59 protein-coding genes and 1 pseudogene (2 of these 60 running past the window's edge) are annotated in these 115,343 nt (G+C 74.5%); 24 read left to right on the top strand and 36 right to left on the bottom strand.

Annotated elements, in window-relative coordinates:
• A protein-coding gene (locus tag ACZ52R_RS06595; protein WP_465752927.1) for a class I SAM-dependent methyltransferase crosses the window boundary here: on the top strand, positions 1 to 55 show its end. It extends 608 nt beyond the left edge of the window; only the last 55 of its 663 coding nucleotides appear in the window; its start codon lies off the left edge, out of view; it ends in the stop codon at positions 53 to 55.
• A gap of 42 nt (positions 56 to 97) precedes the next feature.
• Here the strand turns inward: ACZ52R_RS06595 and ACZ52R_RS06590 are convergent, their stop codons facing one another.
• The 12 genes from ACZ52R_RS06590 to ACZ52R_RS06535 all read right to left on the bottom strand — a co-directional run bounded on the left by ACZ52R_RS06590 (position 98) and on the right by ACZ52R_RS06535 (position 63,741).
• Positions 98 to 1,198 (bottom strand): HAD-IIIC family phosphatase, encoded by a 1,101-nt coding sequence (locus ACZ52R_RS06590; protein WP_360509313.1) that lies wholly within the window; start codon positions 1,196 to 1,198, stop codon positions 98 to 100.
• 35 nt (positions 1,199 to 1,233) lie between these two features.
• Positions 1,234 to 2,349 (bottom strand): acyl-CoA dehydrogenase family protein, encoded by a 1,116-nt coding sequence (locus ACZ52R_RS06585; RefSeq protein ID WP_360509311.1) that lies wholly within the window; start codon positions 2,347 to 2,349, stop codon positions 1,234 to 1,236.
• Positions 2,342 to 2,623 (bottom strand): acyl carrier protein, encoded by a 282-nt coding sequence (locus tag ACZ52R_RS06580; RefSeq protein WP_360509310.1) that lies wholly within the window; start codon positions 2,621 to 2,623, stop codon positions 2,342 to 2,344. Before ACZ52R_RS06580 ends, ACZ52R_RS06585 begins: the two co-directional genes overlap by 8 nt.
• Positions 2,624 to 2,645: 22 nt before the next feature.
• On the bottom strand, positions 2,646 to 3,515 hold the full coding sequence (locus ACZ52R_RS06575; protein WP_465622932.1) for a 3-hydroxyacyl-CoA dehydrogenase family protein: 870 nt from the start codon (positions 3,513 to 3,515) through the stop codon (positions 2,646 to 2,648).
• 17 nt (positions 3,516 to 3,532) lie between these two features.
• Positions 3,533 to 9,832, bottom strand: a complete 6,300-nt coding sequence (locus tag ACZ52R_RS06570) for a type I polyketide synthase (RefSeq protein WP_465752926.1) — start codon at positions 9,830 to 9,832, stop codon at positions 3,533 to 3,535.
• A 31-nt stretch (positions 9,833 to 9,863) separates the two neighbouring features.
• A complete protein-coding gene (locus ACZ52R_RS06565; RefSeq protein WP_465752925.1) occupies positions 9,864 to 20,033 on the bottom strand; it encodes a type I polyketide synthase in 10,170 nt (3,389 codons plus the stop codon).
• 64 nt (positions 20,034 to 20,097) lie between these two features.
• A complete protein-coding gene (locus ACZ52R_RS06560; protein ID WP_465753025.1) occupies positions 20,098 to 31,890 on the bottom strand; it encodes an SDR family NAD(P)-dependent oxidoreductase in 11,793 nt (3,930 codons plus the stop codon).
• A gap of 40 nt (positions 31,891 to 31,930) precedes the next feature.
• Positions 31,931 to 46,939, bottom strand: coding sequence for a type I polyketide synthase (locus ACZ52R_RS06555; RefSeq protein WP_465752923.1), 15,009 nt, complete (start codon positions 46,937 to 46,939; stop codon positions 31,931 to 31,933).
• A 16-nt stretch (positions 46,940 to 46,955) separates the two neighbouring features.
• The gene (locus ACZ52R_RS06550; protein ID WP_465752921.1) at positions 46,956 to 61,325 is read right to left on the bottom strand and encodes a type I polyketide synthase; all 14,370 of its coding nucleotides are present in this window, start codon (positions 61,323 to 61,325) and stop codon (positions 46,956 to 46,958) included.
• A gap of 393 nt (positions 61,326 to 61,718) precedes the next feature.
• Positions 61,719 to 61,985, bottom strand: a complete 267-nt coding sequence (locus ACZ52R_RS06545; RefSeq protein ID WP_465619252.1) for a hypothetical protein — start codon at positions 61,983 to 61,985, stop codon at positions 61,719 to 61,721.
• A gap of 113 nt (positions 61,986 to 62,098) precedes the next feature.
• Positions 62,099 to 62,815, bottom strand: coding sequence for a flavodoxin family protein (locus ACZ52R_RS06540; RefSeq protein ID WP_465619254.1), 717 nt, complete (start codon positions 62,813 to 62,815; stop codon positions 62,099 to 62,101).
• A 140-nt stretch (positions 62,816 to 62,955) separates the two neighbouring features.
• Complete coding sequence (locus ACZ52R_RS06535; protein ID WP_465619256.1) at positions 62,956 to 63,741, bottom strand: class I SAM-dependent methyltransferase; 786 nt, start codon at positions 63,739 to 63,741, stop codon at positions 62,956 to 62,958.
• 203 nt (positions 63,742 to 63,944) lie between these two features.
• On the opposite strand from ACZ52R_RS06535, the gene ACZ52R_RS06530 reads away from it, so the two are divergent.
• Together ACZ52R_RS06530 and ACZ52R_RS06525 are read left to right on the top strand one after the other, a co-directional pair.
• On the top strand, positions 63,945 to 65,681 hold the full coding sequence (locus ACZ52R_RS06530; protein WP_465619258.1) for an RNA ligase family protein: 1,737 nt from the start codon (positions 63,945 to 63,947) through the stop codon (positions 65,679 to 65,681).
• Entirely contained in the window at positions 65,681 to 68,629 is a 2,949-nt protein-coding gene (locus ACZ52R_RS06525; protein WP_465619260.1) for an RNA repair domain-containing protein, read from the top strand. The genes ACZ52R_RS06530 and ACZ52R_RS06525 overlap by 1 nt, the downstream gene beginning before the upstream one ends.
• 407 nt (positions 68,630 to 69,036) lie before the next feature.
• On the opposite strand, the gene ACZ52R_RS06520 is transcribed toward ACZ52R_RS06525, so the two are convergent.
• The 3 genes from ACZ52R_RS06520 to ACZ52R_RS06510 form a co-directional block, all read right to left on the bottom strand.
• Positions 69,037 to 69,921, bottom strand: a complete 885-nt coding sequence (locus ACZ52R_RS06520) for a S1 family peptidase (protein WP_465619262.1) — start codon at positions 69,919 to 69,921, stop codon at positions 69,037 to 69,039.
• A 306-nt stretch (positions 69,922 to 70,227) separates the two neighbouring features.
• Positions 70,228 to 72,390, bottom strand: coding sequence for a bifunctional polysaccharide deacetylase/glycosyltransferase family 2 protein (locus tag ACZ52R_RS06515; protein ID WP_465619264.1), 2,163 nt, complete (start codon positions 72,388 to 72,390; stop codon positions 70,228 to 70,230).
• Between the two features lie 46 nt (positions 72,391 to 72,436).
• The gene (locus tag ACZ52R_RS06510; protein WP_465619266.1) at positions 72,437 to 73,177 is read right to left on the bottom strand and encodes a hypothetical protein; all 741 of its coding nucleotides are present in this window, start codon (positions 73,175 to 73,177) and stop codon (positions 72,437 to 72,439) included.
• A gap of 206 nt (positions 73,178 to 73,383) precedes the next feature.
• Here ACZ52R_RS06510 and ACZ52R_RS06505 point away from each other — a divergent pair, with 206 nt between their 5' ends.
• Both ACZ52R_RS06505 and ACZ52R_RS06500 read left to right on the top strand, forming a co-directional pair.
• Positions 73,384 to 73,977: an ArsR/SmtB family transcription factor gene (locus ACZ52R_RS06505; RefSeq protein ID WP_465619268.1), complete on the top strand. Its 594-nt coding sequence runs from the start codon at positions 73,384 to 73,386 to the stop codon at positions 73,975 to 73,977.
• A 50-nt stretch (positions 73,978 to 74,027) separates the two neighbouring features.
• Positions 74,028 to 75,299 (top strand): MFS transporter, encoded by a 1,272-nt coding sequence (locus ACZ52R_RS06500; protein WP_465619270.1) that lies wholly within the window; start codon positions 74,028 to 74,030, stop codon positions 75,297 to 75,299.
• Positions 75,300 to 75,454: 155 nt separating this feature from the next.
• Here ACZ52R_RS06500 and ACZ52R_RS06495 read toward each other — a convergent pair whose 3' ends face one another.
• Positions 75,455 to 76,498: a HEAT repeat domain-containing protein gene (locus ACZ52R_RS06495; protein WP_465619272.1), complete on the bottom strand. Its 1,044-nt coding sequence runs from the start codon at positions 76,496 to 76,498 to the stop codon at positions 75,455 to 75,457.
• 140 nt (positions 76,499 to 76,638) lie between these two features.
• Between ACZ52R_RS06495 and ACZ52R_RS06490 the strand changes: the two genes are divergently transcribed.
• Positions 76,639 to 78,060: a pyridoxal phosphate-dependent decarboxylase family protein gene (locus tag ACZ52R_RS06490; protein WP_465619274.1), complete on the top strand. Its 1,422-nt coding sequence runs from the start codon at positions 76,639 to 76,641 to the stop codon at positions 78,058 to 78,060.
• A gap of 319 nt (positions 78,061 to 78,379) precedes the next feature.
• Positions 78,380 to 78,808, top strand: a complete 429-nt coding sequence (locus ACZ52R_RS06485; RefSeq protein ID WP_360505111.1) for a PPOX class F420-dependent oxidoreductase — start codon at positions 78,380 to 78,382, stop codon at positions 78,806 to 78,808.
• Positions 78,809 to 78,906: 98 nt separating this feature from the next.
• On the opposite strand, the gene ACZ52R_RS06480 is transcribed toward ACZ52R_RS06485, so the two are convergent.
• The 4 genes from ACZ52R_RS06480 to ACZ52R_RS06465 all read right to left on the bottom strand — a co-directional run bounded on the left by ACZ52R_RS06480 (position 78,907) and on the right by ACZ52R_RS06465 (position 82,867).
• A complete protein-coding gene (locus ACZ52R_RS06480; protein WP_465619277.1) occupies positions 78,907 to 79,710 on the bottom strand; it encodes a putative protein N(5)-glutamine methyltransferase in 804 nt (267 codons plus the stop codon).
• A gap of 360 nt (positions 79,711 to 80,070) precedes the next feature.
• Positions 80,071 to 80,871: a TetR family transcriptional regulator gene (locus tag ACZ52R_RS06475; RefSeq protein ID WP_465619279.1), complete on the bottom strand. Its 801-nt coding sequence runs from the start codon at positions 80,869 to 80,871 to the stop codon at positions 80,071 to 80,073.
• Positions 80,872 to 80,958: 87 nt separating this feature from the next.
• Entirely contained in the window at positions 80,959 to 81,858 is a 900-nt protein-coding gene (locus tag ACZ52R_RS06470) for an AfsR/SARP family transcriptional regulator (RefSeq protein WP_465619281.1), read from the bottom strand.
• A 298-nt stretch (positions 81,859 to 82,156) separates the two neighbouring features.
• Positions 82,157 to 82,867 carry a ScbR family autoregulator-binding transcription factor gene (locus ACZ52R_RS06465; protein WP_465619283.1) on the bottom strand — a complete coding sequence of 237 codons (711 nt, stop codon included), beginning with the start codon at positions 82,865 to 82,867 and terminating at the stop codon, positions 82,157 to 82,159.
• A 389-nt stretch (positions 82,868 to 83,256) separates the two neighbouring features.
• Here ACZ52R_RS06465 and ACZ52R_RS06460 point away from each other — a divergent pair, with 389 nt between their 5' ends.
• Positions 83,257 to 83,931: a hypothetical protein gene (locus tag ACZ52R_RS06460; RefSeq protein ID WP_465619285.1), complete on the top strand. Its 675-nt coding sequence runs from the start codon at positions 83,257 to 83,259 to the stop codon at positions 83,929 to 83,931.
• 239 nt (positions 83,932 to 84,170) lie between these two features.
• On the opposite strand, the gene ACZ52R_RS06455 is transcribed toward ACZ52R_RS06460, so the two are convergent.
• A complete protein-coding gene (locus tag ACZ52R_RS06455; RefSeq protein WP_465619287.1) occupies positions 84,171 to 85,025 on the bottom strand; it encodes a hypothetical protein in 855 nt (284 codons plus the stop codon).
• A gap of 373 nt (positions 85,026 to 85,398) precedes the next feature.
• Here ACZ52R_RS06455 and ACZ52R_RS06450 point away from each other — a divergent pair, with 373 nt between their 5' ends.
• From ACZ52R_RS06450 to ACZ52R_RS06435, 4 genes are all read left to right on the top strand, one after another.
• Complete coding sequence (locus ACZ52R_RS06450; protein WP_465619289.1) at positions 85,399 to 86,325, top strand: trypsin-like serine peptidase; 927 nt, start codon at positions 85,399 to 85,401, stop codon at positions 86,323 to 86,325.
• A gap of 123 nt (positions 86,326 to 86,448) precedes the next feature.
• Entirely contained in the window at positions 86,449 to 87,498 is a 1,050-nt protein-coding gene (locus ACZ52R_RS06445) for a trypsin-like serine peptidase (protein WP_465619292.1), read from the top strand.
• 228 nt (positions 87,499 to 87,726) lie between these two features.
• Positions 87,727 to 88,146 (top strand): ArsR/SmtB family transcription factor, encoded by a 420-nt coding sequence (locus tag ACZ52R_RS06440; RefSeq protein WP_465619294.1) that lies wholly within the window; start codon positions 87,727 to 87,729, stop codon positions 88,144 to 88,146.
• The gene (locus ACZ52R_RS06435; RefSeq protein WP_465619296.1) at positions 88,143 to 88,631 is read left to right on the top strand and encodes an SRPBCC family protein; all 489 of its coding nucleotides are present in this window, start codon (positions 88,143 to 88,145) and stop codon (positions 88,629 to 88,631) included. Before ACZ52R_RS06440 ends, ACZ52R_RS06435 begins: the two co-directional genes overlap by 4 nt.
• 51 nt (positions 88,632 to 88,682) lie before the next feature.
• On the opposite strand, the gene ACZ52R_RS06430 is transcribed toward ACZ52R_RS06435, so the two are convergent.
• Positions 88,683 to 89,087 (bottom strand): RidA family protein, encoded by a 405-nt coding sequence (locus ACZ52R_RS06430; RefSeq protein ID WP_465619298.1) that lies wholly within the window; start codon positions 89,085 to 89,087, stop codon positions 88,683 to 88,685.
• Between the two features lie 212 nt (positions 89,088 to 89,299).
• Between ACZ52R_RS06430 and ACZ52R_RS06425 the strand changes: the two genes are divergently transcribed.
• A complete protein-coding gene (locus ACZ52R_RS06425; RefSeq protein WP_465752918.1) occupies positions 89,300 to 89,923 on the top strand; it encodes a C40 family peptidase in 624 nt (207 codons plus the stop codon).
• A gap of 15 nt (positions 89,924 to 89,938) precedes the next feature.
• Here ACZ52R_RS06425 and ACZ52R_RS06420 read toward each other — a convergent pair whose 3' ends face one another.
• Positions 89,939 to 90,478 (bottom strand): MarR family winged helix-turn-helix transcriptional regulator, encoded by a 540-nt coding sequence (locus ACZ52R_RS06420; protein WP_465752916.1) that lies wholly within the window; start codon positions 90,476 to 90,478, stop codon positions 89,939 to 89,941.
• 82 nt (positions 90,479 to 90,560) lie between these two features.
• Here ACZ52R_RS06420 and ACZ52R_RS06415 point away from each other — a divergent pair, with 82 nt between their 5' ends.
• Positions 90,561 to 90,971: a VOC family protein gene (locus ACZ52R_RS06415; RefSeq protein ID WP_465752914.1), complete on the top strand. Its 411-nt coding sequence runs from the start codon at positions 90,561 to 90,563 to the stop codon at positions 90,969 to 90,971.
• Positions 90,972 to 91,028: 57 nt separating this feature from the next.
• Here the strand turns inward: ACZ52R_RS06415 and uppS are convergent, their stop codons facing one another.
• The 3 genes from uppS to ACZ52R_RS06400 all read right to left on the bottom strand — a co-directional run bounded on the left by uppS (position 91,029) and on the right by ACZ52R_RS06400 (position 93,102).
• Positions 91,029 to 91,805, bottom strand: coding sequence for a polyprenyl diphosphate synthase (gene uppS / locus ACZ52R_RS06410; RefSeq protein ID WP_465619306.1), 777 nt, complete (start codon positions 91,803 to 91,805; stop codon positions 91,029 to 91,031).
• Positions 91,806 to 92,017: 212 nt separating this feature from the next.
• Positions 92,018 to 92,806 (bottom strand): hypothetical protein, encoded by a 789-nt coding sequence (locus ACZ52R_RS06405; RefSeq protein ID WP_465752912.1) that lies wholly within the window; start codon positions 92,804 to 92,806, stop codon positions 92,018 to 92,020.
• Entirely contained in the window at positions 92,803 to 93,102 is a 300-nt protein-coding gene (locus ACZ52R_RS06400; protein WP_031071696.1) for a PadR family transcriptional regulator, read from the bottom strand. Before ACZ52R_RS06400 ends, ACZ52R_RS06405 begins: the two co-directional genes overlap by 4 nt.
• A gap of 113 nt (positions 93,103 to 93,215) precedes the next feature.
• Here ACZ52R_RS06400 and ACZ52R_RS06395 point away from each other — a divergent pair, with 113 nt between their 5' ends.
• Complete coding sequence (locus tag ACZ52R_RS06395; protein WP_465752910.1) at positions 93,216 to 94,235, top strand: hypothetical protein; 1,020 nt, start codon at positions 93,216 to 93,218, stop codon at positions 94,233 to 94,235.
• 150 nt (positions 94,236 to 94,385) lie between these two features.
• On the opposite strand, the gene ACZ52R_RS06390 is transcribed toward ACZ52R_RS06395, so the two are convergent.
• The 4 genes from ACZ52R_RS06390 to ACZ52R_RS06375 form a co-directional block, all read right to left on the bottom strand.
• On the bottom strand, positions 94,386 to 94,877 hold the full coding sequence (locus ACZ52R_RS06390) for a hypothetical protein (RefSeq protein WP_465619313.1): 492 nt from the start codon (positions 94,875 to 94,877) through the stop codon (positions 94,386 to 94,388).
• A gap of 184 nt (positions 94,878 to 95,061) precedes the next feature.
• Entirely contained in the window at positions 95,062 to 96,351 is a 1,290-nt protein-coding gene (gene thrS / locus ACZ52R_RS06385) for a threonine--tRNA ligase (protein ID WP_465619315.1), read from the bottom strand.
• A 230-nt stretch (positions 96,352 to 96,581) separates the two neighbouring features.
• The gene (locus ACZ52R_RS06380) at positions 96,582 to 97,322 is read right to left on the bottom strand and encodes a leucine-rich repeat domain-containing protein (protein WP_465619317.1); all 741 of its coding nucleotides are present in this window, start codon (positions 97,320 to 97,322) and stop codon (positions 96,582 to 96,584) included.
• Positions 97,323 to 97,424: 102 nt separating this feature from the next.
• Complete coding sequence (locus tag ACZ52R_RS06375) at positions 97,425 to 97,913, bottom strand: carboxymuconolactone decarboxylase family protein (protein ID WP_465619319.1); 489 nt, start codon at positions 97,911 to 97,913, stop codon at positions 97,425 to 97,427.
• Positions 97,914 to 97,999: 86 nt separating this feature from the next.
• On the opposite strand from ACZ52R_RS06375, the gene ACZ52R_RS06370 reads away from it, so the two are divergent.
• A complete protein-coding gene (locus ACZ52R_RS06370) occupies positions 98,000 to 98,977 on the top strand; it encodes a pirin family protein (RefSeq protein ID WP_465752908.1) in 978 nt (325 codons plus the stop codon).
• Between the two features lie 219 nt (positions 98,978 to 99,196).
• On the opposite strand, the gene ACZ52R_RS06365 is transcribed toward ACZ52R_RS06370, so the two are convergent.
• Positions 99,197 to 100,372: an NAD(P)/FAD-dependent oxidoreductase gene (locus tag ACZ52R_RS06365; RefSeq protein WP_465752906.1), complete on the bottom strand. Its 1,176-nt coding sequence runs from the start codon at positions 100,370 to 100,372 to the stop codon at positions 99,197 to 99,199.
• Here ACZ52R_RS06365 and ACZ52R_RS06360 point away from each other — a divergent pair.
• The 4 genes from ACZ52R_RS06360 (at position 100,371) to dacB (ending at position 105,270) form a co-directional block, all read left to right on the top strand.
• Positions 100,371 to 100,871, top strand: coding sequence for a VOC family protein (locus ACZ52R_RS06360; RefSeq protein ID WP_360509626.1), 501 nt, complete (start codon positions 100,371 to 100,373; stop codon positions 100,869 to 100,871). The two genes, ACZ52R_RS06365 and ACZ52R_RS06360, sit on opposite strands and share 2 nt — an antisense overlap.
• Before the next feature lie 150 nt (positions 100,872 to 101,021).
• The gene (locus ACZ52R_RS06355) at positions 101,022 to 102,611 is read left to right on the top strand and encodes an eCIS core domain-containing protein (protein ID WP_465752904.1); all 1,590 of its coding nucleotides are present in this window, start codon (positions 101,022 to 101,024) and stop codon (positions 102,609 to 102,611) included.
• A gap of 7 nt (positions 102,612 to 102,618) precedes the next feature.
• On the top strand, positions 102,619 to 103,473 hold the full coding sequence (locus ACZ52R_RS06350; RefSeq protein WP_465619327.1) for a TIR domain-containing protein: 855 nt from the start codon (positions 102,619 to 102,621) through the stop codon (positions 103,471 to 103,473).
• A 183-nt stretch (positions 103,474 to 103,656) separates the two neighbouring features.
• Positions 103,657 to 105,270 carry a D-alanyl-D-alanine carboxypeptidase/D-alanyl-D-alanine endopeptidase gene (dacB, locus tag ACZ52R_RS06345; protein ID WP_465619329.1) on the top strand — a complete coding sequence of 538 codons (1,614 nt, stop codon included), beginning with the start codon at positions 103,657 to 103,659 and terminating at the stop codon, positions 105,268 to 105,270.
• Positions 105,271 to 105,387: 117 nt separating this feature from the next.
• Here the strand turns inward: dacB and ACZ52R_RS06340 are convergent, their stop codons facing one another.
• Both ACZ52R_RS06340 and ACZ52R_RS06335 read right to left on the bottom strand, forming a co-directional pair.
• Positions 105,388 to 106,740 (bottom strand): DUF2254 domain-containing protein, encoded by a 1,353-nt coding sequence (locus ACZ52R_RS06340; RefSeq protein ID WP_465619331.1) that lies wholly within the window; start codon positions 106,738 to 106,740, stop codon positions 105,388 to 105,390.
• Positions 106,741 to 106,996: 256 nt separating this feature from the next.
• Positions 106,997 to 107,929 carry an oxygenase MpaB family protein gene (locus ACZ52R_RS06335; protein WP_465619333.1) on the bottom strand — a complete coding sequence of 311 codons (933 nt, stop codon included), beginning with the start codon at positions 107,927 to 107,929 and terminating at the stop codon, positions 106,997 to 106,999.
• 271 nt (positions 107,930 to 108,200) lie between these two features.
• Here ACZ52R_RS06335 and ACZ52R_RS06330 point away from each other — a divergent pair, with 271 nt between their 5' ends.
• The gene (locus ACZ52R_RS06330; RefSeq protein ID WP_465619335.1) at positions 108,201 to 110,015 is read left to right on the top strand and encodes an alkaline phosphatase family protein; all 1,815 of its coding nucleotides are present in this window, start codon (positions 108,201 to 108,203) and stop codon (positions 110,013 to 110,015) included.
• Between the two features lie 120 nt (positions 110,016 to 110,135).
• Here ACZ52R_RS06330 and ACZ52R_RS06325 read toward each other — a convergent pair whose 3' ends face one another.
• Together ACZ52R_RS06325 and ACZ52R_RS06320 are read right to left on the bottom strand one after the other, a co-directional pair.
• The gene (locus ACZ52R_RS06325; RefSeq protein ID WP_465752902.1) at positions 110,136 to 111,443 is read right to left on the bottom strand and encodes an aldehyde dehydrogenase family protein; all 1,308 of its coding nucleotides are present in this window, start codon (positions 111,441 to 111,443) and stop codon (positions 110,136 to 110,138) included.
• Positions 111,444 to 111,633: 190 nt separating this feature from the next.
• Positions 111,634 to 112,005, bottom strand: a pseudogene (locus ACZ52R_RS06320) (polysaccharide deacetylase family protein); the annotation flags it as partial.
• Positions 112,006 to 112,298: 293 nt separating this feature from the next.
• On the opposite strand from ACZ52R_RS06320, the gene ACZ52R_RS06315 reads away from it, so the two are divergent.
• Genes ACZ52R_RS06315 through ACZ52R_RS06305 form a run of 3 tightly spaced genes read left to right on the top strand, consistent with a single transcriptional unit; the run spans position 112,299 to position 114,954 of the window.
• Entirely contained in the window at positions 112,299 to 112,979 is a 681-nt protein-coding gene (locus tag ACZ52R_RS06315; protein ID WP_465752900.1) for a response regulator, read from the top strand.
• Positions 112,976 to 114,457, top strand: a complete 1,482-nt coding sequence (locus ACZ52R_RS06310) for an ATP-binding protein (RefSeq protein WP_465752898.1) — start codon at positions 112,976 to 112,978, stop codon at positions 114,455 to 114,457. The genes ACZ52R_RS06315 and ACZ52R_RS06310 overlap by 4 nt, the downstream gene beginning before the upstream one ends.
• A complete protein-coding gene (locus ACZ52R_RS06305; RefSeq protein ID WP_465660851.1) occupies positions 114,454 to 114,954 on the top strand; it encodes a GerMN domain-containing protein in 501 nt (166 codons plus the stop codon). The genes ACZ52R_RS06310 and ACZ52R_RS06305 overlap by 4 nt, the downstream gene beginning before the upstream one ends.
• A 117-nt stretch (positions 114,955 to 115,071) precedes the next feature.
• Here ACZ52R_RS06305 and ACZ52R_RS06300 read toward each other — a convergent pair whose 3' ends face one another.
• Positions 115,072 to 115,343, bottom strand: partial view of an ABC transporter ATP-binding protein gene (locus tag ACZ52R_RS06300; RefSeq protein ID WP_465660853.1) — the 3' end only. The gene runs 538 nt beyond the window's last position; the window shows 272 of its 810 coding nt (coding positions 539–810); the start codon falls outside the window, past its right edge; its stop codon occupies positions 115,072 to 115,074.

Below are 115,343 nucleotides of genomic sequence, written 5' to 3'. Positions count from 1 at the left end.
GGAGCTGTCGCTGCTGGTGATGGCCGACGGGATCACACTCGTCCGCAAGCGCTGAGGGCGGCGGGCCGGAGCCCGGGAGCGCCGGCCGCCGCCGCGGTCACGACGTTCCCGGGCCCCCTTCCGGCACGTTCAGGTCGGGTGCGTCCACGCTGATGACCGTGGACACCACGCGCGGGCCGGGGACCAGGTGGAGGCGCTGGAGTCCGGTGTCCTCCGGAACCGGCGCGAGGACGGCGGCACACGGGCACGGGGCTTCGTCCAGGCCCTCGAAGCCCGCGAACCGGTAGGCGATCTCCATCATCCGGTTGCGTTCGGTCGCCCGGAAGTCCGCGACCAGGTGGACTCCGGACCGGGCGGCGGCGTCGGCCAGCCAGTTCAGCAGGGTCGCGCCGGCGCCGTAGGCGACGACCCGGCAGGAGGTGGCGAGCAGCTTGAGGTGCCACAGGCCCGGGTGCCGTTCGAGCAGCAGGACGCCGACCGCGCCGTGCGGGCCGAACCGGTCGGTGAGGGTGACCACCAGGACCTCGTGCCGGGGGTCGGTGATCAGGCCGCGCAGCACCGCGTCCGGGTAGTGGACCCCGGTCGCGTTCATCTGGCTGGTGCGCAGGGTGAGTTCCTCGACCCGGGACAGCTCCTCGCCGGTGGCCCGGCCGATGCGCATCCGCAGGTCCAGGGAGCGCAGGAACTCCTCGTCGGGGCCGGGGGCGGCCGCCCGCTCGGCCTCGCGGCGGAAGCCCGCCTGGTACATCTGGCGGCGGCGCCGGGAGTCGACGGTGCTGGCCGCGGGGGTGAACTCTGCGAGTTCGGGGAGTGCGAGGACCTGCTCGGCCGGGTAGCACCGTACGTCGGGCAGGTGGAAGGCCACTTCGGCGCGTTCGGCGGGCCGGTCGTCGACGAAGGCGATGGTCGTGAGCGCGAAGTTCAGCCGGTCGGCGATCCGGCGCACCGACTCGGACTTGGTGCCCCACCCGATCTCCGGCAGGACGAAGTACTCGGCCACGCCGAACGCCTCCAGCCGGGCCCAGGCGTGCTCGTGGTCGTTACGGCTGGCGACGGACTGGAGGATGCCGCGGGAGTCGAGCTCGATCACCACCTTGCGCACCTCGTCCGGCAGGTGCACCTCGCCGTCCTCCAGCAGGGTGCCCTGCCAGAGGGTGTCGTCCAGGTCCCAGACCAGGCACTTGACAATCTCGGCCATGCCGTCCTTCCTCGTCTCGTCGGCCGTGGGCCCGCTCACCGTGCCCCCGGAGCGGAGAGGGCGTGCTGTGCCAGCATCAGCCGGCACAGCTCGTTGCTGCCCTCGATGATCTCCATCAACTTGGCGTCCCGGTACGCCCGGGCCGCCGCGTGCCCGTCCCGGGACCCGGCCGAGGCCAGTACCTGGACGGCCGTCGCCGCGCCCCGGGCGGCCTGCGTCGCGCTGACGTGCTTGGCCAGTACGGTCGCCACCACCTGGTCCGGCGACCCTTCGTCCCAGCAGCGGCTGGCGTGCTCGCAGACCCGCGCGGCCACCTGCTCGGCCGTGTAGAGGTCGGCGAGGTGCCCGGCGACGAGCTGGTGCTCTGCGAGCGGCCTGCCGAACTGCTCCCGCCCTGAGGCGTGCGCGGTGGCCGCCGCCAGACAGGCCCGCAGGATGCCCACGCACCCCCAGGCGACGGACATCCGCCCGTAGGCCAGCGCGGTCGTCACCAGCAGGGCGGGCGGCAGTCCGTGACCGCCCAGGACGCTGTCGGCCGGCAGCCGCACCCCGTCGAGGTGTACGTCCGCGTGTCCAGCCGCGCGGCAGCCGAGCGGGTCGGCGATCCGCTCGATCCGGACGCCGGGCGTGTCGGCGGGCACCACGACGGCCACCGCGCCGTCCTCGTAGCGGCCGACGACGACCAGCAGGTCGGCATAGTGGGCGGCGGTCACCCACTTCTTGTGTCCGTCGACGACGACCGCGTCGCCGTCGCGGCGGACGGTCGTCGTCATCGCCGCGAGGTCACTGCCGGCGCCGGGCTCGCTGAAGCCGACCGCCGCCAGTCCGCCGCCGGTCAGCCGGGGGAGGTGGGCGGCCGACTGCTCGGCGGTGCCGAGGCGCTGGATGGTCCATGCCGCCATGCCCTGGGAGGTCATCACGCTGCGCAGCGAGCTGCAGAGGCCGCCCACGTGGGCGGTGTACGCGCCGCTGCGCATGCTGCTGAGCCCCCAGCCGCCGTACTGCTCCGGGACTTCGGCGCACAGTCGGCCCTCGGCGCCCAGTTCGCGGAGCAGGTCCAGCGGGATGAGGCCGGTCCGGTCCCACTCCCCCGCCTGGTCGCCGACCCGCAGGGTGACGGAGGTCATGGCGCTGTTCAGGTCCTCACCCATGCCGGCCCCCGGCGGCGGGCACCCGGAGCCGGTCCACCAGCTCCGCCATCCGCCGTACGGTGCGGAAGTTGTCCAGCCGCAGGTCCGCGCCGCGGACGGCGATGGCGTAGGTCTTCTCCAGGTGCACCACCACCTGCATGGCGAACAGGGACGACAGGCCGCCGGCGTCGAACAGGTCGGTGTCTGCGTCCCAGGCGGTTCCGGTGTGTCCCTCCAGGAATCCCAGCAGTTCCTTCTCCAGGTCGTGGGTGTCGGGCGTGTTCGCTGTGGTCATGGCCGTCTCCTTGTCGGGGTGATCAGGTGTAGTCGTAGAAGCCGCGCCCGGACTTGCGGCCCAGCCGGCCCTCGCGGACCAGCCGGAGCAGCAGTTCGGCGGGGCGGCAGCCGTCGTCGCCGGTGCGTTCGTGGAGCACGGTGAGGGAGTCGACGAGGTTGTCGATGCCGATCAGGTCCGCGGTGCGCAGCGGGCCGGTGGGGTGTCCCAGGCAGCCCTGCATCAGGGCGTCGACGTCCTCCGCGGTCGCCGTGCCCTCCTCCACGACGCGGGCCGCGTCGTTGATCATCGGGTGCAGGATGCGGCTGGTCACGAAGCCGGGTGCGTCCCGGACGACCACCGCCCGCCGCCGCAGCGCCGTGAGCAGGGCCGCCACGGCGGCCATCGCCGGGTCCCCGGTCTTGGCGCCGCGGACCACTTCGGCGGTGCCGATCAGGTAGGGCGGGTTCATGAAGTGGGTGCCGACCAGATCCTCCGGCCGCTCCACGGCCCCGGCCAGTTCGTCGACGGGGATCGAGGAGGTGTTGGTGATCAGCAGGGTTCCGGGCCGGACCAGTCCGGAGACCTCGGACAGGACGGCGGCCTTGATCGCGGCGTTCTCGGTGACCGCCTCGACGACGGCGGTGGCTCCGGCGGCGGCCTTGAGCGAGGTGCCGGTGGCCAGGGCGCCGAGGGGCGTCCCGGCGGGCAGGGCGCCCATCAGCTCGGCCAGCCGGAGGTCGCCGTCGATCAGGTCCGTGGCCCGGTCGAGCCGTTCCCGGTCGATGTCGACCAGGTGGACCGGCAGGCCGTGTCCGAGGGCGAGGACGGTGATGCCGACGCCCATCACCCCGGCTCCCAGCACGGTGAGGGCGTGTCGCGGGGGGGAATCGTCGTACGGGGCTGTGGTCAACGGGCTCTCCTTCGGTTTCACAGGTCTTCGGGGGTGCGGAGGGTGGTGCCGAGCCAGTCGGCGACGGCGTCGCCGGTGGTCGCGACATGCTGTTCCATGATCGAGAAGTGGTCTCCGGGAACGTCGACGACGGTGTCGGCACCGGCCCAGGACGAGCGCCAGTCACCGGCTTCGGCGGACGGGCGGCCGAGCGGAGTGGAGGCGCGGACCAGCAGCAGCGGGGCGCGGACCGCCGGGGGTTTCCAGTCGTCGAGCAGACGGAAGTAGCCGCCCATCGCGGTCAGCCTGGTCCCGTCCATCGGGGCCGCCCGGTCCTCGCGGTCGAACATGCCGCCCAGCAGGACGTCGTTGAACTGGGTGATGCCCTCGTTGTCGGAGAGGTAGGTGTCCAGCAGCACCACGGCCGCCGGGCCCTCGCCGCGCTGCTCCAGCGCGGCGGCCACTCCGTGGGCGAGCGTGCCGCCGGAGGAGGAGCCGGCCAGGACGAGCGTCCGTCCGGGCAGTTCCCGGAGCAGTGTCGTCGCCTGGAAGTCCAGCAGGGCCGACATGTCGGCGGGCAGTTCCTCCTCGGGGGTGAATCCGGGGGCGTCCAGGGCGGCGACGGCGTAGCGGTCCCGGAAGCGGGCGGCGAAGCGGGCGTACTGGTGGGCACCACCGAGGGCGACGATGGAGCCGAAGCAGACGAGTACGGGGGCGTCGGCGCGCTCGTTCAGGCGCAGCAGCCGCGGGCCGGTGCCGGCGGCCGCGAGGTCGCTGCCGCTGGGGAAGGCCGGGCGCAGGGCGGAGGCGTGCTTGAGCAGGGCGATGCCCTCGTCGATCCGGCCGAGTGCGCAGGCCCGGCGGAACAGCACGCTCACCGGGTCGGTGTCGGCGGTGTCGGTTCCGGTTGCGGCGGTTCCGGTTGCGGGCGCCGTTTCGGGCCGGGGGGTGTCTTCGCTCCGAGTCTCGGCGGCGAGGCGCGCCGCGAGCGCGGCGGGGGTGCCGCTGTCGAAGACGGCGGAGGGCCGCAACCGCAGTCCGGTGGCGGCGGCCAGCCGGTTGCGGAGCTCGACCGCGGTCAACGAGTCGAATCCGACGGAGAGGAAGGGCACCGTCGCGGACAGCGCCCCGGAGTCGGTGTGGCCGAGGACCTCGGCGGCCTGGGCGAGGACGATGTCAAGCAGGACCAGCCCGCGTTCCTGTACGTCGGCGGCGGCGTCGAGCCGTTGCCGCAGCGCTGCGGCGGCGGTCGGCGTCCCCTTCGCTCCGGTCGTCGCGGTCGGGCTGCGCCGGACCAGGGAGCGCAGCATCGGGTGCACCGGGCCGTCGCCGCGCACGGTGAGGTCGAGGTGGGCCAGGACGACGGGGCTCCCGTCTCCCGGCGGGGCGGCGTCCGCGGCGCACACCGTGTCCAGCAGGGCCATGGCCTCCTCGTCGGAGAGGCCGCGGGCGCCGCGCCGGTCGATGCGCCGCCGTTCGGCGCCGCCGAGCTCCGCCGTCATCCCGCTCACCCGCTCCCAGGGCCCCCAGGCCAGGGACAGGCCGGGGAGCCCGAGCCGTCGGCGTTCCGCGATGAGGGCGTCGAGCGCGGCGTTGGCGGCCGAGTAGGACGCCTGGCCGGGGCTGCCCAGCACGCCCGCGGCGGAGGAGAAGACGACGAACGCGGACAGGTCCGCTCCGCGCGTCAGTTGGTCGAGGTGCCGGGCGGCGTCGAACTTGGGCCGCAGGACAGCGGTCATCCGCTCACCCGTCAGCCCCTCCAGCAGACCGTCGTCGAGCACTCCGGCGGTGTGGACCACGGCGCACAGCGGGTGGCGTTCGGGGATGGCCGCCAGGGCGGCGGCCAGTGCCTGACGGTCGGACACATCACAGCTGACAGCGTCCAGTTCGGCTCCGGCCTCGGCCAGCTCCGCCGTCAGCTCCGGCATGCCGGGGGCGTCGGCGCCGCGGCGGCTCAGCACGAGGAGGTGGCGTACCCCGTGCGCGGCGACCAGATGGCGCGCCAGGACGGCCGCGAGAGCGCCGCCCCCGCTCACCAGTACCGTCCCTTCGGACGGCCCGAACGGGCCGGCCGGCCGGGTCGCGGTGGCGGTGGTGGCGGTGGCCGTGGCGGTGGTGACCGGCGGCCGTATCAGTCGGGGCGCGTACAGGACGCCACCGCGCAGGGCCGCCTGTGGTTCGCCCGTGGCGAGGAGCTCGGCGAGCGCGTCGCTGAGACCGTCCGGGTCCGGCCCTTCGGTGTCCAGCAGCACGAACCGGTCGGGGTGTTCGAGCTGAGCGGCTCGGAGCATGCCCCAGACGGCCGCCGCACCGAGGTCCGCCGGCTGCGGCTGCGCGCCGAGCGGGCCGGTCGCGCCCCGGGTGAGCACCACCAGGGGCGTACGGGCGGTGGTGTCGTCGGCCAGGTGGGCCTGGAGGCGGTCCAGGACCCCGGACGCGACCGCGTGCACCGCCGCGGGGTCCGCATCCCGGGCGGGGGCGTCCGCGGTCACGGTGTCGGCGGACGGGGGGCAGGTCAGCAGCATCGCGTCGGGTGTCGCGGACGGGGGTTCGGTGGGGAAGGCGGCCGGCAGCAGCCGCTCGTCCTGCGGGCCGAGGAGGCCCCAGCGGGTGACCGGGCGCGGGCCGGGCCCGGCAGTGACCGGCGTCCAGCCGACGTGGAAGACGGAGCCGGAGGACGCCCCCAGTGCGGCGGTGGACGCCGTGCGCAGGGTGAGCGAGCCGACCGTCGCCACCGTGCGCCCCGAGGGATCGGTGATCCGCGCGGTGACGGCGTCCGGGCCGTCGGGGCGCAGCCGGACGCGCAGGACCGGCGCGTCGGAGGTTTCGATCGCGACGCGCTGCCAGGAGAACGGCAGGGGGACGCCGTCGGCGGGCTCCGCGGTCGCGGCGCCTTCGCGCAGACCGGTCGTCTGGAGGGCCGCGTCCAGGAGGGCCGGGTGCACGCCGAAGCCGCCCGCTCCGCCGGCGGGGAGGCCGTCGGGCAGGGCCACTTCGGCGTGGATCGCGTCTGCGGTGCGCCATGCGGCGCGCAGGCCCCGGAACGCCGGGCCGTAGGCGACGCCCCGGGTTTCGAGCAGCCCGTACAGTTCGTCCACGTCGAGGGGGACCGCGTCGGGCGGGGGCCAGGTGCCGGCCGGTTCGGTCGTGTCGTCCCGGTCGGCCGAGGGGTCCCGGGGGCCGACCGCGCCGGTCGCGTGCCGGGTCCAGGGCCGGTCGGCGGAGCCGGGGGCGGCCTCGGGCCGGGAGTGGAACTCCACCGGGCGCCGTCCCGCGCCGTCTTCGGCGCCCACCCGTACGCGCAGTTGCACGGCCTGATCGTCGGGCAGCAGCAGCGGGGCGGCGAGGGTCAGCTCCTCCACGAGGGCGCAGCCGAGGCGGCGGCCCACGTGCGCGGCCAGCTCCACGAGGGCCGCGCCGGGCAGGATCACGGCTCCGGCCACGGCGTGGTCGGCGAGCCAGGGGTGGGTGGCCGAGGAGAGCCGGCCGGTGAAGAGGGTGCCCGCGTCGTCGGGCAGTTCGACCGCGGCGCCGAGCAGCGGGTGGTCCGCGGCGGACTGGCCGGTGGCCGCCTGGTCCCGGTCGGCCAGCAGGGCGTCCAGCCAGTAGCGGCGTCGTTGGAAGGCGTAGGTGGGCAGGTCCACCCGCTGGGCACCGGTTCCCGCGAACAGTCGCTCCCAGTCGACGCGCAGGCCCCGGACGTGTGCCTCGGCGAGCGCGAGCTGGAGTCGGCGGAGCCCTCCGGCCCCGCGCCGCAGGGTGTCGAGCACCAGCGTCTCCGGGGCGCCCGCGTCGGCGGCCGTGTCCTCGATCGCGTACATCAGGGCGGGCTGGGGGCCGGACTCGATGAAGACGCGGTGCCCGGCCGCGAGGAGCGAGCGGGTCGCCCGCTCGAACTCGACGGTCTGCCGGAGGTTGCGGTACCAGTACTCGGCGCCCAGGGACTTCGTGTCCAGCAGGCCGCCGGTCACGCTGGAGTAGTACGGCACGGCACCCGCGAGGGGGGTGATCCCGTCCAGGTCGGAGAGCAGGCGCCGGCGGATCTGCTCCACGTGCGAGGAGTGCGACGCGAAGTCGGTTTCGATGCGAGTCGCCCACACCCCTTCCTCCAGGAGTTCCTCCACCAGGGCCGTGACCGCGTCGGCGTCGCCCGACACCGCCACCGACGACGGGCCGTTCACCGCCGCCACCGAGAGCCGGCCCGCCCACGGGGCGATGCGCTCCCGTGCCACGTCCACCGGCAGGGGCACCGACGCCATACCGCCACGGCCCGCCAACGCCCCCACCGCACGGGAACGCAGCGCGACCACCCGCGCCCCGTCGTCGATGCTCAGGCCACCCGCCACCACCGCGGCGGCGATCTCGCCCTGGGAGTGGCCCACCACCGCGTCCGGAACGACGCCGAACGAGCGCCACACCTCCGCCAGCGACACCATCACCGACCACAGCACCGGCTGCAGCACGTCGACCCGGGCGAGCAACCGCTCCGAGCCCAGCGCCTCCGCCGACGACCAATCCACGTAAGGCGCCAGCGCCCGCTCGCACTCGGCCATCCGCCCCGCGAACGCCTCCGATTCGGCCAGCAGCTCTGCGGCCATCCCCACCCACTGCGAACCCTGACCCGGGAACACCAACACCGAACGGCCCGGGGGCAGCCCGCTGCCGACCGTCACGCCCGCCGCACGCACGCCCCGCGACAGGGCGGCGACACCGGCCAGCAGTTCGCCCCGGTCCGCCCCCACCACCACCGCGCGCTCCGCGAACCGCGAACGCCCCGCCGCCAGCGAATGGCCGACGTCCGTCACGCTCAGGCCCGCTTCCGCCACCACCCGCTCGTACAGCGCCGTCGCCTGGGCGCGCAGCGCATCCGGAGTACGCGCCGACAGGATCCAGGGGACGGCGGCGGGCACCGGTTCCGGCGTGGCGGGCCCGTCGGAAGCTGCCGGGTCGGCCGGGGCCTGTTCGAGGATGACGTGGGCGTTGGTGCCGCTGGCGCCGAAGGAGGACACCCCGGCCCGGCGCGGACGTCCCGTCTCCGGCCAGGGGGCGGCCTCGGTGAGCAGGGAGACGGCTCCCTCGGTCCAGTCGATCTGGGGCGAGGGACGGTCGACGTGCAGGGTGCGCGGCATCACGCCGTGCCGCATCGCGAGCACCGACTTGATCACCCCGCCGACGCCCGCGGCGGCCTGGGTGTGGGACAGGTTGGACTTCAGCGAGCCCAGTCGCAACGGCCGCCCGGCGGGCCGGTCCTGACCGTACGTGGCCATGAGCGCCTGCGCCTCGATGGGGTCGCCGAGGACGGTGCCGGTGCCGTGCGCCTCCACCATGTCGACCTCGGACGGGTCGAGTCCGGCACGGGCGAGCGCCCCGTTGATGACGCGCTGCTGCGCGGGCCCGTTCGGGGCGGTCAGCCCGTTGCTGGCGCCGTCCTGGTTGACGGCCGAGCCGCGGATGACGGCCAGGACGGGGTGCCCCGCGCGCCGGGCGTCCGAGAGCCGTTCCAGCAGGAGCAGGCCCAGGCCCTCCCCGAACCCGGCTCCGTCCGCCGCGGACGAGAAGGACTTGCTGCGTCCGTCGGGTGCCAGGCCGCGCTGGCGGCTGAATCCGACGTACAGGCCGGGGGTGGACATCACGGTCACCCCACCGGCCAGGGCGAGGGTGGTGTCGCCGGAGCGCAGCCCCTGGCAGGCGAGGTGGACGGCGACCAGGGAGGACGAGCAGGCGGTGTCCAGGGTGACCGCCGGGCCTTCCAGGCCCAGGGTGTAGGCGATCCGGCCCGAGGCGACGCTGGGGATGGTGCCGGTGCCGAGGAAGCCTTCCACTTCGTCGGGCACCCGGCCGAGCCGGGACCCGTATTCGCTGTAGATCACTCCGGTGTAGACGCCGGTGCGGCTGCCGCGCAGGGTCGCCGGGTCGATGCCCGCGCGTTCCACCGCTTCCCAGGACGCTTCCAGCAGCAGCCGCTGCTGCGGGTCCATGGCCAGGGCCTCGCGCGGCGAGATGCCGAAGAAGCCGGGGTCGAAGCCGGTCGCGTCGTGGAGGAAGCCGCCTTCCCGGACGTAGAAGGTGCCGGGGGCGTCGGGGTCGGCGTCGAAGCCGCCCTCGACGTCCCAGCCGCGGTCGGTGGGGAACGGCGAGACCGCGTCGCGTTCCTTGACCAGCAGCTCCCACAGGTCTTCCGGGGTGCGTACGCCGCCGGGGTAGCGGCAGCTCATCGCCACGATGGCGATGGGCTCGGCGGAGTCGTCGCGGAGCCGTCGGTTCTCCTGCCGCAGGCGCTGGTTGTCCACCAGCGAGGCGCGCAGGGCGGCGACCACCTGGTCCGTGTCGGTGGGCATGGGGTTGGGCTTCTCCTTCTGTGGCTGTCGGTCAGTCACGTTCGCCGCCCAGGGCCATCCGGACGAGGTCGTCGACGGCCATGGCGTTGATGTCGGCGGCGGGAGCCGGCGTGTCCGGTGTCTCCGGCCGGTCGGCGAGGTGCGCCCCGGCGGCCTTCCCGGTGCCGGCGGGGTCGCCCGGCCCGTCGGGTACCAGGCGCCCGGTGAGGTGGGCGGCGACGGCGGCCGGGGTGGGGTGGTCGAAGACCAGGGTGGCGGGCAGCCGGCGGCCGGTGGCGGCGCCGAGCCGGTTGCGGAGTTCGACGGAGGTGAGCGAGTCGAAGCCGAGGTCCTTGAACGCCTGGTCCGGGTCGACGGCCTCGGGTCCGCCGTGGCCGAGGATGTCGGCGACCCGGCTCCGTACCAGGTCGAGCAGGGTGGCGACGCGTTCCTCCGGGGTGAGGCCGGTCAGCCGGCGGCGCAGCGAGTCCGCTTCGGCGGCGTCCGCCCCGGAGGCGGGGCGGCGTGCGGTACCGGGGACCAGGGCGGCGAGCAGGGCCGGGACGGGTCCGGTCCGGGCTGCCGTCCGGAGCCGGCCGAGGTCGATCTTGACCGGGACGAGCAGCGGTTCGTCCAGGGTGAGCGCCGCGTCGAACAGGGCCAGGCCCTCTTCGCTGCCGATGGCCGCGGTGCCTCCCCGGGACATCCGCCGCAGGTCGGCGGCGGTGAGCGTGCCGGTCATGGTGCTGCGGCGCGCCCACAGGCCCCAGGCGAGCGACTGGGCGGGCAGTTTCAGGGCACGGCGGTGCTGGGCGAGCGCGTCGAGGAAGGCGTTGGCGGCCGCGTAGTTGCCCTGCCCGGCGTTGCCGACCGTGGCGGACGCGGAGGAGAACAGGACGAAGGCCGACAGCGCAAGGTCACGGGTGAGGTTGTGCAGGTTGAGGGCTGCGTCGACCTTGGGCCGCAGGACGTGGCGCATCCGCCCGGGGGTCAGCGACTCGATCGTCCCGTCGTCCAGGACGCCGGCCGCGTGGACGACCGCGCTCAGCGGGCGGTCGGCGGGGATGCCGGCGAGCAGCGCGGCGAGCGCGTCCCGGTCGGCGACGTCACAGGCCTCCACGTCCACCCGGGCGCCGAGGCCGCGCAGTTCGGCGGCGAGGTCGGCCAGGCCCGGGGTGTCCGTGCCGCGCCTGCCGACGAGCAGCAGGTTCTGTACGCCGTGCGCGGTCACGAGGTGCTGTGCCACCAGGCCGCCGAGCGTGCCGCCGGCCCCGGTGACGAGGACGGTTCCCCCGGCCGCGGCGATACCGGACGGTGTGTCCGGGGCCGGGTTCGGGTCCGTGGCGACGGTGGCCCTGGTGAGGCGGGCGGCGAGGAGCTCTCCGCCGCGTATCGCCAGTTGGGGTTCCGTTCCGGCCAGTGCCCGGGGCAGCAGGCCGGGCACGGCGGCCGGGTCGTCGGTGTCGATCAGCAGGAAGCGGTCCGGGTGCTCGGACTGGGCGGAGCGGACGAGGCCGCGGACCGCGGCGCCGGTGAGGTCGGTGACCTGCTCGCCGGCTGCCGTGGCGACCGCACCCCGGGTGACGAGCACGAGCCGGGTGCCGTCGTCCCACCGCGGGTCGGCCAGCCAGTCCTGGACGAGCCGCAGGGCGTCGTCCAGTGCGGTGTGCACGGATGCGGCGTCGGGCGGGGACGGAAGGTCCGGGGTGTGGTCGCACCAGGCCAGCACGGCGGCGGGCGACGGCGCTCCCCCGTCCAGCGCGGCACCGAGCGCGGCCAGGTCCGGATGGCTGTCCGGGAAGAGTTCCCGGCCGCCGAGGACAGCCCAGTGTCCGAGGGGGTCGGCGGGTGCGGTGGCGGGCACCGCCGACCACTGCACCCGGTAGAGGGATTCCGGGCCGCCGCCCGGGCGGAGGGTGTCGAGGTCGATCAGGCGGACGGCGAGCGCCTCGACCGACGCGACCGGGAGGCCGTTCGAGTCGGTCGCGTCGATCGACACCGATCCGTCCGGCCGGAAGCCGAGCCGTACCCTGAGCGCGGTGGCTCCGGAGGCGTGCAGCCCGACTCCGCTCCAGGAGAACGGCAGTCCGGCGGACGGCCGGTCCGCGCCCGATTCGGTGTCCGGCCGAGCCCGCAGGAACAGCCCTTGGAGGGCGGCGTCCAGGAGGGCGGGGTGCACGCCGAAGGCGGAGGCGGCCCGGTGCTGGTCCTCGGGCAGACGTACCTCGGTGAAGATCTCGTCACCCCGGCGCCAGGCAGCGGTGAGCCCGCGGAAGGCGGGTCCGTAGCCGTAACCGGAGGCACGGAACCGCTCGTACAGGTCGTCGACGGGGATCGGGACGGCGCCGGGCGGGGGCCAGGAGCCGGCGTCGTCCGGTACGGCTGAGGACGACGGCTCGCGGGTCGTGGCGTCGGCGGTGAGCCTGCCGGTCGCGTGCGCGGTCCAGTGCGGGGTCGCCGCGTCCTCGCGGCAGGAGAACAGGTCCAGTGAGCGGCTGCCGTGCGCGTCCGTGGCGCCGACCCGAACCTGCAGGCGGACGGCGGTGTCGGCGGGTATCAACAGCGGTGACTGGAGCGTCAGTTCCTCCACCGTGTGGCAGCCGGCCTCGTCCGCGGCGCGTACCGCGAGTTCCGCGAAGGCCGCGCCGGGCAGCAGGACCGTACCGGCCACCGCATGGTCGGCGAGCCAGGGGTGGGTACGCAGCGAGATCCGGCCCGTGAGCAGCAGTTCACCCGTGTCGGCCAGTTCGATGGCCGCTCCGAGGACGGGGTGGTCGGCCGGATCGAGCCCGGCCGCGCCCACATCGGCCGCCGCGGTGGGCGCCGGCTCGGGCCAGTAGCGGCTGCGCTGGAAGGCGTACGTCGGCAGGTCCACCCGCCGCGCCCCCGGGAACGCACCCGAGAAGTCCGCCCCCAACCCGCACTCCCACGCACGACCCACCGCACGCAACACCTGCGCCGGGCCACCCTCCCCACGACGCAACGTCCCCAACACCACGGCATCCACACCTGCGGCCTCCACCGACTCCCCCACCGCCACACCCAGCACCGCATGCGGGCTGGACTCGACGAAGAACCGGAAGCCCTCCCCCAGCAACGCCTCCGTGGCCTGCCCGAACTCCACCGTCTCCCGCAGGTTCCGGTACCAGTACTCGGTGTCGAGGAACTTCGTGTCCAGCCAGCCGCCCGTCACCGTCGAGAAGAACGGCACCCCGCCCGAGACGGGCACAATGCCGTCCAGGTCGGCGAGCAACTGCTCGCGGACCTCCTCCACATGCGCGGAGTGCGACGCGTAGTCGACCTCGATCAACCGCGCCCGCACCCCCTCCCCCACCAGAGCCTCCACCAACGCGGCGACCGCGTCCGCGTCACCCGACACCACCGTCGACGACGGACCGTTCACCGCCGCCACCGACAACCGGCCCGCGATCCGCTCCCGCACCGCCTCGACCGGCAGGGGAACCGACGCCATCCCGCCACGGCCCGCCAACGCCCCCACCGCACGGGAACGCAGCGCAACCACCCGCGCCCCGTCGTCGATGCTCAGACCGCCCGCCACCACGGCCGCGGCGATCTCGCCCTGCGAGTGGCCGACCACCGCGTCCGGAACAACACCGAACGCACGCCACACCTCCGCCAGCGACACCATCACCGCCCACAGCACCGGCTGCACCACATCCACCCGCGCCAACAGCGCCTCCGAACCCAACGCCTCCACCAACGACCAATCCACGTAAGGCGCCAGCGCCCGCTCGCACTCCGCCATCCGCCCCGCGAACACAGCCGACCCGGCCAGCAGCTCCGCGGCCATCCCCACCCACTGCGAACCCTGACCCGGGAACACCAACACCGAACGGCCGTCGACCGGGCGACCGCCGTCCCACGCTCCCGAGTCGTCGTCGGCCATCCGGCCCAGCAGGGTGTGGAGTTGGTCCCGGTCCCCGACCAGTGCCTTCCGGTACTCGAAGGCGGTGCGCGTGTGCAGGGCGGATCCGATGTCGCGCGGGTCGACCCCGGGGTTGCCGTCCAGGTGGCGGCGCAGCCGGTCGGCCTGGAGGCGCAGTGCCTGCGGGCTCTTCGCCGACAGCAGCCAGGGCACCGCCGGCAGGGGGGTGCGCTCGGCCGGCGGGCCGTCGTCCTCCAGGGGGGTGTGTTCGAGGATGGTGTGGACGTTGGTGCCGCTCAGGCCGAAGGAGGACACTCCGGCCCGGAAGGGGCGGCCGTGGGACGGCCAGGGCTGCTGCTCGGTCGCGAGGGCCAGCGCTCCACGCGTCCAGTCGACGTGGCCGGAGGGCCTGCTGACGTGCAGGGTGCGGGGCACCTGCCCGTGCTGCATGGACAGCACCGTCTTGATGACCCCCGCCACACCCGATGCCGCCTGGGCGTGGCCGAGGTTGGACTTGAGGGAGCCGACCAGCAGGGGCCGTCCGGCGGGCCGGTCCTGGCCGTAGGTGGCCAGCAGGGCCTGCGCCTCGATGGGGTCGCCGAGGGTGGTGCCGGTGCCGTGTGCCTCCACCACGTCCACCTCGGACGCCGTCAGGCCCGCGTCCGCGAGCGCCGCCCGGATCACCCGCTGCTGCGACGGACCGTTGGGGGCGGAGAGTCCGTTGCTGGCGCCGTCCTGGTTGACGGCGGAACCGCGTACCACCGCCAGTACCGGGTGTCCGTTGCGGCGGGCGTCCGACAGCCGCTCCAGCAGCAGGACGCCGACGCCTTCGCCCATGCCCATGCCGTCCGCGTCGTCCGAGAAGGCCTTGCAGCGGCCGTCCTCGGCGAGTCCCCGTTGCCGGGAGAAGCTGATCAGGGCGCCGGGGGTCGCCATCAGGGCGACGCCGCCGACCAGGGCGAGGGAGCAGTCGCCGCCGCGCAGGGCCCGACCGGCGTAGTGCATGGCGACGAGTGAGGAGGAGCAGGCCGTGTCGATGGTCACGGCGGGGCCTTCGAGGCCCAGGGTGTAGGCGACCCGGCCGGATACGACGCTGGGTGCGCTGCCGGTGAGCAGGTGGCCGTCTCCTTCCTCCGACTGGGCGACGACGGCCGCGTAGTCGGCGTAGTTGACGCCGGTGAACACTCCGGTGCGGCTGCCGCGCAGGGCGGCCGGGTCGATGGCGGCGCGTTCGATCGCCTCCCAGGTGGTTTCCAGGAGCAGCCGCTGCTGGGGGTCCATGGCCAGGGCCTCGCGCGGCGAGATGCCGAAGAACTCCGCGTCGAAGTCGGCGGCGTCGTGCAGGAAGCCGCCGTGCCGGGTGGTCGAGGTGCCGGGGCGGTCGGGGTCGGGGTCGTAGAGGACGTCGATGTCCCAGCCGCGGTCGGTGGGGAAGTCCGAGACGGCGTCGCCGCCGTCGGCGAGCAGGCGCCACAGGTCTTCGGGGGTGCCGATGCCGCCGGGGAAGCGGCAGGCCATGGACACGATCGCGATCGGCTCGTCGTCGGGCGCGGGCGGGTGCGCGGCGGCGTCCGGGTCGGTGGCCTGCCGGCCGAGCAGTTCGGCGCGGATCTCCCGGGCGAGCGCGGTGGACGACGGGTGGTCGAAGATCAGCGTGGACGGCAGCCGCAGTCCGGTGGCGGTGTTGAGCCGGTTGCGGAGTTCGACTGCGGTGAGGGAGGCGAAGCCCATGTCCTGGAACGCCATGCCGGGCCGGATCGCGTCCACCGAGGGATGGCCGAGGACGGCTGCCGCGTGGATGCGGACCAGGTCGAGCAGCAGGCGGTGCTGTTCGGATTCGGCGAGGGCGGCGAGCCGTTGGCGCAGCAGTGCGGCGGCGGGTGCCTCCGTGTCGCCGGTCGCGGCTTCCAGGGCGCGGCGGGCTTCGGGGATGCCGGTGAGCAGCGGGCTGCGGCGGGTGGAGGTGAAGACGGCGGCGAACTGCTCCCAGTCGACGTCGGCGACGGCGAGTACGGTCTCGTCGTCGTCGAGTGCCTGTTGCAGGGCGTGGACCGCGAGGTCGGGGGCGATCCGGGGCAGGCCGTGCTGCTCCAGGTTGAACAGATCGGCGTCCGCTCCGGCGATGCGGTCCTGGAAGGGGTTCTCGGCCTGCCAGATGCCCCAGTCGACGGTGGTGGCGGTGAGGCCGCGGGCCCGGCGGTGCTGGGCCAGGGCGTCGAGGTAGGCGTTGGCTGCGGCGTAGGCGCCGTGGTCGCCGCTGCCCCAGACTCCGGCGATCGAGGAGAACAGGACGAAGGCGTCGAGTTCGCGGTCGAGCAGGGCGTCGAGGTGTTCGGCGCCGGCGGCCTTGGCGGCGACGATCTGTTCGAACGCGGACATCGGTGTGCCGTCCAGGGGGGCGAGCGCGACGAACGCGGCCGCGTGGACGACGGCGGTGACCGGGTCGCCCGCCGTGTCCAGGCCGGTGAGCAGTTCCGCCACCGCCTGACGGTCCGCCAGGTCGCAGACCGGCAGGGTCAGTCGTACGCCGAGGGCGGCCAGTTCCGCGGCGAGTTCGGCCGCGCCGGGTGCCTGGGGGCCGCGGCGGCCGGGCAGGACGAGGTGGGTGGCGCCGCTGCGGGCCAGCCAGCGGACGAGGTGCGGGCCGACGGCTCCGGTGCCGCCGGTCAGCAGGACGGTGCCCCGGGGCTTCCAGTGCTTCGTACGGCTGTCGTTCCGGGGGGCGCGCCGGAGGCGGCGGGCCAGCAGGCCGGTGGGGCGCAGGGCGAGCTGGTCCTCGCGGCCGAGGCCGTCCGGGCCGGTGCCGGGGGCCGTCAGGACGGCGGCGAGGCGGGTCCTGGCGCGGGCGTCGAGGTTCGGCGGCAGGTCGATGAGTCCGCCCCAGCGGGCGGACAGTTCCAGCGCGGCCACCAGTCCGGTGCCCCAGACCAGTGCCTGGCGGGGGTGGGTGACCGGGTCGTCCTGGCCCGTGGACACGGCCCCGGCGGTGGCGCACCACAGGGGTGCGGTGAGGGCGAGGTCGCCCAGGGCCTGCACCAGGGCGACGGTGAGTGCCGTCCCGGTGGGCAAGGCCGGGTGGTCGGGGTGGGGCCGGTCGTCGGCGGCCAGCAGCGACAGCACGCCCGTCGGGACGCGGTCGCCGAGAGCGGTGGCGAGCGTGTCCGCGAGGTCCGTGCGGCGGACGGCGTCGGCGGTGAGTTCGGCCGTGACGACGGTGGCGCCCGCTTCGGTGAGGGCGAGCAGCGGGCCGCGTAGCCGTGCGTCGTCGTCGTGTCCGGCGGGCAGGACGACGAGCCAGGTGCCGGCTGCGGGGGTGGCGGCCGGCGGGTCGGGCAGGGGCTGCCAGCCGATGCGGTAGCGCCAGGAGTCGATGACGCTCTCGTCGCGCCGCTGTTTGCGCCAGCCTCGCAGGGCGGGCAGGACAGGGGCGAGGGCGTCCTCGTCGACGGCGAGGTGGGCGGCGATCTCGGCCGGGGCGTCGTGGTCGACCATGTGCCAGAAGGCCGTGTCGTGCGGGTCGGCGGCGGCCGGTCCGGTGCCGGGCGCCGCCTCCGGCTCCAGCCAGTAGCGCCGCAGCTGGAAGGGGTATCCGGGCAGAGCGGTCGGGCGGGCGCCGGTGCCGGCGTACACCGCGGACCAGTCGACGGCCGCGCCGGCCACCCACAGTTCGGCGGCCGAGCGCAGGGCCCGGCGCAGTCCGCCGTCGTCGCGGCGCAGGGTGCCGACGACCACGGGCGGCTCCTCGGCGCCGGTGGCCTCGGCGGTGTCCTGGAGGGCCATGGTCAGCACCGGGTGCGGCGACACCTCGACGAAGACCTCGTGGCCCTGTTCGATCAGGGAGCGGACGGCGGCATCGAAGCGGACGGTCCCGCGGAGGTTGCGGTACCAGTAGTCGGCGTCCATGACCGTGGTGTCGAGCCGGTCGCCGGTGACGGTGGAGAACAGCGGAATCCGGGCCGGGAGCGGGCGTACGCCGGCCAACGCGGCCAGCACCTCGGACCTGATCCCTTCGACCTGGGCCGAGTGCGAGGCGTAGTCCACGGGTACGGACCGGGCCCGTACGCCCTGTGCGGCGCAGTGGGCGAGCAGTTCGGCCAGGGCCTGGGTCTCGCCCGAGACCACCACGGCGGCGGGCCCGTTGACGGCGGCCACCGACAGCTTCTCGGCCCAGGGGGCGATCTCGGCGCGGACCCGGTCCTCGGGCAGGGACACCGCGACCATGCCGCCGAGTCCGGCCAGCGCCCGGATGGCCCGGCTGCGCAGGGCGACGACCTTCGCCCCGTCCTCCAGGCTCAGCGCGCCCGCCACCACGGCGGCGGCGATCTCGCCCTGGCTGTGCCCGACCACGGCGTCGGGCCGGACGCCCCAGGACTTCCAGTGCGCGGCCAGTGACACCATCACCGCCCACAGCACCGGCTGCACCACGTCCACCCGTTCCAGGGAGGGTGCCCCGGGCGCGCCCTCCAGGACGGCGGGGAGCCGCCAGTCGACATGGGCGCGGAGGGCGGCGTCGCAGGCGGCGAGGCGGTCCCGGAACACGGGGCTGGTGGCGAGCAGGTCCCGCGCCATGCCGGCCCACTGGGAGCCCTGGCCGGGGAACACCAGTGCCGTCCGGCCCTCGACGACCCGGCCGGTGCCCGCGACGACGTCAGCGGGCGTGGCCGGGGCGGTGGAGAGGTCCGTGCCCGGCCCGGACAGGGCGGCGAGGCCGTCCAGCAGTGCGGGGCGCCCGTCGCCGATCACCACGGCCCGGTGTTCGAAAGCGGACCGGGTGGTCGCCAGCGAGAACCCGATGTCGGCCGCCCGTGCGGGCGCGTCCGTGGCGAGCCGGGCGCGCAGCCGGCTCGCCTGGTCCCCGAGCGCGGACGCGGTGCGGCCGGACAGCACCCAGGGCAGCACGGCCCCGGGCGCGCCCGCCCCGGCTGCGGTGTCCGGGCCGTCGGTCGCTGCTTCCGGTCCGTTGGTCTGTTCCGGCTCCGGTGCCTGTTCGAGGACGACGTGCGCATTGGTGCCGCTCATGCCGAACGAGGACACCCCGGCCCGGCGCGGCCGGTCGACGGCGGGCCAGTCGCGGGCCTCGGTGAGGAGTTCGACGGCGCCCGAGGACCAGTCGGCGTGCGGGGTGGGCGCGTCCACGTGCAGGGTGCGGGGCAGGACGCCGTGCCGCAGCGCGAGCACCGTCTTGATGACCCCGGCGACCCCGGCGGCGGCCTGGGTGTGCCCGATGTTCGACTTCAGCGACCCCAGCCACAGCGGACGCCCGGCGGGCCGGTCCTGACCGTAGGTGGCCAGCAGCGCGTCGGCCTCGATCGGGTCGCCGAGGGTGGTACCGGTGCCGTGCGCCTCCACCGCGTCGACCTCGGAAGCGGTCAGTCCGGCGTCGGCGAGGGCCGCCCGGATGACCCGCTGCTGGGAGGGGCCGTTGGGGGCGGTCAGGCCGTTGCTGGCGCCGTCCTGGTTGACGGCCGAGCCGCGCAGCACGGCCAGCACCGTACGGCCGTTGCGGCGCGCGTCCGACAGCCGCTCCAGCAGCAGCATCCCCACGCCCTCGCCCCAGCCGGTGCCGTCCGCGGCCGCCGCGAACGGCTTGCAGCGGCCGTCGGGGGACATCGCGCCCTGCCGGCTGAACTCGACGAACACCGCCGGCAGCGCCATCACGCTGACCCCGCCGGCGAGCGCGAGCGAGCACTCACCGGCCCGCAGGGCCCGCGCCGCGAGGTGCAGCGCCACCAGCGAGGCCGAACAGGCGGTGTCCACGGTGACGGCCGGGCCTTCGAGACCGAGCGCGTAGGACACCCGCCCGGACATCACGCTCATCGAGTTCCCCGTCATCAGGAACCCCTGGACGGCTTCGGCCGCGCCGGAGCCCAGCGTCGCGTACCCCTGGTCGATGGCCGCGACATACACCCCGGTACGGCTGCCCCGCAGGGTGAGCGGGTCGATGCCGGCCTGCTCGACGGCCTCCCAGGACGCAATCAGCAGCAGCCGCTGCTGCGGGTCCATCGCGACCGCCTCACGGGGCGAGATGCCGAAGAACTCCGGGTCGAAGTCCGCCGCGCCGTCCAGGAACGCCCCTCGCCCGGGGACCGTGCCGCCGGACGGCCAGGCGGTCTCCCAGCCCCGGTCGCCGGGGACCGGCGCGATGGTGTCGCGGCCTTCGGCGAGCAGTTCCCACAGGTCGTCGGGGGTGCGGACGCCGCCGGGGAAGCGGCAGCTCATCGCCACGACCGCGATCGGCTCGCTCGTGCGGGCCTCGGCCTCCCGGAGCCGCTGCCGGGTGTCCCGCAGGTCGATGGTCACCCGGTTGAGGTAGTCGCGCATCCTCTGGTCGCTCACTGGACACCGCTGCTTTCGTCTCGGGCTGCGCGGGGTGCGCGGACGGCGTGGACCGGTGCCCTGGTCATGCGGATCCCAACTGCCGGTCGATGTAGTCGAACACCTCGTCGTCGCTGGCCGCCTCGATCAGGTCGGGGGCCAGGTCGTCCAAGTCGCCCGTGGGGCGGGCGGTGGTGGCCGGTGTCCCGCCGGGCAGCGGGCGGGACAGCACTTCCCGTATCCGGGCGGCGAGTTCGTCGCTGACGCCGTCCGGCGGCAGGGCGTCGAGCAGGGCCTCCAGGGTGTCGAGCCCGGCCCGGACCGCCGCGTCGCCCGTCGGGCGGGCGGCGGCGGCCCGCTCGGCGAGGTGGCGTGCCAGTGCCTCCGGGGTGGGGTGGTCGAAGACGAGCGCGGCCGGCAGCCGCAGCCCGGTCGAGGACACCAGCCGGTTGCGCAGTTCGACCCCGGTGAGGGAGTCGAAGCCGACGTCCTTGAACGGGCGGGCCGGGCGGATCAGGTTCGGCGAACTGTGGCCGAGCACCGCCGCGGCGTTGCCGCGCACCAGGTCGAGCAGGGTCCGGTACAGCTCGGCCTCGGGCAGCTCGGCGAGCTGCCGCGCCATCGAGCGGGCCGGCGCCGCGGCGGAGGCGGAACCGGTACGGGCGGGGCGGACCAGGCCGCGGAGCACGGCGGGCAGTCGGTCGTCCGCCCGCAGCACGGACGGGGCGATCCTGGCCGCGAGCCGGTAGGCGTACGGGGAGTCCAGTGCCGCGTCGAACAGGGCGAGGCCCTCCGCCGAGGTCAGCGCGCCCGCCCCGGCGCCCCGGCCCGCGGTGACCGCGGCGGTCATCTCGCTGCGCTCCTCCCACAGGCCCCAGCCGATGGACAGGCCGGGCAGCCCCTCGGCCCGGCGTTCGGCGGCGAGGGCGTCGAGGACCGCGTTGGCGGCGGCGTAGTTCGCCTGCCCGGCCGCGCCGAACTGGGCGGCGCCCGAAGAGAACAGGACCAGCGCCGCGAGGTCGAGCTCCCGGGTGAGTTCGTGCAGGGCCAGCGCCGCGTCCGCCTTGGGCCGCAGGACGCGGTCGAGCCGGTCCGGAGTCAGCCCCGCGATCGTGGCGTCGTCCAGGACACCGGCCGCGTGGACGACGGCGGTGAGCGGGTGCGCGGCGGGCACCGACCCGAGCAGGTCGGCGAGCGCGGCGCGGTCGGCGACGTCGCAGGCTGCGACGGTCACCGATGCCCCGAGCCCGGTCAGTTCCCGTACCAGCTCCGGCATACCGTCGGCGGATCCGCCCCGGCGGCCCGCCAGCAGCAGGTGCCGGGTGCCGTGCGCGACGACCAGATGCCGGGCCAGGAGCCGTCCCAGGGTGCCGGTGGCCCCGGTGACCAGGACAGTCCCTTCGGGGTCCGGCGGAGCGGGCAGCAGCAGGACGTTCTTGCCGACGCCCCGGGCCTGGCTGAGCGAGCGCAGGGCGGCCGGGGCCTGCCGGACGTCCCAGCCGGTGACGGGCAGAGGACGCAGCACTCCCTGCTGGAACAGGTCCAGGACGTCGGCAAGCATCTCGCCGATGCGCTCCGGACCGGCCTCCATCAGGTCGAACGCCCGGTAGCGCACCCCGGGGTGCTGCCGGGCGACCGTCTCGGGGTCGCGGACGTCGGTCTTGCCCATCTCCACGAACCGGCCGCCGTTCGGCAGCAGCCGCAGACCGGCGTCGACGAACTCCCGTGCCAGGCTGTCGAGTACGACGTCGACGCCCCGCCCGCCGGTGGCCGTCAGGAACGTCTCGGCGAAGTCGGTGGTACGGGTCGAGGCGATGTGCGCGGCGTCCAGTCCGCCAGCCCGCAGGACGTCCCACTTGGCGGGGGAGGCGGTCGCGAACACCCGCGCACCGGCGTGCCGGGCGAGTTGCACCGCCGCCATGCCGACACCGCCGGCCGCGGCGTGGACCAGTACCGATTCCCCGCGCCGCAGTCCGCCGAGATCGAACAGACCGTAGTAGGCGGTGAGGAACACCACCGGCACGGATGCGGCACGGGCGAAGGACCAGCCCGCCGGTATCCGGGCGACGGTACGGCGGTCGGCGACGGCGGTCGGGCCGAACGCGCCCCCGAAGATCCCCATCACCCGGTCCCCGGGTACCAGGTCGTCCACACCCGGGCCCACCTCGATGACGGTTCCGGCGCCCTCGCTGCCCAGGCCCTGCTGTTCGGGGTCGGGGTCCAGGCCGAGCGCGGCGATGACGTCGTGGAAGTTCAGCCCGGCGGCGCGCACCGCGATCCGTACCTCACCCTTGCCCAGCGGGGCGAGGGCCGCCGGAGCGGGCTCCGCCGCGATGTCCTCGAGGGAGCCCCGGCCGTCGGTGGTGAGCCGCCAGGCGGCGCCGTCCGGCAGGGACAGCGTGCCGTCCGGCCGGCCGCCGCGGACCAGCCGCGGCAGCAGCGGCGGGCCGGTCCGCAGCGCCAGCTCGGGTTCCCCGGCGGCGAGCGCCGCAGGCAGGGCGTCCGCCGGCTCGCCGGTCCCGGCCGCGTCGATGAGGACGAAGCGCCCGGGGTGCTCGGCCCGCGCGCTGCGCACCAGGCCCCACAGGGCGGCCTGGGCGGGATCGACGGGACGGTCGACCGGTCCGGTACGGACCGCGTCCCTGGTGAGCAGGGCCAGCCTGGCCGCAGCGAACCGCTCGTCGGCCAGCCACTGCTGCACGAGGGCGAGGCCCTGGTGCGCGGTGGCCCGGACCCGGTCGGCGGGGTGGGGCAGGTCGGCGGTGGCGATGGCCGCCACGATCACCTCGGGGAGGGCGGCGCCCGCTTCGAGGGCGGCCCCCAGGGCGCCGATGTCCTGCCATGACACCGCGCCGGGGACGGCACCGCCGAGGGCGGCCCAGGTGGGCACGGCGCCGTCGGCCGGGTCGGTGGCCGGGGTCCAGTCGAGGCGGTACAGCAGGTCGGCGTGGGCGGTCGCGGAGAGCGGCCCGCCGGCGGCCGGAGGCCGCAGCAGCAGGGCCTCCACGCCGAGCACCTGCCGTCCGGACAGGTCGTGGGCGTGCAGGGTCACGGTGTCCGGCGTGTCGGTGGCGAGCCGCACGCGCAGCGTGGTGGCCCCGGTGATCCCGCTGGTCACGCCGTTCCAGCTGAAGGGCAGCCGGGCCCGGCCGTCCTGGTCGGGCAGCAGTGCGGCGATCTGGAGGGCCGCGTCCAGCAGCGCGGGGTGCAGCACGCATCCGGCGGCGTCGGCGTGCTGCGGCTCCGGCAGCACCACCTCGGCGAACACCTCGCCGCCGCGGAGCCACGCGGCACGGATGCCGCGGAAGGCGGGGCCGTAGTGGTAGCCGGCCTCGGCGAAGCGCTCGTAGAGGTCGCCGGTGTCCACGGGTTCGGCACCGGACGGCGGCCAGCTCAGCAGACCGGCCGCGGCTCCGGCCGGGTCCCTGGCGGGCCGGGGTGCCAGGGTGCCGGTGGCGTGCTCGGTCCAGGGCGCGTCGGCGTCCCGTGTCGTACGGGCGAACACGCCGAGCCTGCGCCGACCGTCGCCGTCGGGTGCGGCCACCCGGAGCTGTAGGTGGACGGCTCCCTCCTCCGGGAGCACGAGCGCCGATCCGAGGGTGAGTTCCTCGACCACCGGGCAGTCCGCCTCGGCCCCGGCGCGCAGCGCGAGTTCGAGAAACGCCGTGCCGGGGAAGAGGACGACGCCCGACACCGCGTGGTCGGCGAGCCAGGGGTGGGTACGCAGCGAGATCCGGCCGCTGAGCAGCAGCTCATCGGAGTCCGCGACCTGCGTCGCCGCACCGAGCAGCGGGTGCCCGGTCGTGGCGAGACCCGCCGAGGCGACGTCCCAGCTCGTGGTCGGAACGTCGAGCCAGTAACGGCTGCGCTGGAAGGCGTAGGTAGGCAGCTCGACACGCCGCGCCCCCGGGAACGCACCCGACCAGTCCACCCCCAGCCCTCGCTCCCACGCACGGCCCACCGCCCGCAGCACCTGAGCCAGGCCGCCTTCCCCGCGACGCAGCGTCCCCAGCACCGCGGCATCCACACCTGCGGCCTCCACCGACTCCCCCACCGCAACCGACAACACCGCGTGCGGGCTGGACTCCACGAAGAACCGGAAGCCCTCCCCCAACAACGTCTCCGTGGCCTTCCCGAACTCGACGGTCTCCCGGAGATTGCGGTACCAGTACTCCGCGTCCAAAGCCTTCGTGTCCAGCCAACCACCCGTCACCGTCGAGAAGAACGGCACCGAACCCGAGACAGGAACGATGCCGGCCAGATCGGAGAGCAACCGCTCGCGGATCTCCTCCACATGCGCGGAATGCGACGCGTAGTCGACCTCGATCACACGCGCCCGCACCCCCTCACCCATCAGGGCGTCGACCAGTGCCGTCACCGCGTCCGCGTCACCCGACACCACCGTCGACGACGGGCCGTTCACCGCGGCCACCGACAACCGCCCCGCCCACGGGGCGATCCGCTCCCGCACCACACCCACCGGCAGAGGCACCGACGCCATGCCACCACGGCCCGCCAACACCCCCACCGCACGGGAACGCAACGCGACCACCCGAGCCCCGTCCTCCAGACTCAGACCGCCCGCCACACAAGCCGCAGCGACCTCGCCCTGGGAGTGGCCCACCACAGCGTCCGGAACGACACCGAACGAACGCCACACCTCCGCCAGCGACACCATCACCGCCCACAACACCGGCTGCACCACATCCACCCGCGCCAACAGCGCCTCCGAACCCAACACCTCCGCCAACGACCAGTCCACATAAGGCGCCAGAGCCCGCCCGCACTCCGCCATCCGCCCCGCGAACACCTCCGACTCACCCAACAGCCCCGCGGCCATCCCCACCCACTGCGAACCCTGACCCGGGAACACCAACACCACCCGACCGGAAACCAACCCGCCGCCGGGCACCGCAGCACCCTGTGACAGCGCGGCCAGGTGCTCGGCGAGGTTCTCCTCCGTGCCCACCAGCACCGCGCGGTGTCCCAGCGCGCTGCGGCCCGTGGCCAGGGAGAAGGCCACGTCCACGGCGCGGACGCCCGACCCGTCTCCGATCCGGGCCGACAGCGCCGCAGCCTGGGCGCACAGCGCCTCCGGAGTGCGCGCCGAGAGGAGCAAGGGGACGGCGGCGGGTACGGTCCCCGGTGTCCCGGACCCGTCAACGAGCCCGTCTGCGGGGGCTGTCGGGTCGGTCGGGGCCTGTTCGAGGATGACGTGGGCGTTCGTGCCGCTGACGCCGAAGGAGGACACCCCCGCCCGGCGCGGACGGCCCGTGTCGTCCCACGCACGGGCCTCCGTCAGCAGTCGGCCGGCCCCCGCGGACCAGTCCACCTCGGGCGTCGGACCGTCCACGTGCAGCGTCTTGGGCATCACGCCGTGCCGCAAGGCGAGCACCGACTTGATGACCCCCGCCACACCGGCGGCAGCCGAGGCGTGTCCGATGTTGGACTTCAGCGAGCCGATCCACACCGGCCGGTCCGCGGGCCGGTCCTGCCCGTACGTCGCCAGCAGCGCCTGCGCCTCGATCGGGTCACCCAACCGCGTCCCCGTACCGTGCGCCTCCACCACGTCCACCTCGGACGCCGTCAGCCCCGCATCCGCCAACGCCGCACGGATCACCCGCTGCTGCGACGGACCGTTCGGCGCCGTCAGACCATTGCTCGCACCATCCTGATTCACCGCCGAACCACGGATCACCGCCAGCACCGGATGCCCGTTGCGCCGCGCATCCGACAACCGCTCCACCAGCAGCATGCCCGTGCCTTCGCCGAAGGCGGTACCGTCGGCCGCCGCGGCGAAGGACTTGCAGCGGCCGTCCGGAGCGAGTCCGCCCTGTCGGCTGAACTCGACGAACAGTTCGGGGCTGCACATCACGTTGACGCCGCCGGCCAGGGCCAGCGAGCATTCGCCGGATCGCAGCGCCCGTACCGCGAGGTGCAGGGCCACCAGCGAGGACGAGCACGCCGTGTCCACGGTGACCGCGGGGCCTTCCAGGCCGAAGAAGTAGGCCAGGCGTCCGGAGACGACGCTTCCCGAGTTGCCGGTGCCGAGGAATCCCTCGACGTCCTCGGGGATGTAGGGCAGCAACCGGGCCGCGTAGTCCTGCTGCATCAGGCCGACGTACGTGCCGACCGGGGCGCCGCGCAGGGTGGACGGGTCGATGGCCGCGCGCTCGAAGAGTTCCCAGGTGGTTTCCAGGAGCAGCCGCTGCTGCGGGTCCATGGCCGCCGCCTCGCGCGGCGAGATGCCGAAGAACTCCGCGTCGAACCCGGCCGCGTCGTGGAGGAAGCCGCCGTCGCGGGTGACGGAGGTGCCGATGCGGTCGGGATCGGGGTCGTAGAGCGTGTCCAGGCTCCAGCCCCGGTCGGTGGGGAACCCGGAGATGCCGTCGCGGCCCTCGGCCAGCATCCGCCACAGGTCCTCGGGTGAGCGGACATCGCCGGGGAGGCGGCAGGCCGCGGAGACGATCGCGATCCGGTCGTCGTCCGCGTCCCGGTTCCGGTCGGCCGACCCTGCGGGTACGGCGGGCATGACGGCCCTGGCCGCTTCCGTGTCCGTGAGTCCGGCGCCCAAAAAGTCCGCGAGCGCGGCCGGGGTCGGGTGGTCGAACACCAGGCTGGCGGGAAGCCGCAGGCCGGTGGCGGCGTTCAGGCGGTTGCGCAGTTCCACCGAGGCCAGTGAGTCGAAGCCCAGTTCGCGGAAGGCCCGTCCGGGGTCGAGGGTGTCCGGGGAGGCATGGCCGAGGACCGCAGCGGCGTGGGTGCGGACGAGTTCGACGAGCAGCCGGGTCTGTCCGGTGCCGTCGAGGGCCGCGAGGCGCCGGCGCAGGGCGTTGTCGTCGGCCGTCGCCTGCGCGGCCGTGGCCGCCCGGCGCGGCGGTGTGCGCACCAGGCCGCGCAGCAGCGGCGGCAGAGTGCCCTCCGCCGCCGCGGACCGCAGGGCCGCGGTGTCGAGGCGCATCGGGACCAGGGCGGCCCGGTCCACGGTGAGGGCGGTGTCGAAGAGCGCGAGTCCCCGCTCGGTGGAGAGCGGCGGCATCCCGGACCGGGCGAGGCGTCGTACGTCGTCCTCGTCCAGGTGTCCGGTGAGGGCGCTGGCCTGCTCCCACAGGGTCCAGGCCAGGGCCTGGCCGGCCAGGCCCGCCGCCCGACGCTGGACGGCCAGGGCGTCGAGGAAGGCGTTGGCGGCGGCGTAGTTGGCCTGTCCGGGGCCGCCGAAGGTGCCTGCGGCCGAGGAGAAGAGCACGAAGTGCGTCAGATCGAGGCCGCGGGTCAGTTCGTGCAGGTGGAGGGCGGCGTCGACCTTGGGGCGCAGCACGGCGTCCACCCGTTCGGGGGTGAGTGCGGTGACGACGCCGTCGTCGAGGGTGCCCGCGGTATGGACCACGGCGGTCAGCGGGTGCGCGGGCGGCAGGTCCGCGAATACGGCGGCCAGGGCGACCCGGTCGGCGGCGTCGCAGGCGACGATGGCGGTCTCGGCTCCCAGCGCGGCGAGTTCGGCCCGCAGTTCGTCGGCTCCGGCGGCGGCCGGGCCGCTGCGGGAGAGCAGGAGCAGGTGCCGGACGCCGTGCCCGGTGACCAGGCGGCGGGCGACGTGGGAGCCGAGCAGGCCGGTGCCGCCGGTGATGAGGACCGTGCCGTCCGGGTCGAAGGCCCGGAGGGGCCCTGCCGCGTCGTCCGAGAGGTCCGGGTCGTTCCTGAGGACCCGGGCCAGCCGGGGTACGCGGACGTCGTCGCCGCGGACCGCGGACTGCGGTTCTCCCGAGGCGAGGGCCGCGGCGACGCCTGCGGAGGTGCCGTGCTCGTCGTCGGCGTCGAGGTCGAGCAGGGCGAAGCGCCCGGGGTGTTCAGACCGGGCCGAACGGACCAGGCCCCAGAGCGCGCTGTGCGCGGGGTTGCGTACGTCCTCCCCCTCCCCGGCGCTGACCGCACCCCGGGTGGCGAACACCAGGCGAGAGTCGGCGAAGCGGTCGTCGGCGAGCCAGGTCCGGACGTCGCTGAGGGCTTGGTGGACGACCGCGCGGACCACCGCGGCCGGTCCGGCCGTGTCCGTGGGCTCCGCGCAGGCGAGCAGGACCGTTTCGGGCACCGGAGCTCCGGCGTCGACGGCGGCCAGCAGCCTGGCCAGGTCCGCGGTGCGGTGAACGGGTGCGCCGCTGCCGCGCGCGGGTGTGGTGACCCACTCCGTCGCATAGAGGTCCTGGTGGCGGCGGCCGTGAGGGGCGCGGTCGGCGCCGAGGCTGACGGTGCCCGCGGGCCGCAGGACCAGTGCGTCCACGGTCGCCACGGGGGCGCCGGTCGCGTCGACGACGGCGAGCGTCACCGCGTCGGGCCCGGCCGGGGCGAGCCGGACGCGGATCGCGCCGGCGCCGGTGGCGTGCAGGGTCACGCCGTTCCAGGAGAACGGCAGCCGTCCCTCGGGGTGGGCCTCCGCGCCGGGGGTGCCGGGCACACCGGTGGCGTGCAGGGCCGCGTCCAGCAGGGCCGGGTGCAGGCCGAAGCGGGCGGCATCGGGTGCGGGCCCAGCGGGTACGACGGCCTCCGCGAACAGCTCGTCGCCGCGCCGCCAGACCGCGTTCAGGCCCCGGAAGGCGGGACCGTAGGCGAATCCGGCCGCCGCGAAGCGGTCATACAGTCCGTCGAGGGCGAGGGGTTCGGCGCCGGGCGGCGGCCAGGGCATCGGCCCGTCGGCCTCGGCGCCTTCCGCGCCGTCCTGGGCCAGGACGCCTTCGGCGTGCCTGGTCCACTCGTCGCCGTCGGGGTCACCGTCGACGGGTGTGTCCGGCCGGGAGTGCAGGCTGAGCGGGCGGTGGCCCAGGGAGTCGGGGGGGCCCACGGTGAGGCGCAGCACGGTGCCGCCGTGTTCGGGCAGCACCAGGGGGGCCTCGAGGGTGAATTCCTCGACCCGGGGGCAGCCGACGCGGGCTCCGGCCTGGAGCGCGAGTTCCAGGAAGGCGGTGCCCGGGAGCAGTACCCGGCCGCCGACGGCGTGGTCGGCGAGCCACGGGTGGGTGCGGGCCGACAGGCGGCCGGTGAGGAGCAGGCCGTCGCTGTCCGCGAGGACCACGACGGCGCCCAGCAGCGGATGGTCCGCGGGGGTCAGTCCGGCAGAGGTGACGTCGCCGACGGGCGCGGCTCCGTCCTCCAACCAGTACGGGTCGCGTTGGAAGGCGTAGGTGGGCAGTTCCACCCGTCCGGGGCGGCGGTCGGCGAAGACGGTGTCCCAGTCCGGGGAGACTCCGCGCAGGTGGAGTTCGGCCAGGGACTCGGTGAACCGGCGCGGGCCGCCGTCGTCGCGGCGCAGGGTGCCCACGGCGGTGGCGTCGGCGCCCGCGTCCTCGGCGGTCTCCAGGACACCGACGGTGAGGACGGGGTGTGGGCTGCTTTCCAGGAGGACCTGGTAGCCGTCGGCGAGCAGGGCGCGGGTCGCCTGTTCGAAGCGGACGGTCCCGCGGAGGTTGCGGTACCAGTAGTCGGCGTCCAGGGCGGTGGTGTCCTCCAGCAGGCCGCCGCTGAGGGTGGAGTAGAAGGGGATGGCGGACGGGCGGGGGGTCAGTCCGTCGAGCCGGGCGAGCAGTTCGGTGCGGATGTCCTCGACGTGGGCGCTGTGCGAGGCGTAGTCGACGGGGATGCGCCGGCTGCGGATGTCCAGGGCCGTCGTCCGGTCGAGGAAGGCGTCGAGCGCGTCGGTGTCGCCGGAGACCACGGTGGAGGCGGGTCCGTTGACGGCGGCGACGGAGAGCCGGCCGTCCCAGGGGGCGAGGTGTTCGGCGACCTGTTCGGCAGGCAGGGCCACCGAGGCCATGCCGCCGCGGCCGGACAGGGCGCGGATGGCGCGGCTGCGCAGGGCGACGACCTTCGCCCCGTCCTCCAGGCTCAGCGCTCCCGCCACCACGGCGGCGGCGATCTCGCCCTGGGAGTGGCCGATGACCGCGCCGGGGGTGATGCCGTGGGAGCGCCACAGTTCGGCCAGGGAGACCATGACGGCCCACAGCACCGGCTGCACCACGTCGACGCGTTCGGCCGGCGGGGTGCCGGGAGCGCCGCGCAGGACGGCTTCCAGGGACCAGTCGACGAATGGGGCCAGGGCACGCTCGCAGTCCGCGATGCGGGCGGCGAAGGCGGGGGCGGAGTCGAGGAGTTCGACGGCCATGCCGGCCCATTGGGATCCCTGTCCGGGGAACACCAGGGCGACTTCGCCGCCGGCTCCGGCAGTGCCCAGGACCAGGCCGGGGGCGGTGCGGCCGGCCACCACGGCATCGAGGCCGGCCCGGAACTCGTCGGGGTGGGCGCCGATCAGGACCGCCCGGTGCTCGTGCGCGGCGCGGGTCGTCGCGAGGGCGTGGCCGACCTCGGCCGGGCCGGGTCCGGGGTGGGCGTCGAGGTGGTCGCGGAGCCGTGCGGCCTGGGCGCGCAGCGCTTCGGCGGTGCGTCCGGAGAGCACCCAGGGGAGGACGGCGGGGGCGGCGGGTTCGTCCGCCTGTTCCAGCACGGGTTCGTCCGCCTGTTCCAGGACGACGTGTCCGTTGGTGCCGCTGACGCCGAAGGAGGACACCGCGGCCCGGCGCGGCCGTCCGGTCTCGGGCCAGGGGGTGTTCGCGGTGACCAGGCGTACCGCGCCCGCGGTCCAGTCGATCTGCGGGGACGGGTCCTGCGCGTGCAGGGTGGGCGGGACGGTACCGTGCCGCATGGCGAGGACGGTCTTGATGACGCCGCCGACGCCGGCCGCCGCCTGGGTGTGCCCGATGTTGGACTTCAGCGAGCCGAGCAGCAGCGGCTGCCCGTCCGCGCGGTCCTGCCCGTAGGTGGCCAGCAGGGCCTGGGCCTCGATCGGGTCGCCCAGCGGGGTGCCGGTGCCGTGCGCCTCGACCACGTCCACATCGGCGGGGGTGAGTCCGGCGTTGGCCAGGGCGTGGCGGATGACGCGCTGCTGGGCGGGGCCGTTGGGGGCGGTGAGCCTGCTGCTGGCGCCGTCCTGGTTGACGGCGGTGCCGCGGATCAGGGCGAGGACCGGGTGGCCGTTGCGCCGGGCGTCCGAGAGGCGCTCCAGCAGGAGCATGCCGACGCCCTCGCCCCAGCCGGTGCCGTCGGCGGCGGCGGCGAAGGACTTGCAGCGGCCGTCCCGGGCCAGGCCTCCCTGGCGGCTCATCTCCACGAACGGAACGGGTGTCGACATGACCATCGCGCCCCCGGCCAGGGCCAGGGTGCAGTCGCCGGCCCGCAGGGCTTGGGCGGCGAGGTGGATGGCGACCAGGGAGGAGGAGCATGCGGTGTCGATGCTGACCGCCGGGCCCTCCAGACCGAAGGTGTAGGCGACGCGGCCCGAGGCGACGCTGTCGGAGCTGCCGCTGCCGACGTAGCCGGCCACGTCGTCGGGGACCTGGCGCAGCCGTACCGCGTAGTCCTGGTACATCACCCCGGCGAAGACGCCGGTCCTGCTGCCCCGCAGGGTCGCGGGGTCGATACCGGCCCGTTCGAACGCCTCCCAGGTGGTCTCCAGGAGGAGCCGCTGCTGCGGGTCCATCGCGAGCGCTTCGCGCGGGGAGATCCCGAAGAATCCGGGGTCGAAGTGCCCGACGTCGTCGAGGAATCCGCCCAGGGCGGTGTGGCTGGTGCCCTCGCACAGTTGTTCCGGGTCGTCCAGGTGGTCCAGGTCCCAGCCCCGGTCGCGGGGGAAGCCGGTGATGGCATCGGTGCCGTCGGTGACCAGGCGCCACAGGTCCTCGGGGGACCGTACGCCGCCGGGGTAGCGGCAGCTCATCGCGACGACCGCGATCGGTTCGCGGCCCGCTTCCTCGGCCTCGGTCAGGCGCCGGCGGGTGTGGTGCAGGTCCGCCGTCACGCGCTTGAGGTAGTCCCTCAGCTTGTCGTCGTTCACCATTGGGGGCCACCGTCCTGGTTCGCGGGTCGGGTCGGTGTCATGACCGGCCGAGTTCGCTGTCGATGAGGTCGAAGAGTTCGTCGTCGCTGGCGCCGTCCATCCGGTCCTCGATGGAGGCGGCCACCCCGGCCGCCGTGCCGTCGCCGTCGGCCGGGGTGGCCGCCGGGTCGTCGAGGCGGCGCAGGAGCTCCCGGAGCCGCCCGGCCAGCCGTTCGCGGTCCGCCGGGTCGTCGGGGAGGCCGTCGAGGGCGCCTGCCAGGCGGTCCAGTTCGGCAAGGCCGGGGAGCGGGCCGGGTCCGGCGTCGGGGAGCAGTTCGGCGGCGAGGTGTGCGGCGATCGCGGCCGGGGTGGGGTGGTCGAAGAGCAGGGTGGCCGGCAGCGGGTGGCCGGTTGCGGCGCGCAGCCGGTTGCGCAGTTCCACCGCGGTCAGCGAGTCGAAGCCGACCTCCAGCAGGCCGCGTCCGGGCTCGACCGCGGCCGGGCCGCTGTGGCCGAGCACCAGGGCGGCGTGCGAGCGGACCAGGTCGAGCAGGACCCGGCCGCGCTGGGTCTCGTTGAGGGAGCCGAGGCGCTGCTTCAGGGCCTCGGGCCCGTCGGGGCCGGTGCCGGCCGCGGGGCCCGCGGCGCCGCGCCGGGCGGCGGGGCGCACCAGGCCGCGCAGCAGGGCGGGGACGCCGCCGGTGGCGGCCTGGGCGCGGACGGCCGCGGTGTCGAGCCGCAGCGGGAGGACGACCGGCTCGTCGAGGGTGCCGGCCGTGTCGAAGAGCGCCAGTCCCTGGGCCGGGTCGAAGGCGACGATCCCGCCCCGGGAGATCCGTCGCAGGTCGGCCTCGGTGAGCCCGCCGGTCATCCCGGTGCTGTTGGCCCACAGGCCCCAGGCGAGGGAGCGGCCGGGCAGCCCATCGGCGCGGCGCCGGTGGGCCAGGGCGTCGAGGAAGGCGTTGGCGGCGGCGTAGTTGCCCTGGCCCATGCCGCCGAAGATCCCGGCGATGGACGAGAACAGGACGAACTCGGACAGCTCCAGGCCGGCGGTGAGTTCGTGCAGGTTGATCGCCGCGTCCACCTTGGGGCGCAGGACGTGGTCCAGTCGCGCGGGCGTCATGGTGGCGACGACGCCGTCGGCCAGCACGCCCGCGGCGTGCACCACCCCGGTCAGCGGGTGCGTGGGGGGCAGGGCGGCCAGCAGGGCCGCGAGGGCGTCGCGGTCGGCGGCGTCGCAGGCGACGATCTCGGCGTGCGCGCCCAGGGCGGCGAGCTCGGCGAGGAGTTCCGCCGCGCCGTCGGCGGCGGGGCCGCTGCGGCTGGTCAGCAGCAGGTGCCGGACGCCGTGTTCGGCGGCGAGGTGGCGGGCGACGTGGGCGCCGATGGCGCCGGTGCCGCCGGTGATCAGGACGGTTCCGTCGCCGCCCCAGCCGGGCGTGCGCCCGGTGACGGCCAGCGGTACCCGGGCCAGCCGGGCGACGTGGACGGCTCCGGCCCGGATCGCGAGCTGGGGTTCCCCGGACGCGAGGGCTTCGGCGAGCAGCGCGGGCGGGTTCTCGTGGGCGTCCAGGTCCAGCAGGACGAAGCGGTCGGGGTTCTCGGTCTGCGCCGAGCGGACCAGGCCCCAGAGCGCGGCCAGGGCCGGGTCCGGGACGTCGTCGCCGGTCACCGGGACCGCGCCCGAGGTGACCAGGACCAGCTTGGCCCCGGCCAGCCGCTCCTCGGCCAGCCAGTCGCGCAGCAGGGCGAGGACCGTGCCGAGTCCGTCGTGGACCGCGTCACGGAGGGTGCCGGGCGGCGCGTACGGGGCCGAGGCGGGCGGGCAGGCGGCCAGCACCAGCCGGGGCGGTGGGGCGCCCGCGTCGAGCAGTGCGGACAGCGCGGCGAGGTCGGTGACCGTGCGGCCGGGGAGTGTCCCGGTGCCGAGCACGGTCCAGGGCTCCGGGTCGAAGGCGGTGCCGGCCGCCGTCGCGGCGCGCTCGGGCAGGGCCTGCCACTCGGGGCGGAACAGTTCCTCGTGGTGTCCGACGCGGGTGGCCTTGAAGCGGTCGCGCGAGACGGGCCGCAGGACCAGGGAGCGGGCCGAGAGCACCGGCCGCCCGGTGGTGTCGGTCACCTGTACGGCGACGGCGTCGCGGCCGGTCGGGGTCAGCCGCAGCCGGAGTTCGGCGGCCCCGGAGGCGTGCAGGCGCACCCCGTTCCAGGAGAACGGCAGCCAGCCCTGCGCGGGCCCCTTGAGGACGTCGAACACCAGTGAGTGCAGGGCGGCGTCCAGCAGGGCCGGGTGCAGGCCGAACGCGGCGGCGTCCGGCCGCTGCTCCTGGGGCAGGCTCGCGAGGGCGTACACCTCGTCGCCGAGCCGCCAGGCCGCGCGCAGGCCCTGGAACGCGGGGCCGTAGGCGAACCCGCCGCCCGCGAAGCGGTCGTACAGGCCCTCCGTGTCGAGGGGGACGGCTCCGGGCGGCGGCCAGGCCTCGGGGTCCGCCGGGTCGGCCGGGTCGGCCGGGTCGGCCGGGTCGGCCGGGTCCGCGGCTCCGGTGGAGCTGAGCAGGCCGCTCGCGTGCCGGGTCCAGGGGGCGTCGGGGCTGTCGTCGGCGGCCCGGGCGTGGACGCTCAGCGGACGGGTGCCGGCGGCGTCCGGGCTTCCGACGGTGAGCTGGAGTGCGACGGCTCCGCCCGCCGGGAGCACCAGCGGTGCCTCCAGGGTCAGTTCCTCGACCTGGTCGCAGCCGACCTGGTCGCCCGCGCGGACCGCGAGTTCCAGGAACGCGGTGGCGGGGAACAGCACCCCCTCGTAGACGCCGTGGTCGGCCAGCCAGGGGTGGCTGCGGACCGAGAACCTGCCGGTGAAGAGGAAGCCGTCGGAGTCCGCGAGTTCCGTTCCGGCGCCGAGCAGCGGGTGGTCGACCGCCTGAAGTCCGGCTGCGGGCAGTCCGGCCGCGGCCGGGCCGGCCTGCAGCCAGTAGCTGCCGCGCTGGAAGGCGTAGGTCGGCAGGTCGACGGCGGAGCCGGCCGGGCCGCCGGAGTGGACGGCGTCCCAGTCCACGGGGACGCCCGTGACGTGCAGCCGGGCCAGGGCGGCCGTCGCCGCGGGTGCTTCAGGCCGGTCCTTGCGCAGCAGGGGCATCAGCACCGGGCTGCCGGTGGCGCCGGTCAGGCAGTCCTGGCCCATGGCGGTGAGCGCGCCGTCGGGTCCGAGTTCGAGGAACGCGGTGACGCCGTCGCGTTCCAGGTGGCGTACGCCGTCCTGGAAGCGGACGGTGCCGCGCACGTGCTCCACCCAGTAGTCCGGCGAGCCGAGCTGCTCGGCGGTGGCCGGCTCGCCCGTCAGGTCGGAGATCACCGGGACGGCGGCCTCCCCCGGGACGATCCGGGCCACGACCTCGCGGAACTCGGCGAGCATCGGCTCCATGAGGGGCGAGTGGAAGGCGTGGGAGACCCGCAGCCGCCGGGTCTTGCGGCCGCGCGCGGCGAGCACGGCGGCGATCTCGTCCACCGCCGCCGCGTCGCCGGAGACCACGGTCGAGGCCGGGCCGTTGACCGCGGCGAGGCCGACCTCGCCCTCACGGCCCGCGAGCAGTGGCAGCACCTCCTCCTCCCCGGCGGCGAGGGCGACCATCGCGCCGCCCGCCGGGAGGGCCTGCATCAGCCGTCCCCGCGCGACCACCAGCGCCGCGGCGTCGGGCAGGGTGAACACCCCGGCGACGTGGGCGGCGGCCAGCTCTCCCACGGAGTGGCCGAGCAGCCGGTCGGGGCGCACGCCCCAGTGCTCGACGAGGCGGAACAGGGCGACGCCGAGTGCGAACAGGGCGGGCTGGGCGTACTCGGTGCGGTCCAGCAGCCCGTGGCCGGGGTCGCCGGGGGCCGCGTCGATCACCTCCCGCAGCGGGCGGTCGAGCAGCGGATCGAGTTCCGCGCAGACCGCGTCGAAGGCGTCGGCGAAGACCGGGAACCGTGCGTACAGTCCGGCGCCCATGCCGGTGCGCTGGCTGCCCTGGCCGGGGAACAGGAAGGCGGTCTTCGCGGCCGGGCCGGTGATCCCGCGCACCAGGTCCGCCGACGGCTCGCCGGCGGCGAGGGCGGCGAGCGCCTGGAGCAGGGTCTGCCGGTCCGTGCCGGTGAGGGCGGCCCGGTGCTCGAAGGCGCTGCGGTTCAGCGCCAGGGAGCGGCCCACGTCCGCGACGGCGAGGGTCGGGGCATGCTCCGTGTGCCGGAGCAGCCGGGCGGCCTGCTCCCGCAGCGCGTCCGCATCACGGGCGGAGAGCAGCCAGGGCAGGGCGGGCTCGGCGGGGGCGACGGGCGTGTCAGGGGGCGGCGCGGGGGCGGCGGCCGGGGCCGGTTCGGTGGGCTGTTCGAGGATGGTGTGGGCGTTGGTGCCGCTGACTCCGAACGACGACACCGCGGCCCGCCGGGGGCGGCCGGTCTCCGGCCACGGGGTGTCGTCGGTGAGCAGCCGGACCGCGCCGGCCGACCAGTCGACGTGGGGTGTCGGCGCGTCGACGTGCAGGGTGCGCGGCAGCGCCCCGTGCCGCATGGCCTGCACCATCTTGATGATGCCTGCGACGCCGGCGGCGGCCTGGCTGTGTCCGATGTTCGACTTCAGCGACCCCAGCAACAGCGGCTGCTGCGCGCCGCGTTCCCGGCCGTACGTGGCCAGGAGCGCCTGGGCCTCGATCGGGTCGCCCAGCCGGGTCCCGGTGCCGTGCGCCTCCACCGCGTCGACCTCGGAAGCGGTCAGTCCGGCGTCGGCGAGGGCCGCCCGGATGACCCGCTGCTGGGAGGGGCCGTTGGGGGCGGTCAGGCCGTTGCTGGCGCCGTCCTGGTTGACGGCGGAGCCGCGAACGAGGGCGAGCACCGGGTGGCCGTTGCGCCGGGCGTCCGAGAGGCGTTCCAGGACGAGCAGTCCGGCGCCCTCTGCCCAGGAGGTGCCGTCGGCGGCGGCGGCGAACGGTTTGCAGCGGCCGTCTTCGGCGAGCACCCGTTGCCGGCTGAACTCCACGAACGCGCCCGGTGTCGACATCACGGTCACCCCGCCGGCGAGCGCCAGCGAACATTCGCCGGCCCGCAGCGACCGGGCCGCGAGGTGGACCGCGACCAGCGACGAGGAGCACGCCGTGTCGACGGTCACCGCGGGCCCTTCGAGGCCGAGGCTGTAGGAGATCCGCCCGGACGCCACGCTGCCCGCGCTGCCGATGCCGAGGTAGCCCTCGAGCTCTTCGGAGGGTTCGGTGACGCGCGACCCGTAGTCGTGGTGGCTGCATCCGACGAAGACGCCGCTCGCGCTGCCCTTGAGGGAGAGCGGGTCGATGCCGGCCCGCTCGAACGCCTCCCAGGAGAGTTCGAGCAGCAGCCGCTGCTGGGGGTCGATGGTCAGCGCCTCGCGCGGGGAGATCCCGAAGAAGGCCGGGTCGAAGCGGTCGGCGTCGTGCAGGAAGCCGCCTTCCCGCGCGTAGGTGCTGCCGACCCGGTCCGGGTCCGGGTCGTAAAGGCCGTCCAGGTCCCAGCCCCGTCCGGTGGGGAAGCCGGTGATCGCGTCCCGTCCGCCCGCGACGAGCTCCCACAGCTCCTCGGGGGTGCTGACGCCGCCGGGGTAGCGGCAGCTCATGGCGACCACGGCGATCGCCTCGTCCTCGGGCACCGCGGCGGCCGCGGGCGGCTGCCCGGGGGCGTCGGGTGCCTCGGTGGCGGGCGCCCCCGGCAGTTCGGCGCGCAGGTGTCCGGCCAGGGTGGTGGCCGTGGGGTAGTCGAAGGCCAGGGTCACCGACAGGCGCAGGCCGGTGGCCGCGGCGAGCCGGTTGCGCAGTTCGACGGCGGTCAGCGAGTCGAAGCCGACGTCCTTGAACGCCTGGTCGGGTCCCACCGCCTCGGGCCCGGGGTGGCCGAGCACGGCGGCGACCTCGCGGCGGACCAGGTCCAGCAGGGCCCGGTCGCGTTCCGCCGGGGGCAGTGCGGCGAGCCGCAGCGCCGGCGGCTCGGCGCCGTCGGCGCTGCCCCGGGACCCGGCCGCGGCGGCGAGCGCTTCCCGCACCTCGGGCAGGTCCCCGAGGGCGGCGCTGGGCCGGAGCGCGGTGAACGCCCGGGTGAAGCGGTCCCAGGCGAAGTCGGCGACGAGGACGGCCGTGTCGTCGTGGTCGAGGGCCTGGTGCAGCGCGGTGGTGGCCACGGCGGGGTCCATGGCGGGCAGGCCGTCGCGGATCAGCCGTTCGGCGACCGCTCCGGAGGCCAGGCTCTCGCCGCCCCACAGGCCCCAGGCCACCGAGGTGCCGGGCAGTCCGAGGTCGCGGCGCTGCCGGGCCAGGGCGTCGAGGTAGGCGTTGGCGGCGGCGTAGCTGCCCTGGCCGGTGCCGCCGAGGGTGCCGGCGAGAGAGGAGAACAGCACGAAGGCGGTCAGGTCGATTCCCCGGGTGAGCGCGTCGAGGTTGCGTGCGCCGTCGAGCTTGGGGCGCAGGACGCCGGCCGCGCGTTCGGGGGTGATGGAATCGATCACCCCGTCGTCGAGGACGCCCGCGGTGTGCAGGACGGCGCGCAGCGGGCGCTCGGCCGGAATGCCGGCGAGCAGTTCCGCCAGTGCGTCGCGGTCGGCGACGTCGCAGGCCACCGCGGTGGCGTCGGCGCCGAGTCCGCGCAGTTCGGCGAGCAGGGCGTCGGCTCCCGGGGCCTGTGCGCCGCGCCGGCTGGTGAGCAGCAGGTGCGCGGTGCCGGTGCGGGCGAGCCGGCGGGCGATCTGGGCGCCAAGGCCGCCGGTGCCGCCGGTGATCAGGACGGTGCCCTCGGGTGTCCAGTCGCGTGCGGGGGCGGTGTCGCCGAGTCCGGCGTGGACGACCCTGCGGCCGTAGACGCTGGTGGCGCGCACCGCCAGCTGGTCCTCGCCGTCGGGGTTGGTCAGGGCTTCGGCGAGCCGGGTCGCGGCCCGGTCGTCGAGCCGTCGCGGCAGGTCGACCAGGCCGGCCCAGCGCTGCGGGTACTCGACGCCGGCGACCCCGCCGAGGCCCCAGGCCAGGGCTTGGAGGGTGCTGTCGATCCGGTCGGAGCGGCCGACCGACACCGCGCCCCGGGTGGCGCTCCAGAGCGGGGCGTCGGTGCCGAGGTCGCCCAGGGCCTGGAGGAGCGCGACGGTCAGGGTGAGGCCGAGGGGGAGCGCCGATCCGTCGCCGTGCGGTTCCTCGGCCAGGGCGAGCAGCGACAGGATTCCGGCGGGCGGCCCGTCGGCGCGGTCGTGGGCGTCGCGGAGCAGTGCGGCGAACCGCGTCCGGTCGGTCGCGTCGTGGCTGGCCTCGACCAGGACGGGGGTGGCGCCGTGTCCGCGCAGGGTGTCCGCGGCGAACGCGACGGCCGGGTCGTCGGCGGCGACGGCCGGGGCGACGAGGAGCCAGCTGCCTGTGAGCCGGGGCCGCTCGGGTGCCGGCAGGGGCTTCCAGGCGACCCGGTAGCGCCAGCTGTCGGCGGTCCGGTCGTCGGCGCGGCCGCGCGCCCACTCGGCGAGGGTGGGCACCAGGGAAGCAAGGGAGACCCGCAGCTCTTCGTCCTCGACCTGCAGGGTGGTGGCGAGGGCGTCCAGGTCCGCGCGGTCGACCGCCGCCCAGAAGCCGGAGTCGGCCGGGCCGGCGCCGGTCGCGGCGTCGGCGGGCCGGCCGGGGGTGGCGTCCAGCCAGTAGCGCTGCTGCTGGAAGGCGTAGGTGGGCAGGGGCCGCTTGCGCGCGCCGGTTCCGGCGAACACCGCGTCCCAGTCCACCGGCAGTCCGCGGACCTGGACCTCGGTGAGCGCGGCGAGGAAGCGGCCGGGGCCGCCCTCGGTGCGGCGCAGGGTGCCGACGACGGCCCCGTCGCCGACCCCGGCCGCCTCGACGGCCTCCTGGATCCAGACGGTCAGCGCGGGGTGGGTGCTGCACTCGACGAAGGTGTGGTGCCCGTCGGCGACGAGCGCGTCGAGCGCCCGGCCGAACTCCACCGGCCGGCGCAGGTTCTCGTACCAGTACGCGGCGTCCAGGTCCAGGGTGTCCACGGGGCCGCCGCTGACCGTCGAGTAGAACGGGACGGCGGAGGTCCGCGGCGCGATGCCGCCGAGCAGGGCGAGCAGTTCCTCGCGGAGCTCCTCCACCTGGGGCGAGTGTCCGGCGAAGTCCACGCCTGGGACCGGCCAGGCCAGGACGCCCGCCTCGGCGTACTGCTCGCGCAGCCGTTCCAGTGCAGCCGGGTCGCCGGAGACCGTCACCGACGTCGGCCCGTTGACCGCGGCAACGTCGAGTGCCCCGTCGTGGGCGGACAGTGCCTCGCGCACGGCTTCGACCGGCTGCGGCACGAACAGCATGCCGCCGCGTCCGGTCAGGGCCAGCAGGGCCCGGCTGCGCAGGGCGACGATCCGGGCCGCGTCGTCCAGCGAGAGCGCGCCGGCCACGCAGGCGGCGGCGATCTCGCCCTGGGAGTGGCCGACCACGGCGTCGGGGACGATCCCGTGCGCCCGCCACAGCTCGGCCAGCGACACCATCACCGCCCACAGCACCGGCTGCACCACGTCCACCCGGTCGAGCGGGGGCGCGTCGGGCGCGTCGCGCAGGACCGCGAGCAGCGACCACTCCAGGTGCGGGGCGAGGGCGCGTTCGCACGCCGCGATCCGGTCGGCGAAGGCCGGGGCGTGGTCGAGCAGTTCCCGGGCCATGCCGGCCCACTGGGTTCCCTGGCCGGGGAAGACGAAGACGGTCCTGGCCGACCGGGCGACGATGCCTTGGACCAGGCCGGGTGCGCGCTCTCCGGCGGCCAGCGCGGCCAGGCCGCCCAGCAGGGTCGCCCGGTCGCCGCCGACGACGGCCGCGCGGTGCTCGAAGGCGGTCCTGGTGGTGGCCAGCGAGTAGCCGACGTCGGCGGACGGCAGCTCCGGCCGCTCCGTCAGGTACGCGTGCAGCCGCTCCGCCTGGGCCTTCACCGCCTCGGCGGTCCGCCCGGACAGGACCCACGGGACGGCGGCGGGTGCGGGCCCGGCGGGCAGGGCGGGTGCGGGCCCGGCGGGCGGCTGTTCGATGACGACGTGGGCGTTGGTGCCGCTCAGGCCGAACGAGGACACTCCGGCCCGGCGCGGCCGGCCGGTCTCGGGCCAGGGGGTGGCCTCGGTCAGCAGGGCGACGGCGCCCGCCGTCCAGTCGACGTTCGGGGTCGGCCGGTCGATGTGCAGGGTGCGCGGCAGTTCGCCGTGCCCCATGGCCAGCACCATCTTGATGATGCCGCCGACGCCGGCGGCGGCCTGGGTGTGCCCGATGTTCGACTTCAGCGACCCGAGCCACACCGGCCGGTCGGCCGGCCGGTCCTGGCCATAGATGGCCAGCAGCGCGTCGGCCTCGATCGGGTCGCCCAGCCGGGTGCCGGTGCCGTGCGCCTCGACGGCGTCCACGTCGGCGGCCGACAGCCGGGCGTTCGCCAGCGCGTCGCGGATCACCCGCTGCTGGGCCAGGCCGCTGGGCGCGGTCAGTCCGTTGCTCGCGCCGTCCTGGTTGATCGCCGAGCCGCGCAGTACCGCGAGTACCGGGTGGCCGTTGCGGCGGGCGTCCGAGAGACGTTCCAGGAGCAGCAGGCCCACGCCCTCTGCCATGCCGAAGCCGTCCGCCGCGGCGGCGAAGGACTTGCAGCGCCCGTCCTCGGCAAGCCCGCGCTGCCGGCTGAAGCCGGTGAACGACAGCGGGGTGCCCATCACCGTGGCGCCGCCCGCCAGGGCCAGCGTGCACTCGCCCGAGCGCAGCGACTGCGCGGCGAGGTGGACCGCCACCAGTGACGAGGAGCAGGCCGTGTCCACGGTCACGGCGGGCCCCTGGAGGCCGAGCTGGTAGGCGACCCGCCCGGACAGGACGCTGGTGGAGATGCCCGCGATGAACAGGCCCTCCAGTTCCTCGGGGATGTCGCGCAGGGTGCCGCCGTAGCCCTGGTAGGAGGCGCCGGCGAAGACGCCGGTCGGGGTGCCGCGCAGGGTGGACGGGTCGATGCCGGCGCGCTCGATCGCCTCCCAAGAGGTTTCGAGCAGCAGTCGCTGCTGCGGGTCCATGGCGAGGGCCTCGCGCGGGGAGATCCCGAAGAACCCGGGGTCGAAGCGGTCCGCGTCCCTGACGAATCCGCCCGCGGCAGCGTAGCTCCGGCCGGGCCGGTCGGGGTCCGCGTCGTACAGCGTGTCGAGGTCCCAGCCCCGGTCGGACGGCAGCCCGGAGACGGCGTCGCGCCCGTCCGCGACCAGGCGCCACAGGTCCTCGGGGGTGCGGACGCCGCCAGGGTAGCGGCAGCTCATGGCGACGATCACGATGGGGTCGTCGTCGGCGGCGGGTAGCGCCGTCGGGGGCTGCCGGACGGTGGCGGGCTCCTCGGCGGCACCCAGCAGGCCGGTCTCCAGGCGTCCGGCGAGCGCAGTCGCCGACGAGTAGTCGAAGACGACGGTGACCGGGAGCCGCAGGCCGGTGGCGGCGTTGAGTCGGTTGCGCATGTCCACGGCGGTCAGGGAGTCGAAGCCCAGCTCGCGGAAGGCGCGGCCGGGGGCGACCGCGTCCGGCGAGTCGTGGCCGAGGACGGCGGCCGCGTGGGTCCGGACCAGCTCGACCAGCACCCGGGTCCGCTCGGCCGCCGGGAGCGGCGCCAGCCGGTCGCGAAGCGCCGAGGGGGTCCCCCCGGCACCGGTCCCGCCGGTCTCCGGTCCGGCGGCCAGCGCGCTGCGCACCTCGGGGAGTTCCCCGATCAGCGGGCTGGGGCGCGCCGAGGTGAAGACCGTCGCGAAGCGGTCCCAGTCGATGTCGGCGACCACGACCACCGTCTCGTCGTGGTCCAGGACCTGCTGGAGCCCGGTGATCGCGACCGCGGGCGGCATGAAGAGCACGCCGTGGCCGCGCAGGGTCTCCTCCGCCAGTTCGGCCGCCATCCCGCCGGCCCCGCCCTCGGGGCTCCAGATGCCCCACACCACGGAGGTCGCGGCGAGGCCGCGGCTCCTGCGGTCCTCGGCGAGGCCGTCGAGGTAGGCGTTGGCGGCGGCGTAGGCGCCGTGGACGGCGCTGCCCCACACCCCGGAGATGGAGGAGAACAGCACGAACGCGTCGAGGGTGTCCCGGTCGAAGAGCAGGTCCAGGTTCCGGGCCCCGCCGACCTTGGCGTGCAGAGTGTCGGCGAACTCGTCCGCGTCGGTGTCGGGCAGTGGCACCAGCAGCCCGGCCCCCGCGGCGTGGAAGACGGTGCTGATCCGGTGGCCGTCCTGTTCGAGGCCGTCCTTCAACGCACGCAGGGCCTGAAGGTCGGCGACGTCGCACGAGGCCAGGGTGGCCCGGGTGCCGAGCGCGGCCAGTTCCTCGGCGAGCTCCGGCGCACCCGGCGTGTCCGGGCCGCGCCGGCTGACCAGCACCAGGTGCCCGGCTCCCCGCCGGGCCAGCCAGCGCGCGATCTGCGCGCCGATCCCGCCGGTACCGCCGGTGATCAGCACGGTGCCCCCGGGCCGCCAGCTCCGCCGCGGCGCGGTGTCGCCCAGGGCGGACCGGACCAGCCGCCGGCCGTGGCAGCCGGTGGCCCGGACGGCCACCTGGTCCTCGTCCCCGGCCTGGCCGGCCAGCACCCGGCACAGCCGCCCGGCGGTGTCCGGGTCCAGGACCTCCGGGAGGTCGACCAGACCGCCCCAGCGCTGCGGGAACTCCAGCGCGGCGACCCGGCCCAGGCCCCAGAGCAGGTTCTGCGCGGCGCTGACCCCGCTCCCGGTGTCCGTGCCCCCGACCGACACCGCGCCCCGGGTCGCCCACCACAGGGGCGCGCCGATCCCTGCGTCGCCGAGGGCCTGCACCAGGGCCAGGTTGAGCGCGGTGCCCAGCGGGACGGAGGGGTGTTCCGGGTGCGGGCGCTCGTCGAGGCCCAGCAGCGACAGCACTCCCGTCACCGGTCCTGGCAGCGCGTCGAGGGACGCGCGCACCCGGTCGGCCAGCACGGCGCGGTCGGCCGCCGCCTCGGTGATCCGTATGTGGACCACCGAGGCCCCGGCCTGCTCCATGGCGTGGACGGTCGCCTCCGACCGGCGTGCCCCGTCCTCGGACTGGCCGTCCGACGACAGCACGAGCCAGCTGCCGTCCAATGCGACCGCCGGGCCCTCGGGCAGGGCCCGCCAGGTCACGCGGTAGCGCCAGGAGTCGACCACCGAACGCTCGGTGCGCTCGGTGCGCCAGCTGGCGAGCGCGGGGAGCACCACGTTCAGCGGGTCCTCGGGCGCCACCCCGAGGGCGGTGGTGAACCGGTCCAGGTCACCCCCGCCCAGGGCCTCCCAGAAGTCGTCGCCCGCCGCGGACGGACCGGACGGACCGCCCGCCGCAGGGCCGGTGTCCTCCAGCCAGTACGGGCGGCGCTGGAAAGCGTAGGTGGGCAGGGAGACGCCGCCCGGACGGTGTCCGGCGAACACCCGGTCCCAGTCGGGCAGCAGGCCGCCCACGTGGGCCTCTCCCAGGGACGTCAGGAAGCGGTCGAGGCCGCTCTCGCCGCGCCGCAGCGTGCCCACGACCACGGCGGGGCCCTGCGCGGAACCGGCGGTGTCGGCCGCGTCGGCGGTCTGCTGGACACCGAAGGTGAGCACGGGGTGCGGGCTGGACTCGACGAAGAACCGGAAGCCCTCCCCCAGCAACGCCTCCGTGGCCTGCCCGAACTCCACCGTCTCCCGCAGGTTCCGGTACCAGTACTCGGTGTCGAGGAACTTCGTGTCCAGCCAGCCGCCCGTCACCGTCGAGAAGAACGGCACCCCGCCCGAGACGGGCACAATGCCGTCCAGGTCGGCGAGCAGCTGCTCGCGGACCTCCTCCACATGCGCGGAGTGCGACGCGTAGTCGACCTCGATCAACCGCGCCCGCACCCCCTCCCCCACCAGAGCCTCCACCAACGCGGCGACCGCGTCCGCGTCACCCGACACCACCGTCGACGACGGACCGTTCACCGCCGCCACCGACAACCGGCCCGCGATCCGCTCCCGCACCGCCTCGACCGGCAGGGGCACCGACGCCATCCCGCCACGGCCCGCCAACGCCCCCACCGCACGGGAACGCAGCGCAACCACCCGCGCCCCGTCGTCGATGCTCAGACCGCCCGCCACCACGGCCGCGGCGATCTCGCCCTGCGAGTGGCCGACCACCGCGTCCGGAACAACACCGAACGCACGCCACACCTCCGCCAGCGACACCATCACCGCCCACAGCACCGGCTGCACCACATCCACCCGCGCCAACAGCGCCTCCGAACCCAACGCCTCCACCAACGACCAGTCGACGTAAGGCGCCAGCGCCTGCCCGCACTCCGCCATCCGCCCCGCGAACACAGGCGACCCGGCCAGCAGCTCCGCGGCCATCCCCACCCACTGCGAACCCTGACCCGGGAACACCAGCGCCACCCGACCGGACGACACACCGTCGCCCCGCACCAGGCCCGGCACCGAGCGGCCCTCCGCCAGCGCCCTCACGCCGTCGAGCAGTCGGTCCGGGTCGGTGCCCACCACCACGGCGCGCCGTTCGAAGGCGGTCCGCGTGAGGGCGAGGGCGCGGCCGGTGTCGGCGGCCCGCAGGGGTGCGGGACCGGCGCTCAGGTGTGCCAGCAGCCGGGCCGCCTGGTCGCGCAGCGCCTCGTCGGTACGCCCCGACAGCACCCAGGGCAGCGGGTACGCATCGCCGTCGGCCGCAGTGTCGGCCGCCGGTACGGCTTCCTCCGCCGGGGCCTGTTCCAGGATCAGATGGGCGTTGGTGCCGCTGACGCCGAAGGCGGACACCCCGGCCCGGCGCGGGTGTCCCGTGTCGTCCCAGACGCGGGCCTCGGAGAGGATTTCCACGGCTCCCGACGACCAGTCCACCATGGGCGTCGGCCGGTCCGCGTGCAGGGTCCTGGGCAGTTCGCCGTGCTCGATCGCCAGCACCATCTTGATGACGCCGCCCACTCCGGCCGCCGCCGAGGTGTGGCCGATGTTCGACTTCAACGAGCCCAGCCACAAAGGCCGTTCGGCGGGCCGCCGCTGACCGTACGTGGCCAGCAGCGCCTGCGCCTCGATGGGGTCGCCGAGGGTGGTGCCGGTGCCGTGCGCCTCCACCGCGTCCACTTCGGACGCCGACAGGCCCGCGTCCGCGAGCGCCGCCCGGATCACCCGCTGCTGTGCCGGGCCGCTGGGCGCCGTCAGGCCGTTGCTCGCACCGTCCTGGTTCGTGGCCGAACCCCGGATGACGGCCAGCACCGGGTGCCCGTTGCGCCGCGCGTCCGACAGCCGTTCCAGCAGCAGGACGCCGGCGCCCTCGGACCAACCGGTTCCGTCCGCGTCGGCCCCGAACGCCTTGCAGCGGCCGTCGGCCGACAGTGCCCGCTGGCGGCTGAACGCCACGAACGCGTCGGGGGTCGCCATCACCGACACCCCGCCGGCCAGGGCCAGCGTGCAGTCGCCGGCCCGCAGGGCCCGGATCGCCAGGTGCAGGGCGACCAGAGAAGAGGAGCAGGCCGTGTCCACGGTCACCGCGGGCCCTTCCAGGCCCAGGGTGTAGGCGATCCGGCCGGAGACCACACTGCTCGCGGTCCCGGTGTCCAACAGGCCCTGGACCTCGGGGAGGTGGCGCGAACCCGCGCCGTAGCCGTTGCCGATCGCCCCGAGGAAGACACCCGTGCCGGTGCGCCGCAGCGTGCGGGGGTCGATCGTGGCCCGCTCGACCGCCTCCCAGGCGGTCTCCAGTGCCAGCCGCTGCTGGGGGTCCATGGCCAGGGCCTCGCGCGGCGAGATGCCGAAGAACTCCGCGTCGAACTCGGCGGCGTCGTGGAGGAAGCCGCCGTGCCGGGTGTAGGAGGTACCGGGCCGCTCGGGGTCCGGGTCGTAGAGGCCCTCCAGGTCCCAGCCGCGGTTGACCGGCCAGGCGGAGACCGCGTCGGCGCCCCGGGAGACCAGGTCCCACAGCAGTTCCGGCGTGTCGGTGCCGCCGGGATAGCGGCAGGCCATGGAGACGACGGCGATCGGTTCGTGGCGGGCCTGCTCGGCCTCGCGCAGCTGCCTCCGGGTGTCACCGAGGTCTGCGGTGGCGCGCCTGAGGTAGTCGAGCAGCTTCTTGTCGTCGGACATCAGTGCCAGCTCTCTTTCAGGCGTTTCCGAAGTCGTTGTCGAGCAGGGCGAACAGCTCGTCCGCTGTCGCCGTTTCCATCGCGGTGGCGTTGTCGTCCACCGGTCCCGGCGGTGGTGCCTCGCCCCCCGGTGCGCCGGCGCGCCGGCCCCAGCCGTGCAGCAGTTCGTTCAGTCGTTCGCCGACCCCGTCGGTGTCGGCCGCTCCGGGCGGGACGGCCGCGAGGAGCGCGGCCAGCCGGTCCAGCTCGGCCAGCAGCGGCGAGGGCGGTTCGGGCGCGGCGGACAGCTCCGCGTCCAGGTGGGCGGCGAGCGCCTCTGGCGTCGGGTGGTCGAAGACGACCGTCGGCGGGACGGCCAGCCCGGTGGCCTCGCACAGCGCGTTCCTGAACCGCACCGCGAGCATCGAGTCGAAGCCGATCTCGGAGAAGGCGCGTTCCGGGCGCACCGGACCGGTTCCGGAATGGCCGAGGACCGCGGCCGCGTGCCGGACGACCAGGTCGAGCACCGCTTGGCGGCGTGCCTGCCGGTCCAGCGGGGCCAGCCGGGCGGCCAGTCGCACGGCGGGGGTGCCGTCCTCGTCGCCCGCGGTCTGCGGAGTGTCCTCGGCCGGCACCGCGGTGGTGGCCGCGGCGGCCGTCCGGCCCGGTGTGGGCAGCCAGTACCGGTCGCGCTGGAAGGGGTACGTCGGCAGCAGGACGGGTGCCGGGCCGCCCGGCCCGGGGGCCCCCGTCCAGGGCGACCAGTCCACCGGGCCGCCGCCGGCCGCCCACGCCTCGGTCAGTGAGGCCAGCAGCCGGTCCCGGCCGCCGTCGCCGCGCCGCAGCGTGCCGACCGCCGACACCTCCCGCCCGGCCGCCGCGGCCACCGCCTCGATCCCGGCGAGCAGCACCGGATGCGGGCTGACCTCGACGAGCAGGGTGTGGCCCGCGTCGAGCAGGGCGCGGGTCGCTCCGACGAAGTCGACCGGCTCGCGCAGGTTGCGGTACCAGTAGGCGGCGTCGAGCGATTCTCCGGCGACGGGTTCGCCGGTCACCGTCGAGTAGAGCGGGACGGCCGAGGCGCGGGGGCGTATCCCGGCGAAGGCTTCGCGCAGTTCGTCCTCGATCTCGGCGACCTGGGCCGAGTGGGCCGCGTAGTCCACCGGGATCGCCTTGGCCCGCACACCTTCCCGGTCGCAGGCCGCGAGCAGGGCGGCCAGCTCCTCGGGCTCCCCGGCGACGACCACGGCGTCGGGGCCGTTCACCGCGGCCACGCAGAGGCGTCCGCCGGCGGGCATCAGGCTCGTGGTCCGCTCGGCGGAGGCGGCGACCGACACCATGCCGCCGCGTCCCGCCAGCCTCAGCAGCGCCCGGCTGCGCCGCGCCACCACGAGGGCCGCGTCGTCGAGCGACAGCGCTCCGGCGACGTGGGCGGCGGCGATCTCGCCCTGGCTGTGTCCGACGACCGCGTCCGGGGTGACCCCGGTGTCGCGCCAGTGCGCGGCCAGCGCGACCATCACGGCGAAGAGCGCCGGCTGGACGACGTCCACGCGGTCGAGCGTCGGCGCGCCGGGCGCGCCGCGCAGCACCTCGGTCAGGGACCAGTCGGTGTGCGGGGCGAGCGCCCGTTCGCAGGCGTCGATGGCGGCGGCGAACGGCGCGGAGGCGTCGAGCGCCGCCGTGGCCATGCCGGCCCACTGCGAGCCCTGGCCGGGGAAGACGAAAACCGTACGGCCGCCGCGCGCCCGGTCCCGCACGGCGTCGGGCGCGGGTTCGCCCGCCGCGAGGGCGTCCAGCCGGCCGAGGAGCGCGTCGCGGTCGCGGCCGAGGACTGCTGCCCGGTAGGGCAGGGCGGGGCGGGTGGTGGCGAGCGCACGGGCCGGGGCGGCGGCGCCCCCGTCGGGGCCGGCCCGCAGGTGCTCGCCCAGTCGGCGCGCCTGTCGGCGCAGGGCCGCGGGGGTCATGGCGGAGAGGAGCCACGGAACGGTGGTCCCGGTGTCCTCGGAGGGTTCGCCGTCCGTGCAGTCGGGCAGCGGGCCGGCGTCGGCGGCGGGTGCTTCCTCCAGGACGGCGTGGGCGTTGGTGCCGCTCATGCCGAACGCGGAGACGCCGGCCCGGCGCGGCCGGTCCCCGTCCGGGGCGTCCCAGGGGCGGGCGTCCGCGAGCAGCCGGACCGCGCCGGCCGACCAGTCCACCCGGCTGGACGCCTCCTGTGCGTGCAGGGTGCCGGGGAGCACGCCGTTGCGCAGTGCGAGCACCGTCTTGATGACGCCGGCGACCCCGGCGGCGGCCTGGGTGTGCCCGATGTTGGACTTCAGCGATCCCAGCCACAGCGGGCGGTCGGCGGGCCGGTCCTGGCCGTAGGTGGCCAGCAGGGCCTGCGCCTCGATGGGGTCGCCGAGCACGGTGCCGGTGCCGTGCCCCTCGACCAGGTCGATATCGGCGCCGGACAGTCCTGCCGCGGCCAGCGCGGTCCTGATCACCCGCTGCTGCGCGGGGCCGCTCGGAGCGGTGAGGCCGTTGCTGGCACCGTCCTGGTTCACCGCGGTGCCCCGTACGAGGGCGAGGACCGGATGTCCGAGGCGGCGCGCGTCGGAGAGGCGTTCCACGAGCAGGACGCCCACCCCTTCGCCCCAGCCCGTGCCGTTCGCCCCTTCGGCGAAGGAGCGGCAGCGGCCGTCGGGCGACAGGCCCTGCTGACGGCTGAACTCGACGAAGACGTCCGGGCTCGCCATCACCGCGGCGCCGCCGACCAGGGCGAACGAGCAGTCGCCGGCGCGCAGTGCCTGGCCGGCCAGGTGCAGTGCCACCAGCGAGGACGAGCAGGCCGTCTCCACGGTCACGGCGGGGCCGCCGAGTCCGAGGGTGTAGGCGACGCGGCCGGAGGCGACGCTGGTGACCGTGCCGCTGAGGAGGTGCCCCTCGATCTCGTCGGACGGGTTCTGCGGGCCGGTGCCGTAGCCCTGGGCGGCGACGCCGACGTAGACGCCGCCCTCGCTGCCGCGGACCGACGCGGGGTCGAGTCCGGCCCGCTCCAGTGCCTCCCAGCTGGTTTCGAGGAGCAGTCGCTGCTGCGGGTCCATGGCCAGTGCTTCGCGCGGGGAGATGCCGAAGAACTCCGCGTCGAACTCGGCCGCGCCGTCCAGGAATCCGCCGCCGGTGGTGTAGAAGGTGCCCGGGTGCAGGGGGTCCGGGTCGTAGAGGGTGTCCAGCGGCCAGCCGCGGTCGGCGGGCAGCGCGGCGACCGCGTCCACTCCGTCGGCCACCAGCTGCCACAGGTCCTCGGGCGAGCGGACGCCGCCCGGGAACCGGCAGGCCATCGAGACGATCGCCAGGGGTTCGTCGGCCGCCGCGGGCCCGGCCGCGCCGCCGGCGGCGGCCGCGGAGTCCGTCGCGGCCGTGCCGGTCGTGCCGTCGGCGTCCGGTCCGGTGCCGCTCAGCTCGGCGAAGAGGTGGGCGGCGAGGGCGGCTGCCGTCGGGTGGTCGAAGACGGTGGTGAACGCGAGCGGCAGAGCGGTGGCCGCGACCAGCCGGTTGCGGAGTTCGACGGCGGTGAGCGAGTCGAAGCCCAGCTCGCGGAACGGGCGGTCGGCCATGAGGCCGGCGGCCGACTCGTGGCCCAGCACGGCGGCCGCTTCGCTCCGCACCAGTTCCGTCAGCAGTTTGCGGCCCTCGGGCTCGGACAGTCGGTGCAGCCGGTGCAGCCACGACGGGTCGCCGCCCGTGCCGGGTCCGGACCCGGCGGAGGTGTCCGCGTCCGCGGGGTCGCCGTCCGCCGCCCGGGGCTCCGGGGCGGCCGACAGGCCGCGCAGCAGCGCACTGTCCCTGACCGAGCCGAAGATCGGCGCGAAGCGGCTCCAGTCCAGCTCGGCGACGACCGGTTCGCCCTCGTCCAGGGTCAGCGCCAGGCCGAGCGAGGAGAGCGCCGCTGCCGGGGCCATCGGCACCAGCCCGTGGCGGCGCAGGCCGTCGCCGACCGCGCCCTCGGCCATGCCCGCTCCGGCCCAGGGGCCCCAGGCCACCGAGGTCGCCGTCAGGCCCCGGCCGCGCCTCGCCGCGGCGAGGCCGTCCAGGTAGGCGTTGGCTGCCGCGTAGGCGCCCTGGCCGCCACTGCCCCAGGTGCCCGAGATCGAGGAGAACAGCACGAAGGCGTCCAGCGGGCGGTCTTCGAACAGGGCGTCGAGGTGGGCCGCGCCGCACGTCTTGGCCGCCGTCCGCCGGGCCAGTTCCTCCGGCGTGCAGTCCATCAGCGCGGTGTCCGAGGTGAGTCCGGCGGTGTGCACCACGGCCCGTACGGTGTCGCCCTCGTCGCGCAGCCGCCCCAGGACCCGCTCCAGCGCGGTGCGGTCGGCGACGTCGCAGGCCAGCAGTGTGCTCCGGGCGCCGAGCGCCGCCAGGGCGTCGACCAGCGCGTCGGCTCCGGGGGCCTCGGGGCCCCGCCGGCCGAGGAGGACGAGGTGCTCCGCGCCGCGCTCCGCGAGCCAGCGCGCCACCTGGGCGCCGAGGCCTCCGGTGCCGCCGGTGACGAGGACCGTGCCGCGCGGCGTCCACGGTGCGGGCGCGGGTGTCGCGGGCTCCGGCGCGGGGACGAGTCGACGGCCCAACGGTGCCGGCGCGCGTACGGCCACCTGGTCCTCGCCGTCCCGTCCGGCCAGCACCGCGCACAGCCCGTCCAGCGCGGGCCCGTCCAGCAGGTCCGGCAGGTCGACCAGGCCGCCCCAGCGCAGCGGGTGCTCCAGTGCCGCCACCCGGCCCAGGCCCCACACCTGGGCCTGCTCGGGGCGGACCTCCTCCGTGCCGTCGGCTGCCACCGCGCCGCGGGTGGCGCACCACAGGGGTGCGTCGATGCCGCTGTCGCCCAGGGCCTGGAGCAGCAGCAGGGTCCCGGTCAGGCAGGCGTCGAGCATCGGCAGGCCAGGGCGGGGGCCCTGGGCCAGGGCCAGCAGCGACAGGACGCCCTCCAAGGAGCCGAACTCCGGGAGCAGCGAGGCCAGTTCGGCGCGTTCGGCGGCGGCCCCGACCCGGATCACGGCCACGTCGGCGCCGTGTCCGGCGAGCGCCTGTTCGCAGGCGAGTGCGGTGTCCTCGGCACCGGGTCCGTCCGGGGTGACGAGCAGCCAGCGGCCGGAGAGGCGGGGCTCCGCGGGCGGGGTGAGCGGCTCCCATGCGATGCGGTAGCGGCGGGGGCCGACGGGGACCTCGGTCTCCCGGCGGGAGCGCCGGGCGGCGGGGGCCGGGTCCGGCGCGGCCACCGGCCAGAAGCGCCTGCGCTGGAAGGCGTAGGTGGGCAGGTCGACCCGCCGCACGTCGGTGCCGCTCCAGCCCGCCGACCAGTCCACCGCCACGCCGCGCAGGTGCAGCGAGGCGAGTGCGGTGCGGACCGCGTCCGGCTCGCCGCGGCCGTCGCGCAGCAGCGGCACCGTCCCGGGGCCGCCGGGGCCGCCGGGGCCGCCGGGGGTGGGCGTGGCGTCGGGGAGGCAGGCGTGAAGCATGCCGGACAGCACGCCGCCCGGTCCGAGTTCGAGGTACGTCGTCGCGCCCTCGGCCCGCAGCCGGCGGGCCCCTTCCAGGAAGCGCACGGTGCCCCGGACGTGGCGCACCCAGTGCTCGGGGGAACGGAGTTCCGCGGCCGTGGCCGTGCGCCCGGTCAGGTTGGAGACGATCTCGATGCCGGGCGCGTGGTAGGTCAGCGACTCGGCCACGTCCCGGAACGCGTCGAGCATCCCGTCCATCCGGGCGGAGTGGAACGCGTGGCTCACGCTCAGCCGGCGGGTGCGCCGTCCGCGGGAGCGGAACGCCCCGGCCAGGCGCAGCACCGCGTCCGCGTCACCGGACAGGACCACGGAGGTGGGCCCGTTGACGGCGGCGATGTCCACCGCGTCCCGGCCCGGGTCCCGGTCCGCTTCCGTCTCCGGGAGGGGGTGCCCGGTGCGGTCGTCCAGCAGGGCCTGGTGTACTTCCTCCTCGGTGGCCTCCACCGCCACCATCGCCCCGCCCTCGGGCAGTTCGTCCATCAGCCGGCCCCGGGCCGTTACCAGCGCGCAGGCATCGGGCAGGTCCAGCACGCCCGCCGCGTGGGCGGCGGCGAGTTCGCCGACGGAGTGCCCCATCAGCAGGTCGGGCCGCACACCCCAGTGCTGCACGAGCCGGAACAGCGCCGTCTCCAGGGCGAACAACGCGGGCTGGGTGTACCGGGTGCGGTCGAGCAGCGCCGCACCGGGGGTTCCGGGCTCGGCGAACAGGATGTCGCGCAGGGGCAGGTCGAGGTGCGGGTCCAGGCCGGTCAGCACCTCGTCGAGGGCGTCGGCGAACACCGGGTCGTCGCGGTAGAGCTCCGCGCCGGCTCCGGGCCGCTGGCTGCCCTGTCCCGGGAAGAGGAAGGCGGTCCGGCCGGAGCGTATGGCGCCTCCGGTGAGCAGGTGGCCCGCTGCTGTGCCGCGCGCGAGTGCGGTGAGCGAGCGTCGGACGGATACCCGGTCCCGTCCCAGGACGGCGGCCCGGTGTTCGAGCGGGGCTCGTCCCGTGGCCAGCGAGTAGGCGACGTCCGCCAGTTCGGCGTCCGGGTCGGCATCGAGCCGGCTCAGCAGCCGGCCGGCCTGTGCCCGCAGGGCCTCCGGTGCGCCGGCCGAGAGCAGCAGCGGCACGGGCGGGGCGGCCCGGCGCGCGGTGGCCGTCGTGGCGGTGTCCGGGGCGGGCACGGCCGAGGTGTCGGTCCGCTCCGGGGCGGGCGCGACCGCGACGGCCGGTGCCTGCTCGATGATCGCGTGCACGTTGGTGCCGCTGATGCCGAACGACGACACGCCTGCCCGGCGTGGGTTCCCGGTCTCCGGCCACGGGGTGTGCGCGGTGAGCAGGCGGATGGCACCGTCGGACCAGTCGACGTGCGGGTTCGGCGTCCCGGCGTGCAGGGTTCCCGGCAGTTCGCCGTGGCGGATGGCCAGCACCATCTTCATCACTCCGGCCACCCCGGCCGCCGCCTGGGTGTGCCCGATGTTCGACTTCACGGAGCCGAGCCACAGCGGCCGGTCCGCCGGGCGCGCCGGCCCGTGGACGGCCTGGAGCGCCTGCGCTTCGATGGGGTCGCCGAGCCTCGTGCCGGTGCCGTGGGCCTCGATCGCGTCGATCTGGTCGGCGCGCAGCGCGGCGTCGGCCAGCGCGGCGCGGATGACCTGCTGCTGGGACGGGCCGTTGGGGGCGGTGAGCCCGTTGCTGGCGCCGTCCTGGTTCACGGCGGTGCCGCTGACCAGCGCGAGTACGGGGTGGCCGTGGCGCAGGGCGTCGCTGTGGCGCTCCAGCAGCAGCACTCCGGCGCCCTCGCCCCAGCCCGTGCCGTCCGCGTCCGCCGAGAACGCCTTGCACCGTCCGTCGGCGGCGAGCCCGCGCTGACGGCTGAACTCCACGAAGAGCCGCGGGGTGCTCATCACCGTCACCCCGCCCGCGAGGGCCTGCTCGCAGTCGCCGCGCCGCAGTGCCTGCACGGCCAGGTGGAGCGCCACCAGCGACGAGGAGCACGCGGTGTCGACGGTGAGCGAGGGTCCCTGGAGGCCGAGGACGTAGGACAGCCGCCCGGACAGCACGCTGGCCGTGTTCCCGGTCAGCAGATGGCCCTCGGACACGCCCTCGGCGCCCTGCAGCAGCGCGGAGTAGTCCTGGCCGTTGGTACCGATGTAGACGCCGACCTGCCGGTCCTTCAGCGCGGTCGGGTCCTGCCCGGAGCCCTCGACCGCCTCCCAGGCGGTCTCCAGGAGCAGCCGCTGCTGCGGGTCCATGGCCAGGGCCTCGCGCGGCGAGATGCCGAAGAACTCCGCGTCGAACTCGGGGGCGTCGTGCAGGAAGCCGCCCTGCCTGCTGTACGTGGTGCCGGCGTGGTCGGGGTCGGCGTCGTACAGCCCCTCGGTGTCCCAGCCCCGGTTCGACGGCCAGTCGCCGACGGCGTCGGTGCCATTCGAGAGCAGGTGCCAGAAGTCCTCGGGCCCTGCGACCCCGCCGGGGAAGCGGCAGCCCATGCCGACGATCGCGATCGGCTCGTTGCCGCCGGGTGCCGCCGCCCGGCTCGCCCCGGCATCGACGGAGCCGGCGGGCCCGGCGGTGCCGCTCGCGGCGTCCGGCAGGTCCAGGTCCGCGAGCAGCCGGTCGGCCAGTGCCGACGGTGTGGGATGGTCGAACAGGACGGTGGCGGGCAGCGCCAGTCCGGTGACGGCGGCGAGCCGGTTGCGCAGCTCCACCGCCGTCAGCGAGTCGAAGCCGAGCGCGGAGAACGCCTTTCCGGGCTGGACCGTGTCGACGTCGGGGTGGCGCAGGACCGTCGCCGCGTGGGTGCGTACCAGTTCGGTGAGGGTCCTGACCCGGTCCTCGTGGCGCGGCAGTACGGCGATCTGCTGGCGCAGGGCGTCGGCGGAGTCGCCGCCTTCCCGGGCCGCCGACGGTGCGGTGGTGTCCTGGACGGGCCTCGTGGCAGCCGGGTCCGGTATCCCGTGGAGGAGGGCGGCGGTCCACCGGCCCCTGCCCGTGGTGAAGCGCCTCCAGTCGACATCGGCGACCACGACCAGTTCGTCGTCCTCCGCGAGTGCCCGGCCGATCGCGGTGACGGCCGTTTCGGGCTCCATCACCGGCATGCCGAAGTCCCGCAGCCGTGCGGCGACCTCGTCCGCCAGCATGCCCGGCCCGGCCCAGGCGCCCCAGGCCACGGACGTGCCGGGCAGCCCGGCGGCCCGGCGGGCGGCGACGAGTGCGTCGACGGCCGCGTTGGCGGCCGCGTAGTTGCCCTGCCCGGCGTTGCCCACGACGCCCATCACCGACGAGAACACCACGAAGGCCGACAGGTCGAGACCCGCGGTGGCCTCGTGCAGGTTCCGTGCGGCGGTCAGCTTGGCGCGCAGCACCACGGCGAGCCGCGCGGGGTCCAGCGCGTCGAGCACACCGTCGTCGAGGACGCCCGCCGCGTGGATGACGGCGGACAGCGGGTATCGCGCCGGGATGTCGGCGAGCAGCGCCGCCAGTGCGGCCGGGTCGGCGACGTCGCAGGCCGCGAAGGCCGTTTCGGCGCCCAGCGCCGTCAGTTCCTCCCGCAGCGCGTCCGTACCGGGTGCGTCGGCACCGCGACGGCTGACCAGCAGCAGCCGCTCCGCGCCCTGGCCCGCGAGCCAGCGCGCCGTGTGCGAGCCGACGCCACCGGTGCCACCGGTGACGAGGACCGTGCCCTGCCATCGCGGTCGCGTCCGCACCCGGACGGCCGCGTCGTCCGCGCCACCCGTACGGGCCTTCGGCTGCGCGGACGACGCGGGCCGGAGACGGCGTCCGTGGACCCCGGTGGAGCGCACCGCCACCTGTTCCTCATCGGCCATGGCTCCCGCGAGCACCGCGCACAAGCGGCGGGCGGCCCGTACGTCCAGCACCTCGGGCAGGTCGATCAGACCGCCCCGGCGATGCGGGTGCTCCAGTGCCAGCGTCCGGCCCAGGGCTGCGGACGCGGCCTGGCCGACGTGTCCGGGCCGTTCGGCACCGCCCAGGACCGCCGTTCCCTTCGTCAGCGTCCAAAGCCGGGCGTGGATACCCGCGTCCTCCAGCGCCTGGGCCAGGGCGAGGGTCAGCGCCGGACCACCGGGCAGGTCGGGGTGTTCGGGATGGGGGCGCTCCTCCCAGGACAGCAGGGACAGCACGCCGGCGATCGGCTGCTCCCCGGCGGTCTTCGTGAGCAGAGCGGCCATTTGTTCGCGGGTCGCGCCCGGATCGGCGACGACGCACGGGAGGAGGTCGGCTCCGGCCTCGCCGAGCGTGCCCAGGGCGGCTGCCGCGTCGTCGCCCTCGGGACGCAGGGCGAGCCAGCGACCGGGGAGGCCGTCCGCCGGCGCGACCGACAGGGGTGCCCAGGCAACGTGGTAGCGCCAGGATCCCGCCCTCCGTTCACGGCTCCTGGCGGAGCGCCAGGTCGCCAGGGCGGGCAGGACTTCGTCCAGGGCTTCACGGTCGACCCCGAGGGTTTCGGCGAGCTGGGCGGGGTCCTGTAGTTCCAGGTCGTCCCAGCGGTCTTCGGCGGGGGCGGCCGGGACGGCGGCCGGGGCCGTCAGCCAGTAGCGCCGCCGCTGGAAGGCGTACGTCGGCAGGTCCACCCGCCGGCCCTCCGGGAACACACCCGACCAGTCCACCTCCAGTCCGCACTCCCACCCGCGGCCCACCGCACGCAGCACCTGAGCCAGGCCACCTTCCTCACGCCGCAACGTCCCCAGCACCGCGGCGTCCACACCAGCGGCCTCCACCGACTCCCCCACCGCCACGCCCAACACCGGGTGCGGGCCGGCCTCGATGAAGACGCGGTGCCCGGCCGCGAGGAGCCCGCAGGTCGTCTGCTCGAACTCGACGGTCTCCCGCAGATTGCGGTACCAGTACTCCGCGTCCAGGGCCTTCGTGTCCAACAGGCCACCCGTCACGCTCGAATAGAACGGCACGGCACCGGAACGAGGCACGATGCCGGCCAGATCGGAGAGCAACCGCTCGCGGATCTCCTCCACGTGCGCGGAATGCGACGCGTAGTCGACCTCGATCACACGCGCCCGCGCCCCCTCACCCATCAGCGCGTCGACCAGTGCCGTCACCGCGTCCGCGTCACCCGACACCACCGTCGACGACGGGCCGTTCACCGCGGCCACCGACAACCGCCCCGCCCACGGGGCGATCCGCTCCCGCACCACACCCACCGGCAGAGGCACCGACGCCATGCCACCACGGCCCGCCAACACCCCCACCGCACGGGAACGCAACGCGACCACCCGAGCCCCGTCCTCCAGACTCAGACCGCCCGCCACACAAGCCGCAGCGACCTCGCCCTGGGAGTGGCCCACCACAGCGTCCGGAACGACACCGAACGAACGCCACACCTCCGCCAGCGACACCATCACGGCCCACAACACCGGCTGCACCACATCGACCCGCGCCAGCAGGGCTTCCGAACCCAACACCTCCGCCAACGACCAGTCCACATAAGGCGCCAGAGCCCGCCCGCACTCCGCCATCCGCCCCGCGAACACCTCCGACTCACCCAACAGCCCCGCGGCCATCCCCACCCACTGCGAACCCTGACCCGGGAACACCAACACCACACGACCGGAAACCAACCCGCCGCCGGCCACCGACCCCGGTGCCAAACGCCCCTCCGCCAGCGCCTTCAACCCACCGAGCAACTCGCTCCGGTCCCCGCCCACCACCACCGCACGGTGCTCGAAGGACGCACGCCCCACCGCCAGCGAATAACCCACGTCCGCCATATCAAGCCCGGGCTCCGCCACCACCCGTGCCACCAACGCCCCCGCCTGCGCCCGCAGAGCCTCCGCACTGCGCGCCGACACCGGCCACACCACCGTCCCAGGAGGCCGGGCACCCTCCACCGCCCCGGCCGGATCCTCAGCCGGCGCAGACTCCAGGATCACGTGAGCGTTGGTCCCGCTGATGCCGAAGGAGGACACCCCCGCCCGGCGCGGACGGCCCGTGTCGTCCCACGCACGGGCCTCCGTCAGCAGTCGGCCGGCCCCCGCGGACCAGTCCACCTCGGGCGTCGGACCGTCCACGTGCAGCGTCTTCGGCATCACCCCGTGCCGCATCGCCAGCACCGACTTGATGACGCCGCCCACACCCGCCGCGGCCTGGGAGTGGCCGATGTTGGACTTCAGCGAGCCGATCCACACCGGCCGGTCCGCGGGCCGGTCCTGCCCGTACGTCGCCAGCAGCGCCTGCGCCTCGATCGGGTCACCCAACCGCGTCCCCGTACCGTGCGCCTCCACCACGTCCACCTCGGACGCCGTCAGCCCCGCATCCGCCAACGCCGCACGGATCACCCGCTGCTGCGACGGACCGTTCGGCGCCGTCAGACCATTGCTCGCACCATCCTGATTCACCGCCGAACCACAGATCACCGCCAGCACCGGATGCCCGTTGCGCCGCGCATCCGACAACCGCTCCACCAGCAGCATCCCCACGCCCTCGGCCAGGCCGAAACCGTCGGCGGCTGCCGCGAAGGCCTTGCAGCGGCCGTCCGGGGCCAGACCGCCCTGACGGCTGAACTCCACGAGCATGCCGACCGTGGACATCACGGTCGCGCCGCCGGCCAGCGCCAGCGAGCACTCGCCCGCCCGCAGCGCCCGTACCGCGAGGTGCAGGGCCACCAGCGAGGACGAGCACGCCGTGTCCACGGTGACCGCCGCTCCCTCCAGACCGAGGGTGTAGGCCAGTCGGCCCGACGCGACGCTTCCGGTGTTGCCGGTCAGCAGGTGGCCGCCCTCGTCGGCGCCCTGTTCGAGAGGGGGCCCGTAGTCCATGGTCATCGCCCCGACGTAGACGCCCGTCGGGGTCCGCCGCAGGGTGGCCGGGTCGATCCCGGCCCGCTCCAGCACTTCCCAGGTCGTCTCCAGCAACAGCCGCTGCTGCGGGTCCATCGCCGCCGCCTCGCGCGGCGAGATGCCGAAGAACCCCGCGTCGAATCCGGCCGCGCCGGCGAGCGAACCCGCCTCTCGCTGGTAGTACCGGCCCGGCGTCCCCGGTACGGGGTCGTACCGTCCGGCGGTGTCCCAACCGCGGTCGTCGGGCAGCGCGGAGACGGCGTCGGCACCTGCCGACACCAGCTCCCAGAGTTCGTCGGGGCTGCCGACACCGCCGGGGTAGCGGCAGCCCATGCCGACGATCACCACAGGGTCGTCGTCCTCGGCCCGCCGCACCGGCTCGTCCGCGTCCGTGTTCCTGTCGGGCCGGTCGCCGCTGATCTCGGCGCAGAGGTACGCGGTCAGGGCCGCCGGGGTCGGGCAGTCGAAGACAACCGTCGCCGGGATGCGCAGCGCCGTCGCCGCGCTCAGCCGGTTGCGCAGCTCCACGGCGGTGACGGAGTCGAATCCCAGGTCGAGGAAGGCCAGGTCGGCGGGGACCGGATCGGACCGCCCGGTCAGCGCGGCGATCTCCTCGCCCACCAGCCGTGCCAGCGCGGCACGCCGCTCCGGTACGTCCGATCCGGCCAGCTCCACGCGGAACGCGGTGCCGGCATCCCGGTCACCGCCCGCGCCGCCGGGCCCGTTCGCGTCCGCCGGGCCGGGCTCCGCGAGCGCCGCCAGGGCAGCCACCGGCAGTTCCCGTACCCGGGCGTGCTGCCCGGCGAACAGCGCTTCCCGGTCCGGGGTGACACCGCGCACGTACAGGTCACCGAGCGAGGTCAGGAACCGGCCCGGACCGCCCTGGTCCCGGCGCAGCGTCCCGAGGACGGTGGCCTGCGCACCGTGTTCCTCCGCGCAGTCCGTGAGGGCGGAGGTCAGCACGGTGTGCGGGCTGACCTCCAGCAGGACGCCGTGCCCGTCCCGCAGCAGGGCCCCGGTCGCCTGGTGGAACCTGACCGTGTTGCGCAGGTTGCGGCACCAGTAGTCGGCGTCCAGTACCGGGACGTCCAGTCGTCCCCCGGTCAGTCCGGAGTAGTAGGGCAGATGCGGTGTGCGGGGCCGGATCGGTGCGAGGTCGGCGCGCATCCGGGGGATGATCGCGTCGATGTGGGGGGAATGGGCCGCCAGGCCCACCGCGATCCGCCGTGCGTGCACCGCGTCCGAGGCCAGGTCGGCGAGGAGTTCGGCCGCGGCGTCGCGGTCACCGGAGACGATCACGGACCGCGGCCCGTTGTGCGCGGCGACGACGAGGCGGCCGTCCCAGCGGCGCAGCCGCGGCTCGACCTCGCCCGCCGGGGCCATGACGGAGACCATGTCCCCCTTCCCGGCCAGGGTCGCCTGGGCCTGGCTCCACAGGGCCACCACCCGCGCGCAGTCGTCCAGGGACAGCGCGCCGCAGATCGCGGCGGCGGTGACCTCGCCGACGCTGTGCCCGAGCACGGCGGCCGGTTCCACACCGTGGGAGCGCCACAGCGCGGCGAGCGACACCGTCACGGCGAACAGCAGGGGCTGCACCACGTCGGCCCGGTCCCCGGCGGGTGCGCCCGGCGCGTCCGGGTCGCGGAGCACGTCGATCGGCGACCAGTCGACGAACGGTTCCAGGGCCTGCGCGCACGCGTCCATCCGGTCGCGGAACACCGTGGAGGTGTCCAGCAGGTCCACCGCCATCCGGGGCCATTGCGCGCCCTGTCCGGGAAACACGAAGGCGACCCGGCGGTCTGCCCCTGCGGCGCCCTCCACCAGGCCGGGCATGCTCCTGCCGTCGGCGAGCGCGTCCAGCCGCCGCAGGAATCCGTCGCGGCCGTCCGCCACCAGTGCCGCCCGCCGGCTCCCCTCGGAAGCGGTGCGCGCGAGGGTGAATGCGATGTCCTGGGGGCTCCAGTCGTCACGACCGGCCAGGTACGCGTGCAGGCCGCGCGCGCCGGCCGCCAGCGACTCCTTGCCGCTGCCTGCCAGTGTCCACAGCAGCGGTGCTTCGGTACCGTCGGGGTGCGCCATCGTGTCTTCGGACTCCTTCACGGCGAGCAGGACCATCAGTCGCCGGACCGTGGCGGGGGGCCCGCTCCCACGGGTCGCGCGCCGACCGGGACGCCTTCGTCATGCCCGGCGTGTACCGCCACCGGACCTGCGAGGTCGATCTTGCCCAAGTCGCATAGCAGCTCGATAGCGCAGGCCGCGACACGACGCGGACACGGGGAGCGAGCGGGGCGCGGAGCAGCGGGAGGCCCGCGCGCGCACCGTGGGGCGGGTCAACCGTCCGTTCCGGCGGACCACTCCGGGCCCGGAGTTCGCGTCACCCCCAGCTCCCGCCGGATCCCGTCCAGTGCCGCCACGAACCCAGGGCAAGCCCTCCACCTCGACCCGCTGCGTCAACGGGGCAGGCGGCATCGCCTACACCAGCTCCGTGCCGGCGTACGACACCGCCGGACAGCTCACCAAGACCACCACCACGATCCGGAGGGCCCCCGCATCGACGGCTACGCCGACGACGTGGAGCTGCGGGTCACCAAGAACGGCTACGGCGCGCCGATCGGCGGCACCGCCGGCTGGACGCTGAAGAAGGCGACCTCGGTCACCGCCGACGCGCTCGGCGCCAACCTCCAAAGAACCGCGCGGCCTGCTCACGTCGGTGAGCGACAGCAAGGCGGGCGAGTTCACCGCCAAGTACGGTCCGGACGGCCGGCTCGTCGAGCAGGCCTACCCCGGCGGCATCGTCCGCAAGGACACGCTCAACGCCTCAGGCAAGGCCGTCGCCGCAAGAGACCGGTGGTTCAGCGGTGCTCGGGGTTCTCGAAGTCGAAGCGACAGCCGGCGTCCCACTCGGAGCGCTGGTTGCCGTGAGAGGGGATGCCGCCGGCATCCTTGAGCATCCTCGCGAGGTGGAGCTGGTTCCACGTCATGAACGTGGTGTTCCGATTCGTGAAGTCGTTCTCCGGCCCACCCGACCCCGGATCCAGGTACGACGGCCCCGGCCCCGCTTCCCCCACCCACCCCGCGTCCGCCTGCGGCGGGATCACATACCCCAGGTGCTGCAGGCTGTAGAGCACGTTCATCGCGCAGTGCTTCGCGCCATCCTCGTTGCCGGTGATCAGGCAGCCGCCGACCCGGCCGTAATAGGCGTACTGACCTTGCTCGTTGAGGATCGAGGAGCAGGCGTACAGCCGCTCGATGACCTTCTTCATGACTGAGGAGTTATCTCCCAGCCACACCGGACCGGCGAGCGTGAGGATGTCGGCGGCCATCACCTGCGAGTAGATCACCGGCCACTCGTCGGTCTCCCAGCCGTGCTCGGTCATGTCCGGCCAGACCCCCGTCGCGATGTCGATGTCCACCGCGCGCAGGACCTCCACCTGGACGCCCTGGCGTTCCAGGATGCCGGTCGAGACGTCGATCAGGCCCTGGGTGTGGCTGCGTTCCGGCGAACGCTTCAGCGTGCAGTTGATCACCAGGGCGCGCAGGTCGGCGTACGACGTCGTCGGGTCCGGCACAGGGTCCTCCGTCGGGGTGTCCGGGAGGCCGCTCGGGTGACGGGCTCCCCGGACAGCTCACCAGGCCCGCCCCGTGGCCGCACACGGGGCTGGGCCGGTCGCCTGAAGGTCGGTCCCCGACCGGTCGGGGACCGGTCGGGTCAGGCAACCGGGGAGCGGCGGACGATCAGCATGTCCTGGGTGTGGCCGATGGCGTAGGTGCCGTCGGGCCGGGTGAAGTGGTCCTGGACGTAGGCGGTCAGGGCGGCGCGGGAGGGGCGGGGGTCGAGGGTGGCGAGGTCGGCGACGTTGACCATGAACTCGGCGACGTCCACGGCCTCGGCGAGGTGGGCCGTGCGGTAGTGGAGGTCGAGGGTCTCGAGGGTGATGTCGTCCGCCGGATGGCGCTCGCGCAGGCGGTCGGCGAGGGTGCTCAGGTCGTAGCGGACGCCGGTGAAGTGGGCGGCCATCCGCATGCAGGGGCTCTCGGGGTTCTGCAGGACGACCAGGAGGGCGCCGCCGGGCGCCGTCCAGTTCAGGGCGCGGGTGACGGTGGCGAGCCAGTCCGGCTCGGGCACGTAGTAGAGCACGTGGGAGAGGTGGACGAGGTCGGCCGGCTCGGGCGGCTGGGCCCGGTCGAGCCGCTCCGGGAGGACGAGGGCGTCCGGGCAGGTGGTGCGGAGCTTCTCGCGCATCGCGACACTGGGCTCGACGGCGACCGTACGGTCGAAGGACCGGGCCAGGTGGGCGGTGGTGCGGCCGTCGCCCGCGCCGAGGTCCAGCAGGAGCCGGCGGTGCGGCAGGGTGGCGGCGAGCTCGCTCAGCCGGGCGTGGGTGATCGGCTTCTCGTCCGTCCCGGCGAGGAACAGCTCGAACGCCCGGCGGTAGTCGGCGCTCGCCACGTCCAGGACACGGACCGGGTCCGCGTCCCTCGTCTTGGTCTCCACCCTGCGGCCTCCCTCTGACGACGTGTTGGGGCGCGCTCATTGCACCCCCGTGTCCGGCCGCCCGCGCGCAGGGACGTTCCTGCCCGCGTGTCGCGAGATGGCGAGGGTGGGACTGCGGCGCCCCGGCGGTTATTCGGTGGCCCGCGCGGAGCCACCGCTTCTACAGTGTCCGCCTGATCACTGACGTTCACGGGAGCCCGGACATGCGCGTGCACTACCCCCGGACTCCGCATCTTCCCTGGTCACCGGGGGCGGCGGCGGACGACGTGCGGACCGGGGACCTCACCGCGCTGGCCGGCGCGGAGGTCGTCGTCACCGAGAAGCTCGACGGCGAGAACACCACCCTCTACCCCGACGGCCTGCACGCCCGCTCACTGGACTCGGCCCACCACCCCTCCCGCGCCTGGGTGAAGGGCCTGCAGGGCCGGATCGGCGCTCGGATCCCGGACGGCTGGCGGATCTGCGGCGAGAACCTGTTCGCCCGGCACTCGATCCCGTACACCGACCTGGAGAGCTGGTTCTACGGCTTCTCGGTCTGGACGGACCGCGACCACTGCCTGGACTGGGACGACACCGTCCGCTTCCTGCGCCGCCTCGGCGTCCCGTCGCCCCCGGTGCTGTGGCGCGGCCGCTTCGACGAACGGGCCCTACGCGCCCTGCCGTTGGACCTGAACCGGCAGGAGGGCTACGTCGTGCGGACCGTCCGGGGCTTCTCCCGGGCGGAGTTCGGCGAGCGGGTCGCCAAGTGGGTGCGCCCGCACCACGTGCGCACCGACACGCACTGGATGCACGCCGCCGTGGTGGAGAACGGGCTCGGCCCGAGTGCCGCACTGTGGTCCGTACGGTCCGGCGCGCTGCCCGAACCGCCCGCCCTGGCCGCCGCTTTGGGACTGCCCGAACTGTTGTGCCAGCCCGAGGAGTTGGCGGAGGTGTCGGCTCGACTGGACGAGCTCGGCCGCGGCGGGGACGCCCGGCTGGCCGGGGTGCTCGCGACCGCGCTGCGCGCCGAGCGCCGGCCGTCGCTGGCGCCGCGGCTGGCCGGGCCGCTCGGGCTGCCGCTGGCCCGCCGGGTCGCCGACCTGGTCGGGCTGCACCCGGGGCTGCAGCAGCCGTACCCGGACGAGGACCGCCGCGCCGGGCTGGTCCGGCTCTCCTGCGCCGCCGACCTGGGGGTGCTGCACGCCGTCGCCGCGGCCGCCGCTCCCGGGGCGGCGGAGCGCGAGCAGGTCGCCTGGTCCACGCTGCACGCCGAGGACGCCGGGCTGCTCGACGGGGCGCCGCTCGCCCGGCTGCGCACCGGTCTGCGCGAGGCGCTCGCCGACCTCGACCGGGACGCCGCCGACCGCTGCTGGGCACAGGCCCGCGAGGCGTACGCGCTCGGCCGGATCTCCACCGTCGAGGAGGCCGTCGCGGCCACCTGGCGCCGGCGGGACGGCCGCTTCCCCCGACTGGTGCACCTGTGCGGCCCGTCCGGCAGCGGCAAGAGCAGCTTCGCCGCCGGGCTGACCGGTGTCGCCGCCCGGATCAGCCTGGACGACCTGCGCGCCGCCCGGGGCTCGCGCGCCGACCAGCGCGACAACGCCGTGGTGCTGCGCGAGGGCCTGGCCCGGCTGGACGCCGCCCTCGCCGCCCCAGGGGCCGGCCGCGCGGACACCGTCGTCTGGGACGCCACCTCGCTCAACCGCCGGCAGCGCTCCCAGGTCCACGCCATCGCGCAGCGCCGCGACGCCCTGGTCACCCAGGTCGTGCTGGTGGTCGGCGAGGACGAACTGCAGCGCCGCAACGCCGTACGGCCGCACCCGGTGCCGGCCGACGTGCTCACCGCACAGCTGTACCGCTTCAGCCCGCCCTACCCCGGCCAGGCGCACCGCACCTGGTACGTCGGCGCCGGTGGCACCGTGGAAGACACGGCGGGCACGCTCGACGCCGAGGAGGACTGATGCGTCCCATCGAACAGATCTGCCAGCGCATCCGCTGGGACGCCCGCTTCGACCCGGCCCGGTTCACCCTGGGTGTGCGCCAGCGCGACGACCGCACCGAACGCGTCCCGCTGGAGGCTTTCGCCGCCGCGGGCGACATCCCCTGGCACCGGGTGCACCGGGTCGAGGCCGACGGCGTGGTGGTCTGGGACCGCGCGTCCGGCGTGGACGTGCTCGACAGCACCGAGGCCGGGCGCCGCACCGACCCGCGCCGGCTGCGCTCGCCCTTCTTCGCGGCGACGACCCCGTACGCCTGGCAGCCGGACCGCGACCGGCAGCCGGACGGCTCCCCGCGGGCGGGCTCCTCCCGGGGGCCGGGCGACGGCTGGCAGGCTGTCGTTTCGGAGCACGCCCAGCCCTCGGCCCCGGCGGTCGGCGACCTGCGCGTCATCACCTGGAACACCCTGTGGGACCGCTACGACGCCGACCGGATCGCCACCGCCCGCCGCCGCCCGCTGCTGCTCGCCGCACTGGAGGCCGCCGACGCCGACGTGATCGCCCTGCAGGAGGTCGAGCCGGCGCTGGTCGCCCTGCTGCTGGCGGCGCCCTGGGTCCGCGCCGGCTACACCCTCAACGCGGACCCGCTCGGCCGGGACGTCGACGAGCACGGCCTGCTGCTGCTCAGCCGGCTGCCGGTCCTGGAGGCCGGCCGGCACGCGCTGGGCCCGCACAAGGCCGTCACCGCGATCACCGTACGGACCGCCGGCGAACCGCTGACGGTCGCCGCCGTCCACCTGAGCAGCGACCACTCGCCGGACGGCGCGGCCCGCCGCGAAGCCGAACTCGCCCAGCTGGCCGAAGGGTTGGGCGGCCTCGAGGGTGAACTGCTACTGCTCGGGGACTTCAACGACGCCCGCTCCGGCGCCACCGGCCCGGCCGCCGCACTCGGCCTGCGCGACGCCTGGACGCAGGTGCACGGCCCGTCCGACGACACCCCCACCTTCGACCCGACCGCCAACCCGCTCGCCGCCGTCTCCTCGCTCACCGGCCGCCCGGGCCGCCTCGACCGCGTCCTGCACCGCGCCGACAGCACCCGCATCACCGCCGCCGCCCTGCTGGGCGAGCGCCCGACCGCCGACGGACTGCACCCCTCCGACCACTACGGCGTAGCCGTGGACCTCACCCTCGACGGAGCGGGCGGGACGCCGGACGTCCTCGACGCCGCGCCCACCCCCCGGACCGCCGTCGCCTGGCTGCCGCCCGAGGAGCTGTGGCCGCCGATCCAGCGGCTGCGCGCCGCGTACGACCCGCAGCTGCGCCGCTGGCCGCCGCACGTCAACCTGCTGTTCGGCTTCGTCCCGGAGGCCGAGTTCGACCGCGCCCTGCCGCTGCTGGGCGCGGCCGCCGCCGAGACGGCGCCGTTCGCCGCGCGCCTGACAGGGGTGCACACCTTCGGCCACCGCGAGGACGCCACCATCTGGCTCGACCCGGCCGCCGCCTCCGCCGAGCCCTGGGCGGCGCTGCGGCACGCGCTGGAACGCCGCTTCCCCCGCTGCCGCGGCCGCGCGGAGGGCTTCACGCCGCACCTGACCCTCGGGCGCAGCACCGACCCGCAGCGGGTGGCCGCCGACTGCGCGGCCCGGCTCACCGAGGTCTCGGCCCGGGTGGGCGAGCTGGTGGTGCTCTCGCGCCGGGGCTCCGAGCCGATGCGGCCCCGCGCGGTGATCGCGCTGGGGACGGGCGAGGTGCGCCCGGTGCCCGAGGAGCCGACCGTCTCGCGGCAGCCGGAGCCGGAGTCGCCCGAACGGACCTCCTTCGCCTGGGCGTTGGCTCAACGCATCACCGAGGCGCTACCGGACGGCGCGGTCCACGTCGTCGGCTCACGGCGGCTGGGCTGCCAGCTGGACGGCGCCGACCTGGACCTGGTGGCGGCGCTGCCCGGCCCGGCCGACCTGCCCGGCGTCCGCACCCGGATCGCGGCCGCGCTGCCGGACGCCCGACAGCTGCGCGAGGTGCGCGGCGCCCGGGTGCCGGGGGTGCGACTGGAGGCGGACGGCCTGTCCGTCGACCTCGTCGTCGTCTTCACCGGCTCACTCGACCCGGCCCAAGCCGTGGCCCGCCGTGCGGAGTTGGGCGAGGCGGAAGCCGTCGCGCTGAGCGCGGTCACGGACGCCGAGGCGATCCTGGCAGCCCTCGGCGACCGGCACGACCGCTTCGTCCGGCTGGCCCGTCAGGTCAAGGCCTGGTCCCGGGCGCGCGGCCTGGATTCCGCCCCCTTCGGCCAACTGCCGTCGCTCGCCTGGTCGGTGCTCGCCGCGCGCGTCGTCCTGGACGCCGGTGACGCTCACGACTCGGACGGCGATGACGCGGACGGAAGTGACACGGACGGAAGTGACGCGGCCGGAACTGACGCCGACGGCGACCTGTTCCGGCAGTTCACCGAGACCTGGGCCGGCTGGGACTGGCGCCAACCCGTCTGCCTGTCCAGGTACCTGATGTGCCATCAGTCCGAACCGATCTCCATCGTCACCCCTTCCTCCCCCGTCCGCAGTTGTACCACCCAGGTCAGCGCCGACACCCGCGACCTGCTCACCGAGGAGCTCTACCGCGCCTGGGAGCTCACCACGGAGAGCACCGACCCCTGGCCCGCCCTGCTCGCCCCGCCCCCGCTGCACCGCCGCCACGCCGCCTGGGCCGTGGTCACCGTCAGGGAGGAGTCCGTCGGGCTGGTCCGCGGCCGCCTCCGCACCCTCCTGGCCGCCCTGGAGGAAGCCGGCGCCACCCACCTCCACGCCTGGCCGCACCCCTACCGGTCTCCCGACGGCCTCACCCACTTCCCCATCGGCCTCGGCCCCACCCCGCTCACCGCGGACCGACTCGCCACGGCCGCCACCGCCTGGTGCCGCCACCTCCCCGGCGTCCACCTCCAGCACGTCGAGGGCGGCGCGGTCCCCACCCTCACCAGCTGAACCTCACCCCCGGGCACGGACGAGGACGGCATCGACAAGAATCCGGAGCGGACCCTGGCACATGTCGCCAGGCCCCCGTACGAGCCGGCCGGACCAGGGATGGAGCCTGGGAGGGCCGAGAGGCGCTGTTCCTCGTCCGGGGTGTCGGTGCAGTGGGCCTCACCGAGGATGAGGACGCTCCAGCCCCCAGCCCCGGTGGTCGTCGATGTGGTCCCCCTCGAAGGAGACGGGCGAACCTGCCTCGGAGTGGCGGTGCCCCGGGGGTCCGTTCGGTAGGCGATCGTCCGGACGTCCACGACGTAGTCGACCGGCAGGACGACGCGCGCCGAGGAACCGGGCCCCGGGCAGGGTGGACCCCCGCCCGGGGGCCGGTTCCGGGGTGGACGGATGGAGGAGGACGGTCGGGGTCAGTAGACGTTGACGCCGTACGCGGCGAGCGCCTCGTTGACCGGCTGGAAGAAGGTGGTACCGCCGGTGCTGCAGTCACCACTGCCGCCGGAGGTGATGCCGAGGGCCTTGGTGGCGTCGTACAGCGGGCCGCCCGAATCGCCGGGCTCGGCGCAGACGTTGGTCTGGATCATGCCGCGTACGGTGCCGCCGTCGGAGTAGCGCACGGTGGCGTTGAGGCCGGTGACCGTGCCTCCGTGGGTGCCGCTGGTGGATCCGGTGCGCTTGACCGCTTCCCCGACGTAGGCGTTCGGGGCGGAGGTGAAGCCGCCGGTGTGGCTCACCGCGCTGTTGTCGTAGCGGACGAGCGCGTAGTCGTTGCCGGGGAAGCTGGAGTTGACGGTCGCCCCGATCAGCGTGGTGTGGCCGGAGTTGGTGTACCAGGTGCTCGCGACGTTTCCGCAGTGCCCCGCGGTGAGGAAGTAGTAGGTGCTGCCGCTCACCACGTTGAAGCCGAGCGAGCAGCGGTACTGGCCGCCGTAGATGGCACTGCCCGCGGCGAGCAGCGGGCGGAAGGTGCCCGGGGAGTGCTGGATCCGCAGCGTGGCGGCGTCGGGGCCGGCGGCCTGCTTGATCCTGGCGATCGCGGCCGGTGGGACGGTGCCGTCCACCGTGACGACGACACGGTCGGCCGTCGGGTCGACGTACCAGGCGATGCCGTTGACGTCGGTCCGCTGCAGGGCGTCGCTCACCGCGGCGAGTCGGGCCGGGCCGGCGGGTGCGGTGGGGGCGGCGACCGCACTCGGCGCGGCCACCGCGGTGGCGGACAGCAGGCCGACGGCGGCGGCGAGCAGTCGGGTGGTCCTCGCGGTGCTGGTGTGGGGGATGGTGCGCGTGGTCCTCACTGGTCTCCTCCTGGGAGTGAGAGGCCCCCTGAGGGTGTGGGGGCCGTGAGGCGCGGTCAGGGAGTGCGCGGACAACCGACGGTGTCCATGGGGGTGCCATCGCGGATGATCTGCCCCTGACAGGCGCTGACGGGAAGTATGGGCAGAGCCGGAGGGCGGCACAAGGCCCCGGACACGGCCTGCACACCATCTCGACAACCCCACGGACCGCCCGCCGGGCCGCGGTCCAGGAAACCCGGGCCGTCGGCACGGGACGTTCGGACCACGATGACGGGCTGTCCGTCAGGCCGGTCGAGCCGACCCGGGTCAGCCGCCCGTCGGGACCCGGAGCGTGCCGTAGCGCTGCATCCGCTGCCAGCGCAGGCGGGATCCCGCCAGCGCGGTGAAGACCGACTGGATCACCACCAGGTACATCAGCTGCCGGTAGACGAACTGCTGCAGCGGCAGGCTCCACAGCGGTCCGTACCGTTCCTTGTCCAGCCGGAACGCGTAGGCACCCATCAGCATCTGGACCAGCAGGAACGCCGCCCACAGCCCGACGATCCGCACCGGGTCGAGGAAGGCCAGTCCGTACAGCGCGAAGACGTCGACCACCGGGGCGAGCAGGGGCAGGAGGACCTGGAACATCAGCAGGTAGAGCAGCCCTCGCCGGCCCAGCTTGCCGGCCTGCCCGCCCTGGACGAGCGCGCCGCGGTGCTTCCACATCGCCTGCAGGGTGCCGTAGCACCAGCGGTAGCGCTGGCGCCACAGGGCGCTCAGCGAGGCGGGGGCCTCGGTCCAGGCCTTGGCCCGCTCCTCGTAGACCACCCGCCAACCGGCCCGGCACAACGCCATGGTGAGGTCGGTGTCCTCGGCGAGCGTCTCCTCGCCCACGCCGCCGACCGCCAGCAGCGCGGAGCGGCGGAAGGCGCCGACCGCGCCCGGCACGGTGGGCATGCACTCGGCGAGGTCGAAGAGCCGGCGGTCCAGGTTGAAGCCGACCACGTACTCGATGTGCTGCCAACGGCCCAGCAGACCACCGCGGTTGATCACCTTGGCGTTGCCGGAGACCGCTCCGACCGAGGGGTCGGCGAACGGCTGCACGAGGTGCCGGACGGCGTCCGGCTCGAACACGGTGTCACCGTCCACCATGACCAGCAGCTCCGCGCGGGCGGCGGCGATACCGGTGTTGAGGGCGGCCGGCTTGCCCGCGTTCTCCTGCCGGATCACCCGGGTGTACGGCAGGTCGAGCGACTCGACCAGGTCGGCCGTGCCGTCGGTCGAGCCGTCGTCGACCACGATCACCTCCACCGGGTGGTCGGAGGCGAGCAGCGACCGCAGTGCGGCCTCGATCCCGGCGGACTCGTTGTACGCGGGCACGATCACACTGACCGGCTCGGTGACCGGCGGCCCCCATGGCCGGCGCCGCAGCCGCTTGTGCCGACGGGCTGCCGCCAGCACGGCGACGGCCCGCAGCACGCTGATCGCGCCCGCCGCCCACAACAGCCAGCCCAGCGCCGCGAGCGTCCGGTCGCCGCCCCGGAGGAGCCACATGAACGCGGTCCCCTGGAGCCGGTCGGCGGTCCCGGCCCGGTGGACGGGGTCGGACAGGCCGACCGCCTCGCTGACCGTGGCGAAGTGCAGGCCGCGGTCCTTCAGCCGGGGCAGCAGGGCGGTCAGCGCCGCCACGGTCTGGGAGCGGTCGCCGCCCGAGTCGTGCATGAGCACGATCCGGCCCGGGCCGCCCGCAGCGTCGTCGAGGGTCTTCAGGATCTGCGCGGTCCCGGGTCGGCGCCAGTCCTCGCTGTCCTGGGTGGTGAGCACGGTCAGGTACCCCGCGTGCCCGGCCTGCTGCACGGCGTCCCACTCGCCGTCGTCCAGGGCGTCCGGGCTGGAGGAGTACGGCGGCCGCAGGAGGGAGCTGGTCACTCCCGCCGAACCGGCCAGTGCGAGCTGGGTCTCGCGCAGTTCCAGCGAGCGGCGCCAGTCGGGCGCGGGGCCGAGGTCGGTGTGGGTGAACGTGTGCACGCCGATCTGATGGCCCTCGGAGACGATCCGGCGGATCAGGTCCGGGTGGGCGGCGGCTTGGGTGCCGACCACGAAGAACGTGGCGTGCACCCCTTCGCGGCGCAGGACGTCGAGGATCTGCGGGGTCCAGGTCGGGTCGGGGCCGTCGTCGAAGGTGAGGACGATGGTGCCGGGCTTGGGAGCGGCGCTGCGCGGCTGGGGGCCGGCGGCGTCGATCACCGGTCCGCCTTCGCGGATCGCCGTCGGCACGGTGCTCGTGCCCGCGTGCGCGGCCGTCTGGTCCGGGCGGTCGTCGAAGCTGTGCTGGGTGTACCCCTGGAGCAGCAGGGCGCCGGAGAGAGTGAGCAGCAGGGCGGTGAGCAGCAGCCAGTGGGTGCGCAGCGGGCCCTGCCTCACCACTCCGCGCCTGCCTCTGCGGGTGCGGTCGGGGGCGGCGGTTCGACGGCGGCGGGTTGAGCTCATGGCGCTGCTTTCGGGGGTGCGGGTCGTAATGGTGGCTAGTCGGGCGTCAGGGTTTGCCGGGCTTGTTGCCGGAGTTGCCCGGAGGGCTCGTGGGGCGGCCGTGCCCGGGCGGGGTGTTCGGCGGCGCCGCGGGGCTGGTGACCGGAGCGGGCGAGCCGGTACCTGCGGGGGCGCTCGGGAGGCCGGCGGAGGGCCCGGTCGGCACGCCGGTCGTCTGCGGGTGCCGGTCCCCGACCGGGCCGGTGCCGGCCTGGCGGGCGGGGGTCACGGTGGGCGCCGCGCCGGGCGGGGCCGCGGCCTCCGGGGCGGCGGACGGCGCCGTGGACGGTGTGGATGCCTGGGCGGGCGCGCTCGGCGCGGGCGGCTGGGGCAGCGGAAGGAACGGCGCGTTCACGGTGGGGCCGCCGAGCAGGGTGCTGCCCAGCAGCGCGAGGTACCCACCGGCCGGCACGGCCAGCACCGCCCCGAACCTGCGGATCCGGCGCTGACGGCGGCCGGAGGCGTCGACGAACACGGGCGGGGGCGCGGGCTGCTCGTCCGCGGTGTCGGTGACGGCGGACAGCTCGGCGGTGTCCGACTCGCCCGCCTCGTCGGGCCACGCGAAGTGGTCGGCGGAACCGACCGCGGGGGCGAGGTGGTCGGCGGGACCGACCGCGGGGGCGAAGTGGTCGGTCGGGGTTCCGACGACCGGTCCGCCGGCCGCCGGGCCGTGAAAGTACCTCGGGACCAGCGGAGGGTCAGGCTGCTCCTCGGCGGTCGGCCATGGGCCGTACGACGTGACGGGCACGATGTCGAGTCCAGGTGTTGTCGGTTCACAGGGCTACCACGGCTGCACCCGTCGATCACGGCGGACCGGGCGGTGAGGTGGTCGTACCTGTTCAGCGCCGACGGCCGGCTCGCTGTCACACCTTCTCGGGAAACCGTGCCGACCGCCGGACCCCAGGGTTCGCAATTTCTATTGCGCAACTTTTCTTTCGAATCTACCGTGGACCCATGACCCAGAAGCCGGAGCCCAACCGGATCACCGACCTGTCCCGTCTGAAGGCGTTCACCAACCCGCTGCGGATGCAGCTCTACCGACTGCTCTACGCGGCGGGCAGTGCCACCGCCTCGCAGCTCGCCGAGCAGGTCGACCAGGCGCCGTCCCTGGTCAGCTACCACCTGCGCAAGCTCGCCGAGCACGGCTTCGTCGCCGAGGCGAGCGGCCGGAGCACCGACGGCCGGGAGCGGTGGTGGCAGGTCGCCTCCGAGGAGGGCTGGGGCTTCCGGGAGTCCGACCTCTCCGACACGCCCGAAGGTGCCGCCGCCGTCGGCGCGGTGGCCCGCGGGCTCGTCGACTCCCGGGCCGCCCAGTACCGCGCCTACCTGGACCAGGGCGCCGCCTGGGGCACGGAGTGGACCGACGCGGCCTTCAGCCTCGAATGGCTGCTCGACCTCAATCCGGCCGAACTCGCCGAACTGGGCGAGGAGTTGCAGGACCTGTCCCGGCGCTGGCGGGAGCGCGGCAAGGCCGCCAGGGCGGTCGGCGACACCGAGGGGCGCGAGCACGTGTCCGTCCACCTGTACGGGTTCCCCTTCCGCCCCTGACCTCACTCAGACCGCCCCCGCACCCCCGCACAGACGAACCGGAGACCGTGATGGCCCTCGCGGAGACGACCCGCCCCCTGCGCACCGCCACGCCGCCCGCCCACCGCGACGGCAACGTGCTGCGCTGGCTCGCCGCCTACACCGCTTCCCTGATCGGCGACAGCGTCTACTTCGTCGCGCTCGGCTGGTCCGCGCAGCGGGCCGCCGGCCCCACCGAGGTCGGCCTGGTCATGGCCGCCGGGGCGCTCCCGCGCGCGGTGCTCATGCTCGGCGGCGGCGTGCTGGCCGACCGGCTGGACCCCCGGCGGGTGATCCTCGGCAGCGACGCCCTGCGCTGCCTGCTCATCCTCTCGGTGGCCGCAGCCATCGCCCTGACCACGCCCGCGCTCTGGCTGCTGGTCGCGGTGGCGCTCGTGTTCGGCGCCGTGGACGCGCTGTTCGTCCCCGCCGTCGGCGCCCTCCCGCCCCGGATCACCGGCCCCGACCAGCTGGCCCGGGTCACCGGGATGCGCTCGCTGTCGATGCGCCTCGGCCAGATCGCGGGCCCGCCGCTCGGCGGCCTGGCCATGGGCCTGGGCGGCCCGGCGGCCGCCTTCGCCACGGCGGGCCTGCTCTTCGCGCTCTCCCTGCCGCTCCTGCTGACCATCCGGGTCCGTGCCCTCGAGACGCCCCCGGACGAGGCGGCGCCCCGCCGCGGCACCGCACGCGCGGACCTCCTCGACGGGCTGCGCTACCTCCGCCGCCACCGCCTGATCGGTCCGCTGGTCGCCGTCGGCGCCGTCTGCGAACTCGGCCTCACCGGCACCCTCAACGTCGGCATGGTGCTCCTCAACGCCGAGCGCGGCTGGGGCCCGTCCGGCTACGGCTGGATCGTCGCCTGTTTCGGCGCCGGGGCCACCGCCGGCGCCGCGCTGCTCACCGTCGTCGGCCGACTGCCCCGGGCGGGCCTGACCATGGCGGGCACCCTGCTCGTGGCCAGTACGGGCGTGGCCGCGATGGGCCTCGTCCCGAGCCTGGGGACCGCCGCCGCGCTGGCCGCGCTCGTCGGCCTGTGCGCGGGCGTCTCCGGCGGCCTGGACAGCGCCCTCGTCCAGACCGCGACGGACCCCGCCTACCTCGGCCGGGTCACCTCCGTCGTGATGCTCACCATGCTCGGCCTCGCCCCGCTCAGCTACCCGCTGGTCGGCGCCGCCATCGGCGCCTGGGGCGCGGCCCCGGTCTTCGCCGGCTGCGGCGCCGTCTCCTGCCTGGGCGCGGCCGTCGCCCTGGCCTCCGGCACGGTCCGGCGCGCCGAACTGCCGCGGCGGCAGACGAACCACTGAACCCGCGGCAGACCACTGAACCCGCGGCGGTCCGCCGGCCCGACAGCGTCCCGGCCCGTGCGGCACGGACCGGACAGCATCGACCGGGCGGGCCGGGCGGGCCGCCCGCGCGGACGGCGAGACCGTCCGGGCCACCGTCGCGGAGCCGTGCGGGGTCACAGCAGCAGCGCCCCCGCCGGCGCCCGCATCCGACGACCGTACGCGGTGAGGGCGAGGACACCGGCCCCGCGCACCGGCGTCCCCGGCCCGAGCGACAGCGGATCGAGGCTCAACTCACCTGCCAGGCGCGGCGCCAGCTCCAACAGCTCCCACACCCAGTCGTCCTCGTCGTCGCCATCCGGCTCCACCCACCCCTCCACCAGCGCGGGCAGCCCGAGCTCGGCTCGCCGCCGCTGCTCGTACCCGAGCGGCGCGCCGAGTTCCAGGTGCCGCGTGTCCTCACCCGGGATGTACGCGAACCGCCGCACGGCCGCGCCGTGTTCGGCGACCAGCACCGCCGAGCCGTCGTTCTGCGCGCTCCACCAGTACGCCTGGGCACGCCCGTAGCGGGCGCTCAGCCGCTCGCAGGCCGCCAGGACCTCGGCGGCACGCTCGGCATCGCTCGGATCGCACCAGGCGCCGACGACCAGCGTCCATCCGGCCAGCTCAGGGGTGACGAACACCCGGCGGAAGGCGTCGTGCCGATCGTCGTCGAAACCCCCGTGACCGTCGATGTCGGCCGCGTACACACCGGCCGCGAACGGCACCGGGCGCGGCGCGGACAGGCCGAGCAGGTCCATCACCCCGGCCTGGTCGCCGGTGGCGACCGCGATCCACGACAGGAAGCAGCAGGCGAGCGGCTCCGGCGCGTCCTCGGGCGCCTTCACCCGCACCAGCCGCTCCAGCGCCGCCAGATCCCGGGCGCCAATCACCGCCTCCCCGCCGATCTCCGCGAGCGCCTCCAGCGCACTCGCCCGCGCGGCCCCGGGCCCGTTCCGACGCACCGCCTGCAGCAGGGGCACGACGTCCTCGCCCCACGAGCAGAACACCCGCACCGCCGTCTGCCGCACCTCGGCATCCGGATCGCCCAGCAGCGGCACCGCGCTCTGCGCAACCGCCGCCGGCTGCGCATCGCCGCGCTCGCGCAAGGCCCATGCCGCCGCCCGCCGAACCGTCGCATCCGGGGAACCGAGATCCCGTACCGCCTGCCGAGTGTCCATGGCCCGCCACGCTAGCCCGCCCCACCGACAACTCCCCCGGCTCCTCCGCCCGGGCCAGGCCACCCGCGCCGGATTGGCCCGGGACAGCGCGCCCGCCGCTCCCTACGCTCGGGCGCACAGTCGATCAACGGAGAACCCGCATGCACCCCGAACTCGCCGCCGATCTCGCGCGGTTGCCCGAACTCCTGGAGGAGACCCGGCAGCAGGCCCTCGCCTTCCTCGACGGCCTCGCCGACCGGCCCGTCGTCCCGCAGGCGGCCCCGCCCGGCGCCGGATCCGTCGGTCCGGCGAAGCTCGCCGAGGCGGGCGGCGGGTTGCCGGCGGCGCTGGCGGAGTTCGCCGAGCGGTGGGAGCCGCGCCTGTCGGGCAGTCCCGGGCCGCGGTACTTCGGGTTCGTGACCGGTGGTGCGACCCCGGCGGCGCTGGCGGGCGACTGGCTGACCTCCACCGTCGACCAGAACTCCAACTCCTCGCTGGACCCGGCCGGTCAGCACCTGGAGCGGGAGACGGTCGGCTGGCTGCGCGAGCTGTTCGGGCTCTCGGCGGCGCACCACGGCACCTTCGTGAGCGGCGCGACCATGTCGAACACGGTCGGACTGGCGATCGCCCGCGAGTGGCTGGGCGAGCGGCTCGGCGTGGACGTCGCCGAGGACGGGGTCGGCGCGCTGGGCCGGGTCCGGGTGCTGTCGGGCGGCGCGCACTCCTCCGTCTCCAAGGCGCTGTCGGTGCTGGGCCTGGGCCGGACGGCGCTGCGGTCCGTGCCCCTACTGCCCGGCCGGGAGGCGGTGGACGTGGCCGCGCTGGAGCGGGCGCTGGCCGAGGCCGACGGGCCGTGCATCGTGGTGGCCAACGCGGGCACCGTCAACACCGTCGACTTCGACGACCTGCGGGCGATCGCCGACCTCCGCGAGCGGTACGGGTTCTGGCTGCACGTGGACGCCGCGTTCGGCGCCTTCGCCGCGCTGTCGCCGGAGCACGCGGAGCTGGTGGCCGGCCTGGACCTCGCCGACTCGGTCTGCGTCGACCTGCACAAGTGGCTCAACGTGCCCTACGACAGCGCCGTGCAGTTCACCCGCCGCCCCGACCTGCAGGCCCAGGTCTTCCGGAACGCCGCCGCCTACCTCGGCCCGGTCGGCGAGCACCCCGACCTGGTCCACCTCACCCCGGAGAACTCGCACCGGCTGCGCGCCCTCGCCGCCTGGTTCACCCTGCGCGCGTACGGCCGCGCCGGCCACCGGGAGATCGTGGAACGCAACGTCGCGGGCGCGCGGGCGCTCGGCGAGGCGGTCGAGCGGATCGACGGCCTGCGCCTGCTCGCCCCGGTGCGGCTGAACGTCGTCTGCTTCACCCTGGCGACGGATCCCACCCCCGAGCGCCTCGCCGCCCTCGCCGCCGAGCTGGCCGACGACGCCTTCGTCACCCCGACCCGCTACGCCGACCGGCCCGCCCTGCGCGCGGCGTTCAGCAACTGGCGCACCACGGAGGCCGACGTGCGGCGGACGGCGGAGGCACTCGGGCAGGCCGTCCGGAAACTGACCGCCGACCGGCGCCACGAGGCCTGACGGCGCGGCCCGGTGCCGGCCCCACGACGATGACGATGGGGACGGCACCGGGCCCGAGCACCGGGCCGATGGCTCAGCTCCGGTCGTGGTCCCCGCTCCCGCCGTCGATCAACTCCCGCAGGATGTCCAGGTGTCCGGTGTGCCCGGACCGTACCAGCCACTACCGACAACCCGGCTCCCCGACCGCGGCTCCCCGACGGCGGCCCGCTGTTCCGACCGCGGCCGGCCGTTCCGCCGCGCGTGTCATCCTGAGCGCCGCCCACGCAACACGCCTGCCGCGCCTTGACCTTCACACCGTGTGAAGCCCGATGATCCTCCCATGACCGCCACACCGTACGACCCGTACGCGCTCCTCGCGCAGAGCCGCCTCGGCATCCTCGCCACCATCAAGGCGGACGGCCGGCCCCAGCTCTCCCCCGTCATGCCGTTCTACGACCCGGAGACGAACGTCATCCTGATCTCCACCCGGGACGGGCTGGCCAAGACCGCCAACCTGCGCCGGGACCCCCGGGTCAGCCTGGAGGTGACCGGGCCGGACGGGCGCTCCTGGGTCACCGCCGAGGGCATCGCCACCCTCACCGGTCCGGGCACCGACCCCGACGGCCCCGAGGTCGAGGCGCTGGTCGACTACTACCGCAGCGCCGCCGGCGAGCACCCCGACTGGGCGGAGTACCGCGAGGCGATGGTCTCCGACCGCCGGGTGCTGCTCACCGTCCCGGTCGACCACGTGTACGGCACCCACCTCTGAACGGCCCGGGTGAACCGCCCGGCTGAACGGCCCGGGTGAACCGCCCGGGTGGGCGCGGCCACCGTCACGGGGGTACGGTGGCCGCGCCCGCCCGCGGCTCAGCACAGCGTCGCGGTGACCACCGTGGCGTCCAGGTCCTCCTGCCGGCTCGCCACCGCCGTCAGCCCGGCCGCCCGCGCCACCCCGAGGGCTGCCGCCACCTGCCGCTCACTGGTCTCGAACAGCAACGACCCGCCCGCAGCCAGCCACCGGGGCGTCTCCGCGACCACCCTGCGCAGCACGTCCAGGCCGTCCGCGCCGCCGTCGAGCGCCGGCCGGGCCTCGTGCAGCCGCGCCTCGGGCGGCAGCAGCGCGAGGTCCCCGGTCGGAACGTACGGGACGTTGGCGATCAGCACGTCCACCCGGCCGCGCAGCGCGGCCGGCAGGGCGGCGAACAGGTCGCCCTGGTGGATCCGCGCCCCGGTGCCGGCCAGGTTGCGGCGGGCGCAGCGGACCGCCTCCGGGTCGATGTCCGCCGCGTACAGCTCGACCGGGTGCCCGGCCCCGGCCGCCACGGCGGCGCCCAGCGCACCACTGCCGCAGCACAGGTCGAGCACCACCGCGCCCGGGCCGCGGGGCGGGCCGGTCAGCGCGGTGGCGGCGGCGGCCAGGAACTCGCTGCGCCGGCGCGGCACGAAGACGCCCGGGTCGACGGCGATCCGCAGACCGGCGAACTCGGCCCAGCCGACAACGTGTTCGAGCGGCCGCCCCTCGGCACGGGCGCGGACCATGGCGGCCAGGTCGGCGGGCGCGGCTGCTGCGCGGAGCAGGATCCGCGCCTCGTCCTCGGCGAACACGCAACCGGCTGCACGCAGCCGGGAGACCACCGAGGAACGGAGAGCGACGGAGGAGAAAACCGGCAAGAGAACCCCTTGGGGAAGACGGGAGGAAAGCGAACGGAGGAGGAAACGACTCCGTCAGGGCTCCCGCAAGGGCCGACACCGCGCCGGTGCGTCACCCGCGCTACACGCGCGAGGCGCCCGCACGGCCGCGCTCCGGGAGCACCCGCTCGGACATTCCGGTAATGGGTCTCACCTCCCTGAATCACGGTCATACTCGGCATCAGCCACCCTACCGCAACGCCGGTCGGCGGCACGTGCCGGTCGCGCGGGGGCCTGTGCCGGCAAGGGAGTTCGCGCGCCGGTCAGGCCGGCTCCGCGCCGGGCAGGCGGTTCGCGCGCCGGGCAGGCGGGCTCCGCGCCGGGCAGGCGGTTCGCCGCCGGTCAGGCGGGCTGCGGTACCGGCGGCCTGGTGCGGTAGGAGCCGGCCGCGCCCGGGGGGACCAGGCAGGGCAGCAGCCAGTCCCAGAGGGCGCCGACCCGGCGGGCGCGCTCCTCCGCGGGGCAGCCGTCGGCGAACACCACTTCCAGGCCGCAGGCGGCGGTCACCACCAGGATCTCCGGGCCGAGCCCGCCCGCGCGGTCGCGCAGCTCGCCCGCGCGGCGGGCCCCGGCCAGCAGGTCCCGGACGACGGCGGCCCAGACGCGGTGGAAGCCGCGCATGCCCGCGAGGGTCTGCCGGGCGTCCACCGCTCCGGTTTCACCCGGATTCGGACCGCCCGGCCTGGCTTCGCCGGCCTTCGGCCCGCCCGGTTTGACGTCACCCCGCTCGGCCCCGCCCGGCTCGACCCCACTCCGCTCGACCCCACTCCGCTCGGCCCCGCCCGGTGGCGGTTCCGCCTGCCAGCCGCCGTCCTCGCGGCCGAGGCGGAACGCCGCCCGGACCACCGGGTCCGCCCCGAGGGCGTCGACCAGCCAGTACCCGGCGTCGATCAGCCCCTGGAGCGGGGAGGAGGCGGCGCGCTGGTCGCCGCAGGCCGCGCGCAGCGAACGCTCGGCCTGCTCGAACACCGCTCTGGCCAGCTCCTCCTTGGAGGCGAAGTGGAAGTACAGCGCCCCCTTCGTCACCCCTGCGGCCGCGGCGATCTCGCCGAGGGTGGCACCCGCGTAGCCATGGCGGTCGAACAGCCCCGCCCCCGCCTCCACCAGCCGCCCGCGCGTCCGTTCCGACCTCTGCTGGACCACCCGTCCCACAACCCCTCACGACGACAAGCACGTTCGACCAAGCCCCGGTGGCACCCGGGCGGGCGCCGAGTCCTCCGACCGTCGCCCTCAGCCGACCCGGCTGAGCCGGGCCGCCGCGGTGTCCGCCAACGCGGCCGCGCCCACAGCGGGTTCGCGCTCCGTCTGCGCCGTCCGCTCCGGACCGACGGGTCGCTCGGCAGCGGCGGGTCGTTCCGGCCCCGTGAGCAGGATGGAGCGCTGCAGCCGGCGCAGCCCGACCGAGGGCTCCATGCCCAACTCCCGTACCAGGGTGTTCCGCAGGCGCTGGTAGGCCTCGAGGGCCTCGCCGCGGCGCCCGGAGCGGTGCAGGGCGATCATGTACTGGCCGTGCAGGCTCTCGTGGGTGCGGTAGCGGTCGACCAGGACGGTGAGTTCGGCGAGCAGGACGCGGTGGCGGCCCAGCCGTAGGTCGGCGTCGATCCGCTGGTCCAGAGCGCAGAGCCGGGTCTCCTCCAACCGCTTGGCTTCGACAGCGAGTTGGCCGCCGACCGGGACGTCCGCGAAGGCCGGTCCGCGCCACAGCGCGAGCGCCTCGCCGAGCATCCGGGCGGCCAGCGGGTGGTCCTCGCCGTCGATCGCCCGGTAGCCCATGCCGGCCAGCCGCTCGAACTCCCGGATGTCCGTCAGTCCGCCGCCGCTGTTCAGCATGTAGCCGCCGGGCGAGGTCACCAGGACGTCCTTGGCGCAGGACACCCCCGCCTCCTCGCCGGCCCGGGCGAACGCCCGGTCGATCAGGTCGCGCAACTGGAGGACGTACGTCTGCACGGTGGTGCGCGCACTGCGCGGCGGACGGCCGGACCACAGCTCGTCGGCCAGCACCCCCGCCGGAACCACCTGGTCCGCGCGGAGGGCCAGCAGCCCCAGTACCTGACGCGGCTTCGGCGCCGACGGCACCACTGACAGCCCGCACACCCGGACGTCCAACGCCCCGAGCACCCGAATTTCCACGATGACCACCCCAATCACACGGAACGCCGCAAGCTCGTCGCTGCGGCCGGCACCCGGGTCGACACCCCTGGGGGCAACTGCCACCAGTGAAAAACAGGACGCGCGGTTTGTCAATACAAAACCGAACGTGCTGTTTGTTTTTGAAGGCGGGCTGCCTGGGCACTGCAAGAAGCCACACAACCACCCTCGGTAGTGTTCGCAGGGCAAACCAAAGGCGGCGTGACCCCGTGGTCCCGCCGCCGCCCGCGCGCCCCATCCTCCCCCAGCCCCCCTGCACAGGAGGCAGGTTGAGCTCCCGTCAGCCGACGCCGATGCCCGCCTGCGCCTCGACCGGCACGTCGTCGCCCTCGTCCCCGCCGCCCTCGTCCGCACGGGCCGCCGCGATCTCGGCGACCACCTGGGCACCCCGGTCCGGCCCCATCCGCAGCGATCCGAGCACGCCGGGCACCGCGATGCTCGGCATCAGGTGCTGGAACAGCCCCGACACCCGAAGCTCCAGGTCAGCCCGCCCGGAAAGCTTCTGGGACTGGATCTGAACCCCCGTCCACGCCGCGATGATCAGCCATGCGGTGTCCGCCGGAACGACGTGCGGCAGCAGCTCGCCGCGCTCGCCGGCCGCCAGCAGCAGCGCCTCCATCCGGCCGATCCACCCCGGGATGGCACCGCCGCCGAGGTCGTCGAACACGTCCTGCCCGAGCGAGAGCCGGGCACCCGCGCTCAGCAGCGGGTCACGTGGCATCAGATGCGCCACCACCATCCCGGTGTCCACGAACTCCTGGAGCTTGCAGCTCCGTTCGGGAACTCCGTCCTGGGAGAACTGTTCCTCGACCACGCCCTGCGCGAGATCCCGCTTCGACGCGAAATGGAAATACACCGCACCACGCGTCACACCGGCCCGGGAGACCACCTCGCCGATGGTCGCGCCCTCGTACCCGAACTCGTCGAAGACCGACGCCGCCGCCTCCAGGATCAGCCGACGCGTCCGGAGCGCCCGCTCCTGCCGTACCACCGCAACCACCCCGCCCTGAGATGCCGGAAAACAAAACCAAACACCCCGTATCTTAGCTGCGCCCAACCCGCAACCGGCAAGACGATGTCGGTTAATCGCCCGACCCCTCCCCCTTCCTCACCACCCGCCGAGCCCCCACCTGAAGGTCCGTCACCACAGGCCTCGCCCACCGCGGCAGTGAGGCCTCTTCCAAGGACTTCTTCCATCCGTAAAAACCGAACGATTGGTTTCTTTAAAGGTAATTCCGGAGCTCGCCGCAAGCCTACGGCCGATCTCCGCACCCGGTGCCGCTCCGCAACCGCCGCCCTCGAGCGCGGCGTCGTACGGGTCAGTCGACCGTACGGTCGCAGCGGCCGAAACGGCCGAAACGGCCGTACCCGGGGGGAACCATGAAGCTCGACCCGCTGCGTCGCCATGCCGCCATGGCGACGGCCACCGGGCTGGCACTCGCCGCCCTGGCCTCCTGCAGCACGTCCACGACGACGGGCCCTGCCGCCCCTGTCACCATCCCGGCGACCGCCGTCAGGCTGCCGCTCGCAGACAGGGTCGCGGCCGGCCTGGAACGGATCCGCGCCACCGCCCAGGACAATCCGCCCGGAGAACAGTGGGGCCACTACCAGGACGAGGGCGGCACGATCTGGTACTTCTGGCCCCTCCCCGACGGACGGTTCTGTCACGGAAAGGAGTTCGAGCTCGGGGACCAGGACATCCGGGAGGTCGGCTGCACGAGCAACCCCCTCCCGGACGACGGCACGCCGGCCGTGAACGCCCTCCTGGGCCCGGCCAGTGTGACCGGCGGCCGGTGGGTGAGCTTCCTCTACGCGGACCAGGAGGACGTCCAGGACATCGCCTGCGGCGACCTGCACTTCACCGCCCGGCGCATCGCCCGCTTCCCCGGCACCCACGGCCCGCGCACCCTCTACGCCGTCAGCACGCCGTGGGCCGCGCTGGGCCTCCTGCACGCCCGGGTCCGCCGCGCGGACGGCACCGTCGCCCCCGACCTGGCGCGGTTCCCGGACGGGAGCGAGTCCGCACACGTCTCCGGCGAACGCGTCTGCGCGTGAGAAGTCGGCCAGGCCGACTTCTGGTGCCAGGCCCTACAACTCCGCCACGTGCAGGATGAGGCGCCGGGCGGCGCGCTCCGACAGGATGCGCTGCTCCTCGACGGCGGCCAGGTCCAGCGGGACGGGCGGGGCCCACGTCGTCCCGGCTCAGGTTGCGGGGGCCAGGTTCGGAGTCACCACGCAAGCCTCGCGCGCAGGTGCGGTGCCGGTCCACGTGGGTTCGCGGGTCCGGCCCGGTGTCAGGTCGCCCAGGGCAGCCGCAAGGTTTCGAGCTCGGCGTCGCCCAGCAGGGCCTCGATGAGGTCAGGGGGTCCGGCGACCTTGGTGGCCCAGAGGTCGTAGTCGGTGCACAGCACCCAGGAACGGTCGGCGGCCCAGAGGTTGGAGGGGCTGGCGTCGACGTCGGTGGTGTCGTAGAGGGCTTCGGCGTCGCCGAGGCGGCCCGCGCGCACATGGACGTTGTCGAAGTCCCCGAGCATCAGCGGGTTGTAGTAGGCCAGGCACCGGGTGTCCGGGCCGGCCGGACCGTACGCGGTGAGGACGGCGATCAGGCGGTTCCAGGTCTCCCGGTCGAGGCTCCCCTCGGTGGGCGGGACGATGCCGAGCGGCCAGCTGCCGTCCTTCTTCGCCGACGGGAAGCAGCGGTTGGAGGGCAGCAGCCCCTCGGGCACCACGGGATCGCCGGTCCGCTCCGCGAGCTCCGCCCAGCGCAGCCGGTGCCAGCCCGGCCCCGGGTGCTCGGCGCGGCCCAGGTCACCACCCGTGACGACACCCACGGCATCGAGGTCCACGCCCATGAACACACGCGGCTGTGCGCTCCCGTCCGCCAACCGGGCCTGCCGGTAGTCGTTGTACGAGAGCTCGCTCGGCCCCCGCTCGTGCTCGTACATGGCGTTGAGCACCCAGACGGCGTCGGGCATCGCGGGCGCCATGAACCCGAGCACGCCGTCACCGCACAGCTCCCCCAGCCAGTCGGTCTCGCCGGACGGCGCGAGCGGCCACCGGCCGGACATCGGGTCGGCCTGCAGGTCTGCCGACAGGTCGATCCGGGCATCAGGCTGGGCATCGGGCTGGGCATCAGGCTGCTCGGGCATCCGATCATGCTCCCACAGCGCCGGATCACGGACGGCCCCGGACCAGCGCAGGGGGCGAGCAGGGCAGCAGCTGCGACCGATACAGGAATGAAACGCTCTTTACCGGATTCTGCTGTCATCGATGAAGGGATGAGACTCGCCGTAGACGGGATTCTGACGTCGCGTCCCTACGGTGCCTGACATGTCACCTATCCATGACCGGATCGGCGGTCACCACACCAGGATCCGCAGCCGAGCGCGCGCCCAAGTCGTCCTGACAGCACTCGTGTTGGCAGCCGGCACGGCGCTGGCCGCGCCCGCAGGAGCCGCAGGAGCCGCAGGAGCCGCAACGAAGAACGGGGCCGCAGCGAGGAGCGGGCCCGCCACAAGCCGGGTGGTCGTCCATCCGGAGGCGGTCACGGCCGCGCAGCAGCAGGCCGTCCTCGGTTACTGGACCCCCGAGCGGATGGCCGCCCTGATCACGCGGTCGTCCGGCAATCCGCCCAGGAGTGCCCCCGACGGAGCTCCGTGGACCGGCGCCGACACCCTGAGCAGGACGGTCGGCAGGCTGTTCTTCACCAACCACGGTGAGGACGAAAGCTGCACCGCGACCGTCGTGAACAGCGCCAACCGCAGCACCGTCGTCACGGCGGGGCACTGCGTCAACAGCCCCGACCTCCTGGGAAACGACAATCAGTGGCTGTCGAACGAGCTGTTCGTCCCGGGCTACCACGACGGTCTCGCACCGTACGGCACGTTCGTCGCCCGCGCCGGGGTCGCCGACGCCACCTGGCTCCGCAACGACGAGCAGAACGCCCTGACGTACGACGCGTACGACCAGGCGTTCCTGGTCCTGAACACCAACGCCGCCGGCCAACGGGTGCAGGACGCCGTCGGCGCCGCACAGCGCATCGGCTTCGACCGGCCGGGCAACGCGTCGGTCCACGAGTTCGGCTATCCGCGCGAGGCCTCGGGCGATCCCGGGCGCGCGGGCCTGCCGGAGTACACCGGGGCCAGGCTCGCCTACTGCGTGGGGCAGACCCGCGAGTACCCCGGCACCAAGGAGCACCCGGAGCCCCGGGGCGAGTGGGGCGCTCCCTGTGTGATGGGCGGTGGCTCCAGCGGCGGTCCCCGCATCGCCGACTTCGACCCGTCCTCCGGGATCGGCACGGTGGTGGGTGACGACACCCTGAGTGCCTTCTTCGACTCCTCGGGCCAGGTCTGCGACCACGGCAACGCCGCCTGCCTCCGGCACCTGGTCGGCCCGCAGTTCACCTCCGCGATCACGAAGCCGCTGTACAAGGCCGCCGAACGCTCCTGAGGCGTCGACGCCGGCACGCCCCGATCCGGTGGTCACGACCGCCTCCCGAATCGAGCCGCGCCCGACCAACCCATCTCGACCAACCCCACTCGGCCAACCCGACCCGACCCAAGATTGGCAACGATGTCAGCCCTCCACCGAGCATTTCCCAGCAAGCTCGCCGCCGCGGGAGCCCTCCTGCTGAGTGCGACCACCGCCGCGGTGCTGCTGCCGGACACGGCCTTCGCCGCGGAGCAGGAATCCGTCACGACGCACTCCGGCGCCACAACCGAACAGGAGCGCAGCCGGATCGACACCTACTGGACGCCGATGCGGATGAAGCTGGCGGGCGCCATGGTCCCCGAGATCACCCCCGTGCCGGAGGACGACAACACGCCTGACGATCCACATCCGCTTCCCGCGAACACGCTGGATCCCGGATCGACCTGGACGCACGGCGGAGCGGTGAACACGAGCGTCGGCCGTCTCTTCTTCACCTTCGCCGACGGCTACGACGGCAGTTGCACCGCAACGGTCGTCAACAGCGCGAACCACAGCACCGTCATCTCGGCCGCGCACTGTCTGCGGGCCGTCGGGGCTCCCGCCACCGACGCCACGTGGAACCACAACCTCTACTTCGTGCCCGGCTACCGCAACGGAACCAAACCGCTCGGCGGCTTCACCATCAGGAGCGTGGCCACGTCCTCCCGCTGGGACGCCGATCCGAGCACGACGACCTCGGACGGTGTCGCCGTCGCCGGCTACGACACGGGAATGCTCGTGGCCAACCCCTCAGCCGGGGGACGGCGGATCGCGGACGTCACGGGAAGCCAGCGGATCGCGTTCACCAAGCCCGTCAAGGACGAGTTCATCCACACCTTCGGGTACCCGAAGGACCGACTCAACAACCCCAGCGCCACCTACACCGGATCACGCATGATCCACTGCGCCGGACCGGCCCAGCCCGGCCCCAAGGCCCCCCTGCTGTGGGGTGAGCCCTGCGACATGTCCCACGGGGCGAGCGGCGGCCCCCACCTCGCACAGTTCGACACCCGGACCGGCATCGGCACCGTCGTCGGCGTCACCACCACCAGCGACGAACTCGCGGGTGGCCAGAGCAAGACGCTCTACGCCACCCGCCTCGGCGACAGCGCCCGCCGCCTCTACAGCTGGGCGCAGACCCGGGTGGCCTGACCTCTCGGTCGGCGCCTCCTCGTTCAGCCCGTACTCGTTCAGCCCCGGTTCGGTCCGTTCACCCCTCCTCGGCCGGCACCTCCCCCGGTCGAGGAGGACCCGTGCCCGGCCGCCGGCGCCACACCCGTTGCCGATCAGCGGCTTCCACAACCAAACGGTTGAACAAGCGGGCGGAGCGGCGTAGCGTTGTTCTCAACCAATCGGTTGAGGATGAACAGGGGTGTGCAGGTGGCTGTCGACCAGCTGTCCCGGGCGTTCGTGGCCCTGGCGGATCCGACGCGGCGGGACATCGTGGCCCGGCTCTCGATCCGGGACGCGACCGTGGGTGAGTTGGCCGAGTCCTACGCGATCACCATGCAGGCCGTCTCCAAGCATCTGAAGGTACTGGAGGAGGCCGGGCTGGTGAGTCGCAGCCGGGACGGGCAGCGCCGTCCCTGCCACCTGGAGCCGCAGGTGTTCGACGTGATGACGAGCTGGATCGAACGGTACCGGCGCCAGGCCGAGGAGCGGTTCGGCCGCCTGGACGCCCTCCTCGCGGACATGGCCGACCACACCGCCCACCCCCGCACCGACAACGACGAAGACAACGAAGACCACGAAGGCAACGACCGACCGAAGCCCCAGCAGAGCGAAGGAGTCCCGTCATGACCTCCACCACCGGCCCCGAGACCCGGATCGAGGCGGACCCGCAGCTGCCCACCATCCGGATCGTCCGCGAGTTCGACGCCCCGCAGGAGCGGGTCTTCCAGGCCTGGACCGAGCCCGAGCTCGTCGCCCAGTGGCTCGGCCCGAAGGACCTCGAGATGAAGATCGACACCTGGGAGGTGCGGACTGGCGGCCACTACCGCTACTCGATGCACCGCGAGGGTCAGGAGATCGCCGCCTTCTACGGCTCCTTCCACGAGGTCCGGCCGACCACCCGGCTCGTCCAGACCTTCACGTACGAGGGCGTGCCGGACGGCGTCTCGCTGGACACCGCAACCTTCGAACCCGCCGGGGAGGGCCGTACCCGCGTGACCGTGCTGTCGGTGGTCGACAGCCTGGTGGCCCGGGACGCCATCCTGGCCAGCGGCATGGAACACGGAGTGGTCGAGGGCTACCGGAAGCTGGACGCCCTGCTCGCCGCGAGCTGACCCGCCTCGGCACGCCGGGCTTCCGCGCGGTCAGGGCGGCACGGCCATCCCTCAGGGCAGCACGGCCACCGCCTCGACCTCCACCAACTGGTCGGTGTACCCGAGCACCGAGACGCCGAGCAGCGTGCTGGGCGCATCGTGCTCCCCCATGTACGCGCGGTAGACGTTCCACACCCTCACCAGGTCCGCCCGGTCCCCGGAGGCCACGTACACGGTGGTCCGGGCGATGTCGGTGAGCCCGGCGCCCGCGTCCTCCAGCACGGTTATCAGGTTACGCATCACCTGGTGGGCCTGTCCCTCGTAGTCGCCGACGGAGACCGTCCGGCCCTCCTCGTCGAGCGGGCAGGCCCCGGCCAGCCACAGCGAGCGCGCCGGGGCTTCGACCACCGCGCCGTAGGCGTAGTCGACGGCCGGCGTCAGACGCGTGGCGCGGATCAGCTTGACGGCGCTGCTCATGAGGTCCTCCTACGGTCCCGACCGAACGTTCGCGCCCATCGTTGGCTCCACCTGAACGACCGTCAAACCATTTAGCGAGGAACTTCCCGCCGTTCCAAGGCCGGTGCGCCCACGATTCACCGTTGCGGGTGATGGCGGACGGCCCCGCCGGAACGGAATCCTGGTGCCGCTACGCGCACTTCCACCCGCAACCACCGTCCGGGAGCCGCCCCATGGAACCCCAACCGTCCGACCGCGACCAGGACACCGGCGTCGGCCGGCGCCGCATGCTCGGCCTCGCGCTCGGAGCCGGCCTGGTCCCGGCACTCGCCCCGGCGGCGCACGCGATCCCCACCGCGCCGCCCGAGAGGAGCACGCCGCCGAGCGACGCACTGGGCCTGCGGGTCGCCGCCGTGGCCGCGGCCCAGATCGGTGTGCCGTACGCCTGGGGCGGCGGAGACCGGCTCGGCGCGAGCCTCGGCTTCTGCGACGACGAGAACGGCTACCTCAACGGCGTGTGCCTGGGCGAGAAGACGGTCGGCTTCGACTGCAGCGGCCTGTCGCTCTACTGCTGGCACCGGGCCAGCCACGGCACCGTCGAGCTAGGGCACTACACCGTCGCGCAGTTCAACCGCAGCGCCCCGGTGGAGCGCGACGCGCTCGCCCCCGGCGACCTGCTGTTCTTCTCCCGTCCCGACGCGCCCCTGCACCACGTCGGGGTCTACGTCGGCGACGGCGCGATGATCCACGCCGAGCGCACCGGGACGCTGATCGCCCGCGTCGAGCAGGTGCTCGACGTCCCGCGCTGGGCGGGCGAGTTCGCCGGCGCGCGCCGCCCCGGGCAGCCCGTCGGCTGAGCGCCGCTTCCCCGCTCACAGTCCCCTGCGCGGCTCCCCCGACCCCCGGTGGACCCGCAGCAGCAGCGACTGCAGCACCTCTCGCTCCCCCGCGTCCAGCGGAGCGAGCACCTCGTCCTGCACCGCCCGTGCCTGAGTGTCGAGTTCGGCAAGCAGCGCCCGTCCGGCGTCGGTGATCGAGACCGAGACCCGGCGCCGGTCGGCCCGGTCCCTGGCGCGCTCGACGTACCCGCCGGCGGCGAGCTGGTCGGCCACCTTGGCCAGGTCGCTCGGGTCGAGGCCCAACCGCCGTACCAGGTCCCGCTGGACCTGGGGGCCGAAGTCGGCGAGCGAGGCGAGCACCGCCATGTCCCAGAGCCGCAGGCCGCGTTCGGCCAGCCGCTCGGCGAGCCGGCCACGGGCCGTCTTCCCAACCCGGGAGAGCAGGTAGGTGCTCAGGTCCAGCAGCGTCGGGGGGAGCTCGGGCGCGCGCTCGGGCTCGGAAGCAGGGAGCTCGGAAGCAGGGAGCTCGGAAGCAGGGAGCTCGGAAGCGGGGGGCGGGTTCTCGGAGACCATGGCGGAAGTCTAGGGTCTCTCCCTATAGTGGGTTGCAACCCACTAATTTCGGCCCCAACCCATCGCCCCCAGGAGTTCGACTGTGGACGCCCTGTACCCCCGCCTGCTCGTCACCCGCTTCGCCGACTGCTTCGCCTTCTACGGCGCGATCCTCCCGCCGCTCACCGGCGCCACCCTGGTCAAGGGCGCACCCGGGGGCCCGTACGCCAACTGGGACCTCGCCGACCAGGCCGTCCTGGTGCTCTACGACCGCGCCGCGATGGCCGCCACGCTCGGCACCGCCGAGCAGCCTGCCCGCCCCGCCGCACCCGCGCAGGACGCCGCGATGCTGGTCTTCCGGGTGGACAACGTGGACGCCACCCTCGACCTCTGCCTGCGCCACGGCGGCACCCTGGCCGTCGAGGCCACCGACCGCCCGGAGTGGGGCCCGAACCTCCGGACCGCCCATCTGCGCGACCCGGACGGCCACCTGATCGAGCTCCAGTCGTACTGAGAGAACCGTCCCGCTCGGCCCGGGCCCCGGAGCCGTCGTCCAGGTGTGGCCGCCGGCTCAACTGCCGTAGCGCCGCTGCCTGGCGGCGAAGCTGCGGACGGCACGCAGGAAGTCGACCTCGCGGAACGCGGGCCAGTAGGCCTCGCAGAAGTACAGCTCCGAATACGCGCTCTGCCAGAGCAGGAAGTTCGACAGCCGCTGCTCGCCGCTGGTGCGGATGACCAGGTCGGGATCGGGCCGGCCGGCGGTGTAGAGGTGCGGGGCGATGTCGTCGACGGTCAGGGCATCCGCGACCTCGGTCAGTGACGCGCCGGACTCGGCGCGCGCGTACATCAAGTCACGGACGGCATCGACGACCTCCTGGCGGCCACCGTAACCGACGGCCAGGGTGAGGTGGGCGCCGGTGGTGCTGGTCCGGGTGGCCTCGACAGCCTCCTTGAGGGCGTGCGCGGTACTGTCGGGCAGGGCGTCGGTCGTTCCGGCGAGGTGGACCTGCCAGCGGGCGTCCGGGCGGATGAGGCGGTCGACGACCACCTGCTCGATCAGCCGCATCAGGTAGGCGACTTCGGTGTCGCCCCGGCGCTGGAGGTTCTCGGTCGAGCACACGAACACGGTGACGTGCGTGATCGCCAGGGCCTCGCACCAGGACAGCACCTCCTCGACGTGTTCGGCGCCCACCTTGTGGCCGATGCTGGGGTTGGCCATGCCCATGTGTCGGGCCCAGCGGCGGTTGCCGTCCATGATCAGTCCGACGTGCCGGGGCAGCGGGCCCGCCATGACCCTGCGTCGCAGGCGGCGAGTGTAGAGGGCACGGAGCAGGTCAGGCATGAGCACCGTCCAAGTGGTCGGGGAGGCCCGCCCGTTCGGGCGGCGCCGGGTTCATGGGGTTCGGTCCGGGCCGTGGCGTCGGGCAGCCCCGCCGGAGGGCACGCCAAGGCGATGCCGGGCGGCCGGGTACGGTGGCCGGCCGGTCGCGGTCGCCGGCCGCTGGGCGCTGCATGACAACACCTTTGGCAGTGACGGCAGTTGACCAAGGCGCTCCGGGCTCAGCAGGCCGACGGGAGTTCGCGCAGGTCGCGCAGGGTACCCGCGCACACCGCCGTGAGCAGCAGCAGGCCGACGCCGATCGCGGTGCCGAGCGGGTGGAACCCGTCACCGGTGACGGAGCGGCCGAGGATGGTCGCTCCGCCGGTGGCGCTGGCCCCGGCCAGGGTCCAGACGCCGACGCGCAGGCGGCCGGTGCCGGGCGGCACGACGGCGTCCGCGCCGACGCCGGTGAAGATGCGGGGGATCTGGATCGCGCCGAGCCCGAGAGCGATCCACCAGGCGGCGAGCAGGGCGGTGCGCAGGGTGGGCGGCGAGGCGTCGGCGTCGACGCCTCTGTGCACCAGGACGACCACGGCGGTGCCGAGGGCCGTGGGCACGGCGAGGCGGCGCAGCGCCCAGCCCAGCAGCGTGAGCGCGGCGGCCGCCGTCCGCCGTGGCCGGGGGGCGACCAGGGCGATGCCGAGCAGCAGCAGGGTGGTGCAGCCGTGCGTCACCCCGTCGCGGATGCCGTCGGCGGGCAACGGGCCGGCCTGTTCGGCGGCCAGGTGGCCGAGGAACCAGGCGGCGAGGGCGACGGTGATGCCCATGGTGGCAACCCGCCGCTGGCGCTGCGTCGGGGAGTCGGCGGGCCAGAGGGCCGGGTGCAGCCACATGTCCACGATGCCCGCGACCAGGTCGGGCCAGGACTTCCAGCCCGCACCCCGGGCCTCGTCCTCCACCATCGAACCCCAACGCTCGCGGAAGGCGTCCGGGTAGAGCCTGACCAGGCCTCGGGCGACGACGCTCACGCGGGGTTCACCCCCAGGCGTCGCAGTCCCGCGTTCGCGACGCGGGCCATCGCCCGCAGCTCGCGTTCCAGCACCTCGCGGCCGAGGGGGGTGAGCTGGACGGGGCGCTGGCGTCCCTGACCGTCGAGCGGCTCGATCAGCCGCTTCGACTCCAACCTGGCCAGCGCCCCGTAGAGGCTGCCGGGCCCCAGCCGCTCCCCGGTCAGCTCCTCGATCGCGGTGTTGATGGCGTATCCGTGCAGTGGCCCGTCCGCCAGCGCGCAGAGCACCAGTGTCTGGGCGTCGTTGGCTTGCATGTCGCTTTGCTCCTCTGCTTGCTCTTCCGCCTGTTCCTCCGCTTCTGACGGAGCACCATACTACGCGGCATGAACTACGCGCCACGTACTACGTGATGTGTACTATCACCGCCATGCGCGATGACATGACGAACCATCACCTGGACATCGGACACCCCGCCCGCCGCGCCGCAGCAGCGGCCTTGTGGACGTCCATCGCCGGCGCCGCCGCCTTCACCGCGTTCGCCTTCCTGACGACGCAGGTGCGCGCGGTCCGGGCGGGCAGCCCCTGGCAGGACGACCCGTACGACGCGGTGGTGACCTTCACCCTCTTCTTCGTCCCACTACTCGGCGCACTCGGCACGGTCCGGATGCTGCTGTGTCGCCGTGACCGGCCACTGCCGCGCTACCGGGTCGAGCAACTGCTCCGGACCGCTCTGGTCAGCACGCTGCTCGTCACCGCCACGCTCGCCGCCGACTGGGTGGCGGTGGCCGCGCGGGCGAACCGCGGGCTCTGGAACGACGGCACCCCCTGGCTGGTCGCCTCCCTGCCGGCGCTCACCACGATGACGGCCGCCGGCCTGTTCCTGCACCGCCGGGCGGTCCGGCTGCTGCCCGGAACGACATGCGGGGGCGGGGACTGGCTGGACGACGTCCTGCCCCTGGCGAACCTGCTCACCGGCCGTCACCCGCGGGTGGGACGGCGGCTCACCACGCTGATCGACCGCAGCGATGTGCTCGGCTTCACCCGCCGGCGCTTCACCGCGCTGGCCGCTGCGGCCGCCCTCGCCGCCGGCCTGCTGGTGGCCACGGGGCTGGCATCCGGCGAGGGCTGGCCCGGAGTGCTGCTTTTCGCGGTGGAGAGCGCGGTCTTCGCCGGCGGCACCTTCGCCTTCACGGTGACCTGCAACGCCGCCCTCCGGTTCGCCGCTCCCCCGCCCACCACGAGGGCGCGCCGCGCCGCCCGGATCGCGACCACCGCGGCGGCCTCGGCGCTGCCGGTCTCGCTGGCGCTACGGGATACCCTCTGGCAGCTCCTCGGGCTCGGGCGCCACGCCGACTCCATCGGCCCCTGGGCGATCGTCACGCTCGTCGGCGCACTGCTGACGGGTGTGCTCACCTTCGGCGTGGTCGCGATCGGAGCCGGGGCGTGAGCGCGGGAGCCGGTTCTCCGAAGGACGCGATCGCTGCCCGGACAGCACCTCGACGTCACGGGGGTTGCGCCTTCCCGGCGACCCGGCACGCGCCGGCCGCCGGGCACCACCTCGGCGGCCGGCGGCCGGAGCACCCGGCGGGCCGAGCCGTCAGCGGTGGTAGACCTGCAGCTCGCGTACGGCGTCGTTGAGCGGCGACCAGAGGTGGACGGTGTTGCAGTTGTTGTAGCCCTGCATCGAGGACACGCTGAGCGCCACGTCGATGTAGTTCACCAGGTGGTAGCCGGTGGAATCGCAGCCGCCCGCGTCCCCGTAGAACGTGTAGATGACGCCGCCGCCGTAGTTGATGTCCTTGTACTCCTCCAGCAGCAGCGTACGGTCGGCCGGTTGCTCCGCCGTACGGGTGCGGCCGTCGGCCCGGGCGAGTGCGTCGGCCCGGGAGTCCGGCGAGCAGGCCCGCCCGAGGACCGGCGAGGCCGCGTCCGCGCCGGGGACGTGCCCGAGCACGGCCGCGCAGTACTGGACGTCGGGCACGGGCAGCGGGCGGAGCTGGGCCGAGCCGGCCGGAGCGGCGGCCACCGCCCCGGCGAGCGCGAGACAGCCGGCGAGGGCGGGGGCGACGAGTCTGCGCGGGATGCGCACGGGATACCTCCGGTACAGGTGGCAGAGGGGGACAGCGGCGGCCCTGGACTCGGCCGCCGCGCCCATTCGACGGGCGGCCGCCACCCACGGCGCCGCCGACACAGCGCGCACCGCACTAGTCGTACGTATGCCACCGGCCCCGGGGGTCCGACCCCCGGGGCCCCTCGCCCGCGCGACGGCCCGGTCACCCCTCCGCGCCGACCTCCCACAGCTCGGCGCTGCACGCGGCCACCAGGGCACCGATCCGCGCCAAGGCCTCCTCGGCCGGCAGCGGCTCCAGTCGGCGGCCGTCCCGCAGGCGCAGCGCGACCCGGTCGTCCACGGCCTCCTTGGCACCGATCACCGCCTGGTACGGCACCAGCCGGGCCTCCCGGATCCGGGCGCCGAGGCTGCCGTGCTCGGGACCGGCGACCTCGGCGCGCAGTCCGAGGTCCAGGCAGCGCTGCCGGAGCCGTTCGGCCTGCGGCAGTTCGGCGTCGGAGATCGGCAGCAGCACGACCTGGGCGGGCGCGAGCCAGGCCGGGAACGCGCCGCCGTACAGCTCGATCAGGTGGGCGACCACCCGCTCGACGCTGCCGATCACGCTGCGGTGGACCATCACCGGGCGGTGCTTGGCGCCATCCGGGCCGACGTAGTGCAGGTTGAACCGTTCGGGCTGGTGGAAGTCGATCTGGACGGTGGAGAGGGTGAACTCGCGCCCGGCGCCGTCGGCGATCTGCACGTCGATCTTGGGCCCGTAGAACGCGGCCTCGCCCTCCGCCGCCTCGAACGGCACCCCGGAGCGCTCCAGCACATCGGTGAGCAGCGCGGTGGCGCGCTCCCACAGCGCGGGATCCGCCACGTACTTGCCGCCGTCGCCGGGCAGCGAGAGGCGGTAGCGGACCGGCACGATGCCGAGCGCCCGGTGTGCCTCGCGGATCAGCTCCAGCGCGGCGACGGCTTCGTCGGCGGCCTGCTCGGGGGTACAGAACACGTGCGCGTCGTTCAGCTGGATCGCCCGGACCCTGGTCAGTCCGCCCAGCACCCCGGACAGCTCGGAGCGGTACATGCCGCCCAACTCGGCCATGCGCAGCGGGAGTTCCCGGTAGCTGTGGGGGCGGGAGCGGAAGATCAGGGCATGGTGCGGACAGAGGCTGGGCCGCAGCACCACTTCCTCCGAGCCCAGCTCCATGGGCGGGAACATGTCCTCGCGGTAGTGCGCCCAGTGGCCGGAGATCTCGTACAGCTCTCGTTTGCCGAGCACCGGGGAGTAGACGTGGCGGTAGCCGGCCCGGCGCTCGCGGCCTCGGATGAACTCTTCAAGGGTGTGCCGGATCGCGGCGCCATCGGGCAGCCAGTACGGGAGGCCGGAGCCCATCAGCGGGTCGGTGTCGAAGAGGTCGAGTTCGCGGCCGAGCTTGCGGTGGTCGTGCTGGGGGTGGCAGCCCCGGGGCTGGTCGGGCAGGGGCCGGCCGTGCGACGGGTGGGCGTTCATGGCGGTGGTCTCCACTCTGGGGCTGCGGGCGAGTGGAGCCGGAGACGACGAAGCCCCGGGGCACTCGCCCCGGGGCTTCGGACTAGGTCAGCAGTCAGCGCGCCGGGACTCTCTCCGGCGTCGTCGTGACGAGTGCAGCGCGCTTCATGCGATCAACCGTAGCAGGTCGGAAGACGCGCGCAAGATCTTTCCGAGGGGGTCCGACGAACGGCCTCGACAGTCGGGCGGCTTCAGTACAGGACGACGCAGCCGCGCGCACCGAGCGCGTCCAGCACCCGGGCGGACGGCCGCACCTCGTTCCACCGCAGGTCCAGCTTCTCGAGCGCGGGCAGCGCGGGCAGCGCACCCGGTTCGTCCAGCCAGTGCGGCAGTTCGGTGATCCGGTTGCCGCGCAGGTCGAGGCGGCGCAGCAGCGGCAGCCCGGCGAGCACGGCCGGCACCTCGGTGAGGGCGTTCTCCCTGAGCTCCAGCTCGCGCAGCTCGGTGAGGCCGGCCATGGAGTCCGGCAGTGCGGTCAACTCGTTGCCACGGAGCCAGAGTTCGCGTAGCGCACGGAGCCGGCCGATCTCCTCGGGCAGCGCGCCGAGGCGGTTGTGCTGCGCGCGGAGCTCGACCAGGGCGGTCATCTCGCCGATGGCCGCGGGGAGTTCGGTGAGCCGGTTCTCGCCGACGTTGAGGTAGCGCAGTGCGGTGAGCCGCCCGAGGGCGTCCGGCAGGGTGGTCAGCGCGTTGTCGTGCAGGTAGAGGAAGTCGCCCAGCCCAGTGAGGTCGCCCAGCCCGGCGGGGACCTCGGCGAGCTTGTTGTGCCCGAGGTCGAGGGTGCGCAGAGCGGCCAACCGTCCGATGGCCGGGGGGAGTTCGGAGATCCCGGTGTCGGCGAGGATGAGCACCGTCAGGTCGGTGCGGTCCCACACCTCGGCCGGCACCTCGTCGAGCGGCTGCCGCCAGAGGTTCAGGGTCACGTCCGTCACGGCTGCACTCTACTCTCGCCCCCTCCCCCCGCGGGAGGAACCGGCCGCGCACCCGCCGAAGGAGGGCCCACGCCTTCAGGCGGAGGCCCTCCGGCGGAGCGGCTACCGTGCCGGGGCCGGGCGGACCGGGTGCTTGCTCATGATGGAGACCCGGTTGAAGGAGTTGATGGCGATCGCCACCCACACCACCGCCGAGATCTCGGCCTCGCTCATCGCCTCGCGCGCGGCCCCGTACGCGGCCTCCTGCGCGGCCGCGTCGGCCGGGTCGGTGGTCGCCTCGGCCAGTGCGAGCGCGGCGCGCTCCCGCGCGTCGAACAGCTCGGTGTCGCGCCATGCCGGGAGCACGCCCAGCCGCTGCGTGGTCTCGCCCTCGCGCAGCGCGGCCTTGGTGTGCACGTTCAGGCAGTAGGCGCAGCCGTTGATCTGCGACACCCGGAGGTTGACGAGCTCCACCAGTCGACGGTCCAGCCCAGCCTCGGCCGCCACCTCGCGCGTCGCCTCGGCGGCCGCGACGAGCGCCTTGTACGCCTGGGGGCTCTGCTTGTCGATGAACACCCGCCGGTCCGTCGGGACCACCGTCACATCACTCACCTGAACTCCTCGGGCCGATCACTGTTTAGGCTGATCACTGTCGCGCGCCACTCTGCCATGGCATGATAGTTGAATATAGAACTACCATGCACCTGGGAGGGACCCCGACCGTGAGCACCACCGAGACCGACCTCATCGAGCCGCCCGCCGCCGCCCCCCGCGTGGAGGTCCTGCCCCCGCGCGACGTCCCGCTCGGCGGCCCGCGCGCGATGACCGTGCGCCGGACGCTGCCGCAGCGTTCCCGCTCCCTGATCGGCGCCTGGTGCTTCGTGGACCACTACGGCCCCGACGACGTCGCCCACACCGGCGGCATGGACGTCGCCCCGCACCCGCACACCGGCCTGCAGACCGTCAGCTGGCTGTTCACCGGCGAGATCGAGCACCGGGACAGCCTCGGCGTCCACGCGTTCGTCCGACCCGGCGAGGTCAACCTGATGTCCTCCGGCCACGGCATCGCCCACTCCGAGGTCTCCACCCCCGCCACCACCACCCTGCACGGCGTCCAGCTGTGGGTCGCCCTGCCGGAGGAACACCGGCACACCGGCCGCGACTTCCACCACCACGTCCCGGCCCCGGTCGCCCTGGACGGCGGCGAGGCCCGGGTCTTCCTCGGCACCCTCGCCGGCGACACCTCCCCCGTGCCCACCTTCACCCCCCTGCTCGGCGCCGAACTCACCCTCCGCCCGCACGCCACCGTCACCCTCGCCGTCGACCCCGCCTTCGAGCACGGCCTCCTGGTCGACTGCGGCGAGGTCCGCCTCGCCGACACCCCGCTGCACGCCGCCGACCTCGGCTACCTCGCCCCCGGCTCCACTGCCATCACCCTCACCAACACCGGCGACACCGATGCCCGGACGATCCTGCTCGGCGGCACGCCCTTCGAGGAGCAGATCGTCATGTGGTGGAACTTCATCGGCGGCAGCCACGAGGAGATCGTCCAGGCCCGCGCCGACTGGCAGGCCGCCACCGACCGCTACGGCGAGGTCCACGGCTACCCCGGCGACCGCCTCCCGGCCCCCGAGCTCCCCGGCACGCCCCTGAAGCCGCGCGGCCGCACCCGCTGACCTGCGCATTCGGTGATCGGAGAGGCGACGGCGGGGCCTGCCGCCCGCCCTGGGCGCAGGTGAGACGCGTCGGGCCGGGGACCACGGCGTCCCGGTTCGGGTACGTGCGGGCGGAGTCCTCGAGCAGGACCGAGAGGTTCGGCATGGTGTCTTCCGGAAGGGTGGACCGGGCCAGGCCGCGGCGGGGGGACACGCGGCCTGGCCCGGGGTAGGTGGGGGTCACACGTGGCTGGACGTGACCCCGAAGGGTCCCGCGGTGCCGGGGAGGTAGCGGTTCACACGGTTCGACCGGCTCGCGACGGCTGACCAGCGCAGACGAGCGGCGGCGCGGAGGGCGCGGCGCCGACTGCCGTTGATCATGTCGGTGAAGCGGTCGACAGCCCACACCGTGCGCAGGCCGAGCGGACCCAGCATCAGGAAGGGAGGGAATTTCGGTTCCTTCGCCCAGATGCCGTCGAGATCCTCGTGCCGCGTTCCGTCCACGATCAGGTCGGCGATGAGCGACCCGACGTACGGTGCCTGGGCCAGTCCGTGTCCGTTGCACGCGATCGAGTAGTAGACGTTGTCCTCGATCTGTCCTGCGATCGGCAGGAAGGACGAGGTCATCGCGATCCAGCCTCCCCACGCGCGTTCCACGGCGACGTCCGCGAGGCCGGGGAAGCGTGTGGCGAACGCGCCGGCGAGCTCTTCGACCATGGCCCGGTCCGGGGCCTTTGCCGGGAGCGGGTACCGCTCACCCCGTTCGACGCGGCGGACACCGAACACGATGGTGTTGCGCGAGGTGAGGCGGTAGTGCTCCATGATCTGGTGCTGGGTGATCACCCCTGATCGACTGCTCCAGCCCAGCGCGGCGATGCGTTCCGGGGCGATCGGCTCCGTCTCCATCTCGATGAGCCACATGGGCACCGAGAGGCGCGCGGGGATGATGGCCCACTCGCCCGAGTACGCGTTCGTCGCGAGCACGGCCTTGTTCGCCCGCACGCTGCCGCGGGGCGTCGAGATCACCACCTTGCCGCGGTCCCGCCTGACGTCGGTGACCTTGGTCCGTTCGAACACCTGCGCCGATGACGCGAGCACGGCGCGACGCACTCCGCGGCTCAGTTTGCCGGGATTCAGCTTCGCCGCGATCCTCCGGCGCGCCGGAGGACGGGGAACGGTCTTGGATCGCCCCGCCGACGGACTCGGCGAGCCGCAGGGCCGTCGCCATGCCGCCCATGCCGCCGCCGACGTGCCCATCGGGATGGCGACGACCGCGCACAGACGTCGGACGTAGCGATTGACCATGCGACTCGCCGCGCCTCCGGCGCCCGCACCCTCTTGTTGTTCAAATTCAAACCAGTAGCTATCGTCGAGGCGATTCAGTTCGAGTTTGAACTTCGCAAGGAGAAAGCCCATGCCGGTACGCCGCCTCAACCACGCGGTGCTCTACGTCCGCGACGTCGCGACCTCGGTCGCGTTCTACACCGAGGCACTGGGCTTCAAGGTCGACACCGAGTTCCCCGGGCGGGCCGCCTTCCTCAGCGCCCAGGAGACGCTCAACGACCACGACCTCGGCCTGTTCGCGATCGGCGCCGACGCACCCGGCCCGCAGCCGGGCCGGGTCGGCCTCTACCACCTGGCCTGGGAGGTCGGGACACTGGGCGAGCTGGCCGAGATCGGCCGGACACTCAGCGAGCGCGGGGCGCTGGTCGGCGCCACCGACCACCACCACTCCATGTCCTTCTACGCCAAGGACCCGGACGGCAACGAGTTCGAGGTGATGTGGCGGGTCCCGCGCGAGGACTGGTCGGCGGCCGGCGAAGCGCCGAAGACGGGCCCCCTGGACCTGGAGGCGGCCATCGCCCGCTGGGGCACCGACCTGGCCACCGGCGCTGCCGCCGGCTCCGCCACCTGAGGCCCGCCCCGGAACCGACGGGCTTGCCCGCCCGGGGTACCACGGAGGCACCAGGGTCTGCCCTCGGGGCCCTGGCGCCCCGGCCGCCGAGCGCGTAGGCAGGAAGGGTCGCTGGTCCTTCGCGGGAAGAGGCCCCATTTGCATGCCCCCTTGCACGCCCGAGAGAACGCCCGGGCCCAGGCCGCCGGACGCGCCGGTACACCGGCCCGCTCTCCCCGCGGCGGCGGCCGGAGCGCCCGGCCGGACCTGATGGGGGTGCAGGCCACCGCCGGGAACCGGGCCGTCCTCCGGATGCTCCGCCAGGCAGGGGCGGGCGGACCGGGCGGGCGGGCCGGCGGGGTGGGGCCCCGGCCGACGGTGCAGCGCTCCGCCGTCCACGACGTGCTGAGCACGCCCGGCCGTCCGCTGGACGCCGCCGTCCGCTCCGAGATGGAGGGCCGGATGGGCGCCGACTTCTCCGACGTCCGCCTCCACGACGGCAGTGCCGCCCGCGCCTCCGCCGCCGAGGTCGGCGCCCGCGCCTACACCTCCGGCAACCACGTCGTCATCGGGGAGGGCGGCGGCGACCGGCACACCCTGGCCCACGAGCTCACCCATGTCCTCCAGCAGCGCCGGGGCCCGGTCGCGGGCGCCGACAACGGCTCCGGGCTCAGGCTCTCCGACCCGTCCGACCGGTTCGAGCGCGAGGCCGAGGCGAACGCCGTCCGGGTGATGCGCAGGGCGGTGGCCGGCGCCGGGCCCGCCACGGCGGCGCCGGCCGAGGAGCACGCGGACGGGCACGGCGCGAGCCCGCACACCGGGGAGGCCGTGCTGCAGCGGGCGGCCGCCTTCACGCCGTTCGCCACGATGACGCCCAGCGGCGCGACGCTCGGCAACCTCCAGACCGATGTGCTGAACGGGGCCGGCCTGGTCTACCCCGGAGGCGGCACCCTCGGGAACTCGCTGTACCTGGAGCGACTGCTCAACAACGGCGGTGGCGGTTCGTCACCCGGCGAGCCCTCGGACTTCACCGTCATGAAGGCGGCCGACCGCAACCTGGTGCGCGCCAACGGCCAGCAGAACGCGGCCACCGCGATGCACGCGATCAACGGTGACTTCGTCGCGGGCGCCAACGACACCGCCTGGAACATCTTCCTGGGCTCCGCCAAGTCCAACACCAACGAGCACTTCCACAAGGTCGAGAACCCCATCCGCACCGCGATGCAGAGCGGTACCAACGGCCTGGCCGCGGACTACGAGCAGTGGATCGCGGCCAACCATCCGATCGACCTCGGCGGCGACATGATCGGCTTCGCCGCCACCGGGCAGCAGGTCCGGGGGGCCGCCACGAGCGCGGCCGCGCTGAAGCCGTACCAGGACGCGTACCCGACCGTCACCCACGTCCTGGACGAGAAGGCGCCGCTGAAGAACCCCAACGCCGGGTGGCCCAAGCTGATCCACTACCGGGTGACACCGCACTACACGTACAGCAACGATCCCGCACAGTGGCCGCAGTTCCTGAAGGACAACCTCGCGGCGGCCCAGGCCCTGGTGGACGAGGAGAAGGCCAAGCCGGCGGCCGAACAGGACCAGCAGGGGCTGGCCAACGAGCTCGCGGCCATGGACATCCTGAGGCAGCGGGCGCACCAGCTGTTCCCCGAGACGTACACCTGCGAGGCGGACTACTACCTCGCCTCCTACGACCCGAAGGCCCCCTGGCACCACGGCCGCGACCAGGAAACGTACGAAGCGGAGATCTGAGGTACCGATGCACGACGACACGCACGACGACAGGCACGACGAGAGGCACGGCGACACCGAGGGGCGGAAGCGCCCCGGGGTCTTCCTCGCCCACGCGCCCGCGGATGCCGACCGGGCCGCCGACCTGGACGCCCGGCTGCGCGCCGGGGGTGCCCGGACCGCCCTGGACGAGTCCCGCGACCTCTCCGACGGCCTGCCCGCCGAGCCGGTGCTGCAGGAGCTGGGGGCCTGCGACCTGTTCCTGCTCCTGTGGTCCCGGGACGCCGCCGACGACCCGCACGTCCGGGCGCAGCGCGAGTACGCGGCCTCGTTCGACAAGCCCTGCCTGGTCTGGCCGCTCGACGCGACGGCCCTGCCGCCGGGGCAGGGCCGGGTGGAACAACTGCCGCCCGGCGATGACGCCCGGGAGGCGGACGCCGCGGTCCACCGGATGCTGGGCACCCGGCCCGCCGACGCCCCGCCCGGCGGCCCCGGAGCGGACCCGTCGGGCGGTGCGGCGGTGGAGCCCGGCCGCTGGACGATCGAGAGCGACGCCCAGCACGGCGAGTCCCTGGACCTGAAGCTCACCCCCTCGGCCGGCCCGGCGGACGCGGCGGCACCGGACGGCTCCGTCGACGGCGGCGACCTGACGGGCACCCACCTCCGGGCCGGCCTGAAGGGCAAGGTCACCGGCCACTGGTCGTTCGCCCGCACCGAGGGCCGGCTCGACCTGGAGCTGACGTCCTCCTTCGGGCTGCGCCCGGTGCACGAGCCGCGGCACCTGCGGATCCTCGGCGGCGACGGCGACACCCTCACCGCCGAGGACCTGCACGGCATCGCCGACCCACGGCACTACCGCCTCACCCGCGGCCGCACCGGCTGACCCGCCGTCGGCCCGTCCCGCCGTTCGGCTGACCGGTGGACTTTCCCGCCACACACCGTCAGCACGCCGACCGGTACCGAGAAGTACGTCGTCCGGGTTCCTACGATCCGCCCCATGAGCAGCCGGTCCGCACCTGCCTGCGACGGGTCTGCCGACCCCCAGAGACGACGACGGGACGCACACATGAGACGAACGATCCGCGGCCGCCTGCTGGCCTGGGCCGCCGCCGGAGCGACGTTGGCCGCCGTGGCGGGCACCACCGCCGCGCCCTCGGCCGCGGCGCACGACGACGACCTCGGGCCCGCCATCGAGGCGATCATGCACAAGCCCGGATACGAGCACGCGCAGTGGGGCGTGCTGGAGACCGACCCCGCGACCGGCCAGGTGTTCCACTCCCGGTTCGCGAACCAGTTCTTCGTCCCCGGCTCGACCGTCAAGCTCGTCACCATCTCGGGCGCCTGGCACACGCTCGGCCCCGACCACCACTTCACCACCCCGCTCCTCGCCACCGGCACGCGCACCGGCTCGACCCTCGACGGCAACCTCGCGCTCGTCGCCCAGGGCGACCTCACGATGGGCGGCCGGACCAGGCCCGACGGGACCGTCGACTACACCGCCATCGACCACACCAGCGCCAACGACCTGCCCGGCGCCACCCTCACCCCCGAGGACCCGCTCGCCGGGCTGGACATGATCGCCCACCAGGTCCGCGACGCGGGCATCACGCGGGTCAACGGTGACGTCGTCGTCGACGCGAGGCTGTTCACGCCGCCGGCGCTGGACCCGCAGCCCACCCCGCTGATCATCAACGACAACGTCATCGACCTCCTCACCACCCCCACCGCCCCCGGCCAGACCGCCCAGCTCACCTGGCGCCCCCAGGTCGCCCCCTACCGGGTCACCTCCACCGTGCAGACGGTGGCGGCCGGCGGCCCGACGAACATCCAGGTCTCCGCCTCCCCCGACGGCACGCAGATCACCCTCAGCGGCACCATCGCCGCCGACGCGCAGCCCGTCCTGCGCATCTCCAACGTCCAGGACCCGAACGCCTTCGGCCGCACCGCCCTGATCGAGGCGCTCGCCCGCGCCGGCGTCAGCGTCACCGCCGACCCGACCGGCCCGAACCCGGACGGCAAGCTGCCCGCCTCCTACGACGGCGACCCGCAGGTGGCCGCGTACGTCTCCCCGCCGTACAGCCAGTACGCCAAGCTGATCCTCAAGGTCAGCCACAACCTCGGCGCCAACCTGGCCCTGTGCAACATGGCCGTCACGCGCGGGAGCAAGGACTGCTTCGACGGCTTCGGCGTCGAACACGACTTCCTCGTCGACGTGGCGCACGTCGACCCGACCCAGTTCCAGCTCGCCGACGGACGCGGCGGTGTCTTCCAGGACCGCGCCACCCCCACCGGCCTCGACCAGCTCCTCGCCTACTGGCTGCACACCCCCGACGCGGACGCCTTCCGCCACTCCCTGCCGATCCTCGGCGTCGACGGCTCGCTCGCGATCTCCTGCGCGACCGACTGCCCGGCCAAGGGCAAGGTCTTCGCCAAGCCCGGCACCATCGTGGGTGCCGACGACCTCAACCAGCGGATCGCCTACAACGCCGAGAACCTGGCCGGCTACCTGGAGACGGACGACGGCTGTCTGCACCTGTTCTTCGTCGGCGTGAACGGCGCTTCGGCCACCGACATCAACGACGTCATCCGCATCTTCGACGACGTGAACCAGGTCGCCGCACTGCTCCAGGAGCAGGCCTCGGCCGGGCACCGCGCCCCGGAGGGCCGGAACGCCCCCTGATCCTGCCGCACTCCGGTCCTTCCGCACTCCGGCGCCCGGGGAGGCGCGTGGTCGACGCCGACCACGCGCCTCCCCGGCGTCTGCGACCTCCGGCCGATCGCCGCCGCGGGCCTGACGTCAGGCCGGTCCTTCCGCCCGCTGCGCCTGCTCGTACGCCGCCAGCACCGCGCGGTAGCGCCGCCGCACGTCCTCCCGGTCGGCCGGCTCGGTCACGGACTCCCGGCTGAGGCGCTCGATCATCCTGGCCTGGGCCAGGAGCACCTGCCGCTGCTGTTCGGTCCTCGTCTCGGCCATGATCTCCGCCAGCGCGTCGAGCTGGCGGATCAGCACGGCCGGCATCCCGGGAGCGGCCTGTCGGATCTTCTCGAACGCGCGCTGGACGAGCCGCTCGTAGCTGACGGGCACGGTCATCACCCGGATGTACCCGGCGTCGTCCCGGTGGACCGGGTTCGGGCTCCAGCGGGCGGCGATCCGGCACAGGCCCTCGCCGAGCCAGTCGATGCAGGTCAGGGCGGTGAAGGTGTCGTTCACCGCGGTGGACAGCGCGCGGATGGCGATCTCCACGAGCTGGTCGACCGCGAAGGCGATGTCCTGGGCGATCGTGCGCGTCGAGCCCGCGACGTGGGCGCGGGCGAAGCTGCGGGCCACCTCGGGCGCCGCCCTGGGGGGCCAGACGGTGGCCAGTTGGTGGCCCTGGACCAGGAAGTGCCCGGGCCGGTGGTCCAGCCGGATGACGGCGTCCAGCTCGGTCGCCATCCGCACCAGCGTGCGGTGCCGGACGAACTGGAGGTACCCGCTGGCCGGCGCCGGAACGGCCGCCCCCTCGGTGTCCAGCCGGCCGCTCAGCTCCGCGGCCGTCGGCCCCCGCGCGGCGCCCGCCGGCTCCGCCCCGCCCGCGCTCGCCTCGATCGCCTCGGACAGCTCGGCCGCGATGCTCGCGATCACCCGGGGCAGCTGGATCGAGGTGGCGATGTGGTGGATGAAGAAGATCAGCACGGCGAGGTCGGCGAGCACCAGGACCATGCACACGGTGATCGACAGGTGCGGCACGAAGTCGCCGTACGGGCCCGGCCCGATGACGACCAGCGCGAGGATCGCGTAGACGAACGTCCCGACGAAGGTGCCCAGCGTGAGCTGCGTGGTGCGGTCGCGGATGAAGGTGCGCAGCATGCGCGGCCCGAACTGGGTGGAGGCCAGTGTCAGCGTCACGATCATGATCGAGAACACCACGCCCACCACCGTGATGAGCGACGCGGCGATCGCCGCCAGGACCTGCCGCGCCGCGTCCGCCGCCCCGCTGACCACCCACGACGGCAGCTCCAGGTCTCCGTGGTACGCCGCCTGGTCCAGCGACACGGTGATCGCGAACAGCGCCCCGGCGAGCACCACCTCCAGGATCGGCACGAGCCACAGATTCGTCCGCAGCGCCTCCTGCCGCCACTGCGCCTCCAGGTGGACCCCACGGATCACAGCGCCCACCTCCCGTACACCGGCCCGGATTCACCCCGTACTCCCGCATACCAACCCTAAACAACCGAACCCGGATATCACGGTTGAAAGGCGGCACCGGCCTGCTCGCTCCGGCGCTCCGGGCGGCGGCCCGAGACCGTCACCGGCTCCGGTGCCGGTGCCGCCCCCTCGCCGGCTGGTGCGCGCTCCTCTGACGTCGATCAGCCGGTTCCGGCGTCGACCGGTGGCACCAGGTGCCGACGGGTGTCGGCCGGCGTCAACCGGTGTCCTGCGGCGCGGCGGTGGCCCGGGCGTAGGCGGCGGCGCGGATCTGCGAGGGGCCACAGGCCCAGACCATGATCCGACCGCCGGTCCGCGCCAGCGGGCGGTCCCAGCAGGCGCGGACCAACCAGGGCCGCCGTACGCCGAGTTCGGCCCTGGCCCAGGACGGCAGCAGGTCGATCGAGGCGTTCGTCAGCACCCGGACGGCGGCACGCTCGCGGCGGCTGCGGCCGAAGCCGCGCAGCAGCCGGAGCACGTCCAGGGCCGGCGGCGTGACCCGCAACTGGGGCCGGATCCCGGCCAGGTAGGCCGCCACCTCGGCGCGGGACCGGGGGACGTCGCGCGCGCCCAGCCGTTCGGCGACGCGCCTCGCCTCGGCGTAGTAGCGGTCGCACTCGGCGGCGGACAGCGGGGTGGCGGCGTAGGCCTGGTAGCCGGTCAGGAAGCTGTACACCTCGGCCGTGTGCACCCAGGTGAGCAGCTCCGGATCGTCGGCGCGGTAGGGGCGGCCGTCCGGTGCCGTGCCGCTGATCCGGGGGTGGATCCTGCGTACGCCCGCGATCGCCTGCTCGGCCGCCGCCGTCGACCCGAGCGTGGTGGTGGTGACGAACCGGGCCGTCCGGTTCAGCCGCCCGGTCGGGTCGACCCGGAAGTCCGAGTGCGCGTCGACGGCGGCCATCGCGAGGGGGTGCAGGGACTGCAGCAGCAGCGCCGCGAAGCCGCCCACCAGCATCCCGGCCGGGTGCCCGTGCACCCGCCACACCACGCTGTCCGGGCCGAAGAGACCCGGGTCGCCGGCCGGGCGGTCGTAGCGTTCCAGGTGCAGGTCCTGGCCGTGCACGGTCGCGTTGATCTCGGCCAGCAGCCTGGCGCGCAGCGCGGCGAGCGGCGTCCGCCGACCGGTCGGCCCGGTTCCCGTCCCCACCATGCCCACCCCTCCTCGCCCCGGCCATCACCGTACCGACGGGGCACACCGCCTTCGACGCCGGACCCCCGGTTCGACGCCGAACCCCGCCTCGGCGGCGGGCCGCCCTCGCCCGTCCGGGACCGGCCGCCCTCGCCGGTGCAGGCCCTCTGCCCGAACTTGTCTGACCAAGTTCCACCAACATTCTTCCGCCGGACAGCCCGACCCGATACCTATGTCCCACCCCATGGCGCACCGCCATGGCTCCCACCCTCACCACGACACGAGGTATCCCATGGCACTGCGCTGGAGCACCCTCGGCGGGCTGCTCGCCACCCTCCCCCTCGTCGGCGCACTGACCGTCGCCACCCCCGGCACCGCCCAGGCGGCGGGCGGCAGCGGCAACCTGATCGTCAACGGCGACGCGGAGACCGGCGGTTACTGCACCAACGACTGGAGCGCGGCCAGTACCGTCCCCGGCTGGACGGTCCAGGCCGGCGGCATCGACTCCGTGTGCCACTCGGTGGGCTCCTTCGGCCTGCCGACCGACGGCCGGACGCCCGGCAAGGCCTTCTTCGGGCCGGGCAACTTCGGGGACGGCTCGATGGCGCAGACCGTCGACGTCTCCTCGGCGGCCACCGCGATCGACGGCGGCGCGGTGCACTACAACCTCTCCGGCTGGCTGGGCGGTTGGGCCGCCTACAGCGGCTACGTCGCCGTCAGCCTGCACTTCCGGGACGGCGGCGGCCGCCCGCTCGGCGCGACCGCCAAGCTGCCGACCGTCTCCGCGACCGACCGCGGCCTGAGCACCCAGTTCCTCTCCCGCAGCGCCACCGGGGCCGTCCCGGCCGGCACCCGGTCCGTCCAGGTCGAGGTCCAGTTCCTCTCCACCTCGAACGAGACCGGCTACCTGGACAACCTCTCGCTCACCCTCGACACCCCGGTCACCGCGCCCGCGCCGGTCACGCCGCCCGCCTCGGCCGTACCGGGCTACGACCACGTGTTCGTCGTCATGATGGAGAACACCGACTACTCCCAGATCATGAACGACCCGGCGGACACGCCGTTCATCCACAGCCTGATGTCCCAGGGCGCCACCCTCACCGACTCCCACGGCGTCTACCACCCGAGCGACGAGAACTACCTCGCCGTCGCCGGCGGCGACACCTACACCAAGGGCGCCACCTACTGGCCCAACATCAACTCACCCCAGCGCAACCTCGGTGACACCATCGAGGAGGCCGGCAAGAGCTGGAAGGCCTACGAGCAGGGCATGGGCACGCCCTGCAACACCAACAAGAACAACGACAGCTACTACGAGCCCGACGACGCGCCGTTCATCAACTACACGGACATCAGCGGCAATCCGGCCCGCTGCGCGGCGCACCTCTTCGACACCTCGCAACTCACCACCGACCTGCAGTCGGCCGCCACCACCCCGAACTTCTCCTGGATCGCGGCCGACGACTACTACGACGGCGAGGCCTCCGGAAACGGCAACGCCACCAGCCTGAAGGCCCAGGACGGCTGGCTGAAGCAGACCCTCGCCCCCGTGCTCGCCTCCCCGGCCTGGACCCAGCAGCGCTCGCTGCTCCTGCTGACCTGGGACGAGAGCGAGAGCGAGGGCTACAACCACCTCGCCACCGTCGTCGTCGGCTCGCAGGGCACTGTCCCGGCCGCCACCAGCAGCCCGCTGCACTACGACCACTACGGCATCGGCCGCACCGTCGAGGCCGCCCTCGGGCTGCCGGGGCTGACCGGCAACGACACCTACGCGACGCCCCTCAACGCCGCCTTCGCGCCGTCCACCGCGACCCGGCCGACCCTGACCGGCGACCTCGCCGCCGTGACCAACGGAGGCAACGCCACCCTCCGCTACGCCCTGCCGAACACCTCGCAGGTCAGCGCGAAGAACTGGGTCGGCGTCTACCCGGCGGGCGTCACCCCCGGCTCGCGGTCCGCGCTGACCTGGGCCTACACGCCGAACCAGAGCGGCGCCGTCACCCTGTCCACCGGCAAGCTCAACGGCGCGGGCACGTACGACGCGTACTACCTCGCCAACGACGGCTACTCGGTGCTGGCCGGCCCGTTCCCCCTGACCGTCGGCTGACGCCCCCGGCGGCCGACGCCCCGGGCCGCCCCCGGCCCTCACTGGGCCTGCACGACGAACGGCGACGGCTCGGCGCGGTGATCGCGCCGAGCCGTCGCCGTCGGTGCGGGCGACGCGGTTTCAGCCGAGGGGCTTGTCGACGACGGCCTTGGCGTGGCTGAACGTCTCGATCGAGTACTCGCCGTGGTAGCGGCCCATGCCGCTCTCGCCGACGCCGCCGAACGGCAGGTCGGGCATCGCCAGGTGCGAGACCGGCAGGCCGAAGCTGAGCGCGCCCGAGGAGGTCTCCTCGGTCAGCCGCCGCTTGGTGTCCGCGGACTCGGTGAAGGCGTACAGGGCGAGCGGCTTGTCGCGCTCGTTGATGAACGCGATCGCCGCGTCGAGGTCGGCGACGGCCAGGACGGGCAGGATCGGGCCGAAGATCTCGGCGCTCATCACCGGGGCGGTCGCGGGGACGTCGGTGAGGACGGTCGGGGCGAGGTAGCGGGTGTCGCGGTCGTGCTCGCCACCGATGACGGTCCGCCCGTCGCCGAGCAGCGCGCTGAGGCGGTCGAAGTGGCGCTCGTTGACGATCCGCCCGTAGTCCGCGCTCTCGGCCGGGTTCTCGCCGAACAACTCCCGTACCGCGTCCGCCAGTTCCCGCTCCAGGGTGGCAGCCGTGTCGCCGACGGCGAGGACGTAGTCGGGGGCGACGCAGGTCTGGCCGGCGTTGAGGAACTTGCCGCGGGCGATCCGCCGGGCAGTGACGGCGAGGTCGGCGCCGGGATCGACCACGACCGGGCTCTTGCCGCCGAGCTCCAGGGTGACCGGGGTGAGGTGCTTGGCGGCGGCAGCCATGACGATCCGCCCGACAGCGCCGTTGCCGGTGTAGAAGATGTGGTCGAAGCGCTGCTCCAGCAGGGCGGTGGTCTCCGGGACGGCGCCCTCGACGACCGCGACGGTCTCCTCGCCGAGGTAGCGCGGCAGCAGCTCGGCGATGGCCGCGGAGGTCGCGGGGGCGAGCTCGCTGGGCTTGACGAGGACGGTGTTCCCGGCGGCCAGGGCGCCGACCACCGGGGCCAGGGCCAGCTGGAGCGGGTAGTTCCAGGGCGCGATGATCAGCACCACGCCCAGCGGGTCGCGGACGACCCGGGCGTCGGCCGGGCGGAAGACCTCCGGTACGGCGGCCGGCCTCGGGCGCAGCCACTCCGCCAGGTGCGTCACGGTGTGGTCGAGTTCGTTGAGCGTGAAGCCGATCTCGGTGCGGTACGCCTCGGTGGCGCTCTTGCCGAGGTCGGCGTGGAGGGCCTGCTGGAAGACCTCGGCCTGCTCGGTGAGCAGGGCGCGCAGGGCGGCCAGCTTGTCCAGGCGCCAGGCGAGCGGCCTGGTCCGGCCGGAGTCGAACTCGGCCCGCAGTCGGGCGACCACTGAAGGAATGCTGTCGTGCATGGGGGGCTCGCGGTCCTTGAGGGGTGGTGCGCAACGTGCACACATGGAAGTTTCATCACGTGAAGCAATGGACAAGAGCGACACTAAGGATGAAAGGTTGAGTTTGTCAAGCATTTGCCCCGGCGTCGCACGGTGAATCCGGCGGATCCGGCGACTCCGGACTCACCCGCTCCGGGCTCACCGCTCCGGCTCACCGCTCGGGGAAGCTGAAGGTGTAGCCGTTGGCCTTGAGCCAGGGCAGGAGCTGCTCCAGGGCCTCCACGGTCTGCGCACGGTTGCCGCCGCCGTCGTGGAGGAGGACGGTGGGGCCGCGGCGCAGCTGCTCCCTGGCGGTCTCGACGATCCTGTCGGCGCCGGGACGTTCGAAGTCACGGGTGTCGACGTTCCAACCGAGCGGGCGCAGGCCATTGGCCGCCGCTATCTGCCGGCTCTCGGGGGTGAACGCGCCACCGGGCGCCCGGTAGTAGTCCACCGCGGCACCGCCGGTGGCCTCCCGGATCATCCGCAGGCCGTCGACGATCTCCTTCTCCTGATAGCCGACGTCCTTGTGGTCCATGGCCGTGTGGCCTGCGGGTACCGGCTGCGCGGGGCCTCGCCGGTCGGGGCCTGGTCGATCGCGGTCCGGTCGGTCGGGGATTGGTCGGCCGGGGTCCGGTCGGTCGGGGTCGGCTCACGGCGGTCGGACATGGCGGTGCTCCTCGTACCGTTCGGGTGCGTGCGGCATCGCCGCGTCGCCACCACCGTCCGCCGCGCGGTTGCGGGACCTGTGAGCCACGTATGAGCGTTTCGCAACAACCTGCGGCCACCCCGTGCCACGGGCATGTTTCCGCAGGTGGAAGCCTGATACTGACTGGCATGTCACGGGTACTACTGATCGAGGACGACGACTCCGTACGCGAGGCGCTGGCCCTCGGGCTGCGTCGCCAGGGCCATGAGGTGCGCACCGCCGCCTCCGGCGAGGAGGGGCTGGAGCGGGCCCACCGGGAGCCACCGGAGATCGTGGTGCTGGACCTGATGCTGCCCGGGATCGACGGCTTCGAGGTGTGCCGCAGACTGCGGCAGGCCGGGCCCACTCCGGTGATCATGCTGACCGCGCGCGGGGACGACGTGGACACCGTGCTCGGCCTGGAGGCCGGCGCCGACGACTACGTGGTCAAGCCCGCGCAGTCCCGCGTCCTGGACGCCCGGATCCGCGCCGTGCTGCGCCGCGCGGGCGGGACCGGCCCGGAGGCCGACCGGGAAGCCCACGGCGACCTGGTACTGGACCGCGCCGCCCTCACCGTCACCAAGCGCGGCGCCCCGCTGCCGCCGGCCCCCAGCGAACTGCGGCTGCTGCTGGAGCTGGCCGCCTCCCCCGGGCGGGTGTTCAGCCGCGAGCACCTGCTCGAGTCGGTGTGGGGGCTGGGCCGCCAGGACGACATCCACCTGGTCGACGCCGGGGTGAACCGGCTGCGCGCCAGGATCGAGGACAGCCCGTCCGCGCCCCGCTACATCCAGACCGTCCGCGGCTTCGGCTACCGCTTCGGGCCGCTGTGACCCCGGAATCCCAGCCCCAGCGGCCGCTCCCCCGCAGGGTCCGGCTGCGCCGTGCGGTCGCCGGCCTGCGGCCGCGGCTCGTGGTCGCCTTCGTCGCCGTCGCCGCGCTGAGCGCGCTGGCCACCGCCGCGCTCACCTACCGGGCCGCCACCAACTCCACCCTCGACCTGACCCAGGACACCACTCTGGACGAGCTGCGCCGGCGCATCGACGTCCTCGCGCCCGGCCTGCCCTTCCCGCCGACCCAGGGTGAACTCGACCGGCTGGCCGGGGAGTTGTCCGGCACCGGCGGCTTCCGCGACTGGCGCGTGCTGGCCACGCACGGCACCACGCACTCCGAGTGGACCCAGCCCGTCGCCGTACCGCCGGCGCTGCAGCACACTGTCGCCGGCGGCCACGCCGCGTTCCAGCGCTTCAGCGCCGACGACCACCCCTGGCTCGCCGTCGGCGTCCCCGTCACCAACGCCGCCGCGCCCAACGCCCCCTCGGGGCTCACCGTCTACGCCGTCCTCCCGCTCGACCGCGAGCAGAGCGCCGCCGACGCGCTGCTCGCCGGCGCCGCCGGGGCCGGGGCATTCGCCGCGCTCCTCGCCGCCGGGCTCGCACTGCTCGCCGCCCGGCAGGTCCTGCGACCGGTCCGGGCGCTCGGCGACGCCGCCCACGACCTCGCCCAGGGCAAGCTCGACACCCGCCTCACCGTCACCGGACACGACGAACTCGCCCAGCTCTCCAAGACCTTCAACCACACCGCGCGCACCCTCCAGGGCACCATCGAGGAACTGCGCGCCGTCGAGTCCCAGGGCCGGCAGTTCGCCGCCGACGTCTCCCACGAACTGCGCACCCCGCTCGCCGCCATGCTCGCCGTCACCGACATCCTCGACGAGGACGCCGAACACCTCCCCGCCGACACCGCCACCGCACTCCGGATGATCAGCAACGAGACCAACCGCCTCACCCGGCTCGTCAACGACCTCATCGAGATCTCCCGCCTCGACGCCGGCGCCGCCCCGCTGCGCGCCGAGGACGTCGACGCGGCGACCGCCGTCCGCGACACCCTCGACCTGCGCGGCTGGAGCAACCGGGTCGAACTCGCCCTGCCCGCCGCCCTGCCCGTACGCCTCGACCCGCGCCGCTTCGACGTCATCGTCGCCAACCTCGTCGGCAACGCGCTGCGCCACGGCCGCCCGCCCGTCCGGCTGACCCTGCGGGCGGCCGACGACGACCTCGTGCTGACCGTCACCGACCGGGGGCCGGGCATCCCGCCCGGCGAACTGCCGCACCTGTTCGACCGGTTCTACAAGGCGGACAGGGCCCGTCGGCGCTCCGAGGGCAGCGGGCTCGGCCTCGCCATCGCCCAGGAGAACGCCCGGCTGCACGGTGGGCTCATCGAGGCCGCCAACTCCCCGGGCGGCGGAGCGGTGTTCACCCTCGTCCTGCCGCGCGGCATCACCACGATCGTCGCGGAGGACCGGACATGACCGCTCGCCCTCGCCTCCTGCCCCTGGCCGCTGCCGCCGCGCTGCTGCCGGTGCTGTCGCTGCTCGGCGGCTGCTCGATCGCCACCACCGACCCCGTGAAGAGCGGCCGGCCGGCCACCGGGATCCAGCCGGGGACCAGGCTCTACTTCCTCGACCAGCACGGCATCCGCCTGACCATCCGGCCCGGCGCCCAGCGCGAGAGCCTCCAGCAGACCCTCGACACCCTGGTCACCGGCCCCGACCGGGCCGAGCAGCACGCCGGCCTCTACAGCGACCTGCCCCCCAACGCCCGTGTCCAGGCGACGGCCGCCCCGGGCACCGTCACCCTGCGGCTGTCCTGGCCCGCCGCACAGCTGTCCGCGCCCGCCATCCAGCAACTCGTCTGCACCGCCGAGGACGCCCCCGCGGAGGCCGGACCGCCGCCGAAGATCGCCATCGTCAGCAGCGACGCACCCTCCGCCTTCCAGCAGCAGTGCGACCTGCACCGCACCGGCTGACCGGCACCCGCGCCCGCACCGACGGGCCCGGCGCGCCGCCCGTTGCCCGGCGCCCGAGGTGAGGCCGGGCCCCTCCCCCGCGGCAGGGGCCCGGCCGGCTCGGGCGGTCCGGGCCGGTCAGGCCAGCGCCCGGCGGGCCTCGGCGATCCGGCCCGGATCCCAGCCGCGGCGCGGGACGGAGTCCAACAGCAGCCGGGTGTAGGCGTGTTGCGGATCGGTGAGCACCCGGACGGTCGGCCCGGTCTCGACGACCCGTCCGGCCCGCAGGACGGCGACCTCGTCGGTCAGGTGCCGCACCACCGCGAGGTCGTGGCTGACGAACAGGAAGGCGATCCCGGACTCGCGGCGGATCCCGGCGAACAGGTCCAGGATCTGCGCCTGGATCGACA

This window comes from Kitasatospora sp. NPDC034023 (assembly GCF_055575795.1).
The sequence above is the reverse complement of the archived record's forward strand: the minus strand, read 5'-3'. Positions and strand labels throughout refer to the sequence as shown.

Coding starts and splice junctions, on each gene's coding strand:
- ACZ52R_RS06590 (WP_360509313.1), bottom strand. CDS start 1,198: ATGGCCGAGATTGTCAAGTGCCTGGTCTGGGACCTGGACGACACCCTC.
- ACZ52R_RS06585 (WP_360509311.1), bottom strand. CDS start 2,349: ATGGGTGAGGACCTGAACAGCGCCATGACCTCCGTCACCCTGCGGGTC.
- ACZ52R_RS06580 (WP_360509310.1), bottom strand. CDS start 2,623: ATGACCACAGCGAACACGCCCGACACCCACGACCTGGAGAAGGAACTG.
- ACZ52R_RS06570 (WP_465752926.1), bottom strand. CDS start 9,832: ATGCCCACCGACACGGACCAGGTGGTCGCCGCCCTGCGCGCCTCGCTG.
- ACZ52R_RS06555 (WP_465752923.1), bottom strand. CDS start 46,939: ATGTCCGACGACAAGAAGCTGCTCGACTACCTCAGGCGCGCCACCGCA.
- ACZ52R_RS06550 (WP_465752921.1), bottom strand. CDS start 61,325: ATGGCGCACCCCGACGGTACCGAAGCACCGCTGCTGTGGACACTGGCA.
- ACZ52R_RS06530 (WP_465619258.1), top strand. CDS start 63,945: ATGCGCGTGCACTACCCCCGGACTCCGCATCTTCCCTGGTCACCGGGG.
- ACZ52R_RS06525 (WP_465619260.1), top strand. CDS start 65,681: ATGCGTCCCATCGAACAGATCTGCCAGCGCATCCGCTGGGACGCCCGC.
- ACZ52R_RS06515 (WP_465619264.1), bottom strand. CDS start 72,390: ATGAGCTCAACCCGCCGCCGTCGAACCGCCGCCCCCGACCGCACCCGC.
- ACZ52R_RS06505 (WP_465619268.1), top strand. CDS start 73,384: ATGACCCAGAAGCCGGAGCCCAACCGGATCACCGACCTGTCCCGTCTG.
- ACZ52R_RS06500 (WP_465619270.1), top strand. CDS start 74,028: ATGGCCCTCGCGGAGACGACCCGCCCCCTGCGCACCGCCACGCCGCCC.
- ACZ52R_RS06495 (WP_465619272.1), bottom strand. CDS start 76,498: ATGGACACTCGGCAGGCGGTACGGGATCTCGGTTCCCCGGATGCGACG.
- ACZ52R_RS06490 (WP_465619274.1), top strand. CDS start 76,639: ATGCACCCCGAACTCGCCGCCGATCTCGCGCGGTTGCCCGAACTCCTG.
- ACZ52R_RS06485 (WP_360505111.1), top strand. CDS start 78,380: ATGACCGCCACACCGTACGACCCGTACGCGCTCCTCGCGCAGAGCCGC.
- ACZ52R_RS06460 (WP_465619285.1), top strand. CDS start 83,257: ATGAAGCTCGACCCGCTGCGTCGCCATGCCGCCATGGCGACGGCCACC.
- ACZ52R_RS06455 (WP_465619287.1), bottom strand. CDS start 85,025: ATGCCCGAGCAGCCTGATGCCCAGCCCGATGCCCAGCCTGATGCCCGG.
- ACZ52R_RS06445 (WP_465619292.1), top strand. CDS start 86,449: ATGTCAGCCCTCCACCGAGCATTTCCCAGCAAGCTCGCCGCCGCGGGA.
- ACZ52R_RS06435 (WP_465619296.1), top strand. CDS start 88,143: ATGACCTCCACCACCGGCCCCGAGACCCGGATCGAGGCGGACCCGCAG.
- ACZ52R_RS06430 (WP_465619298.1), bottom strand. CDS start 89,087: ATGAGCAGCGCCGTCAAGCTGATCCGCGCCACGCGTCTGACGCCGGCC.
- ACZ52R_RS06425 (WP_465752918.1), top strand. CDS start 89,300: ATGGAACCCCAACCGTCCGACCGCGACCAGGACACCGGCGTCGGCCGG.
- ACZ52R_RS06420 (WP_465752916.1), bottom strand. CDS start 90,478: ATGGTCTCCGAGAACCCGCCCCCCGCTTCCGAGCTCCCTGCTTCCGAG.
- ACZ52R_RS06400 (WP_031071696.1), bottom strand. CDS start 93,102: ATGCAAGCCAACGACGCCCAGACACTGGTGCTCTGCGCGCTGGCGGAC.
- ACZ52R_RS06395 (WP_465752910.1), top strand. CDS start 93,216: ATGCGCGATGACATGACGAACCATCACCTGGACATCGGACACCCCGCC.
- thrS (WP_465619315.1), bottom strand. CDS start 96,351: ATGAACGCCCACCCGTCGCACGGCCGGCCCCTGCCCGACCAGCCCCGG.
- ACZ52R_RS06370 (WP_465752908.1), top strand. CDS start 98,000: ATGCACCTGGGAGGGACCCCGACCGTGAGCACCACCGAGACCGACCTC.
- ACZ52R_RS06360 (WP_360509626.1), top strand. CDS start 100,371: ATGCCGGTACGCCGCCTCAACCACGCGGTGCTCTACGTCCGCGACGTC.
- ACZ52R_RS06365 (WP_465752906.1), bottom strand. CDS start 100,372: ATGGGCTTTCTCCTTGCGAAGTTCAAACTCGAACTGAATCGCCTCGAC.
- ACZ52R_RS06350 (WP_465619327.1), top strand. CDS start 102,619: ATGCACGACGACACGCACGACGACAGGCACGACGAGAGGCACGGCGAC.
- dacB (WP_465619329.1), top strand. CDS start 103,657: ATGAGACGAACGATCCGCGGCCGCCTGCTGGCCTGGGCCGCCGCCGGA.
- ACZ52R_RS06335 (WP_465619333.1), bottom strand. CDS start 107,929: ATGGTGGGGACGGGAACCGGGCCGACCGGTCGGCGGACGCCGCTCGCC.
- ACZ52R_RS06330 (WP_465619335.1), top strand. CDS start 108,201: ATGGCACTGCGCTGGAGCACCCTCGGCGGGCTGCTCGCCACCCTCCCC.
- ACZ52R_RS06325 (WP_465752902.1), bottom strand. CDS start 111,443: ATGCACGACAGCATTCCTTCAGTGGTCGCCCGACTGCGGGCCGAGTTC.
- ACZ52R_RS06315 (WP_465752900.1), top strand. CDS start 112,299: ATGTCACGGGTACTACTGATCGAGGACGACGACTCCGTACGCGAGGCG.
- ACZ52R_RS06305 (WP_465660851.1), top strand. CDS start 114,454: ATGACCGCTCGCCCTCGCCTCCTGCCCCTGGCCGCTGCCGCCGCGCTG.